This window comes from Marinobacter sp., assembly GCF_033722735.1.
Classification (GTDB): Bacteria; Pseudomonadota; Gammaproteobacteria; order Pseudomonadales; family Oleiphilaceae; genus Marinobacter.
On record NZ_JAWVYN010000003.1, the window covers coordinates 115,344 to 230,686 of the forward strand.

At 62.0% G+C, this 115,343-nt stretch carries 96 protein-coding genes and 1 tRNA gene (1 of these 97 only partly in view); 38 read left to right on the plus strand and 59 right to left on the minus strand.

What is annotated here, in order from left to right; genetic code table 11:
• Window positions 1–28: 28 nt before the first annotated feature.
• Window positions 29–445, minus strand: coding sequence for a cytochrome c5 family protein (locus R3175_RS04030; protein ID WP_318942583.1), 417 nt, complete (start codon window positions 443–445; stop codon window positions 29–31).
• A gap of 101 nt (window positions 446–546) precedes the next feature.
• Between R3175_RS04030 and R3175_RS04035 the strand changes: the two genes are divergently transcribed.
• Window positions 547–903: a hypothetical protein gene (locus R3175_RS04035; protein ID WP_318942584.1), complete on the plus strand. Its 357-nt coding sequence runs from the start codon at window positions 547–549 to the stop codon at window positions 901–903.
• Window positions 904–978: 75 nt separating this feature from the next.
• Here R3175_RS04035 and R3175_RS04040 read toward each other — a convergent pair whose 3' ends face one another.
• The 4 genes from R3175_RS04040 to pepQ form a co-directional block, all read right to left on the minus strand.
• Window positions 979–2,331, minus strand: coding sequence for a phosphomannomutase (locus R3175_RS04040; protein ID WP_318942585.1), 1,353 nt, complete (start codon window positions 2,329–2,331; stop codon window positions 979–981).
• A gap of 166 nt (window positions 2,332–2,497) precedes the next feature.
• Window positions 2,498–2,974: a bacterioferritin gene (gene bfr, locus R3175_RS04045; protein WP_318942586.1), complete on the minus strand. Its 477-nt coding sequence runs from the start codon at window positions 2,972–2,974 to the stop codon at window positions 2,498–2,500.
• A 139-nt stretch (window positions 2,975–3,113) separates the two neighbouring features.
• Window positions 3,114–3,320: a bacterioferritin-associated ferredoxin gene (locus R3175_RS04050; RefSeq protein WP_318942587.1), complete on the minus strand. Its 207-nt coding sequence runs from the start codon at window positions 3,318–3,320 to the stop codon at window positions 3,114–3,116.
• 168 nt (window positions 3,321–3,488) lie between these two features.
• Window positions 3,489–4,697 (minus strand): Xaa-Pro dipeptidase, encoded by a 1,209-nt coding sequence (gene pepQ / locus R3175_RS04055; protein WP_318942588.1) that lies wholly within the window; start codon window positions 4,695–4,697, stop codon window positions 3,489–3,491.
• A gap of 83 nt (window positions 4,698–4,780) precedes the next feature.
• Between pepQ and R3175_RS04060 the strand changes: the two genes are divergently transcribed.
• Together R3175_RS04060 and R3175_RS04065 are read left to right on the plus strand one after the other, a co-directional pair.
• Window positions 4,781–5,323: a YaeQ family protein gene (locus R3175_RS04060; protein WP_318942589.1), complete on the plus strand. Its 543-nt coding sequence runs from the start codon at window positions 4,781–4,783 to the stop codon at window positions 5,321–5,323.
• Between the two features lie 83 nt (window positions 5,324–5,406).
• Window positions 5,407–5,483, plus strand: a tRNA-Arg gene (locus tag R3175_RS04065).
• Between the two features lie 327 nt (window positions 5,484–5,810).
• Here R3175_RS04065 and R3175_RS04070 read toward each other — a convergent pair.
• The 3 genes from R3175_RS04070 to R3175_RS04080 form a co-directional block, all read right to left on the minus strand.
• Window positions 5,811–7,184, minus strand: a complete 1,374-nt coding sequence (locus R3175_RS04070) for a wax ester/triacylglycerol synthase family O-acyltransferase (RefSeq protein ID WP_318942590.1) — start codon at window positions 7,182–7,184, stop codon at window positions 5,811–5,813.
• 12 nt (window positions 7,185–7,196) lie between these two features.
• A complete protein-coding gene (locus R3175_RS04075) occupies window positions 7,197–8,186 on the minus strand; it encodes an alpha/beta hydrolase (protein ID WP_318942591.1) in 990 nt (329 codons plus the stop codon).
• Window positions 8,187–8,310: 124 nt separating this feature from the next.
• A complete protein-coding gene (locus R3175_RS04080; RefSeq protein WP_318942592.1) occupies window positions 8,311–9,006 on the minus strand; it encodes a Crp/Fnr family transcriptional regulator in 696 nt (231 codons plus the stop codon).
• Window positions 9,007–9,121: 115 nt separating this feature from the next.
• On the opposite strand from R3175_RS04080, the gene R3175_RS04085 reads away from it, so the two are divergent.
• From R3175_RS04085 to R3175_RS04115, 7 genes are read left to right on the plus strand one after another with little or no spacing between them, the layout of a single operon-like run.
• On the plus strand, window positions 9,122–10,672 hold the full coding sequence (locus tag R3175_RS04085) for an arylsulfatase (protein ID WP_413231723.1): 1,551 nt from the start codon (window positions 9,122–9,124) through the stop codon (window positions 10,670–10,672).
• A 15-nt stretch (window positions 10,673–10,687) separates the two neighbouring features.
• Window positions 10,688–11,665, plus strand: coding sequence for an AAA family ATPase (locus tag R3175_RS04090; protein ID WP_318942593.1), 978 nt, complete (start codon window positions 10,688–10,690; stop codon window positions 11,663–11,665).
• A 10-nt stretch (window positions 11,666–11,675) separates the two neighbouring features.
• The gene (locus R3175_RS04095; RefSeq protein WP_318942594.1) at window positions 11,676–12,659 is read left to right on the plus strand and encodes a DUF58 domain-containing protein; all 984 of its coding nucleotides are present in this window, start codon (window positions 11,676–11,678) and stop codon (window positions 12,657–12,659) included.
• Window positions 12,656–13,078 carry a DUF4381 domain-containing protein gene (locus R3175_RS04100; RefSeq protein WP_318942595.1) on the plus strand — a complete coding sequence of 141 codons (423 nt, stop codon included), beginning with the start codon at window positions 12,656–12,658 and terminating at the stop codon, window positions 13,076–13,078. The genes R3175_RS04095 and R3175_RS04100 overlap by 4 nt, the downstream gene beginning before the upstream one ends.
• 48 nt (window positions 13,079–13,126) lie before the next feature.
• Complete coding sequence (locus R3175_RS04105; protein ID WP_318942596.1) at window positions 13,127–14,140, plus strand: VWA domain-containing protein; 1,014 nt, start codon at window positions 13,127–13,129, stop codon at window positions 14,138–14,140.
• Window positions 14,130–15,665, plus strand: coding sequence for a VWA domain-containing protein (locus R3175_RS04110; RefSeq protein ID WP_318942597.1), 1,536 nt, complete (start codon window positions 14,130–14,132; stop codon window positions 15,663–15,665). Before R3175_RS04105 ends, R3175_RS04110 begins: the two co-directional genes overlap by 11 nt.
• A 44-nt stretch (window positions 15,666–15,709) precedes the next feature.
• A complete protein-coding gene (locus R3175_RS04115; protein WP_318942598.1) occupies window positions 15,710–16,978 on the plus strand; it encodes a BatD family protein in 1,269 nt (422 codons plus the stop codon).
• Here R3175_RS04115 and R3175_RS04120 read toward each other — a convergent pair.
• The 5 genes from R3175_RS04120 to R3175_RS04140 all read right to left on the minus strand — a co-directional run bounded on the left by R3175_RS04120 (window position 16,975) and on the right by R3175_RS04140 (window position 26,145).
• Window positions 16,975–19,269, minus strand: coding sequence for a tetratricopeptide repeat protein (locus tag R3175_RS04120; protein ID WP_318942599.1), 2,295 nt, complete (start codon window positions 19,267–19,269; stop codon window positions 16,975–16,977). The two genes, R3175_RS04115 and R3175_RS04120, sit on opposite strands and share 4 nt — an antisense overlap.
• 201 nt (window positions 19,270–19,470) lie before the next feature.
• Complete coding sequence (locus R3175_RS04125) at window positions 19,471–21,891, minus strand: efflux RND transporter permease subunit (protein ID WP_318942600.1); 2,421 nt, start codon at window positions 21,889–21,891, stop codon at window positions 19,471–19,473.
• A 3-nt stretch (window positions 21,892–21,894) separates the two neighbouring features.
• Entirely contained in the window at window positions 21,895–22,821 is a 927-nt protein-coding gene (locus R3175_RS04130) for a WD40/YVTN/BNR-like repeat-containing protein (RefSeq protein ID WP_318942601.1), read from the minus strand.
• A gap of 91 nt (window positions 22,822–22,912) precedes the next feature.
• Complete coding sequence (locus tag R3175_RS04135; RefSeq protein ID WP_318942602.1) at window positions 22,913–24,265, minus strand: DUF1329 domain-containing protein; 1,353 nt, start codon at window positions 24,263–24,265, stop codon at window positions 22,913–22,915.
• A gap of 23 nt (window positions 24,266–24,288) precedes the next feature.
• On the minus strand, window positions 24,289–26,145 hold the full coding sequence (locus R3175_RS04140) for a DUF1302 domain-containing protein (RefSeq protein ID WP_318942603.1): 1,857 nt from the start codon (window positions 26,143–26,145) through the stop codon (window positions 24,289–24,291).
• Between the two features lie 295 nt (window positions 26,146–26,440).
• On the opposite strand from R3175_RS04140, the gene R3175_RS04145 reads away from it, so the two are divergent.
• From R3175_RS04145 to R3175_RS04180, 8 genes are all read left to right on the plus strand, one after another.
• Window positions 26,441–27,457: an AraC family transcriptional regulator gene (locus R3175_RS04145; RefSeq protein ID WP_318942604.1), complete on the plus strand. Its 1,017-nt coding sequence runs from the start codon at window positions 26,441–26,443 to the stop codon at window positions 27,455–27,457.
• Between the two features lie 139 nt (window positions 27,458–27,596).
• Window positions 27,597–28,112 carry a 2,4'-dihydroxyacetophenone dioxygenase family protein gene (locus R3175_RS04150; protein ID WP_318942605.1) on the plus strand — a complete coding sequence of 172 codons (516 nt, stop codon included), beginning with the start codon at window positions 27,597–27,599 and terminating at the stop codon, window positions 28,110–28,112.
• A gap of 171 nt (window positions 28,113–28,283) precedes the next feature.
• Window positions 28,284–29,909, plus strand: a complete 1,626-nt coding sequence (locus R3175_RS04155; RefSeq protein WP_318942606.1) for an AMP-binding protein — start codon at window positions 28,284–28,286, stop codon at window positions 29,907–29,909.
• Between the two features lie 22 nt (window positions 29,910–29,931).
• Window positions 29,932–30,951, plus strand: coding sequence for an NAD(P)-dependent oxidoreductase (locus R3175_RS04160; protein ID WP_318942607.1), 1,020 nt, complete (start codon window positions 29,932–29,934; stop codon window positions 30,949–30,951).
• A 50-nt stretch (window positions 30,952–31,001) separates the two neighbouring features.
• The gene (locus R3175_RS04165) at window positions 31,002–32,084 is read left to right on the plus strand and encodes a zinc-binding dehydrogenase (protein WP_318942608.1); all 1,083 of its coding nucleotides are present in this window, start codon (window positions 31,002–31,004) and stop codon (window positions 32,082–32,084) included.
• Between the two features lie 579 nt (window positions 32,085–32,663).
• Complete coding sequence (locus R3175_RS04170; RefSeq protein WP_318942609.1) at window positions 32,664–34,235, plus strand: Re/Si-specific NAD(P)(+) transhydrogenase subunit alpha; 1,572 nt, start codon at window positions 32,664–32,666, stop codon at window positions 34,233–34,235.
• Between the two features lie 12 nt (window positions 34,236–34,247).
• Complete coding sequence (gene pntB / locus R3175_RS04175; RefSeq protein ID WP_318942610.1) at window positions 34,248–35,639, plus strand: Re/Si-specific NAD(P)(+) transhydrogenase subunit beta; 1,392 nt, start codon at window positions 34,248–34,250, stop codon at window positions 35,637–35,639.
• Window positions 35,640–35,672: 33 nt separating this feature from the next.
• Window positions 35,673–36,437, plus strand: a complete 765-nt coding sequence (locus R3175_RS04180) for an NYN domain-containing protein (protein WP_318942611.1) — start codon at window positions 35,673–35,675, stop codon at window positions 36,435–36,437.
• Between the two features lie 7 nt (window positions 36,438–36,444).
• Here the strand turns inward: R3175_RS04180 and R3175_RS04185 are convergent, their stop codons facing one another.
• The 7 genes from R3175_RS04185 to R3175_RS04220 all read right to left on the minus strand — a co-directional run bounded on the left by R3175_RS04185 (window position 36,445) and on the right by R3175_RS04220 (window position 44,584).
• Window positions 36,445–37,281, minus strand: a complete 837-nt coding sequence (locus R3175_RS04185; protein ID WP_318942612.1) for a hypothetical protein — start codon at window positions 37,279–37,281, stop codon at window positions 36,445–36,447.
• 130 nt (window positions 37,282–37,411) lie between these two features.
• Window positions 37,412–38,053 carry a phosphoribosyltransferase gene (locus tag R3175_RS04190; protein ID WP_318942613.1) on the minus strand — a complete coding sequence of 214 codons (642 nt, stop codon included), beginning with the start codon at window positions 38,051–38,053 and terminating at the stop codon, window positions 37,412–37,414.
• A 494-nt stretch (window positions 38,054–38,547) separates the two neighbouring features.
• Complete coding sequence (locus R3175_RS04195; protein WP_318942614.1) at window positions 38,548–39,882, minus strand: hypothetical protein; 1,335 nt, start codon at window positions 39,880–39,882, stop codon at window positions 38,548–38,550.
• Window positions 39,883–40,076: 194 nt separating this feature from the next.
• A complete protein-coding gene (locus R3175_RS04200; protein WP_318942615.1) occupies window positions 40,077–40,559 on the minus strand; it encodes a hypothetical protein in 483 nt (160 codons plus the stop codon).
• The gene (locus R3175_RS04205) at window positions 40,556–41,239 is read right to left on the minus strand and encodes an anti-sigma factor family protein (protein ID WP_413231724.1); all 684 of its coding nucleotides are present in this window, start codon (window positions 41,237–41,239) and stop codon (window positions 40,556–40,558) included. Before R3175_RS04205 ends, R3175_RS04200 begins: the two co-directional genes overlap by 4 nt.
• A gap of 10 nt (window positions 41,240–41,249) precedes the next feature.
• On the minus strand, window positions 41,250–41,786 hold the full coding sequence (locus R3175_RS04215) for an RNA polymerase sigma factor (protein ID WP_318942616.1): 537 nt from the start codon (window positions 41,784–41,786) through the stop codon (window positions 41,250–41,252).
• A gap of 317 nt (window positions 41,787–42,103) precedes the next feature.
• Window positions 42,104–44,584, minus strand: a complete 2,481-nt coding sequence (locus R3175_RS04220) for a penicillin acylase family protein (RefSeq protein ID WP_318942617.1) — start codon at window positions 44,582–44,584, stop codon at window positions 42,104–42,106.
• Window positions 44,585–44,888: 304 nt separating this feature from the next.
• Between R3175_RS04220 and R3175_RS04225 the strand changes: the two genes are divergently transcribed.
• From R3175_RS04225 to R3175_RS04235, 3 genes are all read left to right on the plus strand, one after another.
• Entirely contained in the window at window positions 44,889–47,885 is a 2,997-nt protein-coding gene (locus R3175_RS04225) for a hypothetical protein (protein WP_318942618.1), read from the plus strand.
• 120 nt (window positions 47,886–48,005) lie between these two features.
• A complete protein-coding gene (locus R3175_RS04230) occupies window positions 48,006–49,880 on the plus strand; it encodes a DUF1302 domain-containing protein (protein ID WP_318942619.1) in 1,875 nt (624 codons plus the stop codon).
• Between the two features lie 29 nt (window positions 49,881–49,909).
• Window positions 49,910–51,271 carry a DUF1329 domain-containing protein gene (locus R3175_RS04235; protein WP_413231725.1) on the plus strand — a complete coding sequence of 454 codons (1,362 nt, stop codon included), beginning with the start codon at window positions 49,910–49,912 and terminating at the stop codon, window positions 51,269–51,271.
• 120 nt (window positions 51,272–51,391) lie between these two features.
• Here R3175_RS04235 and R3175_RS04240 read toward each other — a convergent pair whose 3' ends face one another.
• From R3175_RS04240 to R3175_RS04265, 6 genes are all read right to left on the minus strand, one after another.
• A complete protein-coding gene (locus R3175_RS04240; RefSeq protein ID WP_318942620.1) occupies window positions 51,392–51,634 on the minus strand; it encodes a YdcH family protein in 243 nt (80 codons plus the stop codon).
• A 125-nt stretch (window positions 51,635–51,759) separates the two neighbouring features.
• Window positions 51,760–52,776, minus strand: coding sequence for a lipase secretion chaperone (locus tag R3175_RS04245; RefSeq protein WP_318942621.1), 1,017 nt, complete (start codon window positions 52,774–52,776; stop codon window positions 51,760–51,762).
• Window positions 52,776–54,110: a sphingomyelin phosphodiesterase gene (locus R3175_RS04250; protein ID WP_318942622.1), complete on the minus strand. Its 1,335-nt coding sequence runs from the start codon at window positions 54,108–54,110 to the stop codon at window positions 52,776–52,778. Before R3175_RS04250 ends, R3175_RS04245 begins: the two co-directional genes overlap by 1 nt.
• 197 nt (window positions 54,111–54,307) lie before the next feature.
• A complete protein-coding gene (locus R3175_RS04255) occupies window positions 54,308–55,159 on the minus strand; it encodes a hypothetical protein (protein WP_318942623.1) in 852 nt (283 codons plus the stop codon).
• A 62-nt stretch (window positions 55,160–55,221) separates the two neighbouring features.
• Complete coding sequence (locus R3175_RS04260; protein ID WP_318942624.1) at window positions 55,222–56,790, minus strand: mucoidy inhibitor MuiA family protein; 1,569 nt, start codon at window positions 56,788–56,790, stop codon at window positions 55,222–55,224.
• Between the two features lie 137 nt (window positions 56,791–56,927).
• Window positions 56,928–57,965 carry an AraC family transcriptional regulator gene (locus tag R3175_RS04265; protein WP_318942625.1) on the minus strand — a complete coding sequence of 346 codons (1,038 nt, stop codon included), beginning with the start codon at window positions 57,963–57,965 and terminating at the stop codon, window positions 56,928–56,930.
• 141 nt (window positions 57,966–58,106) lie between these two features.
• On the opposite strand from R3175_RS04265, the gene R3175_RS04270 reads away from it, so the two are divergent.
• Window positions 58,107–59,186: a fatty acid desaturase gene (locus R3175_RS04270; RefSeq protein WP_318942626.1), complete on the plus strand. Its 1,080-nt coding sequence runs from the start codon at window positions 58,107–58,109 to the stop codon at window positions 59,184–59,186.
• 51 nt (window positions 59,187–59,237) lie between these two features.
• Here the strand turns inward: R3175_RS04270 and R3175_RS04275 are convergent, their stop codons facing one another.
• Window positions 59,238–61,496: a diguanylate cyclase gene (locus tag R3175_RS04275; RefSeq protein ID WP_318942627.1), complete on the minus strand. Its 2,259-nt coding sequence runs from the start codon at window positions 61,494–61,496 to the stop codon at window positions 59,238–59,240.
• 457 nt (window positions 61,497–61,953) lie between these two features.
• On the opposite strand from R3175_RS04275, the gene metE reads away from it, so the two are divergent.
• Window positions 61,954–64,266: a 5-methyltetrahydropteroyltriglutamate--homocysteine S-methyltransferase gene (gene metE / locus R3175_RS04280; RefSeq protein WP_318942628.1), complete on the plus strand. Its 2,313-nt coding sequence runs from the start codon at window positions 61,954–61,956 to the stop codon at window positions 64,264–64,266.
• Between the two features lie 172 nt (window positions 64,267–64,438).
• The gene (locus R3175_RS04285) at window positions 64,439–67,309 is read left to right on the plus strand and encodes an ATP-binding protein (RefSeq protein ID WP_318942629.1); all 2,871 of its coding nucleotides are present in this window, start codon (window positions 64,439–64,441) and stop codon (window positions 67,307–67,309) included.
• 20 nt (window positions 67,310–67,329) lie between these two features.
• On the opposite strand, the gene R3175_RS04290 is transcribed toward R3175_RS04285, so the two are convergent.
• Window positions 67,330–68,397: a TRAP transporter substrate-binding protein gene (locus R3175_RS04290; RefSeq protein ID WP_318942630.1), complete on the minus strand. Its 1,068-nt coding sequence runs from the start codon at window positions 68,395–68,397 to the stop codon at window positions 67,330–67,332.
• A 183-nt stretch (window positions 68,398–68,580) separates the two neighbouring features.
• Between R3175_RS04290 and R3175_RS04295 the strand changes: the two genes are divergently transcribed.
• Window positions 68,581–69,810, plus strand: a complete 1,230-nt coding sequence (locus R3175_RS04295) for a response regulator (protein ID WP_318942631.1) — start codon at window positions 68,581–68,583, stop codon at window positions 69,808–69,810.
• Here the strand turns inward: R3175_RS04295 and R3175_RS04300 are convergent.
• The 5 genes from R3175_RS04300 to R3175_RS04320 form a co-directional block, all read right to left on the minus strand.
• A complete protein-coding gene (locus tag R3175_RS04300) occupies window positions 69,807–71,702 on the minus strand; it encodes an ATP-binding protein (RefSeq protein WP_318942632.1) in 1,896 nt (631 codons plus the stop codon). The genes R3175_RS04295 and R3175_RS04300 overlap by 4 nt on opposite strands.
• 195 nt (window positions 71,703–71,897) lie before the next feature.
• On the minus strand, window positions 71,898–73,574 hold the full coding sequence (locus R3175_RS04305; RefSeq protein WP_318942633.1) for a methyl-accepting chemotaxis protein: 1,677 nt from the start codon (window positions 73,572–73,574) through the stop codon (window positions 71,898–71,900).
• Window positions 73,575–73,808: 234 nt separating this feature from the next.
• Entirely contained in the window at window positions 73,809–74,021 is a 213-nt protein-coding gene (locus R3175_RS04310; RefSeq protein ID WP_413231726.1) for a DUF3565 domain-containing protein, read from the minus strand.
• A 28-nt stretch (window positions 74,022–74,049) separates the two neighbouring features.
• Entirely contained in the window at window positions 74,050–76,272 is a 2,223-nt protein-coding gene (locus tag R3175_RS04315) for a YgiQ family radical SAM protein (protein ID WP_318942635.1), read from the minus strand.
• 346 nt (window positions 76,273–76,618) lie between these two features.
• Window positions 76,619–77,485 carry a LysR family transcriptional regulator gene (locus tag R3175_RS04320; protein ID WP_318942636.1) on the minus strand — a complete coding sequence of 289 codons (867 nt, stop codon included), beginning with the start codon at window positions 77,483–77,485 and terminating at the stop codon, window positions 76,619–76,621.
• A 143-nt stretch (window positions 77,486–77,628) separates the two neighbouring features.
• On the opposite strand from R3175_RS04320, the gene R3175_RS04325 reads away from it, so the two are divergent.
• The 4 genes from R3175_RS04325 to R3175_RS04340 all read left to right on the plus strand — a co-directional run bounded on the left by R3175_RS04325 (window position 77,629) and on the right by R3175_RS04340 (window position 79,942).
• Window positions 77,629–78,246 (plus strand): glutathione S-transferase family protein, encoded by a 618-nt coding sequence (locus R3175_RS04325; protein ID WP_318942637.1) that lies wholly within the window; start codon window positions 77,629–77,631, stop codon window positions 78,244–78,246.
• Window positions 78,247–78,603, plus strand: coding sequence for a nuclear transport factor 2 family protein (locus tag R3175_RS04330; protein WP_318942638.1), 357 nt, complete (start codon window positions 78,247–78,249; stop codon window positions 78,601–78,603). It begins immediately after the preceding gene.
• Between the two features lie 73 nt (window positions 78,604–78,676).
• The gene (locus tag R3175_RS04335) at window positions 78,677–78,874 is read left to right on the plus strand and encodes a 4-oxalocrotonate tautomerase family protein (protein WP_318942639.1); all 198 of its coding nucleotides are present in this window, start codon (window positions 78,677–78,679) and stop codon (window positions 78,872–78,874) included.
• Between the two features lie 27 nt (window positions 78,875–78,901).
• On the plus strand, window positions 78,902–79,942 hold the full coding sequence (locus tag R3175_RS04340; RefSeq protein ID WP_318942640.1) for a nitronate monooxygenase: 1,041 nt from the start codon (window positions 78,902–78,904) through the stop codon (window positions 79,940–79,942).
• Window positions 79,943–80,458: 516 nt separating this feature from the next.
• Here the strand turns inward: R3175_RS04340 and R3175_RS04345 are convergent.
• The 5 genes from R3175_RS04345 to R3175_RS04365 all read right to left on the minus strand — a co-directional run bounded on the left by R3175_RS04345 (window position 80,459) and on the right by R3175_RS04365 (window position 85,827).
• Window positions 80,459–80,737, minus strand: a complete 279-nt coding sequence (locus R3175_RS04345; protein ID WP_318942641.1) for a DUF2218 domain-containing protein — start codon at window positions 80,735–80,737, stop codon at window positions 80,459–80,461.
• Window positions 80,734–81,537 (minus strand): ABC transporter ATP-binding protein, encoded by an 804-nt coding sequence (locus tag R3175_RS04350; protein ID WP_318942642.1) that lies wholly within the window; start codon window positions 81,535–81,537, stop codon window positions 80,734–80,736. Before R3175_RS04350 ends, R3175_RS04345 begins: the two co-directional genes overlap by 4 nt.
• Window positions 81,534–82,601 (minus strand): iron ABC transporter permease, encoded by a 1,068-nt coding sequence (locus R3175_RS04355; protein ID WP_318942643.1) that lies wholly within the window; start codon window positions 82,599–82,601, stop codon window positions 81,534–81,536. The genes R3175_RS04350 and R3175_RS04355 overlap by 4 nt, the downstream gene beginning before the upstream one ends.
• Window positions 82,602–82,604: 3 nt before the next feature.
• A complete protein-coding gene (locus R3175_RS04360; protein ID WP_413231727.1) occupies window positions 82,605–83,642 on the minus strand; it encodes an ABC transporter substrate-binding protein in 1,038 nt (345 codons plus the stop codon).
• A 181-nt stretch (window positions 83,643–83,823) separates the two neighbouring features.
• Window positions 83,824–85,827: a TonB-dependent receptor domain-containing protein gene (locus R3175_RS04365; protein ID WP_318942645.1), complete on the minus strand. Its 2,004-nt coding sequence runs from the start codon at window positions 85,825–85,827 to the stop codon at window positions 83,824–83,826.
• 155 nt (window positions 85,828–85,982) lie between these two features.
• Here R3175_RS04365 and R3175_RS04370 point away from each other — a divergent pair, with 155 nt between their 5' ends.
• Both R3175_RS04370 and R3175_RS04375 read left to right on the plus strand, forming a co-directional pair.
• On the plus strand, window positions 85,983–86,957 hold the full coding sequence (locus R3175_RS04370; protein ID WP_318942646.1) for an AraC family transcriptional regulator: 975 nt from the start codon (window positions 85,983–85,985) through the stop codon (window positions 86,955–86,957).
• A complete protein-coding gene (locus tag R3175_RS04375) occupies window positions 86,954–87,181 on the plus strand; it encodes an RNA polymerase sigma factor (protein ID WP_318942647.1) in 228 nt (75 codons plus the stop codon). Before R3175_RS04370 ends, R3175_RS04375 begins: the two co-directional genes overlap by 4 nt.
• Before the next feature lie 104 nt (window positions 87,182–87,285).
• Here R3175_RS04375 and R3175_RS04380 read toward each other — a convergent pair whose 3' ends face one another.
• Window positions 87,286–87,576 carry a hypothetical protein gene (locus R3175_RS04380; RefSeq protein ID WP_318942648.1) on the minus strand — a complete coding sequence of 97 codons (291 nt, stop codon included), beginning with the start codon at window positions 87,574–87,576 and terminating at the stop codon, window positions 87,286–87,288.
• Window positions 87,577–87,741: 165 nt separating this feature from the next.
• Here R3175_RS04380 and R3175_RS04385 point away from each other — a divergent pair, with 165 nt between their 5' ends.
• Window positions 87,742–88,788 (plus strand): IS110 family transposase, encoded by a 1,047-nt coding sequence (locus R3175_RS04385; protein ID WP_318942703.1) that lies wholly within the window; start codon window positions 87,742–87,744, stop codon window positions 88,786–88,788.
• A gap of 976 nt (window positions 88,789–89,764) precedes the next feature.
• On the opposite strand, the gene R3175_RS04390 is transcribed toward R3175_RS04385, so the two are convergent.
• From R3175_RS04390 to zigA, 5 genes are all read right to left on the minus strand, one after another.
• A complete protein-coding gene (locus R3175_RS04390) occupies window positions 89,765–90,697 on the minus strand; it encodes a hypothetical protein (protein WP_318942649.1) in 933 nt (310 codons plus the stop codon).
• 383 nt (window positions 90,698–91,080) lie between these two features.
• Window positions 91,081–91,551, minus strand: coding sequence for a YchJ family protein (locus tag R3175_RS04395; RefSeq protein ID WP_318942650.1), 471 nt, complete (start codon window positions 91,549–91,551; stop codon window positions 91,081–91,083).
• Between the two features lie 7 nt (window positions 91,552–91,558).
• Window positions 91,559–91,984 (minus strand): hotdog fold thioesterase, encoded by a 426-nt coding sequence (locus R3175_RS04400; RefSeq protein WP_318942651.1) that lies wholly within the window; start codon window positions 91,982–91,984, stop codon window positions 91,559–91,561.
• Window positions 91,985–92,077: 93 nt separating this feature from the next.
• Window positions 92,078–92,491 carry a TraR/DksA C4-type zinc finger protein gene (locus R3175_RS04405; RefSeq protein ID WP_318942652.1) on the minus strand — a complete coding sequence of 138 codons (414 nt, stop codon included), beginning with the start codon at window positions 92,489–92,491 and terminating at the stop codon, window positions 92,078–92,080.
• Window positions 92,488–93,693 (minus strand): zinc metallochaperone GTPase ZigA, encoded by a 1,206-nt coding sequence (gene zigA / locus R3175_RS04410; RefSeq protein WP_318942653.1) that lies wholly within the window; start codon window positions 93,691–93,693, stop codon window positions 92,488–92,490. Before zigA ends, R3175_RS04405 begins: the two co-directional genes overlap by 4 nt.
• Before the next feature lie 153 nt (window positions 93,694–93,846).
• Here zigA and R3175_RS04415 point away from each other — a divergent pair, with 153 nt between their 5' ends.
• The 4 genes from R3175_RS04415 to R3175_RS04430 all read left to right on the plus strand — a co-directional run bounded on the left by R3175_RS04415 (window position 93,847) and on the right by R3175_RS04430 (window position 97,414).
• On the plus strand, window positions 93,847–94,482 hold the full coding sequence (locus R3175_RS04415; RefSeq protein WP_318942654.1) for a DUF1826 domain-containing protein: 636 nt from the start codon (window positions 93,847–93,849) through the stop codon (window positions 94,480–94,482).
• A gap of 89 nt (window positions 94,483–94,571) precedes the next feature.
• A complete protein-coding gene (locus R3175_RS04420; protein WP_318942655.1) occupies window positions 94,572–95,705 on the plus strand; it encodes a hypothetical protein in 1,134 nt (377 codons plus the stop codon).
• Window positions 95,695–96,654 carry a metal ABC transporter solute-binding protein, Zn/Mn family gene (locus R3175_RS04425; protein WP_318942656.1) on the plus strand — a complete coding sequence of 320 codons (960 nt, stop codon included), beginning with the start codon at window positions 95,695–95,697 and terminating at the stop codon, window positions 96,652–96,654. Before R3175_RS04420 ends, R3175_RS04425 begins: the two co-directional genes overlap by 11 nt.
• On the plus strand, window positions 96,620–97,414 hold the full coding sequence (locus R3175_RS04430; protein ID WP_318942657.1) for a metal ABC transporter permease: 795 nt from the start codon (window positions 96,620–96,622) through the stop codon (window positions 97,412–97,414). The genes R3175_RS04425 and R3175_RS04430 overlap by 35 nt, the downstream gene beginning before the upstream one ends.
• On the opposite strand, the gene R3175_RS04435 is transcribed toward R3175_RS04430, so the two are convergent.
• The 4 genes from R3175_RS04435 to R3175_RS04450 form a co-directional block, all read right to left on the minus strand.
• Window positions 97,395–97,841 (minus strand): thioesterase family protein, encoded by a 447-nt coding sequence (locus tag R3175_RS04435; RefSeq protein WP_318942658.1) that lies wholly within the window; start codon window positions 97,839–97,841, stop codon window positions 97,395–97,397. The two genes, R3175_RS04430 and R3175_RS04435, sit on opposite strands and share 20 nt — an antisense overlap.
• A gap of 375 nt (window positions 97,842–98,216) precedes the next feature.
• Window positions 98,217–99,743 carry a tripartite tricarboxylate transporter permease gene (locus tag R3175_RS04440; RefSeq protein WP_318942704.1) on the minus strand — a complete coding sequence of 509 codons (1,527 nt, stop codon included), beginning with the start codon at window positions 99,741–99,743 and terminating at the stop codon, window positions 98,217–98,219.
• On the minus strand, window positions 99,743–100,189 hold the full coding sequence (locus R3175_RS04445; RefSeq protein ID WP_318942659.1) for a tripartite tricarboxylate transporter TctB family protein: 447 nt from the start codon (window positions 100,187–100,189) through the stop codon (window positions 99,743–99,745). Before R3175_RS04445 ends, R3175_RS04440 begins: the two co-directional genes overlap by 1 nt.
• On the minus strand, window positions 100,186–101,160 hold the full coding sequence (locus R3175_RS04450; RefSeq protein WP_318942660.1) for a Bug family tripartite tricarboxylate transporter substrate binding protein: 975 nt from the start codon (window positions 101,158–101,160) through the stop codon (window positions 100,186–100,188). Before R3175_RS04450 ends, R3175_RS04445 begins: the two co-directional genes overlap by 4 nt.
• 268 nt (window positions 101,161–101,428) lie before the next feature.
• Between R3175_RS04450 and R3175_RS04455 the strand changes: the two genes are divergently transcribed.
• Both R3175_RS04455 and R3175_RS04460 read left to right on the plus strand, forming a co-directional pair.
• The gene (locus R3175_RS04455; protein WP_318942705.1) at window positions 101,429–103,075 is read left to right on the plus strand and encodes a sensor histidine kinase; all 1,647 of its coding nucleotides are present in this window, start codon (window positions 101,429–101,431) and stop codon (window positions 103,073–103,075) included.
• Window positions 103,072–103,758, plus strand: a complete 687-nt coding sequence (locus tag R3175_RS04460) for a response regulator (RefSeq protein WP_318942661.1) — start codon at window positions 103,072–103,074, stop codon at window positions 103,756–103,758. Before R3175_RS04455 ends, R3175_RS04460 begins: the two co-directional genes overlap by 4 nt.
• Window positions 103,759–103,761: 3 nt before the next feature.
• Here R3175_RS04460 and R3175_RS04465 read toward each other — a convergent pair whose 3' ends face one another.
• The 11 genes from R3175_RS04465 to R3175_RS04515 all read right to left on the minus strand — a co-directional run.
• Window positions 103,762–105,807, minus strand: coding sequence for a diguanylate cyclase (locus R3175_RS04465; protein WP_318942662.1), 2,046 nt, complete (start codon window positions 105,805–105,807; stop codon window positions 103,762–103,764).
• A gap of 69 nt (window positions 105,808–105,876) precedes the next feature.
• Window positions 105,877–107,655: a hypothetical protein gene (locus R3175_RS04470; protein ID WP_318942663.1), complete on the minus strand. Its 1,779-nt coding sequence runs from the start codon at window positions 107,653–107,655 to the stop codon at window positions 105,877–105,879.
• Window position 107,656: 1 nt separating this feature from the next.
• Window positions 107,657–107,923, minus strand: coding sequence for a hypothetical protein (locus R3175_RS04475; RefSeq protein WP_318942664.1), 267 nt, complete (start codon window positions 107,921–107,923; stop codon window positions 107,657–107,659).
• Window positions 107,924–107,925: 2 nt separating this feature from the next.
• Window positions 107,926–108,651 (minus strand): hypothetical protein, encoded by a 726-nt coding sequence (locus tag R3175_RS04480; protein WP_318942665.1) that lies wholly within the window; start codon window positions 108,649–108,651, stop codon window positions 107,926–107,928.
• A gap of 24 nt (window positions 108,652–108,675) precedes the next feature.
• Entirely contained in the window at window positions 108,676–109,545 is an 870-nt protein-coding gene (locus tag R3175_RS04485) for a type II secretion system F family protein (protein WP_318942666.1), read from the minus strand.
• Window positions 109,538–110,455 (minus strand): type II secretion system F family protein, encoded by a 918-nt coding sequence (locus R3175_RS04490; protein ID WP_318942667.1) that lies wholly within the window; start codon window positions 110,453–110,455, stop codon window positions 109,538–109,540. Before R3175_RS04490 ends, R3175_RS04485 begins: the two co-directional genes overlap by 8 nt.
• The gene (locus R3175_RS04495) at window positions 110,433–111,614 is read right to left on the minus strand and encodes a CpaF family protein (protein ID WP_318942668.1); all 1,182 of its coding nucleotides are present in this window, start codon (window positions 111,612–111,614) and stop codon (window positions 110,433–110,435) included. The genes R3175_RS04490 and R3175_RS04495 overlap by 23 nt, the downstream gene beginning before the upstream one ends.
• A gap of 8 nt (window positions 111,615–111,622) precedes the next feature.
• Complete coding sequence (locus tag R3175_RS04500) at window positions 111,623–112,828, minus strand: hypothetical protein (protein ID WP_318942669.1); 1,206 nt, start codon at window positions 112,826–112,828, stop codon at window positions 111,623–111,625.
• A 4-nt stretch (window positions 112,829–112,832) separates the two neighbouring features.
• Window positions 112,833–113,999, minus strand: a complete 1,167-nt coding sequence (locus R3175_RS04505) for a type II and III secretion system protein family protein (RefSeq protein ID WP_318942670.1) — start codon at window positions 113,997–113,999, stop codon at window positions 112,833–112,835.
• A complete protein-coding gene (gene cpaB / locus R3175_RS04510) occupies window positions 113,989–114,849 on the minus strand; it encodes a Flp pilus assembly protein CpaB (RefSeq protein WP_318942671.1) in 861 nt (286 codons plus the stop codon). Before cpaB ends, R3175_RS04505 begins: the two co-directional genes overlap by 11 nt.
• Before the next feature lie 60 nt (window positions 114,850–114,909).
• Window positions 114,910–115,343, minus strand: partial view of a TadE/TadG family type IV pilus assembly protein gene (locus tag R3175_RS04515; protein ID WP_318942672.1) — the 3' portion only. 46 nt of this gene lie beyond the right edge of the window; 434 of the gene's 480 nt are visible here — the last part of the coding sequence; its start codon lies off the right edge, out of view; the stop codon is at window positions 114,910–114,912.

The window sequence follows — 115,343 nt, forward strand, 5'->3', positions numbered from 1 at the left end:
ACTTGACGGTCTTCTAACTACGAGGCGGTTACTTGCTCTCGTTCACCATGTACTCAACCGCGGCCTGGATCTCTTCGTCCGGGCAGCTGGCACAGCCGCCCTTGGCCGGCATGGCGTTGAAGCCGTTGATGGCGTGGTTGATCAGGGTGTCGAGGCCCTTGTCGATGCGCGGGCCCCAGGCACCGGCATCGCCCACCTTCGGGGCACCGGCCGCGCCGGTGGAGTGACAGGCAGTACACACCGCATTATAGACGGCGTCGCCGGAACGGGGGCCGGAGCTGGCTGAGGCCGCGGGGGCCGCCGCTGCGCCGCACTCGTCGTCGCCCTGCAGGCAGACTTCACCCACCGGCGCAATGCGTGCGCGGATTTCATCTTCAACGTTTGCTACAGCAACGCCGGCGGACAGGCCGAAGGCGAGCATTACAACAGCCAGGACTCTCTTCATCTTCAATGCACCTCGCATTAGAGCGTTATAATAAATTGTCGCGCATTATAGCGGCTGGCGCGGGCCAAAAAAACCAAAGCACCCAAATCATGGAGTCGTACGTGTCCTCAAGCCCATCGAATCACCCCAACAGCCTGCCACCATCATCTCATCCCTGGCGCAAGCCATTACTGGCCCTGGAGTTCATCGCCCTGGCGATTCTGGTGGCGTCCATGGCCCTGCTGGGCGATCAGGCCGGTGGCGACGCCGCGGTTCACCCCGCCTGGCTGCTGATCCCCGCCCTGGCCAGCCTGGCGGTGTTTGCCAGCTTCATTGGTCTGATGTACCTGCGGTGGGTGGTGGCGGCCAGCGCCGAACGCCAGCTGCGCCACAAGATCATCTTTGGACTGCTGGCGCTGACCCTATTGGGCGTGTGGCTGTACAGCGTCATCCAGACCTGGCTCAGCCTGGGCGCCTGATTCGGCCAACCCTGAATCGGCCTACCCCATGCCACCTACCAAGGGGGGGGGGGGCAGCCGCCCCCTGTCACCCACTCAGCCGTTGAGCCGCTCCATCTCCGCCAGCAGCTCGGCGGTTTTCGCCTCCATCAGCGCACGGTCGCCGCGGGACTCCACGTTCAGTCGTACCACCGGCTCGGTGTTGGACATCCGCAGGTTGAAACGCCAGTCGTCGAACGCCACGCTCAAACCGTCCACGTGGCTGACGGACGTGGCCGGGCCGCCGTAGGCCTGCTCGATGGCCGCAATCACCTCGGGCGGGTTGGCGATGGTGCGGTTGATCTCGCCACTGGCGGGATAGGCGTCGATGCGGGCGTCGATCAGCGACGACAGGCTCTGGCCGGACTGGCACAGGCGCTCGGCCACCAGCAGCCAGGGAATCATGCCGCTGTCGCAGTAGGCGAAATCGCGGAAATAGTGGTGGGCGCTCATCTCGCCGCCGTAGACCGCATCCTCGTCCCGCATCCGCTGCTTGATGAAGGCGTGGCCGGTCTTGCTCTCGATGGCCTCGCCACCGGCGGCGGCCACCAGGTCCAGGGTGTTCCAGGTCAGGCGAGGGTCGTGGATCACCTTGCCACCGCCGGCCTTGCGCAGGAACTGGTCCGCCAACAGGCCCACAATGTAGTAGCCCTCGATGAACCGGCCGTTTTCGTCGAAGAAGAAACAGCGGTCGTAGTCGCCGTCCCAGGCGATGCCCATGGCAGCCTGGTGCTCCACCACCGCCTCGGCGGTGGCGGCGCGATTCTCCTCCAGGATGGGATTGGGCACACCGTTGGGGAAGGCACCGTCCGGCTGGTGATGCACCTTGATGAACTCGAACGGCAGCGCCGCTTCCAGCGCATCGATCACCAGCCCGGCACCGCCGTTACCGGCGTTGACCACGATCTTCATCGGGCCCAATGTATCGCGGTCGACATAGCCCAGCAGATGCTCGACGTAGTCGGCTTCGACCTTCAGGGACTCGAGCTGGCCCGGCGCGACGGCGTCTTCGAAAGGCTCCAGCACCCGGTCGCGGATGTCGTTGAGGCCGTTGTCGGAGCTGATGGGCCGGGACTCTGGCCCCACCATTTTCATGCCGTTGTGATCTTTCGGGTTGTGGCTGGCGGTGACCATGATGCCGCCGTCCATCCGGTAATGGCTGGTGGCGAAGTACACCTGCTCGGTGCCGCACAGGCCAATGTCGTACACATCCGCGCCGGCGGCCATCAGGCCGGCGCTCAGGGCCTTGGCAATGTCCGGGCTGGACAGGCGGATGTCGTAGCCCACGATCACCCTGCGGGCACCGGTAACCGCCACGTAGGCGCGGCCGATCAGCTCGGCCAGTTCCGGGTTCAGTTGCTCGGGCACACGGCCGCGCAGGTCATAGGCTTTGAAGCAGGACAGGTCCATTTCGCAGAATCTCCCAGGGTTTGGCCGTCAGGTAAGGCGAGGGTTCAAAAATCAAAGGCCCTATTCTAACGGCAAAGGACGACGACTGCAGGAAAGATGGGACGCGAAACGGGACAAAACGGCAGGAAGTACCGGGGTGCCTCGAGCGGCACCCCGATAACAGCAATTATTCGGCGGAATCCGACTGCAGCTGGACGTAGTTCTGGATGCCCATCTGGCTGATCAGCTCCATCTGGGTTTCCAGCCAGTCAATGTGCTCTTCCTCGCTGTCCAGGATGCTGCGGAACAGCTGGCGGCTGGTGTAGTCCTTCACCTGCTCGCAATACAGGATGGCTTCCTGAAGATCCTTGTGAGCCGCCATTTCCAGCTTGAGATCGCAGGACAGCATCTCTTCGACGTTCTCGCCAACCAGTAGCTTGTTCAGGTCCTGCAGGTTGGGCACCCCTTCCAGGAACAGAATGCGCTCGATCAACGTGTCGGCGTGCTTCATCTCATCGATGGATTCTTCGTATTCCTTGGCCGCCAACTTGGTGATGCCCCAGTCCTTATACATCTTGGCATGCAGGTAATACTGGTTAATCGCAGTCAACTCGTTGGTGAGTACCTTGTTCAGGAACTGGATGACTTTCTTGTCACCTTTCATTGCCGGGTCTCCTCTCTCAGTTTCGGCCTGAGAATTAAGCATAGACCCATTCGTGGCAAGAAGAAATCGCGGAGGAAAATACTTCTCAATCAGACAGTTGGGGAAGCGAGCAGGGCAACTTGAGCGCGCAGGCGCAGGCTCAGGCAGGCTGAGCCAGCATATTGGCCATGGCCAGGTAGTCGGTCTTTTGGGTCTCCCGCAGAATTTCCCGTGCGTGGCAGGCACAGCGTCCACACTGGCGCCCCACGCCCAGCTCCTTACCCAGCTGGCGCATGGAAGTCACACCGTTCTCGGCTGCTTCGCGAATGTCGCGGTCAGTCACACCGTGGCACAGGCAAATGTACATAGCGAAAAACTCTTGAGACCATCAAAGTTAGTGATAATTATTGTTATTTGCATATCGTATTGCAAGCCTTTTCGGGACAAAAACCGTGCAATTTTGCCCACCGACAGTTAAGCCGTTGTCGGCCAAGTTTTTTTCACGCCAGAGACCGCGCGCTCCGTTTCCGGGTGGCTATGGCAGGTGGGCGCGGGTCAGGTTGCGATGCCGGCCCCACCGACTCCCAAGCAGTGGATCCAACAGGGAAGGGATGAAGTACAGGCCGGGCTCCACGGTCACCACCATGCCCGGCTCCAGGGTACGGGTGCAGCGCAGGAAGGGGGCGTCCACCGGTGGCGGCGAGGGCCGGCCCGACACATCGTGGACCTGGACCCCGAGCAAGTGCCCCAGGCCATGGGGGAAGAACGCCCGGGTGATGCCCGCCGCCACCATGGCCGCCTCGTCCAAGCCACGGACCAGATCCGCCGCCGACAGCAGAGCCGCCAGCCCCAGGTGCGCCTTGCGATGCAGGTCGACAAAGTCCACCCCCGGCACCACCGCCTCGCACAACCGCCGTTGCAGGGACTCCACCACGGCCACCAGGGCCTGGAACCGGCCCTGCCCCACAGCGGCCGTGGTGCGGGTGATATCCGAGCCGTAGCCCCGGTAGCGGTAACCGGCGTCGATCAGCAGGCTGCGGCTGACCTCCGGCGGTTCGGTATCGGCCAACTGGTAATGAAGGATGCCGGCGTGCCCGTTCAGGCCGATGATGCTGGGGTACGGCGCCAGCGCCTCGCCCTGGCGGGTTGCCGCCTGGTAGGCCAGACGCACCTCAAACTCGCTGCCGCCCGCCAGGAAGGCCCGGCGCGCGGCTCGATGCCCCTCGGCGGCCCGGGCGTTGGCCTGCTCCAGGCAGAGGACCTCATAGGCGGTCTTGCGAGCTCGCGTGGCGTCCAGGCTGGCCAGCAGGTCCGCCGGGTTGTGATCGCCGGGCACACCCGTCAGGCAGGCCGGATCCCCGACCACCGCCAGCCGCCCGATCCGCGCCAGGTTTGGAGCCCCCGCCTCGGCGGTCAACTCCACCTCCAGGCCATCCAGCCAGGGCTCGTCCGGCAGCGTCACACCGACGTGCCAGAAATCGTCCGCGGCGTGTACCCACAGCCGGGGCTTGGCGCCCGGTTGCACCAGCAACCAGCTGTGCTCCAGCTGCGGCCAGCCGGTCCAGTGCACAAAGGGGCCAAAGCCCTGGTAGGGATACGCCTGGTCGTCGGCATAACGCAGCGGTGCCGCGCCGGAGCCGATCAACAGGGCATCATACTGGTGATTCGCCATCGCCTCGCTGTAGCGACGCTGGAGTGAGTCAATGTGCTCGCACTGCAATGACTGCATGTTTTCGTTATCCACAGAACGCTCTACCTAGTAAACTTCCCGCCTCCACACCGAACGATTCGGTCTAAACTGTTAAAAACTATAGCTGGATTCCACCCATGGCGCTCAAGGCAACCATCTACAAGGTCCAACTCAACATTGCCGACATGGACCGATCGCACTACGCCGATCACCATCTCACCATCGCCCTGCACCCCTCGGAAACCGAGGAGCGCATGATGCTGCGCCTGGTCGCCTTCGCCCTCAACGCCAGCGACACCCTGGAGTTCACCAAGGGCATCAGCACCGACGACGAACCGGACCTGTGGCAGAAGAACCTGGCCGACGACATCGAGCTGTGGATCGACCTGGGCCTGCCCGACGAAAGCCGCATCCGCAAGGCCTGCAACCGGGCCCAACAGGTCATCCTCTACACCTACGGCGGCCGCGCCGTGCCCCTGTGGTGGGACAAGATTCACGGCAAACTGACCCGCTTCGACAACCTCACCGTGGTCAACTTCGCCCAGGAAGCCGGCGACCAGTTGGTCGAACTGGCCAACCGCTCCATGCATCTGCAGTTCACCATCCAGGACGGTGCCGTGGGCATCAGTGACGGCGAACGCCATGTGGAGATCGAGCCGGAGCCGATGCCGTTGCGCTAAATCCGTTCCGGGGGGCTGGACAGGACCACTCTTCGCACGTAAGATTGCGCACTCGAAATTAACGCACTCGCGCTGATTTCACTCCGCCCGTAGCTCAGCTGGATAGAGCGTTGCCCTCCGGAGGCAAAGGTCATAGGTTCGAATCCTATCGGGCGGGCCATATTTCATAGAAAAAGCCCACCTCGCGTGGGCTTTTTTTATGGAACTCTGGTTTGCCGGATGGCTTTGATGGGGGCCTACGGTTCGACCCGCAGCCTGCAGAGCAGGCGGAGGGAACGTCGGAGCCCAGCGACGACGGCCCCGAAGGGGGGCGGCCGCTTGCGGGCCGAATAATCCTGTCGGGCGGGCCATTATTCTCAAAGGTTTGCGTGAAAATGCAGGCCTTTTCTTGGTTGTTCCCACGCATTGGGCGTACGCAGAAGTCTTCCTCCACGCGCAACCGGCAGTCGCCCACTAACGAACCGGACACTGCCTTTGGCGCGATACGTCAGTTGGCTTCGGCCAAAGCCTGAGTCGGTCGACCCAGCCCAAGAGCCTGCTCGAGGTCGGCAAGGGCACTCTCCAGTCCGGTTGCCAGTCGTTGCATGTGTGGCAGAGTATCACGGCAGGCAATGATGCCCACATTGAGGAAGCCGGCGTGACTATAGCAAGTGAAACTAACTGCCATGCCCGGAAAGACAATGTTGGCCGGGTAAAGGTGCAGCAACCGGGCACCTCGCAAGTACTTCTCTTTCTTGCCACCGGGCACGTTGGACACGACAGTGTTAAACATCGGCGGTAGACGTTTGGCCGCTCCCGTCATCATGGCGGCGATCGAAGGAGTCATGCTAAGTATCGAGTAAGGCACTCTCATCTCCGGCTCCAACCCAAGGATCTGTTCCTTGGCCAGCACCGTGGATTCGTGCACTTTTTTAAGGCGCAAAGCCGGGTCAGCGATGTTAGTCCCGATCATGCCGTAAATCATCCCCACCGAGTTACCAACACTCTGGTCTCCTTCGGCTCGCAATGAAATCGGAATAGCCGCGGTCAGGCTCTCTGTCGGCAAGGCGGTTTTTTCCTGCAGGTATCCGCGAAGGGAGCCACCGACCAACGCCACCATGACATCGTTCAACGTTACCCCGGCTTGTCGGGCGACCGCCTTCAATCGCTCAAGCCGAAAAGCCTTGGTGGCAAAACGCCGCTGAGCGCTGATACACCCGTTAATGGGGGTTCTCGGCGCTGAACGCAGGGTGGTCATACGGTCATCCTTGCTGAACAGACGCACCAGTTTTCCCGCTGTCCCCATCAGAGCCTGACCGGACGGCATACGGGTCGCCGTCGTCTGAAATGGCTTCTCGGGGGCGGGATGTACCCAGAATGGAGGCATACCCAGGTCGCCGGCACTCTCCGACAATCCGCGCATTAGCAGGTTGGAAGCACTGATTCCATCGACAATGGCGTGGTGAAACTTCACGAAGATCGCAAAGCGGTTATCTTCAAGGCCATCTATGAAATAACACTCCCACAGCAACTTACGCATGTCCATCGGCTGGCTGTGCAAACGAGCCACCATCTGCCCCAGCTCACGCTCGCCCCCCGGCTCCGGCAATGACACGTGGCGCACATGGTACTCCAGGTCTGGATCGAAGGTTTCTTCCATCGCCGGTGCCAATTGCCAACGAGATGGCGAACGTAACTTCTGGTTCCACGGCGCGCAGATCCGCGTTTCCTTGCGCCAGTCAGCAACCAACGTTTTGACAAAGTAGCTGCACTGTTCCTTGGGGCGTTCAAAGACCATCAGACCTGCGACGTGCATCGGCGCTGCCGGGGTCTCCAGCTGCACGAAAGCAGCATCCATAGGGGGAAGTCGTTTATAGGTCATCGTGTTTCCTCGTCACAGATTCTTGGAGATATTCAGTTGTTGTTTGATAAAGGCGGCCACATCCAGTCGCGCGTCCTTTGCCTCGGAAATCCAATCCTCAAGCAGCGGAAAGGCGTGGGGCATGAGGGGCCACAGCGCCAGTTCGACTGGCACTCCGGCATCGCTTGCCTTTCGTGCCAGGAGCAAGCTGTCATCGCACAAAAGCTCAGAGGTGCTGGCGTAGATCAAAAGCGGTGGCAAGTCCCGACAATCGCCCATCAAAGGGGAGATTTCCGGGTCCGAGGCATCCCTCTCTCCAACGTACCAATCTCGGGCCCGCGCCAGGGCGCCCAACGGCAGCATTGCATCCGATCCGGCATTTTGTGAGCGGGAGGCCGCTCCGTGTAGGCGACCGAGATCCAGAACCGGAGAGACTGGCACCGCGCAGGCAGGCATCGGCAGGCCTGCCTTGCGAATACGAAAAAGCAAGGCAACGAGCAGGTTTCCACCGGCGGACTCACCACCAATCACGATGCGGTTCGGATCGATACCCGAGTCAAGCAGGAGTCGATAGGCTCTTTCACAATCGTCCAATCCAGCAGGAAAGGGGTTGGACGGGGCGAGTCGATAATCCGGTATAAACGCGTCTGCGGAGAGCGAATGGCAAAGACGCTGGACAAAGGTGAGATGGCCATCCGGCATGGCCGGAAGAATGAAGGCGCCACCATGCAGCCAGAGCAACACCGGCCGCTCTGTGGGCTTGAACGGATCGCCCAGGGTATGGCCGGGAACAGCGCGATTGCCTTCGCCCCAAAAGTAGTAATCACATTGTTCAAGTTTGGCCTCGGGGAAGCGCGCTGCAACGCGCAGCTGCGCCTTGGCAACCCGGCGGGAACTGCCCCGAACAATGAAGGCCAGGAGGGGTCTTAATAACCAACGTAGAACCAGAAGAACACAACGGGACTTCAGGGAGAGATGCAATTGAGATCGCGAGAAACGCGTTGAGTAAGTTCCTTTTTCCACCGACAGTCGCCCGAATGATTGAGTCCAGACCAAGTATGAAAAAAAAAGGACAGACTGGGTTTTCTTCCGGTGTCAGCAATTTGCCATTTCACGTCAGCCGAAGCGAAGGCTCGTGCCCACGGGATTATGCATCCATGTCGTTGAGAAAAGCCTCGAGCTGGGCCGGATTTTTGAGTGTGATGGTGCCATAGTCCAGGCTCAGGAGCCCTGCCTGCTCGAACACCTGAATCGCTTTCTGAGCGGCTTGGCGCGTCAGGCCAACCATATTGCCAAGCTGTTCGCGGGTTACCCTTAGCTGCACCGGTTGCCCGCTGGTTCGGCCATCGCCCTGGAACATCTGCAGGAACAGGAGTCGGCGCCCCACCCGTGCGGGAATGCTGCGCGCGGTGTCATCCTCGATGATCATCATGGCCGCGCACATTCTCCGGGCCAACTGATCCACAATGACCGGATAGCCCTCCGGATGCGCGGCCAGCAGCCGTGCTACCTGCGCCTCTGAAAACTCCAGCACATCAACCGGTTGGTGGGCTGTCGCACCGTAAACCCGCGCCGGCATGGAACAGAAAACCGCATCGCCCAGCCAGTTCCCGGCGCCAATGATGGTTAATATGGATTCGCGCCCGGAGGGCAATATGGACGTCACCCTGACCGAACCGGAAACAACCACCGTCAGGGCTTTCCCGCTGGCCCCTTTCAGGTACAGCGCTTCCCCTTCACCGAAGGATTTGCGCTTACAGATTCTTGCCGCCTCCCCGAGACCGGCCTGGGAAAAGCCACCAAAAAGGGCGCAGCGTGATAACGCTTTCAGCTTCTCTTGCATAGGAGATTGTTATCCTATTAACGGTGTCTGGTTTTGCTCCCGAACTAAACTGGAGAAACGACCATCTGGACATCCGGATGCGATTTCAACGGCACTGCTTCTACGGGAGAACAACATGAACAAGAAGCGTACCGGCCCGACTCGCCTGTGGGCGAGCCTCGCCGTGATTCTGACCGCGATGCTTTCACAGGCGCTCCAGGCGGCCGACCGGCCGAACATCCTTGTCATAATGGGGGATGATATCGGCATCACCAATATCAGCAAGTACAGTCATGGCCTGATGGGCTATCAAACCCCGAACATAGACCGCATCGGTAACGAAGGCATGATGTTCACCGACTACTACGGCGAGCAAAGCTGCACGGCGGGCCGTTCAGCATTCATCACCGGCCAGCACCCCATTCGTACCGGTCTGACCAAGGTCGGCGTGCCGGGCGCAGCCATTGGGATTCAACCCGAGGATCCGACCCTCGCCGAGCTGCTCAAGCCGCTGGGCTATGTTTCCGGCCAATTTGGCAAAAACCATCTTGGCGACCGTGATGAGTTTCTGCCAACCAACCATGGTTTTGACGAATTCTTCGGCAACCTCTACCACCTGAACGCCGAGGAAGCACCAGAAGATCCAGCCTGGCCGGAAGACCCTCAGATTGCCAAGCTGGTTACCCCCCGAGGCGTTATCCGTAGCAGCGCTGATGGCAAGGTGGAGGATCTGGGTCCTCTGAACTCCAGACGCATGGAAACGATCGATGACGAATTCCTGCAGGCAACGCTGAACTTCATGGATCGAGCCCACGCCGACGACAAGCCGTTCTTTGCCTGGTTCAACTCGACCCGCATGCACTATTACACCCACATCAAGGAAGAGACCGAGGGTTTGTCCGGCCAGGGTTTCTATAACGACGGTATGGTCGAGCATGACAACCACGTGGGCGAACTGCTGGCCAAGCTGGATGAACTGGGCATTGCGGACAACACCATCGTTATCTATACCACCGATAACGGTGTCCACTTCAACCAGTGGCCGGATGCAGGCATCACGCCTTTCCGCGGCGAAAAAAACACCAATTGGGAGGGCGGTTTCCGGGTTCCAGCCTTTGTTCGTTGGCCGGGTAAGATCGAAGCCAACTCCGTCTCCAATGAAATCATCGCCCATCTGGACTGGGTACCCACGCTGATGGCCGCCGTCGGCGAGCCGGAGATCAAGCAGAAGCTGCTTGACGGTCACGAAGCGGCGGGCAAGACGTTCAATGTGCATCTGGATGGCTACAACTTCCTGCCCTACCTGACCGGAAAAGCGGAGCAAGCCCCCCGTACAGAGTTTGTCTATGCCAGCGACGATGGCGACATCATCGGCTTGCGCGATGGCGACTGGAAGCTGGTGTTTGCCGAACAGCGGGCCCAGACCTTCGAGGTGTGGCGCAATCCGTTTGTGAAACTGAGGATTCCGAAAATGTTCAACCTGCGCCAGGACCCGTACGAGCGAGCGGACCAGAATTCCAACATGTACGAGCGCTGGCTCGACAAGAAACTCGTGGCTCGCGCCATCCCCGGCGTTATCCGGGTCAAGCAGTTTCTGGAAACCTTCACGGAGTACCCGCCCAGGCAGCGACCAGCCTCGTTCACTATTGACCAGATCATGGAACAGTATCTGAACTACGATAAGTAACGAAGGGGGCAGGACATGACGCCATGGCAAGCGATGCACACCCTTAAGCAAAGGGTCAACGGTCAGATTCTTGGCCAGTCAGAACTGGTCGATCAACTGATGGTCGCTTTGCTGGCCAATGGGCATGTCCTGCTCGAAAGCCTGCCCGGTCTGGCCAAGACCCGGACCGTTAAAACGCTGGCACGGCACCTGGATGCCCATATGAAGCGCATCCAGTTCACCCCCGACCTCCTGCCGTCGGACCTGACCGGGGCCGAAGTTCTCCACCACGATAGCCAGAGCCAGACTCTCCGCTTCGAACCCGGCCCGCTGTTCGGCAACCTGATTCTTGCCGATGAGATCAATCGCGCTCCAGCCAAAGTCCAGGCGGCCCTTCTGGAGGCGATGGAAGAGCGGCAAATCACCGTGGCGGGAATGACCCACGCCATGCCGGTTTTGTTCATGGTGCTGGCGACCCAGAATCCCATCGAACAGGAAGGCACCTACATGCTGCCAGAGGCCCAGATGGACCGGTTTCTGATGAAAATCGTCCTGACTTACCCGTCCCGCGAACAGGAGGGTGATGTGCTTCGATTGATTCGGGGAGAAGAGGCGGGTGCCGGAGGCCATGCCGCAGAGGATGGCAAGGCGATCCCCACCGACTCAGTTCTTGCTGCCCGGCGTGAGGTGAGTCAGCTCTTCGTTTCGCCGGCCATCGACACCTATGTCGTGGATTTGATTCACGCCTCACGCCCGGATCGAACGGCCGACGAGGTTATCAGGGGCTGGGTCGAGACCGGCGTCAGCCCACGCGGCGTCATCGCGCTGGATCGGGCGGCCCGAGCCCACGCCTGGCTCGCGCGACAGGACTATGTCACGCCGGACGATGTTCGCGCCGTCTGCCATCCGATACTCCGCCATCGCATCCGCCTCAATTACGACGCCATTGCCGATAATGTGATGGCCGATCAGGTCATAGACCGCATGCTGGATCAGGTTGCCATACCCACGTGAGGACTCGTCCATGATGTCGAAGCAGGCTCCCCCCAGACAACCCCGGCGGCAGGAAGCGCTCGCTGAGGATCCTGCGGTGTACGTGAACCTGCATCGCCTCATGGCATTGGAAAACGAGGGGCGACGGGTGAACTTTCGGCACCCACTTCGCCATAGCAGCGTGCTGGCGGGGCGCCACTCATCCCGCCTCCGTGGTCGTGGCCTGGATTTTGAAGAATTGCGGCACTACCAGACCGGTGACGACCTCAGATACCTGGACCCACGCGCCACCATGAGGACCGGCCACCCCTTTGTCCGCAGTTTCACCGAGGAACGGGACCGACCAACGCTGGTTGTCTGCGACCAGCGCATGGACATGTTTTTCGGCTCACGCCTGAATTTTAAATCGGTCACCGCTGCCGAGTTGGCGGCCTTGGTGGCCTGGAGTGCGTTTCACGCCGGCGACCGCGTCGGCGGCCTGGTCTTCAACGACCAGCGGATGGAGGCCATCCCAGCGCACCGCTCACGGCAGCGCCTGCAACAGCTTTTCGCAGCGGTAAGCCGCCAAAACCGGGAGCTGCACGCACAGAGCCCGGGGCGAATGCCGCACACCAACCTGGACCGGGTGCTTCTCCGCTGTCTGAACAGCGCCCACCACGACCACACCATCTGCCTGATCAGCGATTTCTCGGGCGTCGGGGAAGCCACCCTCCGACGCATGCGACAACTGGCCCAGCACAATGATGTCCTGGCCTTTCAGGTTTACGATCCCATAGCCCTGAGCCTGCCCCAGCATGGTCGAATCACAATGATCGACGGCGAACTCCAGGTGTCGTTCAATCTGGGGCAGCAGGCCATCCACGAGCCCATCGCCAAGTTCCTGAGGGGGCGGCTGGCCGGCGTCGAGGAGCTGATGCGCAAGAGCCGAATTCCCCTGTTGATGATCAGCGCCGGCATGCCCACCGCCGAGCAATATCAACGGGAACTGGGCGGCCCGGTTCGAGGCCGGCAATGAGTCTTGCCGCAGAACTCGCCAACCTCCGGGAGTTACCTCCGCCGGAACTGCCGGGGCTCTGGCCCCAGGCCTGGGGCTGGTGGTTGTTGCTTGCTGTCACCGGGCTGGCCCTCGCTGCGCTGATCACTCGACGGCTGAGCGCCTACCATCACGATCGCTATCGCCGGGAAGCCCTGGCGGAGCTCGCGCAATTGGAGCGGGCCTGGCGTCAGCAACCCGAAGCTAGGCCGGCCCTTCGAAAACTGCCCGGTCTCTTAAAACGGGTTATCCTGTATCTCCACGCTAGATCTGGCGCCGTCAAGCCCCCCCCTCCCTGGAGGCCGGTCTACGACAACTGGCCAGCGTCCCCCTTACCGAGGACCTGGGCGCTCGCCTTTCCGAACTGGCCTATGCGCCGGACCACCGTTTACCAGAGCTGAACCCCGACGACCTGATATTGCAATGCCGCCTCTGGCTGGAGACCCACCATGCTCCAGTTTGATTATCCATGGCTGCTACTGCTGGCCCCACTTCCGTGGCTCGGATACCGTCTCCTGCCAGCGTACCGCGAGGAACAGGCCGCCCTGCGCGTCACCTATGCCTCCGACCTGCACGCCGCCTTGCAGGGGGCGGGAGAGGTCGAGAAAACGACCAGAGAGTACCGGTGGCTCATCGCCTACTGGCTGGTATGGCTGTTGCTGCTGGTGGCCGCTGCGCGGCCGGTGGAACTGGCCCCGCCCCTCGTGGCTCAGGAGCCGACGCGGGACCTGGTGCTGGCCATCGACCTTTCCCAGTCGATGACCACAACCGACTACCGGCGGGCGGATGGCACAAACACCGATCGCCTGTCCGCAGTCAAATCCGTTGTCAGCGACTTCATCCAGAATCGGCGCGATGATCGCATCGGGCTCCTGGTCTTTGGTGACCGGGCGTTCGTACAAGCGACGCCAACCCGGGACCATGCCACCGTCGCCCGCCTACTGGCCGACACAAGCAGTGGCATGGCAGGCCCGAGCACAGCCCTTGGCGATGCCATTGGCCTGACCACGCGCCTGCTCGAAAAAGCCGACGACGCGGTCGACAAGGTTTTGATCCTGCTAACGGACGGTAACGACACCGCCAGCCGCGTAACGCCCGAGCAGGCCACAACCATTGCCGCCAGGCATGGCATTCGCATCCACACCATTGCCGTCGGCGACCCGCAAACCCAGAGCGATGACAAGGTGGATGTGGAAAGCCTGAGCGCTATCGCCAAGGCCACCGGTGGCCAATTCTTCCTTGCCTCAGACCGCCAGGCCCTGGCCTCGGTCTACCAGACGCTGGATCGTCTCACCCCCCACCAGGCCAAGACCCTGTCCTTTCAGCCCCGCATCGAGTGGTTCTGGCTCCCCGTGGCGCTGTCCCTGGGCCTGCTGCTGTTGATGTTTGCGACCGTCACCGCCGGCCATCGACCTGTAGCTGCACCGGTTCAGGCGGCAGAAGAGGCGAAACATGGGCATTGAGGTTGACACCGTGCATCTCATCAGACCCTGGGGCCTGTTATTCATCCTGCTTGGCGCAGTGCTCCCCCTGCTTTGGCGAAGGTACCGGGCAGCCACCAGTCAGTTCGCTGCACTGATCCCACAGCGTCTGGCCCGGCATCTATTGATCAACATCGGGGGGGCCTCCAGGTTCCAGCCGATCCATCTGCTCAGCGCCCTGCTGATTCTCGGCGGGCTTGCCGTGGCCGGGCCCAGCTGGGACAAGGACCGACCCGCCTTCATGGAGAATACGGCGCCGATTATCCTGGCGCTCGACCTGTCCGAGAGCATGAATGGCCGCGATGTGACGCCGTCCCGCCTGGCCCTCGCCAAGGCCAAGGCCCAGGCACTGATTTCCCGCAATCCATCCACCCAGTTTGGTCTGATCGCCTATGCCGGTTCAGCGCATCTGGTGTTACCCCCCACAAGGGATGCGGACCTGCTCACCCTCTACCTGGATGCGCTGGCATCCGAGCTGATCAGCACAGCCGGCCGGAACACGGCGGCGGCAGTACAAGAGGCAAAGGCACTGCTGGCCTCCGCTGATACACCAGGTACCCTGGTTTTTATCACTGACGGCATCGACCCAGGCCAAGCCGATGCCACCCGAAAACGTCTGCAAGAGACACAACTCCAGCCGCTGATCCTGGTCCCCGGACAAGCCGGAACGGCGACCACCGGTTATGGCGGAGACCCGGCCCTGATGCAGAGCTTCGCCGACACCATTGGCGCGGACATTGGCAGTGTGACGCCGAGCACCGACGACCTCGAATGGCTGGAACTGAGTGCGCTCAGTCACTTTCGCGACGCTGACCAGCAAGACGACAGTTTGCAATGGAAAGATCGGGGCTATTGGCTGGTGTGGCCACTGCTTGCCCTTGCCATTCTGGGCATACGGCGTGGCTGGTCGCTGCAGGCGCTCGTTCTCGCCACCATGCTCAGCGGCCCGGGCCTTGCGCCAAGGGCGATGGCCGGACCGCTGGCGGATGCGTTCCTCACTCCGGACCAACAGGGCCGACTGGCCTATGAGGAAGGCCGATTTCCGGACGCCGCCCGGCTTTTCCAGGATCCCTATCTGCGGGGCCTGGCCGCCTACCATGCCGCCAACTACGAGCTGGCCATTGCCAGTTTCAGGCGACTGGATTCCGCAAGAGCCTGGTTCTATCTGGGCAACAGCCTGGCCAAACGGGTTGAGCTAGAGGAGGCGCTAACCGCTTATGAACAGGCCCTGGCACGGCAGCCCGACTTTCCAGAGGCAAAGGCCAATCTGGAGACCGTCCGCAGGCTGGAGGAGTCACTCGCCAGGGAGCGCAGCCGATCACCAGACATGAGCGCCGATGACATCAAATTCGATCCCTCGCTGGAGCGGGGAAAAGTACAGGAACAACTGCCATCCCAGTCACTCACCGAAGCCGTCTGGCTTGAGAATCTGAGCACCTCACCAAAGATGTTTCTGCGCCGGAAATTCCAGTACCAGAGTCAGTCAGCCGGAGCCAAGCAGCCATGAAAGCCCGACTGCTCTTTTGGCTTCTGTTGGCGCTCCCGTGGAGAGTGCTCGCGAGTACTGACTACTGGACCGAAGCACGCATAACACCGGCACCGAGTGTCACCGTCGGCAGCGCCGCCACACTGGAAATCGACGTTCTGGTCAACACCTGGTTTGTGGAGCCCCCCCGTTTCGAGAACTGGACACTCGAAGGCGCCCGGGTCACCTATGAGGGATCCCAGGGTCGCAATCTGCACGAGACCCGTGACGGTAAACCGTATTTCGGCCTGACATTCAGTTATCAGATTGTGCCCACCAGAGCTGGCAAGTTTGAGATTCCCCCGCTGACGTTGACGATGACGCCGGGCCTGTCCGATGGGCCGGTCTCCCTTTCTACCGAACCCGTCCGGTTTACATCGGCCCTGCCAGAGGCCCTGGCAAGCCGGTGGCCCATCCTGATGGCGTCCTCGGTAGAGGTCAGACAGACGTTGCAACCAGAGAGCACCGAGCTCATCGCGGGCGCCCTGGTGATCCGCGAGGTTTCCATCGATGCCACCGGCGCACAGACCATCAGGATCCCCTCCATCGACATACCCGGCCCTGAAGGGGTGCGGGGAGAACGCAAGCCGCCCACCGTGACAACACTGACCAACGAGCGGGGCCAGGCGGTAGGCGCACGGCGACTCGACGCCGTCGGTTACATCGTCGACACCCCCGGGAACCTGACCCTGCCGGCGTTCACCCTGACCTGGTGGGACACTACCGCCGGTCGGCTGGTGGAAACCACGGTCCCCGCCATTGAAGTGGCAGTCAAGCCAGCAACAGTTGCGGCCAGCCCGTTTCCCCTGCACTCGAAGCTGGCAGCCCTTCAACATCGCCGCGACACGCCGTTCCCATGGTGGGCCTGGCCGGCGCTGGCCTTGTTGCTGGCATGGCTTTCGGGACTGGCGAGACGGCCGGCGAAAACCGCTTTCCAAATGGCCAGGGTCGGTCGCAAACGACTTTGGAGCACCTGGCTTAGGTCGACCGTCTATCTTCGCTACCGGGCACGTCGTCGAATGAATCAGAGCCCGCCGGATTTGCTGGGGCTGTATCACCTGCGGTCCCACTGCGATGGAGCCCATCTCTTGCTGCCGCCGAATGACGACCGGCTCTCGCCCCCAAACCGTAGCCAGCTGGAGCAAGGCCTTGCGGAGTGTTTCGGAAAAACCGGGCGGCGGGCGACCGGCAAACGCACACTCAAACGCATGATTCGCGTTTTCGGCAAGCAGATGCGAGGCCCTCGGGACAGGGTGCGCCGCGGCGTACTGCCCCCACTTAATGGCCGAACCTAGTTCAGGCTGGCTTCCAGGTCCCGGATCAGACGTTCAACCCGAGGGTCCTGAGGGGCCACCCCCTGCCACCGTCGCGCGTAGCCCAACGCCTCCACCCTGCGCCCCTGCTGCAGCGTTACGAACACCATGGCGTTCAGCAGGTCCGGGTCCTCAGGGTGCGTCTCAAGCCCTCCCGCAAGCATCGTTTCGGCTGCTTCGAGTCGGCCCAGCCGGGCAAGAACAAGGCCGTGATTATAGGCTATCCGGGCGTTGCCGGGGTTGAGCTTACCGGCCTGTGTAAACCACGACAAAGCCTCGGTCATATCACCGTGTTCCACCAGGGCCAGGGCCAGAAGATAGGCGAGATGACCTCGATCTGCCTCAGCGATCCGCTGGCGCCTCACCCCATCCTCGAGCACCTGGATCGCCAGCGAGTGCTGGCCCTGATCGCTGGCCAGGGTGGCCAGGTTTACCCGCGCCGGGGTAAACGCCGGATCCATGCGGAGCGCCTGCTGATACTGTTCCAGCGCCTCGGAATATCGCCCCTCCCGTTGCAGGTAGGTCGCGAGGTTAAGTCGGGTACCCGGAAGCGTCGCCAGGCCGATCAGCCGCTGCTCGTAATCCGCCTTCATGGCTTCAATCCTGGTCCGATCGCCTTCCGGGAAGTCGGCCAGGTCCACGCCGGCCAGCGCCCGAAGCGCTTGATCTCGCACGGCCATAGGCCGATCCGGCGCCAGTTGCCCGAGCAACCAGTCGACGCGATCGCCGGCAGGCACCTGCGCCGCGCTGTTGGCAGCGTAGGCTTGAACCAGAGGGTCGCCGGATAGCAATCCGGAACGCAGCGCCGATCCCGCCCGGGCACCGAAGCTGGCCATATGTTCAGCCGCGGTTGCGCGGGCTATGGCCGGCGCATCGGGATCGCGAATCAGACCCGCCAGGCGAATAAAGGCGTCGGCCTCCGCCTGCCGGAACGCGCTGAGAGCCAGCCCGAAGTGCGGGCGCCGTTGCGGCGACTCGAACCAGCGATCCAGGGTGGCCATCGCCCACTCCGGGCCCTTGTCCTGGTGACAGCCATTGCAGGCATTGGGACTCCCGGTGCTGAGCGTCAGATCCGGCCGGGGAATCCGGAAACTGTGGTCCCGCCGCGGATCGACAACCATGTAGGTCTGGTCCGGCATATGACAGTTGACGCACTGGGCGCCTGCGGAATCCGACGGATGATGATGGTGATTCTCGGAGGCATAGTCACCCGCCTTGAGGGTGGGAAAACGCTCGGGGGGAAAGGCGTTGTGGCACTGGAGGCAAAGACCATTGCCTTCCATCAGGAGCTCAGCAGTATGCGGGTCGTGACAGTCCAGACAGTCGACCCCAGCCGCGGCCATTTTGCTCTGCACAAACGAACCGTATACGTAGACTTCGCCCTGTATTTGTCCGTCGGAATGGTACAGCTCCGGCCTCAAGGTCGCGGGGATCGCCTTGTCCAGATAAGGTTCCTGGGCATGGTGACCGTCCTTGAGCGCCTGGCGACGGCTATGGCAATAGGCGCAGGTTTCCACCACCTGCTCGCTCGCCATGTTCCCGAAATCCACTTTCAGGCCTGTCGTTCCGGCAGTCTGCCCGACGCCGGTGTGTTCCGCGTGCCGGTTCGCCCAATTGACATGATCCCGCCCGGGGCCATGGCAGCCCTGACAACCCACGTTCTGTTCCTGCCAGGTGGTCGCGAAGGAATCGGTTTGCGCCTCGTAGTTCATGCTCAGGGAGGTGGAATGACAATCCGCACACATGGCATTCCAGTTCTGGTAACGCCCCGTCCAGTGCAGGGCATCGTCCGGGGCGAACCGCTCCCCCGGATAGAGCGAAAACCAACGCTGCCCGCCCTCATCCCGGCTTCGCGTATCCCAGGCAATGGTTAACGCCTGCAAGCGCCCGCCAGGGAACTCGACCAGGTACTGCTGGAGCGGGTAGTAGCCGAAGGTGTAGGCAACCCTGAACGCCTCGGGCCTGCCTGCCTCGCCTTCCGTTTCAGCCCAATACCCGTCTCCTCGCCTGAAGAACCGGGCTTCAACAGCGCCATCGTTGAAGGTTGTCCCGTCAAAGGCGCCAAGCACCCACTCCTCGGTGGCTGGACGCATCGCCCAGGCGTGATCGGAATCAGACCAGGCGGCCACCTCTTTTTGATGGCAGCCGTTACAAGTCCCCGCAGGCACATAGCCTTGTTCCGTTGCTGAAAAGCCCGGAGCAGTTCCGGCCAGGGCAAGGGTGGACATCAGCACGGAACCGAGGGCAAAGACAAACACACGATACAGCAGCATCCAGTAGGGCCCCTTGTCTGTTTTTCCTCACGGGGGAAGGCTAGCAGTTCTAGCCCGAAAAAAAGAAAAAAGCCACCCCCAGGGAGGGGGTGGCAAGGGTGCCAGAAACGTTCTCCCATCGAGGTACCCGTAACGTTTCTGGCATGCGGGAAAGGTGCTCCGCTTCATTCTGCTTTACAAACCGTCCTGACCGAACGACGTTCAAGGACTGACCGGTGCCTCTCGATAAGATCCCGGGCTAACCACCTCCGAAGGCATCGACTCAGCTTCTGCATCGGGGGACGCCACTGTTTTCCGGTTGCGGAACAGGACAGCTGCGATGGCCGGCAGCAACAGAATCGCACCAAAGAGATTTACCAGGAACATGAAGGCCAGCAGGATGCCCATATCGGCCTGGAACTTCAGGTCCGAGAAGTACCAGGTGGCCACCGAGACGGTCATGGTCAGGGCCGTGAAGGCCGACGCTGTACCACGCTGTTTCAGGGCCTCGTAGAAGGCCTTCTGAACAGTGGCATCGCGATCAAGCTCGTACTTCATCCGCTCGAAGAGGTATATCCCGTAATCAATCCCACTACCAACACCCAAGGCAATCACCGGAAGCGTGTTCACTTTAAGGCCGATGCCCAGCAGTGACATGAACGCGTTGCACAACAACGTCACCAAAGCCAGCGGCAGAATGATGCACAGGCTGATCTTCAGGCTGCGGAACATGGCCAGACACAACAGGGTTACCGAGAAGAACAGGGCGGTGTTAACCCAGGGGTTGGCCGCGGTGACCGCCTCGTTGGTGGCCGCCATTACCCCGACATTACCGGCTGCCAGGCGATAGGTAAGCGTGTCGTTGTCATAGACAGACTTGAACGACTTGATGGCCGCGACAATGTCGGAAATGGTGTCTGCCTTGTGATCGCTCAGGAACACTGAAAAGGCCAGTGCATCGCAATCCGCATTCATCAGGGTGCTGCCATTACGGGTGGCAAAAGCAACGCCCTGGGCAACCTGGGCCTTATTACCCGGGACGACATGCCACTTGGGGCTGGTTTCGGCATAGTTTTGGGTGACACCCTTTACAAAGCCCGGCAGAGCGCCAACCGACGCTACGCCAGGTTGCTGACGCAGGAAAAGTTCAAACTCTTCCACCTGCTGCATGATGTGTGGCTGGACGCACGGCATGTTGTCACCGTTGATCTCAACGATCACCTGCAAGACGTCCACACCCACGGAATACTGAGAGGTCACCGCCCGCACGTCCTGATTGTAACGGGCGTTATCCCGAAGCTCCGGCACCCCATCGCCCAGGTCACCCACGTGCATCTTGTCAGCCTGGTAAATGCCATAGCCGGTAAGGACCAGAGCACAAAGAATAGGCACAAACGCTCTTGGCGTAGTGGCCAGCACACTGAGTTTTTCCCAGAACCAGTAGTGGGAGCCTTTACGGGTCAGGCGGTCAAGGGCGTGCTCGTCCATCTTGGTCAGGGACAACATCGGCGGCAAAACAAGTGAATTAGTCAGGATCATCACGCCCACGCCAAGAGTCGCCGTCAGCGCCAGCTCATGCACCATTTCGATGTCAACAAAGGCAATAACCAGGAAGCCCAGTACGTTGGCGGCGAGTGCCACGACACTTGGGATAACCAGATCCGTCAGGCTGTCTTCAGCCGCATGCTGAATATCGGCACCCTGCATCACATCCAGCTTCCAGGCGTTACACATCTGCACGGCATGGGACACCGCGATGGCAAAGATCAGAAACGGAACCAGAATCGACATGGGGTCCAGACTCAGCCCCAACAGGGGCAGGAGCCCAAGCAGCCAGACAACCGGCACGGCGGCGGTGACCAGTGTCAGCGCGGTCAAACGCTTGGAGCGTGTGTACCAGTAAAGCAGGAGTGCGATGATCACCACTGCGACGGCAAAGAACACCAGAACGCCGCGGGCACCGTTGGCAATGTCGCCGATGGCCTTGGAAAACCCGATAATGTTGACGGTTACCTGGTCATTCTCGAGCTCGGCACGGATGTCTTCGAGCCTGTTACCCACGGCTTGCAGGTCGATGCGCTCGCCCGTTGTCGGGTCCACTTCCTGCAGTGTGGCCACCACCATGGCCGACCGGAGGTCGTTGGAGACGATCTGCCCCACCCAGCTGGATTTGAGCGTGCGCTCACGGATCTCAGCAAGTTCCTGCTCGGTACCGGAATAATCCGCCTCGATCAGGTTGCCACCGGTGAAGCCCTCCTCGACCACTTCCGAGTAGCGGGCATTCGGTGTAAACAGTGAGGTCACCGTGCTTCGCTCGACGCCATCGAGATAGAATACTTCTTCGGTGGCCTGTTTCAGGGACGCCAGGAAGTCCGCCTCGAAAACCGAACCATCCTCGTTGCGCAGAGAAACCATGATCCGGTTGGCGCCAACGAACTCACCCTGGTAATCCAGGAAGGTAGACATGTACTCGTGGCTGAGCGGAATCATCTTCATGAACCCCGCTTCGACCCGAAGCTTACTGGCAGAATATCCCAGCCCGATGGTCATCAACGCCATGATGACCAGGAGCATCCGACGATGACGCAATACGGCCTGCGCAAGCTTACGCGTAAAGCCACGTTGGGTATCAGGTGAACTCATCGCTTAATCCTCTTTCTCTTCCCACAGGCGCACGCCAGCGGTGCTCCCAATTAGCCAATTACCGTTGAGGCGAGAAGCTGCGGTAATGTCTCCGGGCACACCGCTGCGGGTTGCCGATGCGAAGTGCCGGCCATCATCGGTACTGACCAGCACCTGGCCACCGTTGCCAAACACATACACGTCATTGTTCGGACCAATGCCGTGGGCATTGAAAGCAACCTTGGTATCCACCAGGCTTTGCTGCCAGGTCGCGCCCCGATCGTCACTGCGCCATAGTTGACCGCGCATGCCGTAAAGCAACCAGGCACCTTCCGGAGTCTTCATGCCGCCGAAGAACGAGCCCTCGTAGGGCGACTCCAGGCGCTGCCAGGTGTCACCACCGTCCGGGGTGACAAACAGTGAGCCGCTTTCTCCAATCAGTAACCAGTCGCTGCCGGCGTTGGCAATGGTGTAGAGATGACGATCAAAATAATCGTCTGAGATGGCTACCGGAGACCAATCCTGCCCGCCGTTATCGGACCCCATCACTAGCCCAAACGCGCCAACGGCGAGAAAACGGTTGTTGCCGAGGTAGGCCACGTCCATGAACGGGTCGCCACGGGTGTGATCGGACACGTCAATGGATGCCCAGCTGGCGCCATTGTCTGTGGATGAGAGCATCACACCACCGTGACCCACGGCTACGCCGTGACCATCCTCGCTGAAAGCGACCCCCATGATGGATTGGGGTTCGGGCAGACGGTGACTTGTCCATTCATCGGGGCTGTCAGCCGAGCTGGTGAGGAGGACACCACGTTCGCCTGCAGCGAAATTACGATCAGCCGTCGTGACCACGTCAAAAATGGCAACATGGGTGGGGGAAATATCGTAGTCGAGCCGCGACGCATCCCCCCAAACGTTGGATGCAACGGAGCTCAGTGCCAGCGCCAAAGCGCCTGCACCTAGTTTTAAATAAGCCATGAGAGGAACACCGACTTGGAAAGAGTAAAGGGCGGGAACCCGTGTTCCCGCCCGTCTTCACTTAGCGACCGCGACGACGGAGCGCGTCCGGCTGGAACTCGATGTAGCGACCGGTGATACCGAATTGCCAGGGATCTTCAACCTCGTTCGCCAGGTTAGAGACCATGTAGGAACCGTTGTTGAGGTCATGGAACAGGTTGAACCGGTACCAGGGCACCTGGGCATCATAGAACTGGATCAGGCCGTGCAGGCTGACCCGCCACAGATCACCACGGGTGTCGTAGGCATCTTCCATCAGCACAGACCAGGAGTCCTCGTCGAGATAGAAGGTACGGCTGCCGTAGATATGGCTGCTGTCGTCACGGAGCGTGGCCTCGACCACCCACACCCGGTGCAGCTCATAACGCATCAGGTCAGAGTTGATGGTGTTGGTTTCCAGGATCTGGTCATAGCTCAGCGACTTGTCGCTCAGCTTGTAGGTGTTGTAAGGAACGTAGATCTCCTTCTTGCCCACCAGCTTCCAGTTATAGCGATCAGGCGCACCGTTGTAGGCATCGAACTGGTCCGTCGTACGCAGGCCTTCAGTACCGTCGTTGGCATTGTCGTAGGCCAGATCAGGCGCACGACGCACACGGCGCTGACCCACGTTGTAGATCCATGCGGAGCGCACTTCCTTAACCTGATCGATCGGCTCGTGAACCAGCTGGATGGTACCTTCCAGAGTCGGCGGATTGGTGAACTCGGCCATGTAGTTCAGAAGGCGGTTTTCGGATTGACGGTCCATGTTCTCATCGAACACCCGCTTCTCATGGAAACCGACCTTGTAATAATCGCCGTTACCCCGAACCGGGAACCAGTTATACAAGCGGTCCACACCACCGCCGAGATAGCGGACGTTATGGTTCCAGATCGCCTGCAGGCCGTTTTCCGGAATCGGGAACGGCACGTTGGAACCGTTCAGATTTTTGATACCAAAGCCTTGGAGCTCGACCACATCCGCCTGTTCCTTGATGTTGGCGTAAACCTCTTCAGGAAGCGCTGCGGTCCGGCGGGTCTGGTAGACCGGCATCTTGAAGTTGTCGTACTTCTCCAGCAGCGCAATCTGACCTTCACTCAGGCGATCCCGGTACTGATCCAGGTTGTCACGGGTGATGGTGAACTGAACCTGGTCTTCGGGGAACGGATCGATATAGCCCTGCTCCGGCTCCCAGCCTTCCGGTGGAGTGGTCAGGCCGCCGGTCCACGCGGGGATGGTGCCATCTTCATTGGCGTTCGGGTTTGCACCAACCGGAGTCAGCTCGGCACCCAGTTTGGCGACCTGCTCTTCGGAGAGGCCAGCCGCTGCCGGACCGGCGAAGGCAATCGCTGCCGACAGTGCAACCGCACGGGACAACAGGTTTCGAGATACAATCATGATAGTTACCTCAGCTTTTTGTTTTAGAAGGTGTAGCTGTAGTTGACCGAGCCGTAATCGCGGTCACGGTGGTCGTCATAGTCAGCCGAGTCGGCGAAGTGCACGAAGCTGAAGCCGAACTTGTGACGCTTGAGATAGGTGAAATCGGTTGCAAATGCGGTGGCAATCCGGCCTTCTTTGAACTGGCCATCAAGAGCATTACCCTTGACGTCATGGCCCACGAACAGTGACGGCTGCACCAACATGCCGAGACCAAACGGGTTCTGGTAATCCAGCGAGCCACGGATACGGTAGCCCCAGGAGAAGTCGGTGACGTATCCGTCGTTCTTACACCCATCCGGGGAGGCATTCACACCAATATCGCAAGGATTGGCCCCTCCAAAGGCGTCCTCGTGCTCACCAAAACCGAAGGTGAAGCCTCGGCCGTAGCGACGCCCTGTGGAGGAATCCGGGATGTCCCCGCCATACTGGAAACCGACCTCGGCAATCAACAAAGCGGTTTGCGCACCCAGCACGTTGGACCATAGATTCAAGCCATTGATTTGAAACTGGGTTTTGTCAAATCGGTCATAGCCACGAACGTTGGCGTTGGCACCAGCGGTCGCCAACGCTTGCCCCATCGGGCCCTGTCCGGTAATAGCGCCGACGGCCAGGTCAGCACCATTGATAATGACCGGCAAGTTGTTGGTGTGGGTCAGTTCAGCGCCCACAGACCAGCTCGCAATGTTGGCGGCGGCACTGATGCCGTAGAGCTGGATATCCTCCGGATAGACCCAGGCCACATCGGCCGGAGTCGTGCCAAACTGTTCATCCAGTTTGGCCGGCAACCCGGTGACGGCCCCAGTACCAAATCCGCTGCCGGTGTTGATGTTCAGCATGGGGAATTTTGAGTGGTAGTTGATCGCATACAGGCCAAACTCAGTCTGGATCGCATCAACCGGGAACCGCAGGGCGACACCAAACTGCCCCTGGTCATCGGTGTCGTTGCGGTCCGCTTGCGGGTAGTAGGTGCCGTCGCGCAGGTCATCTGCGCTGGAGCCCGGCCCGAAACCAACCGCGCTCACGCACCCACCTACGTTCGGAGAAATCGCACTTTCGGTGACCGCCCAGTAGTGACCACAACCTTCGACCGGAGAGTTCTGCCATTCAAACTGGTAGTAGGCTTCAACAGAGACGCCTCCGCCAAGGCCCAGGTTGGCGTACAGCATATTGCTGGGCAACAGCACTTCACGAAGCTCGGTACCCGGGCGACGGAACGCCGGGACGTCGATCGGGTTGATCCCCTGGTTCACGCCCTGGATAAACAGGCTTTCGCCCCAGTTCACCACCTGGCGGCCGAGCCGAACCTGCAGCGGCCGGTAATTGATGTCCCAGGTGTTGTAGACAAACGCATCCATCAGCTGAACGCCCGAGTACTTCAGCAGGTTGTCATAACCACGATCCGACAGGGGCTCCCCCTGTTGGTAGCCATTGGCCTGGTTACCAAAGCGAACCCCCTCGTGCTCAAGCGCCTGGTCGTACCAGCCTTTTACCCGAACCAGCGCGCCCATGTAGTCCTTTTCCAGCGACAGTTCGGTCAGGAACTTTGCCACCGTCGAGAAACGATCGCCCTTGTCGTAGTTGAGATTGCCGCCATCGGATTTACCACCGCTACCAGGCTCCTCGCCGACAACGGCAGCGTTAGCGGCCGAGTAGAGAGCCGGATCCGGGTCCTGCAGGCGCCAGCTTGAACCTATGGACACGGTTGTATTCAGAGCGCCATCCCATTCACCTGCATCAAAGGAAAAGGCATTGGCAGCAGTTGAAAAACCAGAGACAGCGGTTGTAAGCGCGATGCTCACAGACAGCTTACTTACAGTGAAGTGCTTGGGTTTTTTCATGTTTTCGGGATCTCCTGCGCACCCAGCGTGTCGCTGGAGGCGCGTCGTTGTTATTGTCTGCGACTACGGTACGTAGTATTGCCAACCCATCACTCCCGCTGTTTAGTTTGTAATGACAGGTTTTTAGCCTTTGACGACACGAGGCAGGATGAAAAAGGCGGGCTCAACGTCCACAATAAAACTACAGAAAGGGCGGAATGGAACTGGCTTCGACGACTTTCGGCAGCTAACCTGACGTCCCCGAAAAACGACCAAGTACGCAAAAAATCTCAACTATAAAACGAGTGCGGCAGGTATGAATAACGCATTACTCAGAGCCCGGGCCATGATGGGCGTGCCCGAAACCATTCGGGAGCTGGGGGGCAATCCCGCCCGATTTCTCTCAGAATTCCATCTCAGTGAGGAGTTGATCCAGAACCCGAAACAGATGATGCCTTACATCACGCTGATCAACATGCTTGAGAAGGCCGCCGAGGAGTTTGACTGCCCGGATTTTGGCATGCGGGTGGGTCAGAAGCAGGGCCTGAGCGTTCTCGGACCCATCGCCGTTATCGCACAGAATTCTTCGACCGTTGAAAATGCGCTGCATCACATCATCAAATACATTGGCTATCACAGCCCTGCCATTCACCTGACCCTGGACCCGCCCACCTCCGAAAAATATCGCGGTCTCCACTTTGACATCACGCTGACCCAGGGGCAGGCTCGATCCCAGACACTTGAAATGAGCATGCTTCTTGCCCTGAAGGTCATCCGGATCCTCATTGGGCAAAGTTGCGAACGCTGCCCGGTTCATTTCCGTCACTCACAGATCAGCCCCACGGCCAAGTACCGCTCGATTTTTAACGCCCCAGTCACTTTCGGAACCCCAGAAAATGTGGTGTTTATCCCCTCCAACGCCCTGACACGGGAAATCCACCAGAGTGATCCGGCACTGCGGCAGACCATGGAGGAATACGTCGCCCAACACATTGACACTCAAACCCATTCCCTCCGTGACAATGTCCGTTCTTTGATCATTTCGTTACTGCCGCTGGAACGGCGCTGCACCATTTCCCTGATTGCCAGACACCTGGCACTCAGCGAGCGCACCCTACAGCGACGTCTTAAGAAAGAGGGCCTGGTATTTGAGGAACTGGTGGACGAAATCCGCCGTGAAATGGCTGCGGATTATTTACGGGAAGAGGGCATGGCCATCTCCCAGGTCGCCGGTCTGATCGGCTATGGCCAGCAAAGCTCGTTCAACCGTGCCTGCATTCGCTGGTTCGGAAAATCTCCGAAAGCCATACGTGAAGAGCTGTTGACGGCATGACGTAACCCCCCCGGCGCCTAAGAGAAATGCGCCCGATGGTACAAATTACAAAAACTTTGTCGCGAAAAGAGAAATCCTACAAGCCACGCCTACGCCAATATTGTCTGTACAGCAAAAACAAACACAACCGGAGAATTTTATGTTTCCCGTGACTGTACAAGACGACAAGACGCTGCTGACTCTTAACGTAAAAGACACGCCGATCTACAAAGACATTCTGGTCCCAGGTGTAGACGTTCAGCCCCTGTTCCTTGACCCGAATAACGGCGTGTGGGGCCTGCGGGTTTTCTTTGCGCCCGGGGTGCGACTTCCGACTCACTACCACACCGGCACCGTGCACCTGTGGACGCTCTCTGGCTGCTGGAACTATGTCGAGCATCCTGACCAGCCCCAGACAGCGGGCAGCTACCTCTTTGAACCCGGCGGAAGCGTTCATACGTTCTCCGTACCCGAGGACAATACGGAAGTCACCGAGACGATCATGATCGTTCAGGGTGCCAACATTAATTTCGACGAGAACGGCCAGTACCATAGTGTCATGGACGCCAGTTCGATCCTGGCCATGATCGAAGAGGCCATCAAGGAACGCGGTCTGGACCCTGCCGTCTATATCAAGGCGCCGTTCCCCAAGCCGGCCAATCAGACATCTCTGTAAGGTGTTGATTGAGTGGGGGCCAAGAGCCATGGCTCCCAATCATCCTTTCCCGCGCCACCAAACATTCTGCTCTGCTCCAGAGCCCGGACCAGTGCTGTAGGGTGGGTAATCAATCGTCCGCTCTTCAAGGCAACGGAGGAGACAAGGGCTGTCAATCCGAGAGAATCTCACATGCAGAACCAACCCTGGCTTAAGCACTACCCCAGCAATATTCCGCACACTATCGATCCCGACCGGTTCAACTCTGTTACCGAACTCTTCGACGCGGCCGTCCAGCAATATCCCGATCAAACCGCGCTCGAGTGTTTCGGTATGACCATGACCTATCGTCAGTTGGATGAGGTTTCAAATGCGGTTGCCACAGGCCTTCAGCAGGAGTACGGCCTGGTCAAAGGCGACCGAGTAGCCGTTATGCTGCCCAATGTTCCGGCCTACCCCATTGTAATGCTGGGAATTCTTAAAGCCGGCGGCATCCAGGTCAATGTGAACCCTCTCTATACTCCACGGGAATTGACGCACCAGTTGAACGACTCAGGTGCCGAACTCATTTTCATTTACGCCGGTTCCACACCAACCCTGGCGGACGTTCAGGGCGACACACCGATCCACCACTCGATAACCGTCAAACCTGGTGACGGCCTGAGCCCAGCCATTCCCTCCCCGCCGAACAGCGAAGGGCTGGGTAAAAACAGTCCACTGTCAGACTTGCTGGCGAGGTACGCCAGCATCCCGCCGAAGCCGGTCAGTATCGGCGGCGATGACGTCCTGTTTCTCCAGTACACCGGCGGAACGACAGGCCCCTCCAAAGGCGCGACGCTGACTCATCGAAACCTGATCGCCAACACACTGCAGTTCAAGGCTTTTGTGCCGAATGCCAATGCTTCAGGAGCGGAGACTGTGGTCCTGGCACTGCCCATGTACCACATCTTTGGCCTGATGATCTACGTGGCGTACGCGGCCATCGGCGCCAAGGCTATCCTGATCCCCAACCCCCGGGACATGGACGCGTTCATCGGCGCCATCAAAGACGCGAAATTTACCGTGATGGGCGGCGTCAACACACTGTTTGCCGGCATGGCAGCCCACCCGGACTTCGGGAACATCGACTTTTCCAGCTGCAAGGTCGCCTTTGGCGGCGGCTCCAAGATCTTCGCCAGCACCTCCGAGCGCTGGAAAGCCGCTGCGGGCTCACACATTCTGGAGGGCTTTGGCCTCTCTGAGACCAGCCCGATCCTCACCCTGAACATGATGGGGAACGAAGAATTCAGCGGCACCGTCGGCTTTCCCGTGCCGTCCACCGACGTCAAGATCCTTGGGCCCGACAACCAGCCATTACCTCCAGGCGAACCCGGTGAACTGTGCGCCAGAGGCCCCCAGATCATGCGCGGATACTGGCGACGCCCTGAGGCGACCGCGGACAGCTTGACTGCGGACGGTTACTTCAATACCGGCGATGTGGCCGTGATGCACGAAGACGGTCAGTTTGAGATTGTGGATCGCAAGAAGGACATGCTGATCGTATCTGGCTTCAACGTGTATCCGAACGAAGTGGAAAGCGTGGTTTGTGAACTGGACAGCGTAGCAGAGGCTGCGTGTGTTGGCGCGCCAGACGAAAAGACCGGTGAGCGCGTAAAGCTGTTCGTTTCACCGTCCGGCAAAGCCGACCTCGAGACCGACGACATTATTGCGCATTGCCGCACAAACCTCGCTGCCTACAAAGTTCCCAAAGAAGTCATCGTGCTTGATGAGCTTCCAAAATCCAACGTGGGCAAAATTCTGCGTAAAGAGCTTCGCTAGTCACAAACAACAGGAAACCGAGATGACAAACACTGACATGCCCACTGGCAAAAACGGGCAAACGCCTTTACTACCCGAACGCGTTTTCATCACCGGAGCCAGTGGTTTCATTGGCCGCAAACTGTACGAGCGTTATCAAGGCCTCGGCTGCGAAGTTCGCGGCATGGACCTCCAGTCGGATGCATCCCGGAATGTGGTCGCGGGCAATCTCACCCAACCCGACAGCTGGAAGGACCACGCGGCCGGTTGCGACCTGTTCATCAACACCGCCTCTCTGGTCTCCCTCGCGGGCGAATGGACAGATTACAAGGCCGTATCACTGGCCGGCGTACGCAACTCCCTCGACGTCGCCATCGCCGGTGGTGCCAAGCGTTTCGTCCACTTCTCGTCGATTGCCGCAATGGGCTGGGACTACGAGCCCGGCGCCGATGAGACCGCCCCCGTGGCCATTGGCGAGGACTATCGGTACGGCGTAGCCAAGGGCGCGTCCGAGCATACCGTGCTGGCAGCCCACGCGGCCGGCGAAATCGACTGCACAATCATCCGGCCGGGCGATGTCTACGGCCCCGGTTCCCGGCCATGGCTGCTTGAACCACTGAAACTGGCGCGCAGCGGCAAACTCATCCTGCCCAACCAGGGCAAGGGAATCTTCACTCCAGTCTACGTTGATGACCTGGTAGACGGAACCGTGCTGGCCGCCGGCCTGGAAAACGGTAGCGGCCGCATCTTTATTCTCTGGGGCAACGAGGAAGTCACTTGTCGTGAATTTTTCTCCAATCACTGGCGCTGGGCCGGAAACAAAGGCCGCCCGCCCAGCCTGCCTCTGGCCGCAGCTCTCAAGCTGACACAGGGCATCTGGTGGCTAAACCGCAAACTCAAGCGCCAGGACGAGACCACGCCAGACATCATGCTGATGTTTGCCAGAAAAGGTGGTTACTCGATCGAGAACGCGAGAAAGCAGCTTGGCTGGGAACCCAAGGTGAAACTCGCTGAAGGCCTCAAGAACTCCGAAGCATGGCTAAAGGAAATTAGCGAGATCTGAGCCTTCAACCATTCGCAATATGACAAGTTAAAAAACAAGAGGATATGAAAATGCGCGGAGCCGTTGTTGAAAACAGCACACTGAAGGTTGTGGACCTGCCGGACCCCAAACCTCGGGAGAACGAACTTCTGGTCAAGTCATTGGTGTGTGGCATTTGCGGCACCGATCTTCACTGCCTGCACCATTCCCATGAACTCGCGGAAAGTACTCGCCAGATTGTCGGCAGCCCGCTGGTTGACACCAGCAAGCCGATTGCACTGGGCCATGAATTTGTCGGTGAGGTCCTTGAGAGCAATGCTCCGGATTCTGACTTCAAGGCCGGTGACCGGGTGGTCTCCCTGCCCTTCGTGATGCGCGAAGAAGGTTTGGGGTTCATCGGTTCCGGCGCACCGGAACTGCCTGGTGGCTTTTCCGAACGACTGCTGCTCGACAGTCGGTTGACCATGAAAGTACCCAATGGCCTGGATGCGGAAGTGGCTTCTCTCACGGAGCCCATGGCCATCGCTTACCATGCGGTTCGACGCGGGGAGCCGACGAAAGACCATGTTCCCCTGGTGATTGGTTGCGGCCCCATCGGTCTGGCGGTTATTGCGGTACTGAAGATGATGAACATAGGCCCGATCGTCGCTTCTGATTTCTCAAAGGCTCGCCGTGACCTCGCGCTCCAGATGGGTGCCGATATCGTCGTCAACCCCGCTGACCACTCACCCTACGAGAGCTGGAAAGAGGCCGCTAAGACGGCCAACCCGGAAGAGGCCGGCCCGTTCTCACCCATGTTCGGCGGCGTGGACCTAAGGCCTTCACTGATCTTCGAGTGCGTTGGTGTCCCGGGCCTCATCCAAAACGTGTGCGCCGGTGCCTCCTACGGTGCCCGGGTGGTCGTTGTGGGCCTATGCATGGAAAAAGACACCGTGGTACCGGCCTTCCCGATCCTGAAAGAGCTGGATCTCAGATTTGTGAGTTTCTATAGCCCGGAAGAATTTGGCGAAGTACTGACCCGACTGGCCGAAGGTGATCTGCAGGCGTCCACGCTGATTTCCGATACCGTCGGACTGGATAAGATCGATTCCGCCTTCGAGAGACTCAGCAAGCCTGAAAGCGACGTCAAGATCCTGGTTAAACCCGGAGAGTGAAGGTGAAGGTGCCAGCGCCATGGCACCAAAAGACAATTTATCGGCAGCTCATGCCAAGAGACGATTGTCTTACCTCACTACAATTTGATGTTGTGTCCATTGAATGCGTTAGACATGCTTTAGCCGCTGCCCCAGCGGCTTTTTTTTGCTCAGTTCTGCCTTTTCCTGAGAATCCGGAACTCCAACCGATATCTCGAGCGTACCTTTTGCCCTGTTTGACCAGTCTCGCTCTAGCCGGAATAAACCCGCTTTACCGCTTTATAGAAGTTGGCGGGGGTCCCTCCGGAAGTGAGGTGTCAGGTTCAAGGGCCTTCGGGCTGGCCATATCTCCGCATTCCCCTTACAGCCCTTCAATAGGACAACAATCGAATCTCGGTCTACGCTTCCTCAAGGCGCTTTCTCATGGGCAATCATCAATCTTTGGTTCTGGAAGAACTGTCCCACGCCAAAACATCACCCATACTTTCAGGGAGGTGACGGCGCCACACTCGCTTCACTGGCCGACCGCCCGGTCGATCACAATCGGGGTCGTCGGCTGTACCTGATCGTGCAACGGGAATCTGCATAAGGGGCTGAATTGTGAAGATAGGTATTCCACGGGAAATACACGAGCATGAACACCGGGTGGCAGCCACCCCAAAATCCATCCGCAAGTTACTGGGCCTCGGCCACGAGGTGTTAGTGGAAAGCGGCGCGGGCCTCTCCGCCCAGTTTTCCGATGCCGCCTACAGGGAGGCCGGGGCCACCGTCGTTGAGACGCCCAAGGAGCTCTACCAGAGCGCCGACTGCGTGATGAAGGTGCGGGCGCCGGAGATTCATCCGGAATACGGCGTCGACGAGGCCCAGTGGCTCCGGGAAGGCGGTTATTTGCTGAGTTACCTGTGGCCGGCGCAGAACCCCGACCTGCTGGAGAAGCTGTCGCAACGGCGGGTGACCGCCTTCGCCATCGACAGCCTGCCGCGGATCAGCCGCGCCCAGCGCATGGACGCCCTCAGTTCCATGGCCAACATCGCCGGTTACCGGGCGGTGGTGGAAGCCGCCCAGCACTTCGGCCGTTTCTTCACCGGCCAGGTGACCGCCGCCGGCAAGGTGCCGCCGGCCAAGGTGCTGGTGATTGGCGCCGGCGTGGCCGGCCTGGCGGCGGTCGGCGCGGCCCGTGGCATGGGGGCCATTGTGCGGGCCTTCGACACCCGGCCGGAAGTGCGCGAGCAGGTGGAGAGCATGGGCGCGGATTTCCTGGAAGTGGAAATGGACGAGGACGGCTCCGGTACCGGCGGTTACGCCAAGCAGATGAGCGACGAGTTCATCCGCCGGGAAATGGCGCTGTTCCTGGAACAGGCCGCCGAGGTGGACATCATCATCACCACCGCGCTGATTCCGGGCAAACCGGCACCGAAGCTGATCACCGAAGACATGGTCAAGGTGATGAAGCCCGGCAGCGTGGTCGTCGACCTGGCCGCCGAACGGGGCGGTAACTGCGAACTGACCGTGCCCGGGGAGATTGCCCACAAGCACGACGTCACCCTCATCGGCTACACCGACCTGCCCAGCCGGATGGCCACGGTGGCCAGCGAGCTCTATGGCACCAACCTGCTCAACCTGATCACCGAGCTGACCCCGGAGAAGGACGGCCAGTTCAACGTGGACATGGACGACGACGTGATCCGCGGGGTCACCGTGGTGCACCAGGGCGAAGTCACCTGGCCGCCCCCCAAACCCAAGACCCCCACCAGCACCCAGCCACCACCCGGCACCGAAGAACCGCCGTCCAGGGAAGTGGCGGAGGCGGCACCCTCCCCCCTCTACCGCTCACTCCGCCAGATCGGCTGGCTGCTGATTGCCGCCGGCGCCCTGTTTGGCGTCGGCGCCCATGCGCCGCAGAGCTTCCTGACCCATTTCACGGTGTTTGTGCTGGCCTGCTTCATCGGCTGGCAGGTGATCTGGAACGTCACCCCGGCCCTGCACACCCCGCTGATGAGCGTGACCAACGCCATCAGCGGCATCATCGTCATTGGGGCCATTTTGCACCTGGCCCAGAGCGACGGCCTGCTCATCGGCGTGGCCTCGTTCCTGGCGGTGCTGATTGCCAGCATCAACGTGGCCGGGGGGTTCCGGGTGACCCATCGCATGCTCAACATGTTCCGCAAATAGGAAGGCGACACCATGTATTCAGGACTGGTTAGCGTAGCGTACGTCGTGGCAAGCGTTCTGTTCATCTTCAGCCTGGGCGGACTGGCCCACCAGGAAACCGCCCGCCGTGGCAACTGGTGCGGCATCGCCGGCATTGTCATCGCCATGGTGGCCACCCTCTACCACATTGGCGACAACAACCTGGTCGCCACCCTGGTGGCCATCGCCCTGGGCGGCATCGCCGGCCTGATCGTCGCCCAGCGGGTGGTGATGACCCAGATGCCGCAACTGGTGGCCATTCTCCACAGCTTTGTGGGGCTGGCGGCGGTGCTGGTGGGCTTTGCCGGCTACCTGGACCCGCTGGTGCCCACCGTCGGGGCCGAGCACACCATCAAGCTGGTGGAAGTGTACGTGGGCATCTTCGTCGGCGGCATCACCTTTACCGGCTCGGTCGTGGCCTGCGGCAAGCTCCACGGCGTCATTGCCAGCAAGCCGGTCATGCTGCCGGGCCGTCACTGGCTCAACCTGGGCATCATCATCGCCACCCTGGTGTTGGGCGCCAGCTTCCTGTCCACCGACAGTGGCGCCCTCGGGGTGATCATTCTGGTGGTCATGACCGGCCTGGCCCTGCTGCTGGGCACCCACCTGATCATGGCCATTGGCGGCGCCGACATGCCGGTGGTGGTCTCCATGCTGAACAGCTATTCCGGCTGGGCGGCCGCGGCCATCGGCTTCCTGCTGCGCAACGATCTGCTGATCGTGACCGGCGCCCTGGTGGGCAGCAGCGGCGCCATCCTCAGCTACATCATGTGCAAGGCCATGAACCGGTCCTTCGTCAGCGTGATCCTGGGTGGCTTCGGCCAAACCACCAGCAGCACCGGCGTGGCCTCGGATCAGCCGATCCAGGAAACCACCGTGGAGGAGGTCTGCGAGGAGTTGCTCAACGCCCAGTCGGTCATCATCACCCCCGGCTACGGCATGGCGGTGGCCCAGGCCCAGAACGCGGTCAGCGAGATCACCCGGTTTTTGCGGGACAAGGGCGTCCAGGTCCGCTTTGGCATCCATCCGGTGGCCGGTCGCCTGCCCGGGCACATGAACGTGTTGCTGGCCGAAGCCAAGGTGCCCTACGACATCGTGCTGGAGATGGACGAAATCAACGAGGACTTCCCCCAGACCGACGTGGTGCTGGTGATCGGCGCCAACGACACCGTCAACCCGAGCGCCGCCGAGGACCCCGGCAGCCCCATCTCCGGCATGCCGGTGCTGGAAGTCTGGAAGGCCCACCGGGTGGTGGTCCTCAAACGGGGCATGTCCGCGGGCTATTCCGGTGTGGAGAATCCGCTGTTCTACAAATCCAATGCCCGCATGCTGTTCGGGGACGCCAGGGAGATGACCGAACAGGTGCTGACCCGGTTAAAGAGCTGATCCGGCCGTGGGCGCCAAACAGGGCCGTTTGCCATGAAGACCGACTACAGAATCGCGCTGCTGATCGACTGCGACAACGTCAGTCACCAGGGCATCGAAGGCGTGCTCCAGGAGCTGGCCAAATACGGCGCGGTGAACGTGCGTCATGCCCACGGCAACTGGAACGGCCCCCAGCTCAAGGGCTGGATTGAAAAACTCCACGGCAATGCCATTCGGCCCATCCAGCAGTTCGCCTACACCTCCGGCAAGAACGCCACCGACGCCTCGATGATCATCGATGCCATGGATCTGCTGTACAGTGGCAACGTCACCGCCTTTGCGCTGATGACCAGCGACAGCGATTTCACCCCGCTGGTGATGCGGATCCTGGAAGCGGGGTTACCGGTCTTCGGCTTCGGCGAGAAGAAGACCCCGTCGCCGTTTGTGGACGCCTGCTCGCAGTTCATCTACACCGAGAACCTGCAGGTGGAGGAGGAAGAATCGGAACCCGCCACCGCCCGCGCACCGACGAGGGAGTCCGAGACCCAGAAAAAATACTCCCGCAACGAACTGCGCGGTGATTCGCGGCTGGTCAAAACCCTGCGCACAGCGGTGGAACAGGTTTCAGAGGATGATGGCTGGGCCCATCTGGGCCGGGTGGGCCAGTACATTTCCAACAACAGCTCGTTCTCGCCGGTGAACTACGGCTACAAGAAACTGAGTGACCTGATCCGGGCCAGTGAGTTATTCGAGCTGAAACGGGGCGAAAAGAACGCCACCTACATCCGGCAACCGGGCAGCCGGAACGAGGGCGGTTAAAACCCGCTCACTCGCCAACGAACACCCAGTTTGACGCCACGTTGTCGCACACAATGACGTTCTGCCCCACCCCCTCACAATGCTGCAGGTTGCGCGGCAGGTGCCCAGTCAACCGCGACGGCACGGGCCTGGTTTTCTTGTCCTGCTTGAGGAGGTGGAAGGTGGCCTCCAGGCGCTGGGCGTAATCCACGCCACTGGCTTCATGTCGCTGGAAGCCATGATAGAAACGGGTGAAACTCATGGTGGCGCCGCCGAGGCCGATCTCCAACATTTTCCGGATATAGCGGTCATAGGCCCTGGCCAGGTAACGGCGCAGCTCCGTCTCGTTGTTCGGGTCACCCTGATAGGACTGCAGGCCCAGCCGATTGTCGTCGTCCAGCACCCCCTCGGCCAGGGCCCGGTTGGGCAGGTTGGTGGCCAGGTGGTACTGACGTCGGGGGCACTCGATGGTCTCGCCGGCCAGCCGGCACTCACGGAATGCCACCGCGGAGCCTGGGGCAGGCGCCTGCTCAGGCTCAGGCGCGGGGAGGCTGTGGATCGGCGCCGGGGCGGCGGCAGGCACCTCCTGCCGCGATCCCGAAGACGGCTCGGGCATGGCATCCGGCAGCTCAATACCCAGACGGGCCGCCTGGCGCTTGAGCAACAGCGCCTGCACTTGCGGGGAATTGCGGCGGAAATCGTCAAATGACGGCAGCCGCCGGCCGCCCCCCTTTTCCACCACCTGACAATACACCCGTTCATACGCGGTCTGGGGCTGCACCGGACAGTCGGCCGCCCTCACAGCCAGCGGCGCCAGCACGACCCCCGCCAACACCAGACTCATCCACCCGCACAATCCACGCATTCAGCGCCCCTGCGTTGTCCTGACAGCTTACGACTCTACCGGATTTTGGCCAATGGCGCGCCGTCCACCTCCCCGCCCGAGTCCCCGGGAAAGCCCGGTAAGTAAGCGCTGACACCCCGGCCAGAGCCGACTACGCCATGGCCGCGAGTATGTCACAGACCTCCTGGTCGGAGACTTGACTGAAGTCGGCGTACCAACAGCCCACGCCGCCCAGGTCCTCCGGCTCCAGTACACAGACGAATTCGTCCGCCAGCCGCCGGAACTCGTCGGCGGTGTCCCTGGCCGCGACCGGCACGGCCACCGTCACCCGTTCGGGGTGTTGGTGGCGGATGGCGTTCAGGGCCGCATGCATGGTCGCCCCGGTCGCCAGACCATCATCCACCAGAATGATAGGGCGGTCGGCAATCTGCGGCTTGGGACGCCCGGCCCGGTAACGGAGCGAGCGCTCCGCCAGGGTGTCTTCTTCCCGATCCTGAACTCTCCGGATGTCCTGTTCAGTGAGCTCCAGCATCTGGATCAGCCGGCGGTTCAGGAAACGGGTCCCATCCTCGGCGATGGCGCCCATCGCCAGTTCCGGCTGGTAGGGTACTCCCAGTTTGCGGACGTTGAAGGCCTCCAGTTTGAGCCCCAGCTTACGGGCCACCACCTCCGCGATGGGCAAACCACCGCGCGGCAGCCCCAACACCAAGGCATCGGCATCGACCTTCGTTTCTGCCAGGCGTTCCGCCAGTTGCTCGCCGGCATCCTGCCGGTTCTGGAAGACTCTGCTCATGACTCGGCCCTCCTGCACTATGCGCGTCGCCCGGATTGGGCGCTGTCGCAGAACCTCTCTTTATTTTACCAGTCTTCGCAGGCGACGCCGTGTTTGCGGTGCGGGCGAAGGAACCCGCTCGGTCGAGGTCCTTTAATGCTGGAAGCACGCCACACGGCGAGACTCCTGAGCCAAGGGGTTGGAGGGAGTCGTCGAGGAGAAAAACGAAAAACCTGGTATTTTTTTGGAACCTTCGCGCAGGAACCAGCGTGTGAATACTGTGATCGTCATCACTGTCTGACCTGATGGCGATACGCGCTGTCTTTTTTGCGCTGATCCCGGTCTGCGGGTATGGAACCCCCGCAAACCAGCGCAGCTCCTCTAGCAAGTGGGAGTCAATTGACAGGCCTTTCGGCTGGTCTTCGAAGGCCAGGCCAGTCGGAATAGACTCGCCCGCCCCTCCCCAGGGCGGGCTTTTTTTTTGGATCTTTGTGGTAACCGGGATAACGGCAGGATCAGAACGTCAGCTCAAGCCCCAGCATCGCGTACTGGTTGCTGTACTCGTAACGCTCGATAGTACTCAGGTTGGCCTTGTAATCGTATTCCGTAACCACCGCGAATCCGGCCGGCAATGCCAGGGTGGCCCTCAGACCTGTCCGCCAGCGGTGGTCCTCGCGACGCACCGACCTCAGGTCACCCGCTCCGTTGTCCAGCCGATGGCGGTTGCGGTAGTAGCTGTAGCGATACCCTGTCCGGAGTTCCAGCTCCAGCCGGGGCCAGACCGGATGGGCAATGGAAATGTCTACGCCGTGGCGTTGGGGGGAGACGCTGTAAAACTCGGTAGCGGTAGTAAAATCCGCCCGGTCGTTGTATTCGCCGCGGTAGTTCAGCTCACCGGTCCACTCATCCCAGCGCACCCGGTAGCGTGCGTCCAACTGGTACAGCTGCCCTTCGTAGGCGTCGAACCCTTCCTCGGCATGAACATCCGTTGCGGTGAACTTTACCCGGCAAGCCTGGGCATCGAACAGCTTCCCACAGGAGCCAAACTGGTAGCTCAGCAGCGCCCGGGCATGGCGTTCCTGGGGCTCACCGCCTCGCCGAACCCAGGCACCGCCGCCGCCGATCCCCAGCCGGCCCGCTGACACCGCTTGCCGCCACTGCAGGTTTGCCTGAGCCAGCTCGCTGTCAAAATCCTCTTCAGAGGTGTAATGGCGCAAGTAGGCTCCCAGATCGGCACGCAGACCGCGATCCCGGGTGCCGTAAAGGAACCCTGACCCGGCCAGCACCACCTCGACAAACTCATCGTCCAGGTCGGAGCGGGCACTGTCGGGGAACAGGGCGAGGTTATCCTCATAGCCAGCGGCCAGCGAGGTAAAGCCATACCAGTCCTTCGGCTGCTTCGCCGCCACGTCCGCCGCCCCTTCCAGCCGGTCCAACTGACGCTGGGACAAGGTTCGCAGCTTTTCCGGGGCGTCCATGTCAAGGATGGAGGAAAACAGGGTCTGGGCGGTTGCCGATTGTTCCTGCTTAAGCGCAATCAGCCCGAGGTTGTAGGCGGCCAGTGCCTGATGCTCGGTATCCAGCAGCTGCCGGAACCGGATTTCGGCCTGCCCGTAGTCCGCCAGTTGGTAGTAGACAACGCCGAGGTTGTAGTGGAGGGAGGCCGAATCCATGCCCTGTTTCCGGGCATGCTCCAGGTAAAGGCGGGCTTCTTGCAATTGGCCGTCCTCGAACGCTTCAACTCCGTAACGGAACAGCGTCTGGGCATCGGTCCATTGACTGAGCGCCTCGGAACTGCACAAGACCAGAAACAGGCCAAGAATGAGAGGCCATTTGGACGGCTGTGGCAAGAAAACTCCCCCGACATCGACCGATCCACAACGAGCGAAGCAAGCTCAGCAAGGGATCAGGGAAAACTCAGGGATTGAGTATAACAGCGAAACGCCCGACTTCACCTGCAAATTTGACAGGATGTCAGGGCCAGGAGGTCAATCAATTGCGGCAGGATTGGCCGGGAACCTCTTTGCTCGAAAAGTTCAACCGACTATTTGAGCAGCTCTCCGGTCTTGTCAATCAGATCGCCGGTGGTGTTGAGCAACTTGTCCTCATCCACCAACGGCAAATCCGGATCTTCCAGTCCCGGAAGATCCAGCCCAGGTCGCTCGTCCCCACCCGGTTTCGGCAAGGGCATGGTATCCAGCATCTCACCGGGTAATTCGTCGTTCATGGCGTCTCGGGACTCCCGGGCCTGTTCGGCCAGGGTCTCGCCCATCTTGCGGCCAGCCTCCCGGGCATGCTGAGCAATGTCTCTGCCTGGCGAGACAGCGTCAAAGTCCGCCATCTCGGACTCAACCGGCTCGGGAAGCTGGAGCTCCTGGACAAAGGCTCCGCCCAGATCCTCGTCATCCGTCACCATGCGCATCGTCACGTCCAGATCATCCTGGGCATGGGCCACGGTTGACAGGGCCATCAACAAGATGCAGCTACCCGCCAACAGGCTCCGGATAACCCCATTGATATGTTTCATGATGCAGGCTCCGTATTATCATGAATGGGTGCCCGAAACGTCTTTTGCTGCTTGCCGTCGTTCAGGTGCGCGACCAACGTGCCATCCCCCGGGAACAGAACTTTCAGGGGTAACGCCAATACGTTGTCGCCTTCCTTAAGACTGACCTGCCAACTCAGTTTCTGCCGACCAGGGTACGACGCCAGCTCAACATTGGCTGGCAACTCCAGGGTCAGGGTGACATCCTCCAGCGCACGCCCGGAATGAAATGCCAGCTTCACCGTCTGTTCCCGGGGCTGGAAATCCGGAAGCGCTTCTGACGCCTCAACCACCACGCTCTCGTTCGCAACCGGCGCGTCGGCCACCAACGCCTGTCCTGGCTGGCCGGATTGCCACTGCAAACCAATGAATATCCCCAGGGCGAGCACCGCGGCTACCGCGCCACCGACCACTGGGTACTGCCAGGAACGGCCACCGGCCGTCCCCCGTGTTGCCGCTGCCAGAACCCGGGACTCAAAATCTGCGCTGGGTGCTGGCACGGCCTGCGACCGGAGGGCTCCCAGTAATTTTTGTTCCGCGTTCAGTCGACCTGTACAGTCCGAACACTCGGCCAGGTGCGCCTCCAGCACTTGTTCCATGGCTGGCGACAGTTCACCTCGAGCGTAATGTTCCAGTTGTTTACTAAACAGATCACATGACATGGCATCCACCTCAGTTACCTACACGCTCGGGGCGGCCCAAAGGTTCCAAATCTTTTTGCAACAATTCACGGAGTTTTGCCCGGCAGCGATGCAGCCGCGACTTGATGGTCCCCACCGGCACATCCAGCACTTGCGCAATGTCCTCCTGCCGCCAGCCATCGGCGTCGTGCAACAGCAACAGGGTGCGCTGATCCGGCGACAGCCGGTCCAGCACCTGCTGTACCCGGCTGCTCATCTGCTCCTGGCTGATGCATTCCAGGGCATCGGCGGTATCCGCCCCAAAGCTGTCCAGGAAGGCATCCTGGTCGCCGGGCTCCGCCAGATTACTGATGGAAACCTCGCCCTGTCGGCCCTTCTTGCGGGTCTGGTCAATAAAATGACGATAGAGCACACGATTCAGCCACGGACGCAGCTGCTCCACCAACTCGATTTCCTCCAGCCGGGGGTATAGTTTGACCATGACATCCTGTACCAGATCCTCAGCGTCATCCCGCTGTCCGGTCAAACGGAAAGCGAAGGCATACATGCTCTGGAAGTGTGGTTGCACACACCGCTCAAAACGCTTGGCCTTCGAGGGACGGAACGGAAGCAAACTCAAAAGGCTACCCTCACCGGGCCATGCCACGAACAGTCGACTGTCCGGACAGGACCGGTTTTCTTCTACTATTGACCCTGCTTATACCAAAAAACGGGGCCACACTCTGTGGCTTACCCCTGATTTTTTTGCAGGTAGATGCCGGCGAACCCAACATCCTAACAGCGCGGAGCCAGGAAACCTACCATTTCAGATGTCGCGCATTGGGGAGGGAGGAGCGAGCAGGGCCGCATTCGCTGCGCCCTGCCCTGGGGGAGAGGAAACCGGGATCAGCGCAGGCCGTTCAGGCGATACTGCACCAGGCCGGGATTGGATCGAATCGCTTTCTCGGTAAACGGAAACCGGATCCAGCGCTTGGCCGAGTACGCCTCGGTCATGTCCTGATAGTACGGCGAGGCCGGATCAGTGGACTGGGAATAGGTGATAAACCCTTCCGCCACCGGATTGCCCGCCTCGTCCCATGTCACGGACTGGATGTAACTGTTGCCGTAGGTCACACGATAACCGTCTGCCAGGTCCACCGGACGGGAACTGGCAATGGTGAAGGCCCCCTCGAAGCTCTCGCCACCGAATACCGGGATGGTATCGGCATGGATACCGGAGCGCTGAACCTCCCCGGTCGTGGCATCCATGGCCACGCCGGCCTCCGTCATTGCCTGGACGGCATCGGCAAACGCCGATTCCACCAACGGATCGGCCACGTTCAGCTGCGCCGGGGTCTGTACCGGGTTGGCCGGATCGAACGGAGTCAGCCATTTGATGGGCGACTCCACCGGCAAGCGGTCCAGGCGGCGCCAGAATTCCCGCCAGATGTGGCCACCCACGGATTCCAGGTTGTGGCGGCCATCCCACTGTGCGAGCACCGCACAGGCATCGCTGACAGCCACCGGCCCGGAAGAACCGACCGCCGTGGGCAACTGACAATAGGTCGACAAGACGGTCTGCCGGGCCAGCTCCTCGGACAGCACGCCACTGTCCAGCACCACCTGCTGCAGGTTGTCGAGATCGAAGCCGGTACTACCGCCCAGGCCATCACTGCCCTCGAGCCGACGCTGCACCTGCTGGATGCACTTGCGGGTGCGCAGGGTACGGGCGGTTTCCTCATCGCCCACGATGGCCGGGTAGCCGGTCAGCGGCGCCTCCGGATTGGTCAGCCAGTAGCTGTCATTGCAGTTGTGGACCCAGTCGGTGCGTTCCAGGGTCGGCAAGTTGCCGGGGCCCAGAATACCGGGAGCCGGTGCGTCGGCATCGGTATCCCAGCCGCAGTCGCCCCGGGAACCGTCCAGTATCGGCAGTCCCGGCGCAAGCTGGCCAAACACCGGGGTCAGCGGCGTGGCACAGGCCCTCACCTTGTCGTCGGGCACGTTGGGCACCACGGTCACGTCACCGTAATAGGCCGGCTTGCCGGGACCGGTGGCCACGGTGTTGACCCACGGCACCCCCAATACACTCTGATGGAGCTCGACGAATTCCTCGTAGCTCTGGGCCTGGTTCCAGCGAAAGAACTGGTTCAGCAGGCGGTCGTTCTCCGCGTTGGCATCCCGCAGGGTGTAGGCCTTGGCCGAACTCCACTGCAGCACCGGTACGCCGGAAACCTCAAAGTTCAGCATCGGCCCATAGTGGGACCGGTAGAGGGTGCGGGTCTCCTCGCCGACCGTGCCGTCTTCCCGCAGGAATTCGACGGTAATGTCCCGACTTTCCATATCAACGAACTCACCCTCATAGAGGTACTGGGTGGGGTCGACCGGGTTCAGCGTCAGCTCGTAGAAGGAAAACCGGTAAGCGGTGGACACCGTGTGGCTCCAGGCGAAATGTTCGTTAAAGCCGATCAGCACCGCCGGCAGGCCGTACAGGGCCGCACCCATGATCTCGGTGTCCTCGCCAACCTTCAGGTGCGCCAGGTACAGCCGCTCGGTCTTCTCCCAGGGGAAGTGGGGGTTGCCGAACAGGATCGACTCGCCGCTGCGGCTGGCCTCCCGACTGATGCCATACATGTTGCTGCCGATGGGCAGCTCACGGCTGAGGGGAAACGGCAGGTCGCCCTCGCTGTCCTGCAGCGTGGAGAGCTGCGCCAACAGCTCATCGGCCGACAGGGCCTCGCTGTCCAGGGTGGCGGGCGGCGCCGCACTGGCGATGCCGTCGACAAACACCGAGGAACTGGCCAGCACCGCCAGCCGGAAGTAGCGCCGGTACATGTCGTCCTCGGTAAGCGGCAGCAGCCAGTCCGCGTTGCGGCAGGCCCGGTGACGGCCCGGGTGCTCACCCTGGCGCACCTCCCGCAGGTAACGGTTATATCCCGCCACGTAGCCGGCGGAAGCTTCCAACACTTCCGGATCGCTGGATGTCTTGAACGGTGCGATGGCCTGGTCGGTGGCCACGCTGCGCCAGAAAAAATCCGCGTTGAGATTGGAGGTGTCCGCCCCGTTTGCCGGAATGGTGTAGCGTCCTTCCGCCCCCAGGTAACGGGCGCGCAGCCCGCGCAGGGTGAGGGTGTCTTCGGCCAGCAGGCACAGATTGTCCTCAGCCTGCAGGTAGCCATAGGCGTAGCCCATACCGGCAAAGCTGTCGGCCTCGATGTGGGGGATGCCGTACTCGGTGCGACGCACCTTGGCGTGATAGGTCGATGGGTTGGTTACGCGGTCGCCCTCGACGACGGACTCGCTGTTGCCGCTGCCGCCACCGCCGCCAAAGCAGCCGGTCAGAAAATAGACGGAGACGACGCCTGGAACCAGGCGCTTGAGGTTGATCATTGCTCAGATTCCCTTGTTGTTGTGTTTATTTGCTGGAAACAGTCCAGGGCAAATCCTGTTCGCCCCGAGAAAGCCACGCTGACCAACTCACAAAGGTTCCATTATTGGCATTCCGTCTTAGACGAGGATTTCTAAATCGTTTCTGGAATAAAAAACAAACCTCTTTCGCAACAAACTGTTACATAACGCGCTAGCACATTTTTCAATTTTTGACAGGAAAAAGTTGGAACCACGCCTCTACGACTAACGTGTAAATCCCAAATCACCCAAAAGTGGCCCAATACAACAACAAAGGTATAGAGGCATGATCAATGGAAAGCAGTCGCTGCTGACAGTGGCAATCGCATCCATCGGCTTGAGCGGTTGTCTCGACAGCGGTGGTCGTACCGGCAAGAACGCCAACGCAGATTACGACATCGAGTCTCCCGCAATCGTGGAAGGCACCAGCCCGGTGTTCTCCCCCCTGGATACCGCGTTCCCCATCCCCAGCGATGCGCTGTTCTTCCTCAGCGAGGTGGACGACGGCACCATGCTGGATGGCACGGACCCGGCCAACCCGGTCACCACCGGCATTGGCTTCATGGATGGCAATTCCGTCCTGACGCCGGTGGACATCAAGATCGAGGCCAGCCTGGACCCCAACCAGACCTTCGACGCCCGCGAATTCGTGGAAGTGGATGGCGAGGTGGTGCCCAATCCGGACCAGAATGTTTTTTTTATCGAGCTGGAATACCCATCCGGGGATAGCCTCAAACAGGCCAGTGGCGAGGTGGCCGGCATCCGTTCCGCCAACCTGTACCGCCAGGCCCAGGCCCTGCGCGAGGCCGGCGACACGGCCGCTGCCGATGCCATCCTGGCCGACCTGCTGGAGCCAAAATTCCGGGTCGACCTGCTCGACATAGACGGCGGCCAGGACAACCTCCTGCGCATCGCCCCCATCAGCCCGCTGAACCCGAAGGCCCGCTACGCCGTGGCCATCAGCAACGACATCGTCGATGCCCAGGGCGAGGCGCTGGTGGGCTCGGTCACCTACCAGAGTGTGTCCGATCCGGACCGGACCCTGTCCAACCCGGCCCTGCAGCCGTTCCGGGACGCCATGGCGCCGGCGCGGGTACTGACGGCCGAATACTTCGACTTCAAACGGGACATCCTCGGCAGTGGCGCCACCGGCAAGACCTTTGCCGACATCCCCATGGCCACCACCGTCACTTTGACCGCGGTGGAAGATGTGCTGCTGGCCAACGCGGCGCCGGCCACCTTCTTCGAGCGCTCCCTGCTGATCGAGGCCAAGCAGACCGCCCTGGGCCAGTTGCTGAACGGCAGCTACAACCTCACCGAACAGCCGGTGGCCGGGCAGGCGGATCAGGCCGTCAACGACGAGATCTTCCGCCTGTTGACCGATGAATCCTTCCGCCTTTACGACGGTGCGCTGGCCGGCCTGCTGACCGATGCCCGGGACCAGGGCCTGACCCTGGCCTACGCGGACCTGGTCAACGATCCGGACGACGACCGTCGGCTGGCCTTTGCCCTGCAAACGGCCACCGCCACGGCGGTGGAAAACGTCCAGGACCTGTCGGCCGATGCCAGCGCGCTCGCCAGCGACGCCGACACCCTGCTGGACACCCCCAAGCCCCGCGAGGTGCGTTTCTTCAGCCAGAAGGAAGGCGGCGAGGTGAATCCGGCGCTGGAACAGACCGCCGCGGATCTCGGTCTGACCACCGTCGACGTGAACGTCCAGGTGTTCGAGGGCGAGATCACCCTGCCCTACTACCAGAGCCTGCCGGTGGACGGCGACGGCGCGCCGATCCAGAGCGGTCACTGGACCGCGGCGGACTTCTCCGCCAGCGAGACCCTGGAGGCGGCGCCCTCCGACCGGGTCACCTACCGGTTCCCGTTTGCCAGCAAGGTCACCGACACCAAGGTGCCCATCGTAGTGGCCACGCCGGATGAGGACTTCGGTGCGCCCCCGGCCGCCGGCTATCCGGTGATCCTCTATCAGCACGCGGCGACCACCGACCGCTCCGCCACCCTGCCAATGGCGACCGCGGCGGCCCTGCTCTGCCTGACCGACGACGACACCCCCAACAACAGCGACAGCTGCTTCGTCACCGTCGCCATCGACCAGCCCCTGCACGGCATCTTCGACTCCGGCCTGGTGGGGCTGAGTCCGATCACCGAGCAGGCCGGTGCCTCCGCGGACGCCGTCGAGCGGCACTTTGGCTTTGCCGCCGATGCCGACCTGGCCGCGGTGCCCGCCGGTCAGCTGGAGGCGCCGGAGTCCGGCAGCCTGTTCCTGAACTTCGCCAACTACGCCAACACCCGGGACAACCTGCGCCAGGGCGCGCTGGACCTGCTCAACGTCAACGCCTCGTTGCAGGCCATCGAGGATGGCATCAACGCCTGCGTAACCGCGGGCGACTGCACCAACGGCATTAACCTGGACCTCAACCGGGTCTTCTTCCTCAGCCACTCACTCAGTGGCATGGGTGGCGTGGCCTTTCCCCATGTCAACAATGCGGCAGTGGCGGCGGGCAACGACAGCCTGAACACCATCCAGGCGGCGAATTTTCTCAACACCGGCGGTCAGTTCACCCGGCTGATCGAGAACTCGCCGGCGGTGGCGCCACGCCTGCTGCCCGGCCTGGATGCCGCCTCCGATGGCCTGCTGGCCCAGGGCCGGACCGAGCTGAACATTTACTTCAACGTGTTCCAGGCCCTGCTGGATTCGGCGGACCCCACCGCCTTTGCGCCCTACTACCGGGACAACGGCATTCCCACCCTGCTGACGTCCATCGTGGGGGTCGAGGGTGACCCGGACCGGCCCACGGACGGCACCGTGCCCAATGCCGCCGACGACCTGCTCTACGACCTCGGACCGCTGGAGTTCGTGGATCCGGAAACCGGTTTCACCATCGACAGCGAACGGGCGCCGCTGACCGGAACCGACCCGTTCGCCGCAGCCATGGGCGCCGAGTCCACGCCACTGGCCTCCGGTCTGCCGGCCATCACCCGATACCTGGAAGGCTCTCACGGCAACCCGATCTCGGCGGGCCAGAAGGCGTCCGATGCCTTCAGCTCCAGCGCCGTGTTCAACGAGATGGCGGTTCAACTCCGCGCCCTGTTTAACAGCGGCACGGTCACCGTGGACAACCCCTGCGTGGTCCAGGACGCCGATCAGTCCGGTACCGACTGCAGCGAGGGCGGTGGCAACACCGACGCGGGTGACGGTGGCGACGGCGGTGACGGCGGCGATGGTGGAGACGACGGCGACGATGGCGGCCTGCTCGGCGGCGTCCTCTAAATCCACAGGGGCGTGGTAACCGCCACGCCCGCACACCCGGTATCCCAATAACAACGATTTTCGCGGCGACGGCCTGCTTCGCCCTCGCCCCCGGCTTGCTTAATGTGGAGTCACAGACCCATGAAAACAAAGACAAACTTCCCAAAGGCACGACTGGCCATGGCCCTGTGTGCCGCGGCGCTGGCCTCCGAGGCCCAGGCCTTTGACTTCCAGATCTACGACATTGACGCGTCCTTCTCCACCACCCTCACCGCCGGTGTCGGGGTGCGCACGGAAGACCCGGACAAGGACCTGATTTCCCAAGGGAACCTGGGGCCGGAGTTTGCTTTCACCAACACCGGCGCCTCGTCCAACAACTTCGACGACGGCAACCTGAACTTCGAGAAGGGGGATTTCTATTCCCAGATCCTGAGAGGTCGTTCCGAGCTGTTCCTGGACTATATTCCGGACAGTGACACCCTGACCCGTGTTGGCGCCTTGATCCGTGGCACTTACCACTACGACCGCATTCTCCGCGAGAACGACTTCGCCACCGATCCGGTAGGCCAGAAGCGCAAGCTCAACGATGAGGCCCACGATAATGCGCTTGACGCGGAGCTGCTGGATGCCTACGTGTTTACCGACTGGTACTTCGGCGACACGCCGGTCTCCGTGCGCTACGGCCGTCAGGTGGTGAACTGGGGGGAAAGCACCTTCATTCTCGGTGGCATCAACGCGGTGAACCCGATCGACGTACCGGCTTTCCGGGCGCCGGGGGCCGAATTGAAGGACGTACTGCTGCCGGTGGAAATGCTCTACACTTCGGTGGGCCTTACCCCCGACATCAACCTGGAGGCCTTTGTCCAGACCGACTGGCAGAGCTTCAAGATCGATGATTGCGGCACCTTCTTCTCCACCAACGATGTTGCCGCCGACGGCTGTGGCCCGGTGCTGCTGGCCGGCCAGGCGCCGGACGCCCAGGCCTTTGCCGAGGGTTTCTTCGCCCCGCGGGCCGGGGACAAGGAACCGGGTGAACAGGACCAGTTCGGTGTCGCCCTGCGCTGGTTCATTGCCGAGCTCGACGCGGAGCTGGGCTTCTTCTACACCAAGTACAACAGCCGTCTGCCCTACTTCAGTGTGATTGCCAACAACCCGGAGGATGCCGACGAGACCCAGGTCAACGACCCCAGTCAGGAGTTCACCCGGTTCCCGAAATACTTCATCGACTATCCGGACAGCATCGACCTGTACGGCATCAGCATCAACACCACCCTGCCCACCGGTACCTCACTGGGCGCCGAATACAGCTTCCGTGAAAACATGCCGATCCAGTGGAACACCCTGGAGTTGATCTTCGCCGGCCTGCAGCAGCGCGGCCCCGACGGTCAGGTACTCAGCACACGGGAGCAGCAGCTCCAGGCCGAGAACCCCGGGCTGAACTACGCCGGCCAGGAAATCGACGGTTTCGACCGTTTCAAGGTGTCCCAGGCCCAGGCCACGGTGATCCACTTCATCGACCGGATCATGGGCGCCGCCCGCTTCATCATCGTGGGTGAGGTCGGGGCCACCTACGTCCACGGTCTGCCCGACACCGATGAAGCCCGCTATGGCCGCTCCTCCCTCTACGGCGCCGGCCCGATGCCCGTCGAAGGCGAGAGCTTTACCGGCGATTTCTGCCGCAACGGCGGCAACATCAACCCGTCCAACTGCGTGGACGACGGCTACACCACGGCCTTCTCCTGGGGCTATCGCGCACTGTTTATCTGGGACTACCCCAATGCCGTCGCCGGCATCAACCTGCGGCCCAAGCTGTTCCTGACTCACGACGTGAAGGGCTTTGCGCCGGGACCCGGCGGCAACTTCAACGAGGGACGCAAGTCCGCAGCGGTTGGCTTCGATGCCACCTACCAGAACGCTTACAAGTTCTCGCTGAGCTACACCAATTACTTCGGCGGTGACTTCAACGTCATCAACGACCGGGACTTTGCTGCAGCCAGCCTTTCCTACTCATTCTGATTCCTGAACAACTAGAAGGAGACACCATCATGTTCAGACGCAACCTGTTATCCAGCAGCCTGCTAGCCTGCTCCCTGGCCCTGGGGGGCCAGGCCCTGGCCGCGGTATCCGCCGAGGAAGCCGCCAAACTGGGGGACACCCTCACCCCGATCGGCGCGGAAAAGGCCGGCAACGGCGATGAGATCCCACCCTGGACCGGCGGCCTGACCACGCCCCCGGCCAACTACCAAGGCGACGGCCGTTACGTGGACCCATTCCCGGACGACCAGATGCTGTTCAAGATCGACCGCAGCAACGTCGACCAGTACGCGGACAACCTGACCCCGGGCCAGATAGCCACCATCAAGGCCTACAACGACTACTTCATTCCGGTCTACCAGACCCGCCGCACCGCCGCCTACCCGGAGCACGTGCAGCAGCAGACCATCGAGAATGCCACCCAGGTGGAGCTGGTCGAAAGCGGCAACGGCTTGAAGAACTATCAGACCGCCACCGCCTTTCCGATCCCGCAGAACGGCCTGGAAGTGATCTTCAACCACATTACCCGCTACCGCGGCGGTTCCTTCACCCGTAACGTGGCCCAGGTCACCCCGCAGCCCAACGGTGACTTCAGCCCGGTACGCTTTACCGAATTCTTCACCGAACGGGTGGCCCTGAAGGACTTCGAGCCCGGCGAGGACGAGAACGTGATGTTCTACTTCAAGCAGGCCATCACCGCCCCCAGCCGTCTGGCCGGCAACGTGCTGCTGGTGCACGAGACCATCAACCAGGTCAAGGAACCCCGCCGCGCCTGGCTGTACAACTCCGGTCAGCGCCGGGTGCGTCGCGCCCCCAACGTGGCCTACGACGGCCCGGGTACCGCCGCTGACGGCCAGCGGACCTCCGACAACCTGGACCTCTATAACGGCGCGCCGGACCGCTACAACTGGGAGCTGCACGGCAAGAAGGAACTGTACATCCCGTACAACTCCTACCGCCTGGCGGACCCGAACCTGAGCTACGAGGACATCATCCAGCCGGGCCACATCGACCAGAGCAAGGCCCGCTACGAGCTGCATCGGGTCTGGCATGTGACCGCCACCCTGAAGGACGGCGAACGGCACATCTACGCCAAGCGTGACTTCTACATCGATGAAGACACTTGGCAGATTGCCGTGGTGGACCACTACGATGGCCGTGGCAACCTGTGGCGGGTGGCCGAGGCCCACGCCATGCAGATCTACGATGCCGACATTCCGGCCTACGCCTTCGAGACCCTGTACGACCTGCTCTCCGGTCGCTACCTGGTGATGGGCATGACCAATGAGGAAGACGACCCGTACGTCTATGGCACCGAGCGTCGTTCCCGGGAGTACACCCCGGCCGCCCTGCGTCGGGCAGGCGTTCGATAAGCTCCACCGCAACCAAACAGCCCGCCCGGTGGTGACCGCGCGGGCTGTTTGGTTTCTGAGGATGGAGTCACCGGCGAAGCCCAGCCTCCCATTGCCACAGGGACCAAGTCAGGCCGACGTTCAGGAATGGTTGGAAAGCTGGCGATACAGCTGGTCTTTCAGATGAGCGCGTTCCATTTTCATTTCATTGAAGTGCAGGTCGTCGGTGGGCACCTCCCGCACCTCAAGGCCCCGGATTCTCTTGTCGAGTTTGTCGTATTGATCACTGAGTTCGCGGAAGGCGGGATCGGATTTGCGAAGATCGAAAATGGCTTGCTTGTAATCGGGAAAATCGATATCCAGGGCATGATCGCTGATAGACATACAGAACTCCCTCGCTCGGAAATGACTTTCAGGTTGCACCCGCCCCCCTCACGGCTGACCGGCAACCCACCATCCTTACTTAAAAGATAGCCGATGTGCCGGTTTTTTAAACACCCGTGACCGGATCAGTTTGCCGGCTCTGAAAACCACCGCCGGCGAAGTTGCCGCAGTTGCTCCTGGTACTGTTGCTGCCAGGCCTCCTCACTCATCAGGTTGCGCCGTGCCGACATTGACTGTTCCAGCTCGGCCCGGGCCTGCTGGTACCCCTCCCGCTGCTGCTGTTGCAGGCTCAGTTCCTCCTCCCTGAGGCCAACGATGTCCGCCTCCTGTTCACCGAAGTGCCTGGTACGAAGTTCATCGGCCAGTGCCTCCCGTTGCCGGCTGTCGGTCACCCCCAGCAACAACATCTCCTTTTCCCGCCGGTAGGCACCATGACGCCCTTCCAGATCAGACAGTGCCTCATAGTGATCCTGCCAGCTTTGTCGCCGCAGCCGGTCGAGCGCCTGCAGCCGCTCGCCGGTGCTCAGTGATGACGCCTTCGCCAGCAACGCCTCATAGCCAAACCGGTAATCCGCCCAGGCCCGTTCCTGACCAAACATCAGTTCTGCGTCGGCTTCCCCCAGGTGCTCGGTACGCAGGGCATCGACCCGCTGGTAGCGGGTGCGGGGCGACAGGTCACGGGACATCACCAGCGCCGACATCGCCCGTTCATACCCCAGGTACCGGGGCAACAGGGCTCGCAGCCGGTCGGCAAAGTCCGCGTCGGGATAGCCTTCCAGCTCCTGCTCCAGCAGGGTCTGACAGGCGTCCTTCTGGGCACCGCAGCGCTGCACTAACTCGTTGACCCATTGCTGCAGGTTCCCCCCCTCCGCCTGCAACCGCTGGAGATACTGGAACCGCCGGTCCCGGGCGAACTCGCCCCGAACCTGCTGGCCCTGTTCGGCTTCAATCCCGGCATTGAGCGCCGGCGCCGAAGCGTGCGAAACCGGCCCAGGCACCGAGGGGGCAACCGGCTGCTCTGCGTGGGCTCCCGCTGTGAGCACCTCAGGATGTACCGGTGGATGGGACTGAGTGGGAGTCAGCCAGTAGCCGAGCCCGGCGACCAGAGTCGCCGCGCCCAGTATCACGATGAGCGACCTCATCAGAACTGGAAATCGCCAAGTACCGGGAAGTGGTCGGACAGATCCCAGATGCCCCAGAGGTCACCGGAGTCCGAACGCGGCACCCGGACATCGTTGCGGGACTGCCGGGGTTGACGATGGGTGTTGCTCACCACCACGTAATCCAGGTACTCCACCCCCAGGGACAGCTCACCGTCGGCATTCTGGTTCACCGTCGGGTCGTAGGTGGAACGGGTGTAGCCGGTGGATTGCGGGGCGAAGGCCACCAGGTTGGCCAGCATCTGCTGGTAGTCGCCGGGGAACTTCAGCTTGTTCACATTGAAATCGCCGCCCATCATCACCGCATCGAAGGCGGGGATGCCCTTGCCATCGATCAGCCCGCGGATCTGCTGGAACTGTTGCTGGCGCAACGCGCGGGCCTCGTCGCTGTCGAAGGAGGCGGTGTGGGTGGCGGTCACGTGGTAGGCCTTGCCGTCCCGGATCACCTCCGCATAGACCACGCCCTTGTCGGCAAAGCAGTCGGTACCGGTGCAGTCCTGGAACACCAGGTAGTCGGTCGCGGCGATGGGGTAGCGGCTGACGATGACCACGCCGCCGTTGTAGAGATTGAAACCCGGCTCATCCAGAATCTCGGTCTGGTAGGGGTATTCGCTGGCCAGGGTCTGCAGTAGATCCTCGCTGGCAGAGGCAAAGGCTTCCTGCAACAGCAGCACGTCATAGCCCTTCAGCACCTGGGGCATTTCCTCCAGCCGGTCACCAATGTTGCTGGCCAGCATGGGCAACGCCCAGATATTGTAGGTCAGTACCTTGAGGGCGTCGTCACCGGACTGGGGCTCCGGCTGGTTACGATTGCGGATGGTGTAGTGGAAGTCGTCGTAGCCACCGGTGAAGTCCGCCTTGAAACCCAGCCGGCTGGCCAGACCGTCGTAGGTGGTGTCGTAGCGGTGGATGTCGCGATCATCCTGCCAGGGCGCGTTGAAGTCGCTGCCGGTGGCGCTGTGCTCGACGGTGCTGCCGTACCAGGTGCCCCGCATTTTCTGCTGCAGGGTCACGGTGGAGGCTTGACCGGTGACCTGGGTTTCAAAATGATAGGTCTTGCCGCTTTTCAGCCCCTCATAGCGGTTGAACGCCAGGACCCGGGCGGTGGCGTAGGGCGCAATTTCCGTTGCTTCCTGGCGCCATTCGCTGCCCTCGGTCAGGGTATCGTCACCGTAGTGCAGGGAGCGCACCTGAACGGTTTGGTTGGTGGAATTGGTCACAAAGATATAGCTGTCTGCCTGGGCCGGGGCAATAGCCAGCAGGCAAAGGAAGGCCAGGCACCATTGCAGCGGGTGCCGAATGACTGGGTGAGGCATGACGTTGTCCTTCTTATAGTCGTTGGTTGGAGTTTTTCTGCCACTGAGACTGCGGCAATCTGGTCTAGACCAATCAGAGTCTCAAACACCGAGATTGCCGTTTTATTAAACAATCACGAAACAAAACGTGACAACTCATTTCATAATCAAGATTATGAATCAGGTCTCACTCTTTGATTTTGTCGGGAGGGCTGGCCTCAACTGCCAAGCAACAGACGCTGCAACCAGGGCATAAGGTCCGGATACTGGTCCAGATCGAGCACAAACTCCTGGCCCCGGGCAGCACAACGCAAACGGCAATGGTCACCATCCCGTTGCCAACGTTCGCGGTTGTGGTGGTAGCTGAGAGGTGTTTGATCGGGGCCGGGGAAGCAGGCGGCCGGCAAGCGCCAATGGGTGGGTGAAGGGGCGTCCGGCGCCGTCAGACGCAGGTCCCCGGTCATGGCCGGGAAGGTGCCGGCCCCCGGCAACCCGGAGTCCCGGCCGGCCAGGCTCAGGCAGTCCGACGCCAGGTAGAGGGTGTTGTTGCGGTCTGGTGCACCGTGCAGGTGGGGATGATAACGGACCCAGGGCAGGTCCTCCGCCCCCAACTCGTCGACCTTGAGAATCTCGCCAATCTGCAGCCACCCCCACAGCCCGTGGAACGGCTTGCTCCCCTTGACGAACTGCCACCCCTGCCGGCTGCGTTCGGCCGCCCGGAACAGCCCGAAGAACAGGAACAGATCCCCCTCGTCCACGCCCTGGTTGCGGAGATGGCTCTGGGCGGTGCCGGTCTGCCCCAGCAGCGGGCGCCAGCCCGGCTGGCGGGGGTAGCCCTCGGCAATCAGGTCCGGGTCGAGATGGGCACCGGCCCGGCGACGCCCGGGATCGCCGGTCAGCTCCGCCACCAGGTCCCCCACCTTCAGCCCCTGGTGCCGGATCTCCCGGTATCGGATGCGGGAGCGAGGGTCGGGAATCGGCAGCGCGTACACACTGCCATCGGGGAACCGGGGGCTGGGGCAGCCCCCGGCGGAGGAGTCAAAGCCTTTGCGGCTCAGGATCAGTCGCACCGGTACGTCTCTTTGCTGCGGTCATCAGGGTCGGCGCCAGACCTTAGCAGATTCCGATCGGGCTAGGGAATTGGCGGTAACTCCTGGCCCTCCGGCACCCGCACCTCGAAGCCGGCGGTCAGGGTAATGGTGCGTCCCGGGGCAATCACCCGGTCCCAGGCAATGATGCCCGGCTTGTCGTCCACCGTCTCCTGGTAGGGTGTGGTGATATCCTGGTAGGTCACCTCGATGTCGTCGTGCCGGGACACCGGCAGGCGGTCGATCACCCGGATATCGATCGGAGTGTCATGGGCGTTGGTGATCTCGAAGCGGTTGACCCGCTCCAGATAGGGTTCCTCGCTGATCAGCCCCTTCTCACCACGCTGATCCTGGTCCCGGATCACCTTGACCGTCACCCGGTCATCGACCCCGAAGGACAGCTCGATCGGTGCCCCCGGCTCGATCTGCTCCAGGTGAGCCTGCCCCACGAACTGGCCGTCCTGGTACAGCGACACCGGGGCCGGCGGCAAGGTGCTCTCTCCCTGGTAAGTCGCCGCGCCGTACACATAGCCCAGGCTGGAGAGGGCCGGCACCATGCGCCGGCTCACCTTGGCGGGCAGCTCGTATTGGGTCACGGTCAGGCGCTTGTCCCGGGTACCGTCGGTCAGGCTCAGGTTACCGGGGACCCGGTAATGCTGAGTCAGCCCATGGCTGACCAGCACGGCCTGTTCGGGCTGCGCCGGTGCGCGCTCGTCCCGGGCCATCTGGGGCGCCATGCTCATCACATCGGCCTCCATCGCCTTGCCCAAGCGGGGCTGGGGCTGGGGCCGCAAAATCCACGGCGGCGGGTCCGGGAGTCGTCCGCCCACATCCGGATTCGCCGTGGAAAGCGCCAGGTTGACCCCGGCCCAGTCCTCGCCGGTGTTCTGGTGAACCACCGCCTGGTGCACCAGCTGCAGGTCACTGGTATCGGTATCCAGCCGCGCCTCATAGGCGCTGTGCCAGCCGGCGTTGCGGGTCTGGTATTGGATCTGCAGTGTCACCTCGGCCGCCCGCTGGGCGCTGTAGCCGACAGCCAGGTGCTTGACCACCTTCGGCGCGTCTCTCAGGGCATCCAGTTCCCGTTTGATGCGGTCCTGCTCGTCCACCAGGCGGCGTTTTTCCTGCTCGATCCGGCGAATGTTGGTTAGGGATTGCTCCGCCTGCTGAAACAGGCTGTCGGCGGTCGCGACGATGTCGTCCGGCAACGGGGCCTCGCCGTCGGCGGTGGTGACCCGGTCCAGCAGGTCGAGCCGGTAACGCCAGGCCCGGATGGCGTCGTCCCTGGCCCCGATATCGTCGGTCACCTCCTGCAACGCCGCCTGCAGTTCCTTGAACTTGCCGGCCTGGACCTGAGAGGTCTGTTCACTCACCAGGTTCACGTCCCGCACCTGGGCGCTGTCGTCCCCCAACACCGACACCCGCAGGGTCCGGTCCATCAGGCCGGCAGGCAGGTTGCGGATCTCAACCACCCCGGCACCGGCGTTCAGGGTGGCCGGCTCCTCCCGGGTGACGGCAGCCTGGCTGGGATACAGCGTCACCTCGGTGACATCGGCCAGCGCCTGCAGCGGCAACCAGGCCGCCATGAATACGAATAGCCGCTTCCTTTGCATAGTGCTCCCTACAGTCTCGGTTGGAGGTCATTCGGAACGGAGCCGAAGCCCCTCTCGTCTGACCGGGCGACTGCAGCTCCTCTCTGAGCATAGCTGCAACATACCGTGAGACCGGACATTTTTGGATTACAGTATTGTCAGTCACGCTCGGAAAATTGCTGTTGCCGACGGTAGCCCCGGGGGGACTCGCCGGTCCAGCGCCGGAAGGCGCGACTGAAGTTGGTGACATCGCCATAGCCCAACAAATCCGCCACCTGCCCCACACTGTGACTGCCCGCCGAGACCAGCCGAAGGGCTTTGTCCCGCCGGATGTGTTCCACCAGATCCCGGTAGGTGATCCGCTCTTCCCCCAACCGCCGTTGCAGGGTTCGGGGAGACATGTGCAGTTTGGCGGCGACCTCCTCCAGCGTTGCGAAACCCTGCACCTCATCAAAGGCCAGGTCCCGTACCAGCCGGGCGATGGATGATTCTCCCGCCAGCCGGTTCAGTTCCTGCTTGCACTGCTCCCGAGCCAGGCGGGCGGCAATCGGGTCCGCCATCACCAACGGTCGGTCCATCATCTCAGCGGGAAACACCAGGCCATTGAAGGGCTGATTGAACCGGACCTTGCCCGGTAGCAGGTGTTGGTAACGGTCGAAATACGGGGGCCGCGAGAACCGTGCCCTGCCCTCACCACGAACAGGCTGGCCCGTCAGGGTTTCGCCCATGGTCGCGAAGCCCAGCAACAAAAACTGAATCCCCACCCGCCCGAGCGGGTATTGGGGGTGGGTCTCCTCGAACACCAGCGCCACCTGGTCGCCGTCCCGTTCGACGGTCACCGACAGGATGGAGGACTGCAGGTGGAAGAACTCCCGAAGAATCTCCACCGCCTCTCCCATGGTCTGCGCCACCATGGCGGCCTGACCGATCAGGCCGTGGTAGGACACTTTCATCTGCAGGCCCAGGTGGTACCCCAACCCCGGTTCGCCAGTAAGCTCCACCGCCCGTTTGACCAGGGCGGCGAAGCGGGGCAGTTCGATCCGGCAATCGCTGCGCAGTAACCGGTCAGGATCGATGGGGGAGCCTTCCAGCAGGGTTTCCATGGAGAAGTGCCAACGTGACACCACGTCCACCAGCAACAGCACATAGGATCCTGGCACTGTGGGGGTATGACCGGGCTTGGACAGATTCGACATCGGGACGACTCGCAACAGGTTGGCGCCTAATGATCACTTTCTGACATGGAATCATAGCCGCTTATCGCTACCCGGGCCACACAATGACTCCATCGAAACTGTCCCAACGACCTGAACCCAGACAGTAATGGAGTAACAGGAATGGCTACCCCCTCAAACATCGACACCATGACCGACACCCAGAAGACCGAGCACATTCGCAAGACCGTGCTGGCCGCGGGCCAGGAACTGCGCCAGCGCCATCCGTGGCTACGGCACCAGAACGTCATTGGCGCCACCATCATGATCGTGTCGGTTCTGGGCATGATCGGCAGTGGCTGGCTGTACATCGCCGGCCTGATTCCCTGGTGGGTCTGCGTACCGGTCACCGCCATCTTCGCGTCGTTCATCCACGAACTGGAGCACGACCTGATCCACCTGATGTACTTCAAGAACCGCCCCTGGGCCAACAACCTGATGCTGGCGGTAGGCTGGGTCGCCCGCGCCAGCACCATCAACCCGTTCGTGCGCCGCAAGCTGCACCTGCACCACCACAAGTTCTCCGGTACCGAGAGCGACCTGGAGGAGCGGGGCATCACCAACGGCGAACGCTGGGGACTGCGGCGCTTCCTGATGACCGGCGACAACATGCTGGCGGTGGTGCTGCGGCCGTTTGAGATGATGCGCGCCGGCCGCGCCTATATCCGTTCGCAGAAGCCGAAGGACCGTGCGGCAGTGCGCAAGCTCAGCCTGGTACAGCTCACCTCGTACCTGCCCATCGGCAACCTCTATTACCTGGCGTTCCATACCTGGGTGGTGGCCAATGCCGTACTGATCGGCGCCGACCTGCTGGGGCAGCCCATCGCCCTGAGTGCGCCGCTGGCCGATGCCCTGGCCGTGCTCAACACCGCCGGCGTGGTGTACATGCTACCCTCGCTGCTGCGCACCTTTTGCCTCCATTTCATCAGCTCCAACATGCACTACTACGGCGATGTCGAGGCCCGTAACGTGATGCAGCAGTGCCAGGTACTCAACCCCTGGTGGCTGATGCCCCTGCAGCTGTTCTGCTTCAACTTCGGCAGCACCCACGCCATCCACCACTTCGCAGTGCGGGAACCGTTCTACATCCGCCAGTGGACCGCGCCTACCGCCCATAAGGTAATGCGGGAAATGGGTGTGCGCTTCAACGACTTCGGCACCTTCCGCCGGGCCAACCGGTTCTTCGAGACCGCCCGTGGCTAGGGGCCGTGGCACCCAAAGGGCCGGGGCCCTCGGCCACCTCTCGCGGGAGGTCTAAGCCGCGGCGACGCAGTTGCGCCCCCGCTGCTTGGCCTTGTACAGGGCCTCGTCCGCAGTCGCCAGCAACTGGTCGGCAGCTTCCGTGGTTTCCGGCCAGCTGGCGACACCGATGGAGACCGTGACCTGCTCCAGGGTCTGGCCCTCGTACTCGATCACCGCTTGCGCCACCGACCGACGCAGCAGTTCCGCCCGGTCCAGCGCCGGCGGTTCTCCGGCTCCCGGGAGAACGACCACAAACTCCTCACCGCCAAACCGGCACACCACATCGCTCTCCCGGGTCTGCTCGACCAGCACCCGGGCGACCGCACGCAGGGCGGTATCGCCGGCCGGATGACCGTACACATCGTTAAACCGTTTGAACAGGTCGATATCGATGACCATCACCGACAACGGGGTGTGGTGACGGCGGGCGGCGGCAATCTCGTGCTTGAGAAACTCGTCGAAAAACCGGCGGTTCTTGAGCCCCGTGAGCGCATCCTCATAGGAGTACTTTTCCAGCTCCTCCCGCAGCCCGACGGTGGACAGGGTGATGCCGACATTACGGATGGCGTGGTCGAGATTGAGGAACAGCGTGGTCTGGCTGTCATTCCCCGGTATGGCCGGACTCCCTTCGCGAGGCTGGAGGAACAGCAGGCCCGCGACAAACGCCTCCTGCTCGCGACGGCGCAACGGCACATGCAGCACCCACGGCAACGCCGGAACGGCCCCCACCGCTTTGGCGCCAGGAGCATCCGGGTCTGATTCGCGGACCCGGGACGGCGGTGGCAGGTCCCCGTCCGGCAGCACCAGGGTTTCGATGGCAGACCGCTCCCCGCCCCCCCAATGACAGAGCATCTGGAAGGCGGATTCCTCCTGCAGGCGGTAGTAAAAGCGCCCACCCAGCGGACGGCACAGTTCAGGCAGACGCCGCGCGAACTGGCTGACCGCCGTCTGCAGGTTGTCGCGGTCCTGCAGCTCGGTGATCAGGTTATTGAGTAATACCGTCCGTTCATTCTCGCATTGCAGCTGATGGGCCCGCGACTGCTCGTGGCGGGCCAGGGTCGCCAGGGAAGCGGTGCGCTCGGCCACCTTGTGTTCCAGCGACCGGTTCAGCAGCTTGAGTGCCCGCTGGGTTTGTGCGTAGTGACGCAGGGAGATGACGACAATGGCAACGGCGAACAACAGCGCACCCCCGCTGACCGGCACCTGGCCCCATGGCAGGAAGCCATGGGCCACCGCCATGTCCACCATCAGCAACGCGCCCATGACCGCATAACAGCCAATCATCGCCCGCTGCTCCCAGGTGACCACCCGGTAACGCCGGATCACCACCGCGAGCAGCACCACCGTGGTCACCGCGAACAGGCCGTCGAACACAGGGAAGGTGCTGGACAGGCCCACCACCCCCAGCAGTGCCAGCGTCAGGGCGCCAGCCACGTACATCAAATGGACCCGCCAGATCAGGTTGATCACCAAGGGTCGTGTATCTGCCAGCCACTGCGCCATCAGCAGGCCAATGGCCACCGGGAGCAGGTAGTAGGACCCCGCGGCCAGGTAGTCCCAGAACAGTGGCCGGTTCCAGATCAACAGACTGGCCTGGCTCTCGGCGATCAGCATCACCGCCGCGGCCAGGGAGAACAGTGCGATGCTGGCGAAATTGCGCCGTCCGGACTGAACCAGCGCGAAGACCAGCGCCAGGATGGCGATCAACAGGCAGAAACCGCTGATCACCAAGGCGTCCAGGGACCGGTCGAGAATATAGAGCAGCAGTTCCGAGCGGTCGAAGATCTTTACCTCGCCCCACAGTCCGATGTCGCTGTAGTTAGAGTAGACCCGGAAGTACAACCGCTTGCCGGCGAAGTCGTCCGGCAGATCGATGGCATGCCAGGGCCACCCCTCGAAGCGCCCCTGCCCCTCGGAATCGAAGGTGCCGTAATGGTAGATCCGCTCGCCGCGGAAATAGACCTCGACGATCAGGTCCACGCTGTGGATATACAACACCGGATCACGCCAGTCGCCCTCCGGGAGCGTGGTCCGGAACCAGGCGTTGGTGCGGCCGTTACGGTTGGGCGGATTGGAGGGGAACCCGATGGCCTGCCACGCCTTCGAGGGCTGATCCACCCACGCCGGCCGTCCCGATGCCGAAAACGGGGAGTCCCCCCACCGGTATTCCCAGCCGTCTTCCAGTGCCAAACCGGACGAGTAGGCGGCCGCCTCGGCGGCGCTCAGCATCGAGAAGATGGCCAGCACAAAGCGCAGGGCAAACGGGCACATGATCAGGGCTACCAGGAGTCAAACCGAAGACCTGAGTATAGACCAGCCGCGCCCGGCTGTATGGCGGGGTGGTACCCGCTTTGGTGTTATCGCATCAGCCAGCGGCCGGTGGCTTGACGGTTCGCCCGGGCGGCCCGCCGGCCCGACGGTCTGGCCGGTGGTAGCCCGACCGCTGCAAGTTGCGCCACGCGATGCAAAGGGTGCGGGGGGAGCCCGCCATTAACAGGACCGAATCGCTCACGACCGAACCTCCTCACTGAGTTCAACCTGAATCAGCACTATGGGTCAGCCCGCAAACAAAATCAAACAATAATCATTTGCATTTGAGGCCGAAGGAGAAGATCGCATTTTCATGAGCCCAGCTCATGATCATCGATAGCAATTTGATTCTGACTAAATTCTCTCACCCCCTAGGATGGAGGCCGACTGATTTTTACCCTGGATTAAGGAAGACCCCATGACCCAAACCACCCATCCAATCACCCACACCCTGGGCTATCCCCGCATCGGCCTGCGTCGGGAACTGAAAAAAGCCGTGGAGGCCTACTGGGCCGGTGACACCGACCAAGTGCAACTGGAGAAGACCGGCCGTGAACTTCGGCTGCGGCACTGGGCCGAGCAACAGGCCGCCGGCCTGAGCTTTGTCAGTGTCGGCGACTTCGCCTTCTACGACCACATCCTCAATCTGTCCCAGGCCCTGGGGGTGATCCCGCCGCGGTTTGGCCCTGATGCCCGGGCGGACGACCTGGACACCTATTTCCGCATGGCCCGGGGGCAGGCGCCCAGCGGTCCGCCGGCGGCGGCCTGCGAAATGACCAAATGGTTCGACACCAACTACCACTACCTGGTACCGGAGTTCCAGCCGGACCAGCGCTTTGCCCTGGGCAACCACCGCCTCGAAGCGGAAGTCCGTGAGGCCTGCCAGGCCGGGCACCGGGTCAAGGCGGTGATCCCCGGCCCGCTGACCTACCTGTGGCTGGGCAAGACCTACCGGGGCAGCGAGCCGGCCGACGCCGACCGGCTGGCGCTGCTGCCCAACCTGTTGCCCGCCTACGGCGAACTGTTGACCCGGCTGGCCAGTGCCGGCGCCGAGTGGGTGCAGATCGACGAGCCGATCCTCACCCTGGAGCTGCCCGCCCCCTGGCGCCAGGCGTTCGAGTCCGCCTACAACCAGCTCCAGTCCGCGCCGGTGAAGACTCTGCTAGGCACCTGGTTCGGCAGCCTCGATGAGAACGTCAGCCTGGCCTGTGGCCTGCCGGTGAATGGCCTGCACATTGACCTGGTCCGCGGGCCCGGCCAGCTGACCGCCGTTCTGGACCGACTGCCCCACCACAAGGTGCTGTCCGCCGGGGTGATCGACGGCCGCAACGTCTGGAAAAGCGATCTCAACCGTCTGCGAGACAGCTTGGCCGACGCCCGAACGCGACTGGGAGAACGGCTGTGGCTGGCCCCCTCCTGTTCGTTGCTGCACGTGCCCCACGATCTGGACGCCGAAGACCGGCTCGACGAGGACCTGCGCAACTGGCTGGCGTTCGCCCGCCAGAAGCTCGACGAGGTGACCCTGCTCGCCCGCGCCGTGGCCGGTGACCTCAGCGCCGATGACGAACAGGCGCTGGCGGACCACCAGGCGGCCATCGTCGCCCGTGGCCATTCCGACCGCATTCACCGGGAGGCGGTCAAACATCGGGAAGCGAACGTCACCCCCACCCAGCTCGAGCGGTCCCATGCCTACCCGGTGCGCGCCAGGGCCCAGCGTGACTGGCTCAAGCTGCCGCTGTTCCCCACCACCACCATCGGGTCCTTTCCGCAAACCCCGGAGATCCGCGCGGCAAGGCGTCAGTTCAAGTCCGGCCACCTCCCCGCAGCGGACTACCACGCCGCCATGAAGCAGGAAATCGCCCACTGTGTCGAGCGCCAGGAAGCCCTCGGCCTGGACGTGCTGGTCCACGGAGAAGCCGAACGTAACGACATGGTGGAGTACTTCGGCGAGCTGCTGGACGGCTTTGCCTTCACCCACAACGGCTGGGTGCAGAGCTACGGTTCCCGCTGCGTCAAGCCGCCGTTGATCTACGGCGACGTCGCCCGCCCCCGGCCCATGACCGTCGCCTGGAGCCAGTATGCCCAGTCGCTGACCGCCAAACCGATGAAGGGCATGCTGACCGGGCCGGTCACCATCCTGCAGTGGTCCTTCGTGCGCGACGACCAGCCCCGCGAGACCACCTGCCGACAGATCGCCCTGGCACTGCGGGACGAGGTGGCGGACCTGGAGACCGCCGGCATCCGCATCATCCAGGTCGACGAGCCGGCATTACGCGAGGGCCTGCCCCTCAAGCGCAGCCATTGGGGCGGTTACCTGCGCTGGGCGGTGGACTGTTTCCGGCTCACCGCCGCGGTGGCGAAGGACACGACCCAGATCCACACCCACATGTGCTACAGCGAGTTCAACGATATTATTGAAGCCATTGCCGAGCTGGATGCAGACGTGATCACCATTGAAACCTCGCGCTCCAACATGGACCTGCTGGATGCGTTCCAGGACTTCGATTACCCCAACGAGATCGGTCCGGGGGTCTATGACATCCACAGCCCCAACCTGCCCGATACCGCCTGGATGGAATCGCTGATGGCACGCGCCGCGGCGAAGATTCCCGCCGAGCGGCTCTGGGTCAACCCCGACTGCGGCCTGAAGACCCGGCGCTGGCCGGAGGTGGAGCCCGCCCTGGGCAACCTGGTCACTGCCGCCAAGCGGCTTCGAGCCCGATTCGGCTAGGGAATCCGCGGCCGGGCCAATACCGCCCGGCCGGTTCGATGCCGTCGAACCACACCGGGTCTGGTGCGGCGATCCTGCGCAAACAGACCATGCTACCCGGTAGACAGCACTTGCCGCCTCCGGTTATTCCCGGCATGCTCGCGATATCCATTCAACAGCGTTCAGGCTCATCATGACTGGCTTCGCCGCGCGGCTCGGATTGACCAAGCGAACATTGCCCCTGACCCTCCTGCTGATGGCCATGGCACCGCTGGCCAACCTGACTCATATTCCCCTGCTGTTCGACGTCTACCTGATCTTCGGCTCGGTGGCGGCGATGATCGCCATCCTGGCATTGGGGGTGCCGGCGGCGGTGGCCGTGGCAATGGCCGGCAGCGCAGTCACCATAGCGCTGTGGGGACACCCCTTCGCCTTCGGGATATTCAGCCTGGAAGCGTTGGTGGTTGGGCTGCTCCACCGTCGTCGCCACTACAACCTGGTGATCGCGGACATGGTCTATTGGTTGGTCTGTGGCATGCCGCTGGTGGCCGTCTTCTACCATTTCGTACTCGGCAACGAATGGTCCACCACCGCGTTGATTGCCCTCAAGCAACCGCTGAATGGGGTCATCAACGCCCTGCTGGCGTCACTGCTGGTGTTGGGAAGCGTCACCCTGTCGCGCAAACCGAGGCTGCTACGCACCAGCCGCTTCGGCTTCTCGGAAGTGCTGTTCATCGCCCTGCTGCTGGGCATCGCCCTGGCCGGCACCCTGCCCATTGCCATCGAGGGGGTGCGGGACCAGAAGGTCCATGAACGGTTCATGGCCGAGCGCCTCAACGAGCAGGCCGCTTTCCTCACCGACCGGCTGGAACGGGACGTCGGCCGGGTTGCCCCGCCGCTGAGCTACTATCTGCAGCAGACCCAGACCCGCAACGAGATGGGCATCGCCGTGCTGGACCACGGCGGCAACGTGGTCGCCAGTCGCGGCCCGACCAACAGCCTGGACCGGAACACGGGCGAGCTGATCCAGCGCTCCAGCCAATTGAGTCTCTGGCTGCCGCTGGATGAAAGCCATGAACTCAGGCGCTGGCAGGCCGGCGCCTACCGCACCACCGCGGAGCTGCATGACCTGCCGGGGCTGGCCCGGGTGATGGTGCAATTGCCCGCCGCCCCCCTGGTGGACCAGCTTCGGGTCAACCAGCTGACGCTGCTGGCGCTCCTGTTTGCCATCGTGATGCTGGGCATTCTGGCCGCCCGGCTGCTCAGCTACTGGCTCACCCGCCCGCTCAGTCAGCTGACCCAGGCCAGCCATGAACTCACCGGCCAGATCACCGAAGGCCAGGCGCCCACCATGCCCCGCAGCATCCTGCGGGAGTACGATGAGCTGTCCACGGCCCTGACCACCGTCTCCCGGGCGCTGTCGGAATCCTTCGGTAGCCTGAACCGAAACCGGGCATCGCTGGCCCAGCGGGTGGAGGAACAGTCCTCCCAGATCACCTACACCAGCACCCTGCTCAACAGCGTGCTGGAGGCGGCGACCGAAGTGGCCATCATCGCCACCGACGACCAGGGGGTAATCAACATCTTCAATCGCGGCGCCGAACGCATGCTCGGCTACCAGGCCGAGGAGCTGGTAGGCCAGAAATCACCGGTGCTGCTGCACGACCCCGGAGAACTGGCCAGCCGAAGCCGGGAGTTAAGCGAGTCGCTGGGCTACCCGGTCAGCGGCTTCCAGACGGTGGTGGCCCGTGCGGGCCGGGGCGAGGCCGAGATCAGCGACTGTACGTACATCCACAAAGACGGTCACCCAATACCGGTGTCACTGATTGTCACCGCCATCACCAACAGTCATGGCAGTCTTACCGGCTACGTCTGCATTGCCATCGATATCACCGAGCCCCGGCGCATGGACACCCTGAAGGACGAGTTCATTTCCACCGTCAGCCATGAGCTGCGCACACCGCTCACCTCCATTGCCGGCTCCCTGGCGCTGATGGTGAGCGGTAAGGTGGGCGAGGTACCGGAATCGATGACGAACATGCTCTCCATTGCGGAGAGCAACTCCAAGCGGCTGATGAACCTGGTCAACGACCTGCTGGACTTCCAGAAAATCGCCAGTGGCCACCTGGACTTCGCGCTGAAACGGCATGCCGTGACCGGCCTGGTGCGCGAAGCCATCGACCAGAACCAGCCTTATGCCAGCGAACGCGGGATCACCCTGAATGCGGACGAGCCCATACCGGACGCGGAGATCAAAGTGGACCGGGGACGGTATATGCAGGCACTGTCCAACCTGCTCTCAAATGCCATCAAGTTCTCGCCGGACGGCGGCGTGGTGCGGATTCGGGTGACGGCCACGGCTGTGGCCGTCACCCTGTCGGTGATCGACCAGGGGCCCGGGGTGCCGACGCATTTCCGCAAGAAGATTTTCACAAAATTTGCCCAGGCCGATGCCTCCGACACCCGCCAGAAGGGCGGCACCGGGCTCGGTCTGGCGATCACCCGGGAACTGGTGGAGCAGATGGGTGGCTATGTGCATTTCGATTCGGGCCCCGGCCAGGAGACGGCTTTTCATATCACCCTGCCGCTGGCGGATCACGCGGAGGGACTCACACCCCCGGCAGTCGGGCCCGGCCAGGACGCCCTCGGCTCTCCCCCGGACGCCGAGACATCGACGGCCATCGCGGACGGCAGCCCGTCAGAGCGACCACGGGTCTTGCATGTGGAAGACGACGAGGATTTGCTGACGGTGATCCGCACTGCAGCCCAAGACCGGTTCGAGATACAGCAGGCCACCAGCCTGGCCGAAGCACGCCGGCGGCTGGCGGCAAGCCAGTTCCAGCTGGTGATTCTGGACCTGGGTCTGCCAGACGGCAGCGGCTGGCAGCTGCTGCCGGACATCTACCGCCGGCAGCCCCAGGCCCATGTGGTGATCCTGTCCGGTGAACCCATGTCCCACCAGGAGCTGGACCTGGTGGAAGCGGCCTTCACCAAGGCCCAGACCTCCATCGACCTGCTGATCTCCGCCCTCGAGGCCCGGTTACATCGGTCCGGGCAGGACTGAGCGGCGTCTACCGGGACAGCCTATTCCACCGGCGCCACGGTGTTCAGGTAGGCGCGGTCGGAGATGTTGGTCCAACGGCGGATGCGATTCAGGTAGTCCCGCTGGCTGCTGATAATCTCGTTGGCCAGCGGGTCAGCCTCCGCCGCCTCGGCCAACAGCCTCTCTGTGGCCGCCCGCAGGGCGTCGATCACCTCCGGAGGGAAGGTCTTGTGGGTAACCTCGGGGTACGCTTCCTTCATCCGGTCCCAGGCAACACCGCTCTGGTGCGTGCTCTGGATATACATGTCGTAGGCGGCCGTGCGCATAGCCACCCGCAGGATCTCCTGCAGGTCCTCGGGCAACCGGCTCCAGCTGCGCTCGTTGATCAGGAACTGCACTTCCGCCCCCGGCTCCTGCCAGCCGGAGTAGTAGTAATTGGCGATCTGGTGGAAGCCCATGCTGAAGTCCAGTGCCGGCCCCACCCATTCCAGGGCATCAATCGTGCCTCGCTCCAGGGCAGTATAGAGCTCACCCGGAGGGATGTTGGTCACCGCCACCCCCAGTTCCGCCATGACTTCGCCGGCAAAGCCCGGCGTGCGCATTTTCAGGCCCTGGAGGTCTTCCAGCGAGGTGATTTCCTCCCGGAACCAGCCCCCCATCTGGTTGCCGGTATTACCGCCGGGGAAGGACCGCAAGCCGTGGGGCGCGTAAACCTGCTCCATCAGCTCCATACCGCCGCCGAAGTAGAACCAGGCGTACTGTTCCGGCGCGATCATGCCAAACGGCACGGTGGTGAAGTACATGGCGTTGGGGATCTTGCCCTTGTAGTAGTAGGACGCGGTATGGCCCATGTCGTACTGGCCCGCCTTGACCATGTCAAAGATGCCGAAAGGCGCCTTGTGCTTGTTGGACGAGTCGATGCGGATCTTCAGGCGGCCATTGGACATGGTCTCAGCCATGGCCGCCATGCGCCGGGTGGCATCGCCCAGGATGGGGTAGTTGGGCCCCCAGGTTTCCGCCAGTCTCAGGGTATGGGTTCGTTCGGCCAGGGCCGGCAGACTGACCAGAGCGGTCAGCAGGGCCAGTGCGGCAATCCGTAATGGGTTCATGGATATCCCTTGGTTATTGCTGTTGGATTGTGTATCGGTAACCAGGCGACATTTTAGCGAGGACAGGGCCAGGCCTGAAGCGTCCACCGGGCCACCTCCCACTGTCGACAGTTGCCACTTGACGGGCTACGGAGGGAAGCGGGACGATAGCGTTAAAGGAGCGCAAGGAGCTGCGACGCTGCCATGGAAGATTCCGGAGACGCCAACCACCAACCGCCCCCCTCCGTAGCCCCCCAACTGGCCAGGCTGCGTCAGAACTTCCTGGCGGAGTTGCCGCAGCGGGTCGACGCCATTCAGACGGCACTGCTGGATCTGCGGGAAAGCCTGGATCAGCGCGACATCTCCCAGGTGCTTGCCGGCCTGGAGCAGCTGCACCAGCGCCTGCACAAGCTGATCGGCGCGGCCGGCACCTTCGGCGTGGCCCGGGTGAGTGCCAAGGCGCGGCAAATGAGCGACCTGGTCGACGAGACCTTTCGCGCCTCCAGCTGGCCGAGCCAGAAGCGCATCAACCAGCTGCGTCAGCTGACCGAAGAACTGCGGCAGTGCCAGCAGCCCCCGTTCGAGCCGGATACGGGCTTCTCCGAAATCGATGCGCCCCTGAGCCAGGCGCCCAAATCCCACTGTACGGCCCATGTGGTGGATGACGACCCCATCCAGGTTGAGTTGATCCGAAGTACGCTCAGCAAGGCCGGCTATCAGGTCGAGGTGTTCAGCGCCGTGACCGTCTATGCGGATCTGTTTGTCAGCCTGGAGCGACCGGACATCATCTTCATGGACATGCGTTTCGACGGCGACCAATACGCCGGAGCGGACCGCATCCAGACATTGAAACAGGCCCATGACAACCTGCCGCCAGTGGTGTTCGTGTCGGCGATGCAGGACATCCACGCCCGCTTGGCAGCCCTGCGGGCCGGTGCAACCCGCTACCTCACCAAACCCCTGGACGCGCCGCAACTGGTGCGCATGGCCGACGAGCTGTCCCTGCGCATTCCCGAGAAACCCTACCGGGTGATGCTGGTGGACGACGATGCCGATGTACTGGCCGCCTATGGCCTGGTGCTGAGCCGGGCCGGCTTGACGACGCTGACCGTTAACCAGCCGCTGGAAACCCTGAATCAGCTCGAGGAGTTCCGGCCCGACGTGCTGATCCTCGATCTCAACATGCCGGAAGTGAACGGCGCCGAACTGGCAGCCCTGATTCGGGAGGACGAGCGCCACGAACCCCTGCCGATACTGTTTCTCTCGGCGGAATCGGACCCCTGGCGGAAGATGTCCATCATTGGCCTGGGCGGCGACGAGTTCCTGCCCAAGCCGGTGGCCGCGGATTACCTGATCACCACCGTCACCGCCCGGGCGCGACGGGCGCGTCGGCAACGCAAGCTGCTCCAACTGGCGCGTCAGTCCTCGCCCTAACCCGACTTGGGCAGGGTGATGTAGAAACAGGTTCCCTTGCCCTCGCCGGTTTCAAAGTGGATTGTGCCATTCATCCGAAGCAGCAATCCCCGGGCAATGGCCAGTCCCAGCCCGGTACCGCCCTTCACCCGCCGATCAGAGGCATCAGCCTGGGCGAACTTCTCGAATACGAAATTGTGGAAGCTTTCCGGAATCCCCGGCCCCTCATCGCACACCGCAATCTGCACCGACTGCCGCAACTGGGTGGCCACCACCGACACCTGGCCACCGGCCGGGGAATACTTGATGGCGTTGGAGAGCAGGTTATCCATCACCTGGTGGAACCGTGCCTCGTCCACCTGCACCGCAACCGGGCCGGCCCGGTTCTCGTACTCCAGGGTAACGTCGTGGTCGTCGGCGTAGGCGGCAATCCCCTCTAGACTGGACTTCATCAACACCGCCAGCGGACAGGGACGAATCTGGAAACGCATCTTGCCCGAAACCAGCTTATCCATATCCAGCAGGTCGTTGATCAGGTGGGTCAGCCGTTCGCTGTTTTTCTGGGCGATGTCCACCATCTGTTTCGCCTTATCCGGCAGCACACCCACCATCCCCTCGCGGATCAGCTTGAGCGAGCCGGCGATCGAGGTCAGTGGCGTGCGTAATTCATGGCTGACGGTGGCGACGAATTCACTCTTCATCCGTTCCACCCGCTTCTGCTCGGAGATATCCTGGAACACCGTCCAGACCAGGGTATCGCCACCCACATCCCGCAGCAAAGCTCCCGCCAGCAACACCGGCAGGGGCTCGCCCTCGTATCGCCGGCAGCGGAATTCCGCCGGGCCGAAGCGGTCTCCCTCCCGCAGCCCCTGCCAGGGATAGCCCTGGTCCGGTTCCACCAGGATTTCGCCAATGCCGCGAGTCTCCAGCCGCGACGTCGAAAAACCAGACATGTTGACCAGCGCCGGGTTGAGACGAATGAAATGCCCGGTGCGCCGCTCAATCAGCGCCATCCCCATGGGCGACAGCTCGAACAATGCCTGCAGGCGCTGCTGGCTGGTGCGTTCCCGTTGCAGGGATACCGTCAGCCAGATTCCCGGCAACAGGATCAACGACGCGGCGCCCACCAGCATGGTGCGAAACTCAATGGTGTTGTCCGCCTGACTGGGCCACCCTCCCTTTGGCGTAGCACCAATTTCCCAGAGGCCGCCCGCCACGGGCACCGGGAGGATCGTCGGCGTCTGATTAAAAACCCGGGCATCGCCAAAGAACACCTCGCCGGGCTCACCGGACCCGGTGACCTTGCGCAAGGCAACCTGGAGATCCCGGATGTCGTTGAAACCCGCCACTTCATACAGCGACTGCACATCGATCACCGCAGACACCAGCCCCCAGAACCGGCTCTGTTCACCGGCGGCGGGCCGGGCAAACACCGGCACCCGACCGATGAACGCCTGCCCCCCTTGCACCAGGTCCACCGGGCCGGCCAGCACCAACTGACCCGTTTCGGCAGCCTGTTTGACCTTGGGCCACTGGGCGGCGTTACTGCGGTAGTCCAATCCCACCGCCTCCTCGTTGCCCGCAAGCGGGTACATCAGGCGAATCACCATGTCCGGCGCGGCGCCAATGTTGCGCAGCTCCTGACGGTTCTGCATCACCACTTCGGCAATCTCGGCAAACCGGGGCTGATCCATGGACGGCTCGGTGGCAATCACCGCCACCAGCCCCCGAATGGTCTGGATGTTCTCGTTGATACTGCCTTCCAGCTGCGCCCGCAACACCGCCAGCTGGCGAGTCACATCCACCCGCTCCTGCTCAATAAAGGCCTGATAGTTCTGGCGATCCAGCATATAGGCACCCAGCAGCGTCACCAGGATGACGCAGACCCGGGCGGCCCAGAGGGAAAAAGTCACGCGGTGCGCCCCCCCCGGGAAAACGGAATGGATGGGAAAATCAGTGCCACAGCACTTGGGCTGTCAGGGGAGTGCATGAAGGATAACGGCTCCATTGAATCTATGCCGGTACCGGCCAGGGCCTGACCATAGAAAATCCGGACCTGGCCTGTTTTCCGCCATAGCTTAGTCCCTAATGGGCTATTCGTCAGTTAGTTACACCTTGAATCGGGCCACCAGACCACGAAGGTCCTCCCCCAGCCGGGCCAGTTCCTGGCTGGCCTGGCTAGTCTGGTTGATGCCGGTGTCGCTGCGCTGGGCCGCCTCGACGATACGAACCACATTCTGGTTGATCTCCTCGGCCACCTGGCTCTGCTGCTCCGACGAGGCGGCGATCTGGATGACCTGATCGTGGATGTTGCCCACCGAGCCCTCAATGGTGCGCAGACTGCTGGTGGCATGATTGATGCGCTCCACCGTCTCCCCGGAGTGTCCCTGGGACTGCTTCATCCGCTCCACGGCAACGTGGGACTCGCTGACGAAACCCTCGATCATCTCGCGAATCTGGTCAGCGGATTCGGCACTGCGCTGGGCCAGCTGACGCACCTCGTCCGCCACCACCGAAAACCCGCGGCCATGCTCGCCGGCCCGGGCCGCTTCAATGGCCGCGTTCAGCGCCAGCAGATTGGTCTGCTCGGTCACCGCCTGAATGACATCCAATACCTGCTGGATATCGCCGGACTTGGCGGCCAGGGCCTCGATGCTCTGGGCGCTGCTTTCGATCTCCCGGGACAGGTCGTTCACCGCCTGCTGGGCATTGCCGATGGTCTCGCCGCCGTCCCGGGCCAGGCGGTCCGCATCGGAGGCGGAGCTCTCCACCTCGTTGGCGTTGCTGGATATCTGTTGGATGGTCGCCGCCATCTCATTGATGGCGGAGGCGATCTGGTCGGTTTCCGCCCCCTGTTCCTGCACCGCACGGCTGGTTTCCTGGGACACCTGGCTGAGCTGCTCCGCCGCCGCGGCCAGTTGCTCGGTGGCACCGCCCACTTGCTGGATGGTGTGTTGAATCTTGCCGACAAAGGCGTTGAACTGCCCCCCGAGCTCGGCCAGTTCGTCCCTGCCCTCATCCGGTAAACGCTGACGCAAGTCCCCTTCACCCTCGGCAATACCGCGCATGGTCTCCGTCACCTTCTGCAGGGGGCCGGTCACGGTGCGGCCGACCACCAGTCCAATGGCCAATGCCAGTGCCACCACCGTCAGCGTCACCCACAGCACCGTCACGATGGTCGAGCTCACCTGGTCGTTGACGTTTGCCGCCGCAGCGGCCACCACCCGGTCGATATCCGTGGTGTAGACGCCGGTGCCAATCATCCAGTCCCATTCCGGAATCACCACGGCAAAGGACACCTTGGGCTCCACCTCTCCGCTGGCCGGGTTGGGCCACTGGTAACTGTGGTAGCCGCCGGTTTCGGCGGCCTGCCAGATGTGGCCCAGCAGCTCGCGAACGTCGGGGTTGGTGGTCGGGCCTTCCCGGGACGGGTCGGGACGGTAGGCAAGATTGAACAGGTCCCGGCGATAGGCAAAGATGTAGTTGCCGCCTTCGTAGGAGATGGCCCGCAACCGGTTGCGGGCGGCTTCCTTGGCCTCGGCTTCGGTGAACCGTGGATCGTTCATGGCTTCCTCGACCACCGAGCGGGCCGTCGCCACCACGTTCTTCAGCCCCTCCTTGCGGGCCTCCAGCAGCGTCTGTTGCAGCCGTGCCAGCTCCGCCTCACCGTTCTGGCGAACCTGGCTGGCGGATATCCAGGCCGCCGCCACCGCAGTCAGCACCACGGGCACGAAGGTTACAAGCAAAAGACGGGAACGAATTCGCAGTCGGCTCAGTACGCGCATCGATATGACTCCACTGTGCATTCTTTGTTGTTATCGGCCCAATTATGCACAGCAGGAGCGGCGATGATGTATCGGATTGTAAAGCGTTAAAGGCTCCGACGGAGTGGCCGCTCCGGGGTGAAGGCCCGCCAGGCCGCTGACCGGCGGCGGTTCGCAGGTCCGTTGGCTCCCCGGGGCGCCCGAGGCCGGGCTGGCGAGTACGACCATGGTCTATAGCGACGCGGGTGTGCTCCCTCAGAGGGCAGAACGGTCCTTCGGCGCGCCGTCGTCACACTTGCGACAGTCCAGTTGGGTGCCGAGGTGCTGACGCCGCCCCTCGGGGGCAATTACCCAGGGGCGGTTGATCCAGGGCGGGTCATGGCGGACATGCTGGTCATGGCCACAGGCCAGCTCGGCCACCCAATGGCCTTCGTCGTCGAGGTGATAGCCGGTGATGGGTTGTTGCACGAGGCATGTCCTTTCCGCGAACCGCGAATCAGCGCTTGGCGCCACGCGGTCGGCGTGCCGCCGGCCCGGGCCGGCCCTTGGGCTTGGCGCGCCGGCTGCCATCGTCCCTCGGCGGCAAGCCGGTGTGCTGGGTCAGCATCGGCTTGCCGGCCTTGCGGCTGCCCGGCGGGGTGGAATTCTTGCGCCGCGCGCTCTTGTAGCCGTGGGTCTGGGGCTGGGTCTTGGGAATCAGCTGGTGCTTGCCGGGGCCAATCAGGTCGGCGCGGCCCATCTTCATCAGAGTCTCCCTCAGCAGCGGCCAGTTGTTGGGGTCGTGGTAGCGCAGGAACGCCTTATGCAGCCGCCGCTGGAGCGGGTCCTTCACCGTGCCCACCTTCTCGGTCTTGTAGGTCACCTTGCGCAGTGGGTTGCGGGCGCTGTGGTACATCGCCGTGGCGGTGGCCATGGGCGAGGGGTAGAAGGCCTGCACCTGGTCGGCGCGGAAGCCGTTGCGCTTGAGCCACAGCGCCAGGTTGAGCATGTCCTCGTCGGTGGTGCCCGGATGGGCGGCGATGAAGTACGGGATCAGGTACTGCTCCTTGCCCGCCTCCTTCGAGAACTTCTCGAACATCTTCTTGAAGCGGTCGTAGGTGCCGATGCCCGGCTTCATCATCTTGCTCAGCGGGCCGTCCTCGGTGTGCTCCGGGGCAATCTTCAGGTAACCGCCGACATGGTGGGTCACCAGCTCGCGGACGTACTCCGGGGATTCCACCGCCAGGTCGTAGCGCAGGCCGGAGGCGATCAGCACCTTCTTCACCCCCTTCAGGTCCCGCGCCTTGCGGTACAGCTCCACCAGCGAGGAATGATCGGTGTTGAGGTTGGAGCAGATGCCCGGGTAGACGCAGGACGGCTTGCGACAAGCCGCCTCGATCTCCGGCGACTTGCAGGCGATGCGGTACATGTTGGCGGTGGGGCCGCCCAGGTCCGAGACCACCCCGGTGAAGCCCGGCACTTTATCCCGCATGGCTTCAATCTCACGGATGATGGAGTCGTGGGAGCGGTTCTGGATGATCCGGCCCTCGTGTTCGGTGATCGAGCAGAAGGTACAGCCGCCGAAGCAGCCGCGCATGATGTTGACCGAGAAGCGGATCATCTCGTAGGCCGGAATCCGCGCATCGCCGTAGCTTGGGTGGGGCACCCGGGCAAAGGGCTGGTCGAAGACGTAATCCATCTCCTCGGTGGTCAGCGGGATCGCCGGCGGGTTGAACCAGATGTCCTGGTTGCCGTGCTTCTGCACCAGGGCGCGGGCATTGCCCGGGTTGGTCTCCAGGTGCAGCACCCGGTTGGCGTGGGCGTACAGCACCGGATCGTTGCGCACCTTCTCGAAGGACGGCAACCGGATCACCGTCTTGTCCCGCTCGATGCGGGAGCTGGGCAGCAGGTCCACCACCACGGTGGTGTCCGATGCCTGCGGTTCGCCGGCCTCCTGGGTGGTGGCGCAGCTTGGCATCTCCTGGGTGTTCACATAGGGGCTGATAACCTTGTCCACCCGCCCCGGCCGGTCGACGCGGGTGGAGTCCAGCTCGTAGTAACCCTCAGCGCTGTCGTTGCGGACGAAGGCGGTGCCGCGGATATCGGTGAGGCTCTCGATGGACTCACCACAGGACAGCCGGAAGGCGACCTCTGCAATCGCCCGCTCGGCGTTGCCGTAGAGCAGGATGTCGGCGCCGGCATCCACCAGGATCGACTTGCGCACCTTGTCCTGCCAGTAGTCGTAGTGAGCGATGCGGCGCAGCGAGGCCTCAATGCCGCCGAGCACAACAGGCACATCGCCATAGGCCTCGCGACAGCGATGGCTGTACACCAGGCTGGCCCGGTCCGGGCGCTTGCCGCCCTCACCGCCGGGGGTGTAGGCGTCGTCGGAGCGCACCTTGCGGTCGGCGGTGTAGCGGTTGATCATCGAGTCCATGTTGCCGGCGGCCACACCGAAGAACAGGTTGGGCCGGCCCAGCTTCATGAAATCGTCTTTCGAGTGCCAGTCCGGCTGGGCAATGATGCCCACCCGAAAGCCCTGCCCTTCCAGCAATCGGCCGATCACCGCCATGCCAAAGGACGGGTGATCCACGTAGGCATCACCGGTGACGATGATGATGTCGCAGGAATCCCACCCCAACTGATCCATTTCCTCCCGGGACATGGGCAGGAACGGCGACGGACCGAAACACTCGGCCCAGTACTTGGGATGGTCGAACAACGGCTTGGCGGCTTGCATGGGGTAACCGGAAATCCTGGTGATGGCTGGTGTGGCAGATAGCCCGCTATTGTACGCGAGCCGGATTGAGATTGCTCAAATTGGGCGCGGACAATAGCACAAAATTTGATCAGAGCCTATCGGCAGACGCCCCAGGTTCTGGTCAATGCCGGAAGGAGCACATTCCTCTGCGATGTGCCCGAGGCACACAACAAGATGGCGAACGAATCCATTCGCGGATACGATCCTGATTGGACTCAAGAACAACTCGGCCAGCACCAGGATGTCAAAATCCGGGACAGACTTATTTTTCGTCAGTTTGAAGGGACTTAAAATGGATCTGCCCCTAACTAGTTAAAAGCCACACCTAGTCCAGATTCCTGGACAGAAACCAGGACTGCAAAAACTCGATGCAGCTGAGTAACTTCGGCTGCGTAAACTGCCGGTTCGGATAGAGCGCATACAGGGTCAAGTCCGGGCGGCTCACCTCCGGCAGCACTTCCACCAGCTTGCCCTGTTCGATGCCCTCTCTGGCCACAAAGCTTGGGAGAAAACCGATGCCCAGCCCATCCTCAATCACCTGCTTCATGAACAACGTGCTATTCACCTTGAGGGTACCGCCCACGGTGATCCCCTGCGCCAGCGGCCACAAATTGCCCGACTTGAAATAGCTGTACACAAAGCAGTTATGGGCGGCCAGATCCTCCACGTCCCGGATGGGCGGATGGCTTTCAAGGTAGCTGGCTGACGCGCACACCTTGTAGGTAAAACGAACCAATGGCTTGCCCACATAATTGGAATCCAGCATCTGGCTGGACGCCCGGAACCCCAGATCGAAGCCATGCTCGATCAGATCCAGGCTTTCGTCTCCCAGCTGTATGTCCAGCTCCACGTCCGGGTATTTCTTCATGTAAGCGGAGAACAACTGGGACAGGTCGGTAATACCCAACGCCATGGGCGCATTGATGCGCAACTTGCCCCGTGGGTTTTCCTGCATGTGCTGCACGTAGGCGTCCGCGTCGTCCACCTGAACCAGCAATTCCCGGCAGCGTTTCAGGTAACCCTCACCGATGGACGTCAACTGCTGGCCCCGGGTCGAGCGGTGCAGCAGCCTCACCCCAAGGTCGTCTTCCAGCCGTCCGATCTCCTTGCTGATCATCGACGTGGTCACGTTCAGCTCGTTGGCCACACTGGTAAAGCTACCGGCATCCACCACCCGAACGAACATGCGCATTGCCCGCAATTTATCCATACGGCTCGGCCCGACTGTTTCCATTTTGTTGAAAGCGTAAACACATTATTGCCATTTAAGCACCTGAAGGAAAGCGCCAAACTTTTCCTGCACTCACGCAATCAACCAACAAGCGAGGCTTTCCCATGTACACCCTTTATTTCATCCCCGGCGCTTGCTCGCTGGCCACGCAGGCGATTCTCAACGAGCTGGACCAGGAGAGCACCCTGGTTCACAAGCTGGAAGCCGACCGCTTTGAAACGCTGAATCCCGTCGGCACCGTGCCCGTGCTGGTGGACGGCGACAAGGTGCTGAACGAAGGGGTGGCGATCATCCTGCACCTGCTCAACAAACATAAGAACAACCTGATCCCCGAAAGCGGAGACGCACGGCACCGGGCCATCGAACACATGATGTTTGCCAACGCCACCATGCACCCCGCCTATGGACGACTGTTCTTTGCCCAGGCCAACGTGACAGACCCGGCGGTGAAGCAGCAGATCTTCGATTCCGCGGCGGTAGCCATCAACAAACTGTGGCAGGTGGTGGAAGCAAAACTGGAACACGCGCCCTATCTTGGGGGTCATGACATCTCCCCCGCCGATGTGCTGCTGGCCGTGTATTCCCGCTGGGGCGACTTCTTCCCCGTGGACATCGAGCTGGGCCCACGCACCCGCCAGATGGTGGATGCGGTATTGAAGCGCGACAGCGTGAAGCGCGCCATCCAGCGGGAACAGGACTACAACTCGGGGGCCGTGGCATAAATGGACACCGAGCAACCCCAACTGGAAGCCATGGTGAACGAGTATTTTCAGGGCCTGCATACGGGGGATGCCGAACGACTGGCGCCGCTGTTTCACCGGGACTGTGTACTCAAGGCACCGGGCCTGCGGCGCACCCTGGATGAATGGCTGGCCGATGTCGCAACGCGTCCCAAACCCGCGCACATCGGACACCCGGAGGACTACAGAATCCTCTCGGTGGAACTGGCCGGCAGCCAGGCCATGGTGAAAGTGGCGTGCCCGCTCCCCCACGGCAACTTTACTGACTACCTGGGTTTCCTGAAGGAGGACGGTGTCTGGAAGATCGTCAACAAGATGTACGCGCCAGCCACCACCTGAATGAACACCGGCAACCACGAAAGGCCTGCCGCATCCGGCAGGCCACCCAACGACTAAAAAAGAGGAATCTTCAATGCCTTACGTCAACATCAAAATCACCGACGAAAACGTCACCGTCGAACAGAAGCGCCGGTTGATTCAGGAAACAACGCAACTACTGGTCGACGTGCTGAACAAGGACCCCGCCGCCACCCACGTGGTCATCGACGAGGTGTCGACCGACAACTGGGGCGTGAAAGGGGAAACCGTTACCGAGCTGCGAAAGCGCTAACCCACCAACAGGGGAGCAGAACTGCCCATGACCACCCTCCGGGACCTTCTGAACGTGGACTGCCCAGTGATTCAGGCCCCCATGGCCGGCGTGCAGGACAGCCTGCTGACTATTGCGGTTGCCAAAGCGGGCGGGTTGGGTTCGCTCCCCTGTGCCATGCTCCCAGGCGAGACAATCCGGGAAGAGATCGCCAGGATCCGGGCCGAGACGGACCGGCCGTTCAACCTGAACTTCTTCTGCCACACCCAGCCACCGGCGGACCCGGACAGAGAAACCGCCTGGCGGCAGAGCCTGCAACCCTACTATCGGGAACTGGGGCTGGAAGTGAACGAAGACGCCGGGGGCGCAAGCCGCCGTCCCTTCGATGAACAGACGGCCGAACTGGTGGCTGAATTGAAACCTGCGGTGGTCAGCTTCCACTTCGGCTTACCGGCCCCGGAGTTGCTGGCAACCATCCAATCCAAAGGCGTGAAAGTCCTGGCCAGCGCCACCACCGTGGCCGAAGCCCTGTGGCTGGAGCAACGAGGGGCGGACGCCATCATCGCCCAGGGGCTGGAAGCCGGCGGCCATCGCGGGCACTTTCTGTCTGACGACCTGAGCCTGCACCTGGGCACCTTCGCGTTACTGCCCCAGATCAAAGCCAGGGTAAGAATCCCCGTGATTGCCGCCGGCGGCATTGCCTCGGCAGAAGGCGTCAGAGCCGCCACACAACTGGGCGCAGTCGCCGCCCAGGTCGGCACCGCTTACCTGCTGTGTACCGAGGCCAAAACCAGCGCCATACACCGGCACGCCCTCCAGTCTGAGCAGGCTTCCCACACCAAGATCACCAACGTGTTTTCCGGCCGCCCCGCACGCGGCATCGTCAACCGGCTGATACAAGCGCAAGGCCCCATCAGTTCGAGCGTGCCTGAATTCCCCATGGCGGCCGCGGCCCTGGCCCCCCTGCGGTCGGCGGCGGAAAAACTCGGTAAGGGAGACTTTTCACCCCTGTGGGCGGGGCAGAATACGATAGGGTGCGAAGAGATCTCCGCTGGAGAAATGACGTTGAGGTTGGCGGGTGTTGATTAGTGCCCGCGGGCGAACTCGATGCCTCCACTCCTTGCCAGGAAACGTCCGATAAAGGATGCAGCCACCAGAACCACCACGCCGTAGATCACAGCGGGAGTACCGTCCAGTTGCAGGCCACCCCGCAATTGTATAGGAGGCTGGCTACATGATCTTCAGAACTATTTCTCGTTTATTTGACGGGCCGTAAAATACACTCGCCCCCCTCTCACGAGCTAATCCAGTGATACAATCAGGTAACTAAAATCGGTATACGATTCCTCGGCACCTGGACTTTCTGGTTTCATGGAAATGTCTACGTAGATTTTCGAAAACGATGAATCAATCTTCCATGCTTCCCACTGGTCCATCTCGGTGCTTGCATAGCGACTTATTAGGTTCAGCATTTGCTTGAACTCAGCATCACTCAACTTTTCATTCGAACCCAAAGCTATTCCTTTCTGCTATGGAGTAGGGCAAAAGGCAAGACCTGCCCCTGCGATTGAGCTGCGTTGGCGTTGGGGGCTCTGTTGGCGCGTTCTATTGCCAGTCGAGTTCCAGCGCGTCCTGGCGGGCCATGCGCTGGATGTGAGTCTCCAGAATCATCTTGAGTGTGTCGATGGCCGGCTCGGACTCGGCCTCGAAGTGAATGCTGAGCCCCTTCTCGCTGGCGGTCATCAGGCACAGCCCGGGCTTGAACTCCACGCGTCCCTGGTGATCGTCCCATTCGGCGGGCGCCTTGTGGCGAAAGTGTTTGCACAGGCGTTTGAGCAGCGCCGATGGATTATCAGTGTTGAAGGTCGCTTGTACGGTTTTCATCTGGAACGAGGTCCTTTTTCGGTTTGTTCAGGGGTCAATCCGTCGATCACGACGATGGGATGGCCGAGAGAACAGGCTTCAATCCGTCCCTCAATGCCGTAGGTATCGCGACAGACCTCCGGGGTCATCACGGTCGCTGGCTGACCAACGGCGCGCAGGCCCCCGGGCGCCATAACGATCATCTGGTCCGCAAACCTCAGGGCCAGATTCAGGTCGTGAATGGCCATCAGGGCGATGCTGCCAGCCTGGGACAATTGGGCCCGGGTAGCTTGCAGGACTTTGATCTGCCAGCGGAGGTCGAGGGCGCTGGTGGGCTCGTCCAGCAGTAACAGGGGCGGTTGGCGTACCAGGATCTGGGCCAGCCCCACCATTTGTCGCTGGCCGCCCGATAGCTGTTGCAGGGGCGCCAGCGCCAGGTTGGTTATCTCCAGCTCGTCGAATATGCGCTCGATGCGGCTTTCCAGAGTCGATCTGGGCATGTCGGTGGCTCGGCACAGGCTGAGCACACTCTCATAGGCACTGAGGCTGGTCGCCTGGGGTAGGGTCTGAGGCAGGTAGGCCACCTGCGCCGCCCGCTCGCGCAGCGGCAGTCCGTTCAGCTCTCTGTCGCCAAGCCGGACATGGCCGCCAGCGCTTTCAAGACCCGCCAATCCCTTCAGTAACGTAGATTTACCGGCCCCGTTCGGGCCCACCACTGCCACCAGGCTGCCGGGGTTGAAAACGGGAAGATTTAGGTCGCTGATGACTGTTTTGCGCCCGTAGCGCACGGACAGGGTTTGAATATGCAGTTGCTGGCTCATTGGGTTCGATGCCTGCGCAGTATCAGTGCCATAAACAGCGGCACGCCCACCAGCGCGGTGACAATGCCAATGGGCAGAATCACGCCGGGCAGCAGTGATTTGCTGACGATGGAGGCGAGCGAGAGGATCAGTGCCCCGGCCAGGGCACTACCAGGCAGATAGAACCGGTGGTCCTCGCCCACCAAAAGCCGTGCGATGTGCGGGCCCACCAGTCCCACGAAACCGATCTCGCCCACGAACGCCACTGCCACGCCGGCAAGCAGGCTGACCCGCAAAAGCACGCCCATTCGCAGCCGCTTGATGTCAAACCCGAGACTGCGCGCCTGCATTTCCCCCGCCCGGAGTGCGGTGAGAGCCCAGACCTGCCGCCATGCAAAGGGCAGGCAAAGTACCATGGCACCTGCCACCAGGCCGATTTTCTGCCAGTCAGCACGGGTAACACTGCCCAGGGTCCAGAATACGATCTGCTGAACGGTATCGGCATCGGCGTAGAACTGGAGCAAAGCCACCAGGGCATTCATGGTGAAAAAGACCGCTATGCCAAACAGCACGATCATTTCGATGGAAGCGTTGTAGCGGCTGGCGACCGCCTGGATCACCAGGCAGCAGCCGAGGGCAAAGGCAAAAGCTAGAACCGGTATCAGTGTGGATTGGGGCAGTCCGGTAAAGCTCAGGTCCAACGCGATCGCCGAGGCAGCGCCGAGCGTGGCTGCGCCGGAGATGCCAAGAGTAAAAGGGCTGGCCAGTGGGTTGTTCAGGGCGGTCTGGATTTCTGCGCCGGCCCAGCCGAGGGCGGCACCAACCAGTACGGCCATGACTGCAAAAGGGAGCCGCATGTCCCAGAGGATGACCTTTTCCCCGGCGGTCAGTTGCTCCGGTGCCCAGAGCGACGTCAGCAGGTCCCCGATGCCCAGACTCGATGGTCCTGATGCAACGTCCACGAGGAATGAAGCGACTAACGCGAACGCCAGGGTTACCAGCAGCACGGCACGCCAGGTAACCGAACGTCGGTACTGCCGGGCCAGGGGCTGCCGGGTTGGACTCAGGGTTAGGGTACCGGCCATGGCTCACTCGCCCTCACTGAGATTGCTCTGGCCCAGATCCACCCAGTAGGTGCCGTCCAGCGGTACCGGCTGAAAACGCTGGAACAGGGTGGCGAGCGTTTGCTCGGGGTCCAGGTCCCCGGTCTGCTCCGGGTACAGCCAACGGGCGAAAACCTGCACCGCCACCACGTTGAACGGATGGTTGTAGAAGTGATGCCAGATGCCGTGGGCCCGCCCTGCGCGGACCGGTGCCAGGCTGGTCAGCTTCTGCTGGTCAATGGCCTGTGCCAGTGAACGGCGGGCAAACCCGACGGTCGTGCCCGGGCCAAGGGCAACGCTGCCACGGTAATGTTCGGGCACGGTTTGCGATCCGATGGCGGTTGCCACGTAGACCTCCGGTGGCTCGCTGAGCAGAAGCTCTGGATTCAGCACTCCGGAAACGCCCGGTAACAGGGGTTTGGCCATATTCCGTCCCCCGGCTTCGTCAACAAAGTTGCCAAGCATGCCGTGGGCCATGGTTTCGCAGCACTGGTCGGTCAGGCCAACCCGGCTGTGCAGGAAAACCCGGGGGTGTTGGTCGATATCGCCGGGCAGGGCATCCTTCACCTGCGCCATGGCTTCACGGTAAAAGGCACTGAACGCCTGGGCCTGTTCCTGCTGGTTCAGGAGTTGGCCCAGAACCTCGATGCTCGGGAGCGTGTTTTCCAGCGGCGCCTTGCGAAAGTCGATGAACACCACTGGGATGCCGGACGCCTCCAGGCGCCGGATCAGTGCCGTATTGTCCAGGGACGGACCGTGCCCCTGCAGGGCAAACAGGGCGACTTGCGGCTGCAGCGTAATGGCCTGTTCCAGGTTGAAACTGTCTGCGCTGGCGGCGCCTACCCGCGGAATGGCGTCGATCTCCGGAAAACGTTCCCGATACTGGGCGTAGCTGGGTGCATCGAAGCGCTCGAAATCGCCCAGGGTGGCCACCACCGGACTTACCGGATTAGCCAGAAGGATGCCCAGGGCCGGGATGAACCGGCCCTCACCAAGCAGGATCCGGCTCACCTGGTCCGGCACCGTTACCGTGCGCCCGGCGACATCCACCAAAGTGCGCTCGGCCATCGCCGGGGTTGCTGCCCACAGCATCAATAGCAACGTAGCCAGACTTCGACACAGGCCGGTGAAATCCCTGTATTCCATACTCATGCTCTCCACAGCCTTGGGTGGCATTTTCTAAATCTCCGCGAAGCCTTCAGGCTCAGAACTCGTAGGCCAGGGTAACCTTCACGTTACGGCCCGGCTCGTAGTCATTCAGAACCAGCGGCCCGAACACCGGGTGAACGGACCGGCCGGTCCGGGAGGCGTGGGAGACATAAAGTTCGTCAAACACGTTGTCGATACCGGCGGTTACCGTGAGGCCGGAAAGGTGCCCATCGGGCAGCCACTGCACAGACACATTATGAACGTCGTAGCTGGGCTTGGGATCGCCGCTCACTACGTCGTCCTCTTCGGCCACATACTGGGAGAACCAGTTCAGCACCAGGTCATGTTCGGCAAGGACATAATCAAGACTCAGGCCCACGGTATCGCCAATCTCCCGGTCCAGCGGATCGCCGGTTTCCTCGAATTCCGAATCCGAGTGGGCGTAGGTGAGTACTGAGGCGAAGTTGCCCTGCTCCAGCCGCCAGCTGGCTTCAATACCATCAATGTCCACCGTGCCAACGTTCTGGTCCTGCTCACCGCCGGCCACTGCCACGGTTTCGATCTTGTCGTCGATCTGGGTGCGGAACAGGGTCAGGGCGAAGCTCTGTCGGTCTGCGCCAAGAAAATCAGGCCGGTCATAGCGAATACCCAGCTCGTCGTTGTAGCCAGTTTCCGGCTTCAGGTCGGGGTTGGACACCTGGGTAACCTGCCGGCCCCCGGGGAAGATTTCCGAGAGCTGCGGGCCTTCGAACAGTTCTGTACGGCTTGCGCTGAGGGTCAGGCCATCCGTGGGGCGCCATGCCAGCGCCAAGGCGCCGGAGACCTCGTTGTATTGGTCATCAACGGTAGCGGTTTCAGCCTTGTAGCGATCGAAACGCACGCCGGGCGTTACTGTAAAGACCCGGCTCAGGGCGATGGCATCCTCCAGGAAAACAGACGTCAGTGTGGATTCCTCGTTGGACACCCGGGCTCCGTTGGAGCGGGCTTCGGCCTCCTGCCGGTTGAGCGCAACGCCATAGGTCAGGGCGTGGTCAACACCACCGGTCTGAAGCTGTGAGCGGGCCTGGCTCTTGATGCCGCTGTTGGTTGCCAAGCCCTCCACCACATTGCCGCCGCTGCTGCGCTCATCCCGCTCGAGGGTCAGCTCGTTATAGTAAAGGTTGGTATGCAGAACCAGCGGGTTTGCAAGATCCAGTTCATGATTGAGGGTCCAGGTGTCTCGGCTGTATTCGGTAGGAAAGGGACCACTACTGCCCGGAATGGCCTCGTTGGAAGCCGGGCCCAGATCCGGGCGGAAGGTGTAGTCGCCCTCGTCACGATAGGCATCATAGGCCACTTCCAGGCGGTTTGAGGCGTTTGGTTCAAAACCCCCTTTGACCATCACATTGTAGATGTCGCCGTCGTTACCTATGTTCTCGGTACCGTCGCCATCCTCGGGGTTGTCTCGATCCGTGAAGTAACCGTAGGCCATCAGATCGATCTGGTCGGTGACGCGCCCGTATCCGGTCAGTGAACTGCTCCAGGCATCGTTGGTGGCGAGCCCACCGGAGAGGCGCGCGCCGAAGTCCTGCCCGGGGCGCAGCAAATCGCCGGGGTCCTTGGTCTCGAAAGCCACGCTGCCGCCCAGGCCATTGTGGATGATGGAGTTACGGCCAACCTGGATGTCCACGGCCTTCAGGATATCGGCGTTGATCAGTAGGTTGCCCATGTGGTGATACATAAAGGCGTTCTGATCGGCGCCATCGATGGTGACGTCCAGATCGGTATCCCCCAGGCCGCGGATGTTGATGCGCTGGTTGGTCGAATGGGTGCCACCCACATCCACCCCTGGCTGATCCCGGAGCAGGTCGCTGAGATGGTCGGCCTGTTTGGCAGAAATCTCTCCTTCGCCCAGATACAGGGAGGAACTTGAAACCTGGGTCGCCCAGACGTTGAGGGGGGCAAGCATGTTGGTGTCGTTCGCTTGTGCCGCAGCTGGCAGCACAAGCAGTGATACCAGAACGGCGAGCGGCTTGCGGCGCACCACCAGAGAGGGCGTTGGCAGAGTGAGGTGTTGCATACAGGCTTCTCCGGGTCGAAACAGGTTAATAGGAATGATTATTGTTTATGATACTATTATCACGGTTTCGGATGGGCTGAATCCGCTATGCAAAATCGTCGAAGTGTTATGCAGGATCGTCAGCAGTTCAGAGTGGGCTTTCATTGAGCAGTGATATGAGTGAGTCAGTACCGCAAACCCGGTATTCACAGCAGGAACTGGCGGCCATGGCGCAGCGTGCTGGCATGGGCAAAGACCAGATCCGGTTCCAGAGTGATGAAGACATTGTTCAGGGGCAGTTCGAGCTTAGACGGCTTGCCAGCGGCGTGGTGGTGCATACCAGCAACCTTATTGAGCTGGCCTCACTGGATTCCGAGAAGGAGATGGATGCCCGGCTGACGTTCCTGATCGTGCTGGAGGGCGTGCTGGAGCTGACGGTGGCGGATCGACTCCACCGTGTAGGGCTGGAACCTGGCGAACGGGCCTGTTGCCTGACCCTGCCACTGACAGCGCAACAGCCCATGCAGCGGCGCATCCGTAAAGGCCGACGTATACGTAAGGTGACCATTGCACTGGAGCAGGCCTGGTTCGAACAGCAGGGCGTGAGCTTCGAGCGGTATCTGGGCCAACTGGGCTGCCAACCCAACCAGCCCTTGCGCTGGACGCCCTCGAAACGGATTGTGGACCTCGCCTGCGGCTTGCTGGATGGCGAAGGCCAGGCTGACCCTGTGCTGCAGAATCTGACGTTCGAGCAACAGGGCCTGGCGTTGGTGTCGGAACTGCTGCAGAGCCTGCAGGATGGCGAAGGGCAGAGATCCGGGGCCGTTGCCACTTCGATTGAGGTTACGGACCAGCGTTTGCGATCTGTAATCGCAGCAATTGATTCACGCCCTGCCCGGCTTTCAAGCCTCGATGAATTGGCCGGGGAAGTGGGTATGAGTGTCAGCGCCCTGCAACGGCTGTTCAAGAAATACTACGGCACGACGGTTGCAGATTACCTGCGCCAACGCCGGCTGATTGAAGCCAAGGAAGCCCTTGAGCATAAGGGCCTCTCTATCGGGGAGGCCTCCTACCTGGCGGGATACAACCATACCTCGAACTTTATCAGCGCCTTCCGCAGAACCTTTGGCAAGACACCGGGTGAACTGTGACGAAAACCTCGCTGAACACACGGGCAAAAGCGGCCGAAACCTATTACGACGAGCTCAAACAGTTCGTCCGTAAACGCACGGGTTCGAACGCCATTGCCGAAGAAGTGGTGCCGGAGACTTGGATCCGGGCCAATGCGTTAACCCAGGCGTTGCCTGATAATCCCAAGGCTTGGCTCTACCGCATGGCGGGGGGGCTGGGCTCGCAGGTGATACCCGGGATTTAACGGAACTGACAGAAAGCCTCAACACAATCCCTTGCCCCGCGCCAAGCCCACTAGAGTGGGGAAAGTCCACGGTCAGCTTCAGCCACTTGCTGGAAGAAGCTCGCTCACTTATCTCTATCAAAAGCCTTCCATTTCCGTTTACCAAAAAACCGGTCAAGGAACTTTTGCTCGTAAAAGGTGTAAATCACAAGACCAAGAGCAGCAAGCGTGACGATAATTCCTGCTTTCAGACCAAGCTCTGACGTGAAGTACCAACCAAACCCAACCATAGCGATGATTGCGAAAACCACGATAAAAGTCTTTGATCGCTTTTTACCTAATTCACCACCAATCGGCTTATTTAACGCGCCGTTAACACTGTTTCGACCACGGACTTGTTTTCGTCGTTTTTCCATAACTTACTGATCTTCTAGCGCCGGCGTAACGGGCCGATTTGTGGAGCGGCGGCGGAACAAAGCGGTCCCGTTGACGCACTTGACACTAATGATGACCTCCCCCAGGCCTGCGGGCTTGGCAATCGGATTACCATCCCAGAGTAAGTATCGCTCTGGAGGAGCGCCATCACGAGATTCTACACCTATCAGCACCATCATTACTGCGGCATCGATCTGCACACCAAGATGATGTACGTGTGCATCCTCGATCGCCAGGCCCAGATTCTCGTTCACAAGAACATCCCCTGCCAGGAAGACGCCTTCCTCCGCCTGATCGAGCCCTACCGGGACGACCTAGTGGTCGGCGTCGAGTGCATCTTCTCCTGGTACTGGCTGGCCGATCTCTGTGCCCGCGAACACATTACCTTCGTACTGGGCCACGCCCTGTACATGAAGTTCATCCACGGCGGCAAGACCAAGAACGACCGCCTGGATTCGGAGAAGCTTGCCCGTGTACTGCTCGGCGGTAACTTTCCCCAGGCCTACGTCTACCCGCCCAACTACCGGGCCATCTGCGACCTGATGCGCCGGCGGACCTATCTGGTCCGTCTGCGCGGTGAGATTCAGGGCCACATCAGCATCACCAACTACCAGTACAACCTACCGCCGTTCGAGAAGCACATCGGCAAGAAGGGCAACCGCCAGCACATCGTGGAACGCTTTGACGATCCCCACGTGCGCCTGAACGTGGAGACCGATATCACCGTGATGGATCAGCTCCATGGCCAGATCACCACGATGGAAAACTACATCATCTGTCACGCCAAGCGCTTCGATCCCCGTACCTTCTACCGGCTCAAGAGCGTGCCCGGGATTCGCGACGTGCTGGCCCTGACCATTCTCTACGAGGTCCAGGACATCGAACGCTTCCCCACCGTGCAGCAGTTCTGCTCCTACTGCCGACTGGTGAAGTGCGAGCACGCCTCCGCTGGCAAGAAGCTCGGCCATGGCGGCGCCCGCATCGGCAACAGCCACCTCAAGTGGGCGTTCTGCGAGGCCGCCGTGCTGTTCCTGCGCCAGAGCCAGCGGGCCAAGGATTACGTGGCGCGACAGGCCCAGAAACATGGCAAGGGCAAAGCCCTCTCCATCCTGGCCCACAAGATCGGCCGCGCCGTTTATTTCCTCATGAAAAGGAACGATGCCTTTGACGAAGACTATTTCTTTCGCAGCTAGTTTGTTCTGGGACGCCTGCAGCCACAGCGTATAACTGGGTCATTGGGCGTGAGGCCTTGACCACCACCGTCCGACCTGTGCCCTGAGCACTCGTGGTGACTGGTCCAAATCGCCGAGCCCCTGGGCTTTGACTGGAGCGGGCGTCCCACCCTGACGGTTTTGCTGTCGCTGCCCCTGGCCTGAGCGGCTCTATAACTGGACACCACTTGGTGAGCCCGACTTTTGAATCGCCAGCCCCAGGGTAACCGATGAGCTTCTAGGCTGTGCCACATGGCACAACAGCGACCAATGGCCGCTCAAAGACTCGATAGATGTTTGTTGGCAGTGACGCACTGACCACGGAGAGAAACAGTCGGCAGCGGGGGACACAAAACCGAAAGGCACGCAAAACGAATGCGTCCCCGCATTCGTTTTAGGATTCGTTTTGCCCTTGACTACGGGAGGTCATATAGATGTTATATTTTCCTAAGAAGCCAAGAACCTGCGGAGGTAGTGCTCTGTTTCCGCCTCGTTCTCGCACTTATAAGTCTCGCGAATAATTTCTCGCATTGTTCTGCCGGTATTTGGAACCTCTTGATCTCCTTCGGCGAGGTCAACAGAACTCAAATCTTCTTGGGTTAGCCCATCGTTCGGCATTGGGTTTATTGTCCAGATGTCTAATGCGTTTATGTAAGATCCATCGGAAAGTTCAAGTTTCTCAAGCAGAGGTTTCAATGCCTTGGCCCCGCCTCCATACATTAATGCATACGAAAATCTCGGACTCATCTTTACGTCAATCTTAGGTTTGGAAGAAAAAAGGGTGATATCACACCTTTGGTTGCTCAGCGCACAATGCTCGAGCCGAGATAAAAGCCAAGACATTCTATTTTCGTCCACGGTAGCGACTCCTTTGAATATAACGCTTGCAGCATGCGCGCCCTTGGAATGGAGCCGAAGGCGCAATGTAAATGGCGTCGCCGTGCCTGCACTGGTTAGCCTATTTTTTTTGGTTCAAATCAATGGTCCTGTGAAACTTTTCATGAATAGATAAGATGATCATATGCAGTCTTCCGCATATGTTTCCGATATCCTTTGGCGTGATGCCTTCATGCAGCAATTTTGATCTCGCTGAATATGCAACGGAATCAACAAATTTAATATCTTCTTCAGAAAGATGACATTTTTCACATAACCCTTTTATTGCTTGCCTAACCGACTGTCGTCTCATCCCCTTTATTTGACCAACAATGGATTTCCTTATGCTTTCCTCAATTTCATCATGGCTGTCTACTACTGAGATCAGATCCTCAATGAGCGGAGACAACTTATTCGACAAATCACTTTGATTTGCCAGAGCTTCAATAGAGCTCATTTGAAGCAACAATCGAGACTGATTAGAAGCACCGTAGCTAGAAAATGCCAAAAGCTCCATCGACAAAATTAATTCATCATCTACATGGATTTTATTGGGATTAATCTTATTTATTGAATCTAGAAAATCTTGAAAGTTGACGGGATTGACAAAGTTCGCAAAAGTGCTGGCCGATTGCCTTTTAGGCATAGATTCATGGATAATTTTGTTGCTCTGCGCAAGGCCGATAAAATTTCTATTCGCAAATCTAATGATTTGATATAGGAACCTGTTAATTACCTCAAAACATTCAGATTCTGAGTTTAACGAAGTTATTGTAAATACAATGTCGCGATAGCCAGAATTTTTCCTATTTGGGTGGATATCCGAGTCTACCAACAACACTGGCTTTCCGAAAAAAGTAAATCGTTTTTGAGTCGATGGAGGCAGATCTTGGAATTCGTGCCCCGCATCAATATTAAATAGGAACTCCACCGTCCATTGGCGGTTGCGCTCAGAAGGTTTGGTAGTTTTTTCCGTCGAGAGCTCGATCTTTACGTTCCTACCCAGAAGAGGCATTTTCTTTTCCTAATATTTGCCAACTCGAACCATCTATCATCTTTCCGTCAACAGCCTGGCTAACATTGATTCAACGTCACATGACGTGTTTAAACACGTCACCAGACGCAATATCCCGACGCATATCCTCATCAAAGCTAGACCGAAATCCTTTACCAGGCAATCTCTTATCTCAACTTCCCCACTTCGGATTTGCGCAAAAGGTGTCAGATGCCGCGATATCCCGAGCACGGCATGAACATGCAGAATTGGAGGGACCGTTCACGAGGGGTAAAGCCTCGGTGGCAAGGAACGAGGCCCGAATGGGCACTCCAGGGAACCGCGTGGGCTTGCCGCCGAAAACCTGAGCTCAACCAACAGGCACACGTTAAGCCAACCAGCCTTCAAGCCCCGCGCTTGAGACAACACGCCTTGTACTTCTTGCCACTGCCACACGGGCAGCGGTCATTCCGCCCAGGCCGGAGTTCCCCTTCCCTGGTCTCGCCGGCCACGTAGAACCAGTGGCCCTGTTCGCGGACGAAGTCGGAGTTTTCTTCCAGGTAGCCGAAACCGGGGCCGACGCGGTAGGTGGCGCGGAAGTGGACCTTGCCCAGATCGCCCTGCTCCGACGAGGACAGTACCTGCAGCGCCAGCCAGTCCGGCGAGCCGTCCAGGTTCAGCTCGCTGGGGCGGGTGGAGTGGTGCCAGCTCTGCTGCAGGTAGTCGGTCAGCCCCAGCACGAAGGCGCAATAGCGGGAGCGCATCAGCGCCTCCGGCGAAGGTGCCGGCTGGCCCTGGTGCAGGGGTTGGCAGCAGGTGCGGTAGGTTTTCTGGCTGCCGCAGGGACACGGGGCATCGGGCTGGAGTGCAGTCATGGCGGGCTCAGCGACGATCCACCACCGCCATGGTCAGGCGGGAGATGCACACGGTCTTGCCGGCCTCGGTCTCGATGCGGATCTCCCACACCTGGGTGGTGCTGCCAAGGTGGATCGGGCGGGCGGTGCCGTAGACCCAGCCGTGGGTGACCGAGCGGATGTGGTTGGCGTTGATGTCCAGGCCCACCGCAACCTTGCCGGGCTCGCGGATGCAGCAGTTGGCGGCCATGCTGCCCAGGGTTTCCGCCAGCAGCACCGAAGCGCCGCCGTGGAGGATGCCGAACGGCTGGTGGGTGCGGTGGTCCACCGGCATGCGGCCCTTGACGTAGTCATCGCCGATCTCCAGGTACTCGATACCCAGACTCTCAACGGCGGTGTTCTTGCTAGCCGCGGCCATCTGATCCAGATCGGGAACGTGTGCCCAAATGCTCATGCGGTCACTCCTGCCGGGCGGCGACCCTGACGGCCACCGCGTTGTTGTGAACCGCTATTGTCGCCGCCGGCCCGAGTAAATCAATGAGCAAAGCTAACCATCGCGTTTGTGAACGAATTGCCTCTCCCTGCGTTCCGCCAGTTCCTTGGCCTGGGCAGAGAGGTCGGCGGTCGGCCGAACCAGCAGTCTGGGGAGCCCAATGGGCTCCCCGGTTTCACGGCAAAACCCGTATTCGCCATCATCGATACGATCCAGCGCCGCCTGGATCTTGGGCAACAACCGGCGTTCCCGGTCGACGATGCGCAGGGCCAGCCGCACCTCCTCCTCGTGGGAAGAGCGGTCGGCGTCGTCATTGACCTCCGGCGGCTTGGCCAGGCGCTGCTTGGCGTCCTCGATGTTGTTCATGGTCTCCGCCCGCAAGGTTCGCAACAGTTCCCGGAAGAACCCCAGCTGCTCGGCGTTCATGTAGTCGTCCGGCGGCGAAGCGAGTAACTCCTCCCGGGTCATGCCTCCGCTCCCCAGCTTGGAAAGGGATCGTTCAGGGTTTGCCAGAAGGCTTTGCCAGCCAGCAATTGGTCATCGTCCAGCAAACAGGCGTCGAGTTCGCGACAGAGTCCATCGCGGTCCAGGTTCTGGCCGATGAACACCAGTTCCTGGCGCATGTCGCCGAAGGGCTCCTCCCAGTTGGCGAGGATGGATTCCCGGTAGGTGGCGTCGTCAGGCCAATGGTCTTCCGGTACGGCCTTCCAGAACATACCCGCGAATCCGTGCCGGGCGATGCCTCCGGCCTGGCTCCAGTGGCCGGCGAACTCCGGGCGGCTGGCGAGCCAGAAGTAGCCCTTGGAGCGGATCAGCTTGCCGCTGGCCTGGGGCCGGTGGAGGAACTCGAAGAACTTGGCCGGGTGGAAGGGGCGCCGGGCCCGGTAGACGAAGCTGGAGATGCCGTATTCCTCGGTTTCCGGCACGTGCTCGCCGCGCATTTCCTTGAGCCAACCCGGTGCCTGCTGGGCCCGCTCGAAGCTGAAACGGCCGGTGCCCAGCACCTTGTCGAGCGCTACGGCCCCGTGGCGGATCGCCACCAGCTCCGCCTCGGTATTGAGGCTGCGCAGCACCCCCATCAGGCGGGCCAGTTCCCCGTCGTCGACCAGATCGGTCTTGCTCACCAGGATCACGTCGCTGAATTCCACCTGGTCCACCAGCAGGTCGGCGACACTGCGCTCGTCTTCCTCGCCCAGGCTCTCGCCGGTGTCCTGCAGGGACTGGGCCTCGTCGTAATCGTGCAGGAAGTTCACCGCATCCACCATCGTTACCATGGTGTCCAGCCGTGCGACGTCCGACAGGCTGACGCCTTCCTCGTCGGCAAAGGTGAAGGTTTCCGCCACCGGCAGGGGCTCGGAGATGCCGGTGGACTCGATCACCAGGTGATCGAAGCGGCCTTCCTCCGCCAGCCGCCGGACCTCCACCAGCAGGTCCTCCCGCAGGGTGCAGCAGATGCAGCCGTTGCTCATCTCCACCAGCTTCTCTTCGGCCCGGTTGAGCGCCACCTCCTGCTCCACCTGGGCGGCGTCGATGTTCACCTCGCTCATGTCGTTGACGATCACCGCCACCCGGCGGCCCTCGCGGTTGTTGAGGATGTGGTTGAGCACGGTGGTCTTGCCGGCCCCCAGGAAACCGGACAGGACGGTCACGGGCTGTTTTCCTTTCCTCATTGCACTCTCTCTCATGGCTCTCGTTCCTCGATGACGGTCAGGGCAAAGGGGCTCACAAAAGATATGTTATAACATAACATTTGTAGCCGTCACGATCACCGTCTCCGGTTCGTACCGCCGCAACCCCATGACGTAACCACAGGATATCCGGCCATGATCCATGCCCCCGCCCGCTTGTCGTCACCGCTCGCCGTCACCGGCAATCAGCCCGAGTGCCTGACGGACATCTTTCGAGACGAGGTCAACCTGGTGATCTGGGAGCGGTCACCCGCGCCGGCCTGGCAGGCGTTTGTCTCCCGGTTCTGCAAGGAGGCGGGCCACCTGGAACGGTTCGTCAGCCTGGAGGCCGACGACAGCGCCGGCCAGGCCATCCCGGACTGGGCCCGATCCCTCCCGGGGGCAGGCGACTGGCTGGCGGACGTGGACAGGCTGATCGACATGTACCGCTGCCTGTTTGAACCGGCCGCCGTCGGTCTTCGGCTGCACGTGCTGGACGGCACCATGTGCCCCCGTTTCCACGTGGACCGGGTGCCCGTTCGCCTGCTCTGCACCTACCAGGGCCCGGGCACCGAGTGGCTGCCGGAATCCGCGGTGAATCGACCTGCCGGTCCGGGTCCGCTACCGGCCCAAGGCGCGAACGACCACCAAAAACGCCGGGTTCCCACCGCCGCCGTTGCCCTGCTCAAGGGAGAGGCCTGGGTTGGCAACGAAGGACGCGGCCTGGTCCATCGGTCCCCCGCTCCCGATGGCACCCCCCGGTTGGTGATCGGTCTGGACTGGCTTTCCTGACCGGCCCGCTCAAGGGCACGGCAACCCTTCATCACCCGGGAATCCCCGATTTCCTGCCATTTTTCCCTAGCAAAAAAAAGAGGATGATCATGTCTCCACTGACACTTCGTACCAGCGCCCTGGCCTTGGCACTCGCGCCCTTCGCGACGGGCCAGGCCAACGAACTGAACCCCGACATCAGCGTGGTGCTGGACGGTTACTACAAACAGAACGCCACTGCCCTGTCCCACCGGGAGGAAGGCTTTGGCCTGGGGCACACCGAGCTGTCCCTGTCCGCCCCGGTCGATGACCTGTTCGAGGGCCGCCTGACCTCCGTGCTGGAGGACCACGACGGCGAGAGCGAGGTGGAGCTGGAGGAAGCCTTCCTGCAGACCACCGCCATGCCCTGGAACCTGAGCGTGCGCGGGGGCCGTTTCCTGTCCCAGGTGGGCTACCTCAACAGCCGGCACCTGCACGAGGACGATTTTGTCGAACGCCCCGCCGTCTACCGGGCCCTGCTCGGCAGCCACTACTTCGACGACGGCCTGCGCCTGAACCTGCTGCTGCCCACGCCGTTCTACTGGCAACTGGGCGCCGAGGCCTTCGACGGCAACCGGCTGTCCGAAGGCGACGAGGACATCGGCGTCTACACCGTCAACACCCGCTTCGGCGGCGACATCGGCCAGTCCCAGAGCTGGCAGGCGGGCCTGTCCTACCTCCGCAATCGCCAGATCCACGGTGAAGACGACCACGAGGAGGAAGAGGAACACGGTCATGAACATGAAGAGGCCGGGCACGACCACGAACATGCCCACGGTGCCGCCTACACCGGCGAGAACCTCTACATCGCCGACCTGGTGTGGAAGTGGTCGCCGGACGGCAATACCCGCCAGCAGCAACTGACCCTCAGCGGCGAGTACCTGTACGCCGACGACCTCAACGAATTCGCCGGCTCCGGTGACTCCCACGAGGGCTGGTACGCCTCGGCGGTCTACCAGTTTGCCCCGCAATGGAGTGCCGGTGCCCGCTACGGCCGGATCGACCTCAGCGAGCCCCACGGCGACCACTTCCACGACCAGGTACTCAAGGAAACCGATGTGATGCTGGCCTGGTCCCATTCCCACTTCTCCACGGTGCGCCTGCAATACACCCACCAGGACGGCGAAGGTTTCGAGGACGCGGACAATACGGTGATGGTGCAGTACGTCCTGAGCCTGGGAGCCCACGGTGCCCATGGCTTCTAGGCGTCACCTGATCACGCTGGGACTGACGGCGCTGCTGGCGCTGGGGTCACCGCCCGCAGCCGCCGGCCTGAGGGTGTTCGCCTGCGAACCGGAGTGGGCCGACCTGGTGCGCAAGTTGGTGCCGGATGCCGCCCTCACCACGGCCACGACAGCCTGGCAGGACCCGCACTACATCGAGGCGCGGCCCAGCCTGATCGCCGCCATGCGCAACGCCGACCTGGCGGTCTGCACCGGCGCCTCGCTGGAGGCGGGCTGGCTGCCGGCCCTGCTCTCCCGGGCCGCCAACCGAACTGTCCGGCCCGGCCAGCCCGGGCTGTTCCTGGCGGCGGATCAGGTCACCCTGTACCAGCCCCATGACCATGTGGACCGCAGCCTGGGGGACGTCCATCCCGAGGGCGATCCCCACCTGCACCTGGACCCGGACAAGCTGCCGCGGATTGCCGCAGCCCTGGCCGAGCGGCTCGCGGTGATCGCCCCGGAGCGGGCCCTGGATATTCAACGAAACCTGCTGCAGTGGCGGGTGCAGTGGAACCTGAAAAGGGGCCAGTGGCGCAGGTTGGCCCGCACCCTCGACGGCATGGCAGTGGTGGTGCAGCACTCCAACTTCGGCTACCTGCTGCGGTGGCTGGGTGTGGAGGCGACCCTCGACCTGGAGCCCAACCCTGGCCTGCCGCCAACGGCCGCCCACCTGAATCGGGTACTGCGGTCCGCGCAACTGGACCGGGTGCAGGCGATCCTGATCGGCAGCTACCAGGACCGGCGGCCGGCGGACTGGCTGGCCGAGCGCAGCGGGTTGCCGGTGCTGGTGTTGCCGGGCACGGTCACGGAGGAGCCGCCCTTCGAGGACCTGGCGGCGTTGATCGACCGCCTTGTCGAGACCCTGGTGGCCCATCGCCAGGCCGGTCAGCCCGGAGATGTCCGACCGATGGGGCAACGGGATGCTGACTGACTGGTCCTGGTTGGCGGTGCCCCTTGCCGCCAGCGCCCTGATGACGGTGTGCCTGGTACCCCTGGGACAGCGGGTACTGGCCCGGGGCGTGGTGTTCGCGGATCTGGCCGTCGCCCAGTGGGCGGCCCTCGGTTCCCTGGCCGGCCTGACCTGGCTGCCCAGTCTCACGCTGGCGGGCGTGCCCATCAGCAGTCTGGTCTTCGCCCTGCTCGCCGTGGCCCTGGTCCAGCTGATGGTACGGCGGGTGCCGGCTTACCGGGAGGCCCTGATCGGGTCCCTGTACGTGCTGGGGGCAACCCTTGCCACCCTGCTGGTCAGCCACGATCCCCATGGCGCGCAACGGCTGGCCCAAACCCTGAACGGTGACCTGCTGTGGGTGATCCCGAGCGACCTGCCGATCCTGGCCATCACCGCTGGCGCGGTGGTGGTTTGGCAGGCCCTGCTGCCAGACGAGTGGCGCAACCGGCTGTTTCTGCCGCTGTTTGCAGTCGCCGTTACCCTGGCGGTCGAGCTGGCCGGCATTTACGTGGTCTTCGCCACATTGATCATGACTCCGCTGGCGCTGTGCCACCTGCGGGGGCATGGCTGGGGGGCAGCCGCCCTGGCCGCCCTGCTCGGTCACGGCCTTGGCCTGTTCCTTTCCAGCGCCGCCGATCTGCCGGCCGGGCCCACGATAGTGATCGCCCTGTTCGGGATTAGCGTGATTGTCCCACTGGCCTGGCCCGCGATCGACGCGGGCCTCACTCGCCAGCGTGGCTAATGACCTTATCAGGCGCGCCAGCTTCGAGCAGGGCACGAATGCGCTGCGGAATGGGGGTCTTGCCTCCCTCGGACGGGCGAATCATCACGTAGGTAATCGTGGCATCGGACAGCGGGTCCGGCTCGCCATAGCGAAAGAAGCTCAGCGCCAGGCTGAAGGAGGTGTTGCCGATGCGCCCCGGCGCAATGCGGGCTTCCAGGACCTCGTCAAACCGGGCGGGCGCCTGCCAGTTCTGGTTCAGGCTCACCACCTGGATGTCCAGGTCCTGGTCCAGCAGGTTCTGGTAATCGCCGAACAGGGTGCGGATGTACTCGTTGACGGCGATGTCCACGTAATCGCCGTAGCGGGCGTTGAACACCACGCCCTGGGCGTCGCATTCCCCGTAGCGGACCCGGAAGCGAAACCGGAAGGGGGTTGAGGTCGGCATAGCGAGGTCTCTCGAAAGGTACGTTGGGTTCCGGCGATCGGTGAACCGGCAGGTCAGGGATGGCCTGACTCCGGATGCGTCGCCAATGGCGATGTTCACGATATTGCATGGACGGCGACAGGTAAATCCTCCCGTGACCAGGCATGGCGGGAGCGGGACCAAAAAGGGGCATCGGCCGGAAACCGATGCCCAATAGGAGAGACTTGCAGATCTATCAGAGGGAGGGGCGGTCGAGGCTGGGTAAACACGTCACGAGCGCCGGCCAGGCTAGGCAACATTCGGTGAAAAAGCGCAGTTTATGTGCAATAAATGGGCATTTTGAGCCGAATTTTAACGACGCCTAGCCAAGCACAATCGTGTTTACATAGCCTCCGGTCAGTCGCTCTCCGGCCCTTCGGTGATGGCCAGTTTCATCCGCCGGCGCAGCAGCGGGCCAACGAGGTAGGGCAAGGCCAGGCCCAGGGCGGAGAACCCCCACAACCCCATGGCCAGCGGGCTGCTCCAGAGAATGCTCCAGTCGCCGTCGGACAGCACCAGGGCGTGGCCCAGGTTCTTCTCCATCTCCGGCCCCAGCAGCATGCCCAGGATGATCGGCACCAGCGGGATCTCCAGCTTGCGCAGCACGTAGCCGGCCACGCCGAACGCCACCATGAAGTAGAGGTCGAAGGCGCTGTGGCTGATGGAGTAGATCCCCACGAACGCCACCATGGTCACGATGGGCAGCAGGAACATTGGCGGCACCGACAGCAGCTTGACGAAGAAGCCCACCAGCGGGATGTTGAGCACCAACAGCAGCAGGTTGCCGATCAGCAGCGCCGCAATCACGCCCCAGACGATGTCGGCGTTCTGGGTGAACATCAGCGGGCCGGGGGTGATGTTGAGGGAGATCAGCATCGCCAGCAGCACCGCGGTGGTGCCACTGCCCGGCACCCCCAGGGTCAGCATCGGCACCAGGGCGCCGGAGGAGGCGCCGTTGTTGCCGGCCTCCGGGGCGGCCACGCCTTTGGGATCGCCGTCACCAAAGCGGCCCTTACGGCCCTGGAACTGCTTCTCCAGGGTGTAGCTGATGAAGCTGCCCAGGGAGGCGCCGGCACCGGGCAGCACCCCGGCGATGAAGCCGAGCACGCCGCCTCGCAACTGGGTGGGAAGGGTCGCCAGCAATTCCTTCGGCTTCAGGGACAGTTTACCCACCTGGATCAGCTTGCGACCGGCACCGGCCCGGGCCTCGATGAACAGCAGCAGTTCCGAGATGGCGAACAGGCCGACAATCGCCAGGATGAAGTCGATGCCTTCGTACAGCTCCAGCACGCCGAAGGTGTAGCGCTGGGTGCCGGTGGCGATGTCGATGCCCACGGTGGAGATCATGATGCCCAGGGTCGCCGCCAGTACCGTCTTCATCGGGTTCTTGCCGGTGATGCCGCCGAGGGTGGCGAAGGCCAGCATGAACAGGGCGAAGTACTCCGCCGGACCGAAGGTCAGGGCAAACCGAGCCAGCACCGGGGCCAGCAGGATCAGGCCAATGGTGCCGATCAGGCCGCCGGCAAAGGAGGCGATGGCCGAGATGGCCAGGGCGTCCGCCGCGCGGCCCTGCTGGGCCATCGGATAGCCATCCAGGCAGGTCATCATCGCCGGTTCGTCACCGGGGATGTTGAGCAGGATCGAGGAGATCCGTCCGCCGTACATGGCGCCGGCGTACACCGACGTCAGCAGGATCATCGCCGTCTCCGGCGGCAGCCCCAGGGTAAACGCCAGCGGGATCAGGATCGCCACCCCGTTGGCGGGCCCCAGACCCGGCAGGGCACCGATCAGCGTGCCGACGAAGGCGCCGAACAGCGCAAACATCAGGTTGTAGGGGGTCAGGGCGACGGCAAAGCCGTCCATCAGAAACGATAAGGTTTCCATCATTCACCTCCCAACGGCCCGGCGGGCAGGCTCAGGGACAGTCCGTAGTTGAAGATCACGAACACCACCACGGCGGCCGACACCCCGGTCAGAAAGGCCGGCAGTGGCCGGGCACCCATGCGCCAGGCCAGGGTGCCCACCGCCAGGGTGGTGGCAGCCACAAAGCCCAGCGGTTCCATCACGAACGCATAGGCCACCAGGATCACCACCGCCAGCACCAGCTCGCCGGCGGTGCGGCCCAGGGGCCAGGCCGCATCCGGGTCTGGTTTGACCATCAGGTACAGGCTGGATACCGCCAGCACGATGGCCAGCAGGGTTGGGAAAGTCTCCGGCCCCACCGTCTCGGCGCCACCGAACGGTTCCGGCCACTGCTGGGCGGCCCAGCCATAGGCCACCGCCAGCACCAGCAGGAACAGTCCGAGGATGCGATCTCCGCGGGCGGTCATTTCAGCAACCCGATTTCACGGGACAGGGCTTCCACGCTGTCCACCTGCTGACGGATGAAGCGGTCGAAGTCGCCCGCCGGCTGGAACGGAATCAGGCCGTTTTTCTCCATCACCGCCTGCCACTGATCACTGGCATACAGGGTTGCTACGGCTTGCTTCCAATAGGCCTTGGATTCGTCAGAGGCGTCCTTGGGCATGTAGAAACCGCGCCAGTTGGCCCCGATGGCCTCGACACCCTGCTCCCGGGCGGTGGGAATTTCATTGAAGCGACCGGGCAGACGCTCTTCCGCCAGCACCGCCAGCACCCGGATATCACCGGACTCGAGGAAACCGGTCACCTCGGAGATATCGCCGGTAAACGCATCCACCTGACCGCCAACCACCTGGGTCAGCGCTTCACCGCCGTTGTTGTAGGACAGGTAGGGAATGTGGGGCAGCTGCTCGACGCCATAAGCCTTGGCGGCAATCAACACTTTGAGGTGATCCCAGCCACCGCGGGCGCTGGCACCGGCGATCTTCACCGAACGGGGATCGTTCTTCATCGCCTCCAGCAATTGGGGCAGGTCCTCAACCGGGGAATCGTTGCGTACCGCGATGACGCCGTAATCGGCCCCCACCGTGCCCACCCAGGTCACCATGTCGGCGTTCATGCCCGGAAACTGGCCCTGGGCCAGACGGGTGGTGGTGGCGTTGGACGCGGCCACCAGCAGGCGGTCGTCGTCCCGGCGCTTGCTGACGGTGTGGGCGTAGGCAACGCCGCCACCGGCCCCGGCCATGTTGATGGTCTGCACGGTGCCGGGCACCAGCTCGAGCTGCTGCAGCACCTGGCCGGCACTGCGGCAGGTGAAATCCCAGCCGCCACCGGGATCGGACGGGGCAATGCACTCGACTTTTCCGGAAGGTTCCCAGGCCAGGGCCTGCAGGCTGACGGCGGCCGCCGCTACCAGGGACAGGGTTCGTTTGATCATCATCGTTGTCACCTCAACGTTGTTGTTATAAGGCTTCCCGGGACACGGCCCGTGGGTGGGCCGAAGGGATCGTTCACCGTTGGAGGTTAAAGAGTGACCAGTTTGGCGAGAAGTTTGTGGAAGTAATGCGTTTAAAGAACTTTGCGGCGATTTTGTTCATAAAGATCACGGGCAAAATCGCCAGCCCTCCTTTACCCTTGGAATAAAACAACAAACGAGTTCGTGACCGGAAGTTCCCGCCGTGCTCCGCAAGCTGAAGCTGAAAACCCGCATGATCCTCGCCCTCGGCCTGGTCGGCGCCTTGCAGACCCTGCTGATTGGCGGCTTTGCCGGCTATTACCTGAGTGAATCCCTGTTCGAGCAGATTGGCCAGCGTGCCCTGATGGTGGCCAAGACGGTGGCGGCCATGCCGGCGGTGATCGAGGGTGTGCGCCGGAGCGACTCTGAGTCCCTCAACCGGCTCAGCCGGCGGGTGGCGGCCACCAACGACGCGCTGTTCATTGTCATCGGCGACCACAACGCCATCCGCCTGGCCCACCCGGACCCGGCCCGCCTCGGTCACTCCATGGGCGACGACGACGGCGACTACGGCACCCGGGCCCTGGTCCATGGCGAGAGTTACGTGTCCCGGGCCCGGGGCAGCCTGGGTTTTTCCATGCGCGGCAAGGCGCCAATCGTCATCCCCGACAGCGGCGAGATCATTGGCATCGTGTCGGTGGGCTACGCCCTTGATCAGGTACTGGCCAGCATCCGTCGCTACGAACTGGTGCTGTATGGGGTGCTGGGGCTGATGCTGATGGGCAGTGTGATCGCCGCCATCATCATTGCCGGGCGTTTCAAGCAGGCCATCTTCGGCCTGGAGCCGGAGGAGATCGCCCGCCTGTTCGAGGAACGGGAAGCCACCCTGCAATCGGTCCGGGAGGGCATCATCGCGGTCGACCGGGACGGTCTCATCACCACCTTCAACCGCACCGCCATCGTCACCCTGGACCTGGAGCCGGCCACCCAGCTCACCGGCCGGCCCATCGATGAGGTGCTGCCCGGCAACTACCTGCTGGCGGTGCTGGAGAACGGACAACCCGACTTCGACAAGGAAGTGTGGTTCCACGGCCAGCAGATGATCGTCAACCGGCTGCCGGTGCGCCAGGGCGACGAGATCATCGGTGTGGTCGCCAGTTTCCGCCGTCGGGACGAACTGGACCAGGTCAGCCAGCAGCTCACCCGTATCCAACAATACGCCGACACCCTGCGCAGCCAGACCCACGAGTACTCCAACAAACTGCACACCATCGCCGGGCTGATCCAGATCGACGCCAAGGAGGAGGCACTGAAGCTGATTGGCGACGAGGTCAGCGATCACCAATCCCTCATTCACCTGTTGCTGGAGGCGGTGCCCGATCCGGTGATTGCCGGCTGCCTGCTGGGCAAGTACAACCGGGCGCGGGAAATGGGGCTGCGCCTGGATATCGACCCCGACAGCCAGATGACCGATGTGCCCTCGGAGCTGCCGCGGGACCAGCTGGTCAGCGTGCTGGGCAATCTGATTGACAATGCCCTGGAGGCCACCCGCCATCACCGGGGCGCCGGAGGCCGGGTGAGCCTAACCATGACCGACCTGGGCCATGACCTGATCTTCGAAGTCGAGGACCAGGGCCCGGGCATCCCGGATGACCAGCAGGAACGCATTTTCGAACGGGGGGTCACCAGCAAGGGCGAATCCGGCCACGGCATCGGCCTGCACCTGGTGCGTCAGTTTGTCCAGCGCTGGGGCGGCTCGATCACGGTGGAGAACCTGCAGCCAACCGGCAGCCGGTTTACACTGTATCTGTCCAAGCGGCCGGACGATCCCAAGGGATCTGGCAACGAAAGATACCCCGACAACGAAATGCATCCTGACGATGGGGAGAACACCGCGTGACCCGCCTACGCCTGATGATCGTCGAGGACGACCAGCAGATTGCCGAAATCCAGCGCCGGTTCCTCGAACGGATGGACGGGGTGGAACTGTGCGGCATCGCCCACACCCTGACGGATGCTCGCGACCAGATCGAGGTCCTGCAACCGGACCTGATCCTGCTGGATGTCTACTTTCCCGACGGCAGCGGCCTGGACCTGCTGCGGGAACTGCGGGCCAGCGACAGCGCCTGCGATGTGATCCTGATTACCGCCGCCAAGGAAGTGGACACCCTGCGCAGCGCCTTGCGGGGCGGTGTGTTCGATTACATTCTCAAGCCTCTGGTGTACGAACGCCTGGAGGAGGCCATCGGGCACTACCAGCAGCACCGCCGGCGGCTGGCGGGCCTGCAACGGGTCGCGCAGAAAGAAGTGGACGAATTGCTGCCACGGGCCGGCCAGGAGGCGGACAGCAGGCCGGCGCCGCGACTGCCCAAGGGCATTGATGCCCTCACCCTGGACAAGATTCGCGAGGTGCTCCGGCGGGGTGGCGACTGGAGCGCGGAAGCCGTGGGCCAGGAGATGGGCGCTTCCCGGACCACCGCCCGGCGTTATCTGGAGTACCTGGTCAGCGCGGAGGAGGTGCTGGCGGAAGTGACTTACGGCACCGTGGGCCGGCCGGAACGGCGCTACCGTAGCAACACCTGAGACTCAGGCCGACAGTTTGATCCGGTTACGGCCATTCTCCTTGGCGAAATACAGGGCCTCGTCCGCCCGTTTCACCAGTTCCTGGGCGGTTTCCCCAGGCAGGAAGGACGTCACCCCGGCGCTCACCGTGATTGCGCCACCGGGAATCGGGAACTGCTGTCGACTGATGTGCATGCGCAGGGTTTCCGCCACCTCGCCGGCCCGGGCCAGATCGGTCTCCGGCAGAATCACCAGGAACTCCTCGCCTCCCCAGCGCCCGACGACGTCTGCGGAGCGAACGTTTTCCTGCAACTGACGGGCCACCTCCACCAGCACGTCGTCGCCGGCATTGTGGCCGAAGCGGTCATTAACGTGCTTGAAGTGATCGACATCAAACAGAATCAACGAGAAGTCATTACCATAGCGTGAGGCCCGGTTGATCTCCTGACGCAGTTGGTCCTCCATCTTGCCCCGGTTGAAAAGGTCGGTGAGCCGATCGTGGAGGGCCTGATGGGTCAGTGCCTCCACCAGTGACTTGCGATGCAGGGCGCTGCCGATCAGGGCGGCGATCGGGGTGGCAACGTTGAGCTCCAACTGCTCCCAGCGATGCCCCGCATCCCGGGTGCAGAACACCAGCAAGCCATCGATCCGGTCCTCCTGGATCACCGGCACCAGCAGGGCGTTCTCCGCCTGCTCATCCGCCATCAGCAGATCCAGAAGTTCGTCGCTGTCTTCCCCCTGGTCCCGCCGCAGCTCGCAGTAATTGTCACGGCTGATGGCCGCCAGGCAGCCGCTCAATTCGTCTGGGGTCAGGGCCAGTGGTTCCTCGTCCTCATCCAGGACCACCGATGGCCAGCAATGACTGGCACAGAAGATGGCGTGCACCGGATCGCGGACAAAGGCGTACACCTGATCAACCTTGAGATAGCCGCTGAGGAACTTCAACACATCCTGGATGCCGCCGTTGGTGGACTCGGCATCCAGCGACTGCAGTTTGACACTGATCTGGCGGATCGACTTCTCGGCAGCGATCAGCCGTTTCAGGCTTTCCCGGGACCGGTGACGTTCGATGGCCAGACTGGCGAGGTATAGGGGCCCGGTCAGGGTTTCAATGTCGTCCTCACTCGGCTTCCAGGGCTGGTCGTGATAGATCGCGAAGGTCCCCAGCACTTCACCGCCGGTCCCCAGGATCGGCTCCGACCAGCAGGCCTGGACACCGGCGTCATGGGCCAGCTGCCGGTATCGGTTCCAACGTTCGTCTTTCTCGATGTCCTCGGTCACCACCCGCCCCTGAATGGAGGCGGCGGTACCGCAGGTGGCCGCGCCATAACGGACCGGCAGCCCCTGCAGGCCGGTGTGGAAAGGCTCGGCAAATCCGGCCTCGGTGCCCCAGCGGAGGGTCTGGCTGTGGGCGTCCAGCACCATGATGCCGCACCGGGCCTGGGGTGCCGTGAACTGGTACATGGCCACAATCAGATCCAGGGTGGCCGACAGTGGCCGGTCTCCGGTCATCGCCACCATGGCCCGGTTGCGCAACCAGTCGGTGGACTGGGAAATCTTGCGGTCACTGATGTTGATGCCGGTGAACATCAGCGCCTGCTGGCCGTCGAACAGGGTGGCGGCCAGGGTGGCGTCGAGCCACACCGGGTGGCCCTGGGCACCTGGGGCCTTCCATTCGAACCGCTGCACGCCCAGCTTGCCGGCCTTGTCCAGCCAGCCTTCGAAGTCCCGCAGGCTGTACGGGGCATCCGACCAGGCATCGGGCCGGTACATGACGTCGGTGGTGAGTTCCTCCTGGCTGGCAACGCCAAACACATCCAGCGCCAGGTCATTGGCGTAACGCACCTTGCGGTCATAGCGATCGAACACGATCACCGAGATAGCGGCGTGTTCAAACAGTCCACGCAATTCCCGGCCGTGTTCGTTCAGTGAGCGCTGGGCCTCGCCCACGTGCTGGATCAGCGCCAGGTTCTTGCGTTGCAACCGTCGATAACGCCATTCACGATAGACCAGCGTCAGCAGCAGAACTGCTGATGCGCCAAGCATCAATACGTGGGACAGGTCGATCATCGAATTCGGTTCCTGATTCAACGGAAGGTGCGATCCATGCTGAGATACGACAGACGGCTTAGTTAATGTTTAGTTGATGACGTCAACATCCTCAACGAGTTGCACGAACTGGTCCTGCTCGGCGCGGGACACGGTTATGCTGATACCGCCCACGCCGACCCCCAGTGCCTGCAACAACGGGCCAATCACATCCTCGGTCAGGTTATCGGTGACATCGAACAGCAGATCGGTGATCAGGGGCTCCACGGCCGTCGCCAGACCGGTAATATCCACGCCCCCCAGTGAGGTCTGCAGCAGACTCAGGTCCAGGATGGTCAAATCCAGGTCCAGGCCGGACAGGCTGCCGCCGGGATCATGGTGGTCCAGGCGATCACAGCCTTCGATCGGCGAACAGTACAGGGCATATTTGGGATCCAGAATCACTTCCTCGGAGCTCCCAGGTATCGAGCCCTCCAGCTCAGCCTCCAGATTGAGGATCGGGTCGACGGTGGCCAGCCCAAGCAGCAGACTGACCTTGCCGACCTCGGTATCGATCGGCTCGGGTAGCACGTCACCGGTGGCCGGATCGATACTGCCGGTCACCAACTCCAGCACCTGGCGATCCAGGTCCAGCCCGAATTCCACCTCATTATCCACGCCGCGGGCGCACAGGGCCGAGGTCAGGGTTCCGGTTCCGCCACCAGCGTCGATCGCCAGGGGAATGGTCAGGCTGGCGAGTTCGAACTCCACCAGCCCCAGCAGGTTCAACGGCAGGATCTCCGCCGCCACTGTCAGCTCCAGGCTGATGTCCGGGGCGTAGAATTCACTGGCCCAGTTGCCATCCATATCCTTGCGGGCCCTGGCATCCAACAGGTACTTGGGCGCGCGATTGACATACAGGTTAAGCGTCAGGCTATCCTCATCGATGGCCGAGATCAGCGGCAAGCCGGCGGCGCCCAGGTTGGACAGGGTCACCGGGGCCCCGTTGAGCAACTGCTGTTCCCGCGCCACGTTCAGCACCAGGGTCGTCACCAGGCCATACAGCTCCACCTCGCTGTCTTCCGGTACCTCGGCGCCTTCCACCACCGCCACAATATCGGCGATCTCCAGGCCGCTGATCCCGGACGCACCGGCCAGGTCATCCAGCAACTCACCGGCCGGCGTGGCATTGCCGGCAACTTCCCGCAACGCGGCCGCCAGATTGTCCGCCGTCAGCGGCAGCATGTCTTCAACGGTGTCAACGCCCAGCTCGGCGAGCAATTCATCAATCTCGACGAAGGTGTCTTCCAGGCTGCTCAGGCTGGTCGGATCCAGACTGTAGGAGGGATCTCCAAACACCCCGCCGAGCAGCCCCCCCACCAAGCCACCATTGACGCCCGCCGTCGAGCCCGCCATGCCGATGACCGCCTGCACCTCCTTACGTGCCGCCGCGGTGGCGCTCAGGGTGACCGAACCCAACACCGACTCGGGCAACAGCCGGGAAATGGCCTCGTCCTGACTGAGGGACACATACACGGTGTTACTGGCGGCAATGTCATCCACCGACTGGAAGGCCAATTCCCCGGGGGCGGCGGGATTGTCCGCCAACACGCCGAACTGGACATTCAGGTCTTCCAGGCCGCCGCTGAATCCCTGGGCCTGGGCCGCCGCCAGGGCCCGACTCTTCATGGTCTCCAGCGAGACGTTGGTACCCCCGCAAGCCTGGGCGGCCTCGGCGCCGGCAGTGGCGGCCGCATTGGCCTGGTTCTGCAGGTCGTTGCGCACGCCATAGATCCGCGCGCCGTCCAGGGCCATGACGGACAACAGGGCAATGGTGACGAGAATCATCGGGGTAACGAAGATCAACGCCCCCCGTTGCTGGGCCAGCATCCTAGTCACCGCTCTTGCTCAGGTCGGACAACTGATCGGGTACCGGTCGCCGGAAGGTCTCGGCAATCCGCTTCTGGCTCTCCACATACAGCGGAGCGGACAACTCTCCCTGCTCCGGCGCGCCCGACTGGCGCTGCTGGTCCAGCACCCGTTGCACCTCCGGCCTGGCCGGGCGTTCCACCGGCCCTTCGGCAAAGCCCGACGGGTAACCCTCCGCCAGGGCGAGGGCGGGAAGCATCGCCGCCATCAGGACAAAACTGCGTTTCATGTCTACCTCCTCAGGCGCTCCGCCAGGCGGCGGGCATGGGCGATTTCATCGACACCGAAGTCGTAGCGTTCGGTCAACAGGCGCAGGCCCTGCTCGTTGTCGGTCAGCAGGTAGGCGGCGGCCAGGTTCTGCCTGACCGGGCCCTTGCCGTCCGCCAGCTCCAGGGCGGTGCGCAATTCATAGGCGGCGTGGTCGTATTGCCCGCTCAGCAGCAGGGCATAGCCATAGTCATTGCGGATGTTGGCGGACGAGGGGGATTCCGCCCGGGCCAGTTGCAACTGGCGCACCCCATCCAGCACCCGCCACTGCTTGAGCATCACCATGCCCAGGCCATGGTAGTCTTCACCGTTACCGCATTGCGCCACCAGCGCCCGAAACAGGCGCTCCGCCTCCGATAGCCGGTGGGCGGAGGCCAACAGCCGGCCCTTGCGTACCCAGTGGCCGTGGCTGTCCATCGGCTTGCCTTCCAGTTGCGCCAGGGCCGCGTAGGGTTTGCCGCCCTCGGACAACCGGTCCACCAGGTCCAGGTGAACCTGGGCCTCCGGTTGCACCTGACGGTTGCAACTGACCTGCAACGGCGGTTCCTCCCCTTCGCCACCGGCTTCGCCCGGCATCCCGGCACAACCGGTCAGCGTTGCGAACACCAGCAGCGCTCCGACCCAGCCGGTCAACTTCCGGATGCGGTGGATGGGCAACTGGGCCTGTCGCCAGAGGCTTGGGTAATCCATTCAGCGTTCCTTCTTCTGGCCTGGCTAACGCGCCAGGGTATCTGCGATAGACATCACCGCCGGCCCACCGATCAGGGTAAACAGGGCCGGCAGCATGAACACCATCATGATGATGGTCATCTTGGCGCCGATGCGGTTGGTTTCCTCATTCAGTCTGCTGCGCTCTGCGTTCTGGGCCTCGTGGATAATCTGGTCGAGGCTGCTGGAGGCCCGTGCCCCGAGCTTGCTGCTCTGCTTCATCAGGCTGACGTAGTTACGCAGCACCTGTATCCGTTTGTTGCGACCCAGTTCGTCGAGTGCTTCGGTGCGATCGGCCCCGGCCTCCATCATCCGGTTGAAACGGTCCAGGCGGACCGACAGCATCGGCATCACCGGCCGTGCCTGGGCCGCTACCAGGCGCAAGGCGCGTTCGATGGACAAACCGGCTTCCAGCAGCATGCGAGTCATGTGGCACAGCTCGATGGCCTCCAGGCTTTGCTGCTTCTCGGCGGCCACCGCCATGGAGCGAATGATCCGCCTTGGCAGCAGGAAGGCCAGCACCGCCACCAGGCTACCCCAGATCACCCCGGTGAAGGCAAAGCCCCCCAGGATGGCCAGCGCCGGCATCAGCCAACACATCAGCAGGTAATCGATACGGATGCGTTCTTCGGTACGACCGGTGATTTCCAGGGACTCCGCCATCTCCTCATAGTCACCCCGCACCGCCGCCAGGTCGGTAAACCAGGTGGCCAAGTCAACGATCCAGGCGCCCGCCAGCTCCTCCTCGGCGGCAGTCTGTTGGGCCAGACGGGCACGAATTCGGCCCTTCAGCCGCCAATACGGACCCTTGACCAGCGCCAGCCAGACCGCCGCGGCCGCGAGGACAATGGCGAGGAACGACCACAGGTTACTCACGCCCCACCCCCTGAATCAGACGCCAGATCATCACCATGCCCAGCAACTGCAGGACGCCAGCCACTATCAGCATCTTGTGGCCGATATCCGTTTCCAGCAGCACCCGGGAGTACTGGTCATTGATGGTGACCATGTACAGGGCCAACCCCGGCGGCAGCACGGCGAAGGTAATCGCCGTAAAGCGGGTCTCGGCGGTGGCGGCGAGAAATTCCCGGCGCATTTCCTGCTGTGACCGCAATGAACTGGCCACCTGCTGCAGAACCGGCCGGATCGAGGAACCGAAGCGGGTGGTGGTACGCAGGGATACGGACACCATGATCAGCGAGGGGATGGAATAGATGCCGGCAAAGTCCTCGAACAGGCGGGTATACTCCCGACCCGCCTCCACCGCACTGCGCAGCCGGAACACCAGCGGTTCAAACACCGGTGGCGCATCGTCAAAGGCGTTGATCAGGGCGTGTTCCAAAGAACGACCGGCATCCACATTGCGCAGCACGCCGTCGATGATCCCCGGCAACTCCTCCTGGATGGTCCGACGCTGGTTCTGGAAGCGGACCTTCCAGTAGACCCAGCCGGCCGAGCCGATGAAAAACAGCGCCACCAGCATCACCACCGGCCCCTGAAACACCTGCAGGGTCACCAGGATCGCCAGGATGGCGAGCCCCAGCAGCACGATCTGGTTCTGGGTCAAGTGGATGTCGGCCCGCATCAGCTGTTTCTCCAGCGGGCCCACGGTCACCCGGGCACTGGTGACCGCACTGGTTTCGCCCTTGGGAAACAGCCGCTGCTGAATACGGCCGGACACGGCGCCACGCTCCCGCCAGGAGGCCCAGAGCCATTGCGTGGCAACCAGCGCCACGGCAAGCAGGGCGACTGCCAGCGAGAGCTTATACCACACCAGAGGGCTCATGTTCCTCGCTCCGGTAGAGATAATCCATATGACAGGGGTCCTCTTCCGTCGGCCGCATCGCCACCACTTCACTGATGTAGCGACGGCCCGTGGGCAACCGCACCAGCTGCACGATGATGTCCAGGGAGGAGCCGATCAGGCGGCCGATGGCGCGCTCACCGGCATCGTAACCGTTGACCGCCAGCAGGGTTTCGATACGCACGATGGCATCCCGGGCGGAGTTGGAGTGGATGGTGCTCATCGAGCCTTCATGCCCGGTGTTCATCGCCTGCAACAACTCAATGATCTCCCCGGACCGGACCTCACCCAGGATGATCCGGTCCGGACGCATCCGCAGGGCGTTGATGACCAGCTCCCGGGCAGAGATCCGTCCGGTTCCCTCGGTGTTGGCCGGACGGGTTTCCAGGCGCACCACGTGGGGATGGTTCAGCGACAGCTCGGCGGAATCCTCGATGGTGACCACCCGCTCATCCCGCGGAATATACTGGCTGAGCAGGTTGAGGATGGTGGTCTTACCCGTACCGGTACCGCCGCTGACCAGGATGTTGCGGCGGGATTCCACGGCGTTGATCAGCAGGTCCAGACACTCGGGCGTCATCGAGCCGGTGTTGACCAGGTCGTGGGCGGTCAGGTGCTTCTGGGTGAACTTCCGGATACTGATCGAAGGGCCGTCCAGGGCGATGGGCGGAATGATGGCGTTCACCCGGGAACCATCCGGCAACCGGGCATCCACCATCGGGCTGGATTCGTCCAGGCGGCGGCCCAGGGGCGAGATGATCCGGCGGATCACCCGGATCACGTGATCGTCGTCGATGAATCGCACGCTGGTCCGTTGCAGCACACCCGCGATTTCCACGAACACATCCTGCGGCCCGTTGACCAGTATGTCGTTGATGCGGCCGTCGGCCAGCAGCGGCTCCAGTGGCCCAAAGCCGGTGACCTCGTCGTACAGTTCCTTGACCAGCAGGTTCAGGTCCTGGGTGGACAGGGGCACCCGATGCTGCATGATGAAGCCGGTGACATTGGCTTCCACGAACTCCTGCAGGGTTTGACGGTCGCTCTTGCCGACCTCGATGCCCTCTTCGTCCAGCCGCTCCACCACGTAGAAATGCACGCGCTTCTTGAGGTCCTGGAATTCCTGGTCAGTACGAGCCACCACTCACCCCCTCATGCCCGACGCAGCAGACGGCTTGCCTTGCTGGACTTGCCGGCGGCCTCCAGGCGTTCGTCCACCCGGCGTAACAGGCTCTCCAGCTTGCGATTATAGACCGAGCGCCGTGGCAGCTTGTGGATGGGGATGCCCGCATTCTTGGCCAGCAGCCGGTTGGCCCAGTCCAGGGGCAAGGCGCCGATGGCCTTGATACCCACCGCGTTCTCCAGCTCGCCGAGACCCGGCGGCACCTTTTCCTCGAAGCCGTCCACCAGCAGCATCCGCTCACAGCCCTTGGACAGCTCCGGTCCCCATTGCTGCAGCTTTTCCCGCGCCTGGTGGGCCTGCTCCACAACGGGGTGAATGGTCATGATCAAGCGGGTGGCGTGCAGGCCAACCACGTTGATCCAGTGCTCCGCCACCGTGGGGTCCACGTTGACGATCAGGTAATCGAACAGGCCCATCAACTGGCTGAAGGCGATAAACAGGTCGGCATTGGACGCTTCGGTCAGGTCTTCTGGCGGCAGGTTGCCGGCGAGCAGCCGAAGCCCCGGCACGTATTCCTCCAGGGCGGTGTCCACCAGGGTCTCATCGAGGGTATCCGGGTTGTGCAGCAGGTTGCTGAGATTAAAACGGTTGTTGGCGTCCAGGTAGAACACATGGCGATCGGAGGCGGCGGTATCCACGGCCAGGATACGGGCCTCCGGATGACGTTTGCAGACGGTGAAGGCCATGCTCTGGGTGAGGAACCGGGTATCCACCGTGGGGCTGACACTGGTCAACAGGGTGACCATGGCGCCATGGGGCCGTTCAGCCTTACCCGCCGACTCGCCCCCGCCCTCGTCGCTCTCCCGCGACAACAGCACCTTGATCTGCTCACGGATTTCCTCGGCGTCGCTGTCTGCCAGGAAACAGTCCCGGGCGCCAGCCCGCATGGCTTTCAGCAGGTGCTCCTGGGTGACCCGCTTGGCAATGGTAACCACTTTCAGGTCGGGGTGGGATTTGACCAGGGCACTGATAACCCGTAGGGAGCCGGTGGGATTGGCCTCGTCGGAAGCGACGAACACCAGCCGGCAACCGGTGGCTTCCACCAGCTTGATCACCCGGGTGAGGTCGGAACTGGCCACGAACTCCACCGGCCAGGCGCCATCCAGGGTCCGCTCCAGCCACACCCGCAGCCCCAGATCATCCGCCACACAGACTACAATTTCCTGATTCGTCATACCCTCACCAACTCAGTCCATGTTTGACCGGTTCCGAGCCACTGGACGAGCCCGTCGCCATGTCCAGCCAGTCCACGCTACTGTTCTGATAATCCACGCCAATGGACGCCGGTTTCTGCTGGTCTGCCGCCACCGGGGTCACGATATGGGGCGTGACCACCATAATCAGCTCCTTGTCCTCGCGGGAAATGCGATCTGACCGGAACAGCGCCCCCAGCACCGGGATGTTGCCCAGGCCGGGAATGCGATCGCTGTTGTTGATGGTATTGCGGCTGACCAGGCCACTGATGATGAAGGTCTCCCCCGGCCCCATGGAAACCGTGGTTTCCGTACGCCGGACCCGCAGGCCGGGTACCGCCACGCCCCCAGTCTGCACACCGCTGGAGAAATCCAGTTCGCTGACTTCCGGGGCCACCTTGAGGATGATCTGGTTCTGATCAATGACGGTGGGGGTCAGATTGAGACGGATACCGAATTCCTTGAACTCGATCTCGATGGAGTTGTCATCCACCCCCACCGGAATGGGAAACTCCCCCCCGGAGAGGAAGGTGGCCGACTGGCCACTGAGACTGGTGAGGGAGGGCTCCGCCAGGGTATAGGCGAAACCGCCGGACTCCAACGCATTGACGATGGCCAGGGAGTGGGCACCAAAACTGAACAGGTTGAAGCCTTCGGCACTGATGGGTGCCCCCCCGGCAGCACTGCCAAACCCGCGGAAGCCGGTACCCGGCGGGGCGATGCCGATGGCGGACTTGCCACCGTCGAACAGGCGTGAATAGTAGAGCCCCAGGCTATTTAACTTGCTGCGGTTCACTTCAACGATGCGGATATCGGTCTGCACCTGAGTGCCGAAGGGCATGGTGGCAGCCAGCGTGGGTGCCACCAGCACCGGCGCCTGCAGCGGTTCACGCTCGCCCCGCTGCCACACCGACAGGATGGTGGCCCCTTCACCGACGCCAGTCACAATGATCTCCCGGTCGCCGGACACCGACACCGCAGCAATCTCCGGGTTCGCGGTGGCCACCTTGGTCAGCGGATTGGGGAAGTTCAACACCCGCTGTTCGCCACTGCCGAGAGTGACCGGCGCACCGTCATTGATGGCCTGAACACTGCAGGCCCAGGCCACCAGCACGCCCAGCAACCAGGCTCTGGTCACACCGTTAGCGAACATAGACACTCCTTTGTTCAGCCCCTTCAAACACCTGCACCCGGTTGCCGCTCGGACGACTGGGCGCGGCCCTGGGCGGTGGAGGTGGCGGAGCCGGGAACAGGTCCTTCATGTAGGTAGGTTTGGTGTCATCCGCAGTGGTCGTGGCCACGGTGACTTCCTCCCCGCTTTCAGCCAGTGCGGCCAGGCGCACCTCGCCCTCATTGGAGGCCAGCAACAGCCTGGCCACCTGATCATTGGGTACCGCCAGTACCACGGAAGCGTTGCGGCGACGTTCTTCGTCATCCACCGCGTCGCCGGAGTAGGCAACCCCGCGGACGGCGATGACCACCACATTCTCCAGCACTGTCAGGGCCGCCGGCTCGTCCTTGTCCGACTCGTCAAACGAGGCGTAGACGTTGACTTCATCCCCCGGCTTCAGCAGGCCGCCAACACCGGAAACGTCGTTCACCGGAATGGCAATCGCCTGAGTGCCAGGTTGGAGCAGAGGCCGTACCAGACTGGCGGATTCGAACAGGTCTTCACGTAACAGGTCACCGGCACGCACCACACTGGAGACGGTCCCGCCAAAGCGCACGTCATCAGCGGCAACGGCCCCTTTGATGGGTCGGTCGGAGGTAATCTTCTGGAAGTTGGTCGCAACGAGTTCGTCACCCGGCGACATGGGCGCGAGAGCCACCAGATAGTCATAGGTCGGCGCCGGGGGCGCTTCCTCGACGGGCGCCCCGTCCGACTCACCAGCGGCCCGATCGGGGAGAGGCTCCGGCGCCCGCAAGACGCCCACCAACGCCAGAATCACCGCAACCAGAGCCAGCAACAAGGCCGGCAGCGTGTACAACAGCTTGGAATTCATATCGTTGGCATTGCTCCCTGCTTGATACTTCCCAAATACTAGGCCGCTAAGGCCAGGTTGTCAGATCGCAATGACCGACTCCACCGTCATGCTGTCTGGCAATGGGGGGAATGCACCCAGGAACCCGAAGTTCCACTGGCTCACGATCGGATTCTCGTCACTGCTTACCTGCACCCGGATGCTGCATTGCAGCAGGTCCACTCCGCTGCTGGTGATCATGCCGCAACTGGTGGCAGTGTCATCAACAGAACTGGCCACCGCGTCCGGCAATTGCGCAATCAGTGCGGCCAGGGTTCCGCCAGAGAGCGAAGTGACAGCCGACTCCAGGTCGTCACCGCTAACACTGCTGCGATCCACCCGCATGGCACTGGCCACCGCCTTGTCGACCGCATCCTGGATCTGATATTTGCTGTAAAACAGCACGCTGTAGGCCGCCGCCGCGTACAACATGGCGACCACCAACGGGAACAGCATCAGAAACTCCAGGGCGACAG

What these genes read in the sequence shown, in the direction of transcription:
- R3175_RS04290 (WP_318942630.1), bottom strand. Translation starts at nt 68,397, where the DNA reads ATGAACCCATTACGGATTGCCGCACTGGCCCTGCTGACCGCTCTGGTC.
- R3175_RS04320 (WP_318942636.1), bottom strand. Translation starts at nt 77,485, where the DNA reads ATGCGCATGTTCGTTCGGGTGGTGGATGCCGGTAGCTTTACCAGTGTG.
- R3175_RS04365 (WP_318942645.1), bottom strand. Translation starts at nt 85,827, where the DNA reads ATGCAACACCTCACTCTGCCAACGCCCTCTCTGGTGGTGCGCCGCAAG.
- R3175_RS04235 (WP_413231725.1), top strand. Translation starts at nt 49,910, where the DNA reads ATGTTCAGACGCAACCTGTTATCCAGCAGCCTGCTAGCCTGCTCCCTG.
- R3175_RS04465 (WP_318942662.1), bottom strand. Translation starts at nt 105,807, where the DNA reads ATGATCGACCTGTCCCACGTATTGATGCTTGGCGCATCAGCAGTTCTG.
- R3175_RS04260 (WP_318942624.1), bottom strand. Translation starts at nt 56,790, where the DNA reads ATGCAAAGGAAGCGGCTATTCGTATTCATGGCGGCCTGGTTGCCGCTG.
- R3175_RS04140 (WP_318942603.1), bottom strand. Translation starts at nt 26,145, where the DNA reads ATGAAAAAACCCAAGCACTTCACTGTAAGTAAGCTGTCTGTGAGCATC.
- R3175_RS04355 (WP_318942643.1), bottom strand. Translation starts at nt 82,601, where the DNA reads ATGGCCGGTACCCTAACCCTGAGTCCAACCCGGCAGCCCCTGGCCCGG.
- metE (WP_318942628.1), top strand. Translation starts at nt 61,954, where the DNA reads ATGACCCAAACCACCCATCCAATCACCCACACCCTGGGCTATCCCCGC.
- R3175_RS04335 (WP_318942639.1), top strand. Translation starts at nt 78,677, where the DNA reads ATGCCTTACGTCAACATCAAAATCACCGACGAAAACGTCACCGTCGAA.
- R3175_RS04440 (WP_318942704.1), bottom strand. Translation starts at nt 99,743, where the DNA reads ATGGAAACCTTATCGTTTCTGATGGACGGCTTTGCCGTCGCCCTGACC.
- R3175_RS04160 (WP_318942607.1), top strand. Translation starts at nt 29,932, where the DNA reads ATGACAAACACTGACATGCCCACTGGCAAAAACGGGCAAACGCCTTTA.
- R3175_RS04240 (WP_318942620.1), bottom strand. Translation starts at nt 51,634, where the DNA reads ATGTCTATCAGCGATCATGCCCTGGATATCGATTTTCCCGATTACAAG.
- R3175_RS04265 (WP_318942625.1), bottom strand. Translation starts at nt 57,965, where the DNA reads ATGTCGAATCTGTCCAAGCCCGGTCATACCCCCACAGTGCCAGGATCC.
- pntB (WP_318942610.1), top strand. Translation starts at nt 34,248, where the DNA reads ATGTATTCAGGACTGGTTAGCGTAGCGTACGTCGTGGCAAGCGTTCTG.
- R3175_RS04435 (WP_318942658.1), bottom strand. Translation starts at nt 97,841, where the DNA reads ATGCCGACCTCAACCCCCTTCCGGTTTCGCTTCCGGGTCCGCTACGGG.
- R3175_RS04415 (WP_318942654.1), top strand. Translation starts at nt 93,847, where the DNA reads ATGATCCATGCCCCCGCCCGCTTGTCGTCACCGCTCGCCGTCACCGGC.
- R3175_RS04125 (WP_318942600.1), bottom strand. Translation starts at nt 21,891, where the DNA reads ATGAGTTCACCTGATACCCAACGTGGCTTTACGCGTAAGCTTGCGCAG.
- R3175_RS04305 (WP_318942633.1), bottom strand. Translation starts at nt 73,574, where the DNA reads ATGCGCGTACTGAGCCGACTGCGAATTCGTTCCCGTCTTTTGCTTGTA.
- zigA (WP_318942653.1), bottom strand. Translation starts at nt 93,693, where the DNA reads ATGAGGAAAGGAAAACAGCCCGTGACCGTCCTGTCCGGTTTCCTGGGG.
- R3175_RS04165 (WP_318942608.1), top strand. Translation starts at nt 31,002, where the DNA reads ATGCGCGGAGCCGTTGTTGAAAACAGCACACTGAAGGTTGTGGACCTG.
- R3175_RS04295 (WP_318942631.1), top strand. Translation starts at nt 68,581, where the DNA reads ATGGAAGATTCCGGAGACGCCAACCACCAACCGCCCCCCTCCGTAGCC.
- R3175_RS04395 (WP_318942650.1), bottom strand. Translation starts at nt 91,551, where the DNA reads ATGACTGCACTCCAGCCCGATGCCCCGTGTCCCTGCGGCAGCCAGAAA.
- R3175_RS04405 (WP_318942652.1), bottom strand. Translation starts at nt 92,491, where the DNA reads ATGACCCGGGAGGAGTTACTCGCTTCGCCGCCGGACGACTACATGAAC.
- R3175_RS04450 (WP_318942660.1), bottom strand. Translation starts at nt 101,160, where the DNA reads ATGATGATCAAACGAACCCTGTCCCTGGTAGCGGCGGCCGCCGTCAGC.
- R3175_RS04145 (WP_318942604.1), top strand. Translation starts at nt 26,441, where the DNA reads ATGAATAACGCATTACTCAGAGCCCGGGCCATGATGGGCGTGCCCGAA.
- R3175_RS04445 (WP_318942659.1), bottom strand. Translation starts at nt 100,189, where the DNA reads ATGACCGCCCGCGGAGATCGCATCCTCGGACTGTTCCTGCTGGTGCTG.
- R3175_RS04470 (WP_318942663.1), bottom strand. Translation starts at nt 107,655, where the DNA reads ATGCTGGCCCAGCAACGGGGGGCGTTGATCTTCGTTACCCCGATGATT.
- R3175_RS04455 (WP_318942705.1), top strand. Translation starts at nt 101,429, where the DNA reads ATGATCCTCGCCCTCGGCCTGGTCGGCGCCTTGCAGACCCTGCTGATT.
- R3175_RS04390 (WP_318942649.1), bottom strand. Translation starts at nt 90,697, where the DNA reads ATGCCTCTTCTGGGTAGGAACGTAAAGATCGAGCTCTCGACGGAAAAA.
- R3175_RS04480 (WP_318942665.1), bottom strand. Translation starts at nt 108,651, where the DNA reads ATGGATTACCCAAGCCTCTGGCGACAGGCCCAGTTGCCCATCCACCGC.
- R3175_RS04030 (WP_318942583.1), bottom strand. Translation starts at nt 445, where the DNA reads ATGAAGAGAGTCCTGGCTGTTGTAATGCTCGCCTTCGGCCTGTCCGCC.
- R3175_RS04275 (WP_318942627.1), bottom strand. Translation starts at nt 61,496, where the DNA reads ATGTGCCCGTTTGCCCTGCGCTTTGTGCTGGCCATCTTCTCGATGCTG.
- R3175_RS04345 (WP_318942641.1), bottom strand. Translation starts at nt 80,737, where the DNA reads ATGAAAACCGTACAAGCGACCTTCAACACTGATAATCCATCGGCGCTG.
- R3175_RS04315 (WP_318942635.1), bottom strand. Translation starts at nt 76,272, where the DNA reads ATGCAAGCCGCCAAGCCGTTGTTCGACCATCCCAAGTACTGGGCCGAG.
- R3175_RS04100 (WP_318942595.1), top strand. Translation starts at nt 12,656, where the DNA reads ATGAGTCTTGCCGCAGAACTCGCCAACCTCCGGGAGTTACCTCCGCCG.
- R3175_RS04095 (WP_318942594.1), top strand. Translation starts at nt 11,676, where the DNA reads ATGATGTCGAAGCAGGCTCCCCCCAGACAACCCCGGCGGCAGGAAGCG.
- bfr (WP_318942586.1), bottom strand. Translation starts at nt 2,974, where the DNA reads ATGAAAGGTGACAAGAAAGTCATCCAGTTCCTGAACAAGGTACTCACC.
- R3175_RS04110 (WP_318942597.1), top strand. Translation starts at nt 14,130, where the DNA reads ATGGGCATTGAGGTTGACACCGTGCATCTCATCAGACCCTGGGGCCTG.
- R3175_RS04050 (WP_318942587.1), bottom strand. Translation starts at nt 3,320, where the DNA reads ATGTACATTTGCCTGTGCCACGGTGTGACTGACCGCGACATTCGCGAA.
- R3175_RS04190 (WP_318942613.1), bottom strand. Translation starts at nt 38,053, where the DNA reads ATGAGCAGAGTCTTCCAGAACCGGCAGGATGCCGGCGAGCAACTGGCG.
- R3175_RS04060 (WP_318942589.1), top strand. Translation starts at nt 4,781, where the DNA reads ATGGCGCTCAAGGCAACCATCTACAAGGTCCAACTCAACATTGCCGAC.
- R3175_RS04250 (WP_318942622.1), bottom strand. Translation starts at nt 54,110, where the DNA reads ATGCCTCACCCAGTCATTCGGCACCCGCTGCAATGGTGCCTGGCCTTC.
- R3175_RS04085 (WP_413231723.1), top strand. Translation starts at nt 9,122, where the DNA reads ATGAACAAGAAGCGTACCGGCCCGACTCGCCTGTGGGCGAGCCTCGCC.
- R3175_RS04105 (WP_318942596.1), top strand. Translation starts at nt 13,127, where the DNA reads ATGCTCCAGTTTGATTATCCATGGCTGCTACTGCTGGCCCCACTTCCG.
- R3175_RS04150 (WP_318942605.1), top strand. Translation starts at nt 27,597, where the DNA reads ATGTTTCCCGTGACTGTACAAGACGACAAGACGCTGCTGACTCTTAAC.
- R3175_RS04340 (WP_318942640.1), top strand. Translation starts at nt 78,902, where the DNA reads ATGACCACCCTCCGGGACCTTCTGAACGTGGACTGCCCAGTGATTCAG.
- R3175_RS04205 (WP_413231724.1), bottom strand. Translation starts at nt 41,239, where the DNA reads ATGTCATGTGATCTGTTTAGTAAACAACTGGAACATTACGCTCGAGGT.
- R3175_RS04325 (WP_318942637.1), top strand. Translation starts at nt 77,629, where the DNA reads ATGTACACCCTTTATTTCATCCCCGGCGCTTGCTCGCTGGCCACGCAG.
- R3175_RS04330 (WP_318942638.1), top strand. Translation starts at nt 78,247, where the DNA reads ATGGACACCGAGCAACCCCAACTGGAAGCCATGGTGAACGAGTATTTT.
- R3175_RS04350 (WP_318942642.1), bottom strand. Translation starts at nt 81,537, where the DNA reads ATGAGCCAGCAACTGCATATTCAAACCCTGTCCGTGCGCTACGGGCGC.
- R3175_RS04200 (WP_318942615.1), bottom strand. Translation starts at nt 40,559, where the DNA reads ATGAAACATATCAATGGGGTTATCCGGAGCCTGTTGGCGGGTAGCTGC.
- R3175_RS04490 (WP_318942667.1), bottom strand. Translation starts at nt 110,455, where the DNA reads ATGAGCCCTCTGGTGTGGTATAAGCTCTCGCTGGCAGTCGCCCTGCTT.
- R3175_RS04380 (WP_318942648.1), bottom strand. Translation starts at nt 87,576, where the DNA reads ATGGAAAAACGACGAAAACAAGTCCGTGGTCGAAACAGTGTTAACGGC.
- R3175_RS04040 (WP_318942585.1), bottom strand. Translation starts at nt 2,331, where the DNA reads ATGGACCTGTCCTGCTTCAAAGCCTATGACCTGCGCGGCCGTGTGCCC.
- R3175_RS04090 (WP_318942593.1), top strand. Translation starts at nt 10,688, where the DNA reads ATGACGCCATGGCAAGCGATGCACACCCTTAAGCAAAGGGTCAACGGT.
- R3175_RS04270 (WP_318942626.1), top strand. Translation starts at nt 58,107, where the DNA reads ATGGCTACCCCCTCAAACATCGACACCATGACCGACACCCAGAAGACC.
- R3175_RS04180 (WP_318942611.1), top strand. Translation starts at nt 35,673, where the DNA reads ATGAAGACCGACTACAGAATCGCGCTGCTGATCGACTGCGACAACGTC.
- R3175_RS04135 (WP_318942602.1), bottom strand. Translation starts at nt 24,265, where the DNA reads ATGATTGTATCTCGAAACCTGTTGTCCCGTGCGGTTGCACTGTCGGCA.
- R3175_RS04080 (WP_318942592.1), bottom strand. Translation starts at nt 9,006, where the DNA reads ATGCAAGAGAAGCTGAAAGCGTTATCACGCTGCGCCCTTTTTGGTGGC.
- R3175_RS04285 (WP_318942629.1), top strand. Translation starts at nt 64,439, where the DNA reads ATGACTGGCTTCGCCGCGCGGCTCGGATTGACCAAGCGAACATTGCCC.
- R3175_RS04120 (WP_318942599.1), bottom strand. Translation starts at nt 19,269, where the DNA reads ATGCTGCTGTATCGTGTGTTTGTCTTTGCCCTCGGTTCCGTGCTGATG.
- R3175_RS04230 (WP_318942619.1), top strand. Translation starts at nt 48,006, where the DNA reads ATGAAAACAAAGACAAACTTCCCAAAGGCACGACTGGCCATGGCCCTG.
- R3175_RS04420 (WP_318942655.1), top strand. Translation starts at nt 94,572, where the DNA reads ATGTCTCCACTGACACTTCGTACCAGCGCCCTGGCCTTGGCACTCGCG.
- R3175_RS04185 (WP_318942612.1), bottom strand. Translation starts at nt 37,281, where the DNA reads ATGCGTGGATTGTGCGGGTGGATGAGTCTGGTGTTGGCGGGGGTCGTG.
- R3175_RS04475 (WP_318942664.1), bottom strand. Translation starts at nt 107,923, where the DNA reads ATGAAACGCAGTTTTGTCCTGATGGCGGCGATGCTTCCCGCCCTCGCC.
- cpaB (WP_318942671.1), bottom strand. Translation starts at nt 114,849, where the DNA reads ATGAATTCCAAGCTGTTGTACACGCTGCCGGCCTTGTTGCTGGCTCTG.
- R3175_RS04500 (WP_318942669.1), bottom strand. Translation starts at nt 112,828, where the DNA reads ATGACGAATCAGGAAATTGTAGTCTGTGTGGCGGATGATCTGGGGCTG.
- R3175_RS04225 (WP_318942618.1), top strand. Translation starts at nt 44,889, where the DNA reads ATGATCAATGGAAAGCAGTCGCTGCTGACAGTGGCAATCGCATCCATC.
- R3175_RS04155 (WP_318942606.1), top strand. Translation starts at nt 28,284, where the DNA reads ATGCAGAACCAACCCTGGCTTAAGCACTACCCCAGCAATATTCCGCAC.
- R3175_RS04425 (WP_318942656.1), top strand. Translation starts at nt 95,695, where the DNA reads ATGGCTTCTAGGCGTCACCTGATCACGCTGGGACTGACGGCGCTGCTG.
- R3175_RS04370 (WP_318942646.1), top strand. Translation starts at nt 85,983, where the DNA reads ATGAGTGAGTCAGTACCGCAAACCCGGTATTCACAGCAGGAACTGGCG.
- R3175_RS04505 (WP_318942670.1), bottom strand. Translation starts at nt 113,999, where the DNA reads ATGTTCGCTAACGGTGTGACCAGAGCCTGGTTGCTGGGCGTGCTGGTG.
- R3175_RS04430 (WP_318942657.1), top strand. Translation starts at nt 96,620, where the DNA reads ATGTCCGACCGATGGGGCAACGGGATGCTGACTGACTGGTCCTGGTTG.
- R3175_RS04220 (WP_318942617.1), bottom strand. Translation starts at nt 44,584, where the DNA reads ATGATCAACCTCAAGCGCCTGGTTCCAGGCGTCGTCTCCGTCTATTTT.
- R3175_RS04400 (WP_318942651.1), bottom strand. Translation starts at nt 91,984, where the DNA reads ATGAGCATTTGGGCACACGTTCCCGATCTGGATCAGATGGCCGCGGCT.
- R3175_RS04070 (WP_318942590.1), bottom strand. Translation starts at nt 7,184, where the DNA reads ATGACCTATAAACGACTTCCCCCTATGGATGCTGCTTTCGTGCAGCTG.
- R3175_RS04245 (WP_318942621.1), bottom strand. Translation starts at nt 52,776, where the DNA reads ATGAGGTCGCTCATCGTGATACTGGGCGCGGCGACTCTGGTCGCCGGG.